This is a genomic window from Paenibacillus dauci, assembly GCF_000971985.1.
GTDB classification, from domain to species: Bacteria; Bacillota; Bacilli; order Paenibacillales; family Paenibacillaceae; genus Saccharibacillus; species Saccharibacillus dauci.
The window spans coordinates 1-115343 of sequence record NZ_LAQQ01000001.1 but is presented as its reverse complement, the minus strand read 5'-3'; the positions used below and the strand labels follow the sequence as shown (position 1 = coordinate 115343).

Genomic DNA, 115343 nt, shown 5'->3' with positions numbered 1-115343 from the left:
TTGGTTCTGTCGGTTCGGCAGCCGTAATATCAGCACTGCTTCTTGGTTTCAGCTGGAAGCTGTCTTTGAAGATAGCAGCAATACCGCTGATATTCACTTGATCGCCTGACTGGTAAGTGAAGTCTGCCAGCGTCAAGCCAGTACGTCCATCGACCCGTACATGTGTCTTCACTGCATTGGTTGTGTATACATCACTCGTTACATCAAATTCGAACGAACCAGCTGGTGTTGCACTGACAATATTGCTGACCGTTACATTTTTCAGCTGAACCAGCTGTCCTTGATTGTAAGCATCTACCGTTACTGCAGTAGTAGGTTGAGGCAATGAAGCAGTACCTGTCTTTTCAATGGCGATCGGGTCTGTCAGTTCCAGTTCAGCGTTATAGACGGTCGTTGGAGCAGTGATCTGAATAACATCACCCTGTGCAAATCCACTCTGATTCTGGTAGACGTAGATGCCACCTGTCTCATCCTGCATATAGAATGCCTGTCCGCCAAATGATCCCGGCGTTGACGTCACGATACCTTTTACCGTTACGACGGTTCCCGGTGCCTGATTACGCGCACTTTTGATATCAGTCAATGCAGGAATCTGAACTCCGCCATCATCTGTTGGCAGCGGCTCTGCCGGTACATTCGCAATATTGACCGAGCTGGTCAGCAGGTTGCTGCCATTCTGGCGCAGACGCAGGCTGGCTGTACCTTCAGTACCCGGCTTGATGCGTACGGTCAGATCCTTGATCGCATGTCCTTTGCTGTCTGCGGTCAGACTATACGTGGAGCTGTATCCATAGGAAGCAGGCCAAGTACCATCTGCATTCTGGATCTGGGCTACCTGGCTGCCACCTGTCACGAAAATACCTGTGCTGAAGCCTGTCGTCGTACTATTTGGCGTCAGATCATCCGCTACGATACGCAGCTGGAATTCTTCGGCGTTCGGTAGCTTGGCTTGATGCACAAAGCTGTACGTCGGATTGGTTACGCTAACTGTACTTCCATAGGAGCCGGGTTTGAATGTAGAAGGGTCCCACCAGTTGTAACCGGCTGCAGGTGCAGACCACGGTTCTGCCTGTGGTTCTGTAGATGTCTGCGGCGTCTCGATAGCCAGCTGCGGCGTAGGCTGATCCAGCACCAGACCTTCCACCTGATCCAGACGAGTATAGCTCTCGTCGGTGGACAACCAGTTTACTGTATTTACGAGTAGCGTAGCATCGTCTACTTCTTTGAATCCATCATAAGTTGTTTTCTTGGTGCCTGTTTCTTCACGAAGATATTTTGGCGAAGCATCTTCCACCGGAGAAGAATCACCGATAAATGCTGCTTTGCCCTGTCCCAGCTTGGACACGGCTACGTATGGTCCTTCTGCTACTCCACCGCCATTATAGACACCCTGGTCTACTGCATTACCCCAGGCTTCTTTGGTCTCGGGCAGATAGACAATACCTTTGGCTTTGGTAGGATCGGTAATTGCCAGTGTAGAGCCTGCATGCATTGCTACACTGTTAACCCCTTCCGTAATACCAAATGCCTGATCGGGAGCGACTACATTATTCGCATTGATATCCCCGAGCGCGTTATAACGGAACCGGATACCGAAGTTATCCGACAGCCAGTCCGAACTGACTACATCCTTCATCGCTGCTGAATTACGCTCACCCTCGGACATTCCTTTGGCAGGATCTTCCCATGCTCCGCGGCGATAACCATTGATCGATTCGGAACCATCCCAGCGGTTTTTGTTACGATCGGCATTGTAATGATCGCCGATGAAGAAAATACTGCCGCCGCTCTCCACGTACTGCTCCATGGCAGCCTGTTCACTTGTTTTAAAAGGAATATTGGGTTCAGCAATAACGAACACATCATAAGGGCTCAGATCGCTGTATGTAAATGATACGGTCTTGCGCAGCTCTTTGACATCGTAGCCGTCATTTGCCAGTCCATTAGCAAAATCCGAGAATCCACCATCAATGACCCAATCTGCTGCACCGGATGTCTGACCGTGTGTATTATCGAAAAGCACCTTTTTGCCAGCGTTTTCATTTACAATCTTGGCATTGATAAAAGGCGCCGGATCACTCGCTGTCTCCGCATGAACCGTCATATTCTCTCCGCCAAATGCCATTTGCAGCGGCCATGCCAGCGATACTGCCAGCAATGTTTTTAATCCCTTGGACCTCAGTCCGTTCCATGTAACCATAAATGCCCCCTGTAACCGAAATAGTATGTAACGGCAATATCTTACCATGGAAATATATGCAAAAGTCATGAATTTTGTAAAATAAAAACTTATTTATTCATATACCATTTTTTTGCTATTCCTACAGTACATTTACCATATAAAATACAGCACAAAAAAGAAGCTTTCCCGAATTATCATGGGCAAAGCTTCTTTGGTCGGATAACAACAAAAGGAACAACAACCGCCTTCTGTTATAAGACAACATTCTATTTGTTCAAGCAATTATTCTGGCAACCGGGATACCGATTTCTCTTCTCTCGGCGGACCAGCGTTACCACGATTTACACCGATCAGATCAAGGAAGAACACAAATAGAGGAATACCGATAATAAGTCCCCAAGGACCTATAAAATGCTCGGAGAAAATCAAAATAACAAAGGTATAAAATACAGGTAGGTTTGTTTTGCTGGACATTAGCTTGGGATTGAGCAGATACGCTTCGATCGCATGAATAATCAGGATCAAAATCACCAGATACAGCACATATTCGATCCCACCTACGCTAAGCGCTGTCAGGCTAAGCGGGATAAGGGAAATAAATACGCCTGCTACCGGCACCAGTCCCAATACGAATACAATGACTGCCAGCCCGATCAGGTTCGGGAATCCCATTAACCATAGCGCCGTGATCGTCAAAATCGTATTGATGAACGATATCAACAGCTGGGCTTCGATAACTTTACCGAATGTATTCAAAAACATCTTGCCAAAATATCCTACTTCCTTGAAAAACCAGCTTAGTTTGCTGTCCTGAAAAGAAGCTGTAAATCGTGCGATATGCGAACGATCCAGCAAAAAGAACAAACTTAGCAGCATAGCAATAAATAGCTGCGAACCGATTTGACTAATCTTGAGCAGCACCGTAAATCCGGGACCGATAAAATGTCCTACATTCTCCAGCACTTGTTCAATATTCAGTGTGCGCAAAAATTCCACAATATAATGATTCCACTTGCTCTCCTGCGGATGCATATATACATCCTGTATCATTCCATATACCTGCACCACTTGTGTGCTGACCGTTGGTACCATGCGATAGACCCCCCAGCCGATCACACCGATCAATACAATATAGACTAGCGGCAGTACAAAGAACGGGGATACATTAGGAATCACCCGACGAAACAGCTTCATAACACCGTTATACAGGCTGCCAATCAATATAGTTAGCAGCAGGGTCATCAGAATAATATTCATCATGCTAGACATTGAATAAATGATTAGCACAAGGATCAATAATACTATAATTCGTCTGATTCCATCATGGTTGAGCCACTCTCTTACCTTCATCCACAGACCTCATCTCTATTTATGTCCACTCCTTCCATAATAACGTGTTTGGGCTTCGATGTCACCAAGCGCATGTAAAAGCACTGTTAACTATAGCGATATAGCAGAAATGGGAGCGGTATCAACTGCATGTTTTTTTATTTAACGGACAAATGTATTGGTGAGTCGTCCCAGTCTGTCGATCTCAATCGTCACCTGGTCACCAGCTTCAAGCCATTGACGTTCTGACTCGGGCAGACCCATAATTACACCTTCCGGTGTACCGGTCAGAATAATATCACCAGGCTGAAGAGTCATATGCCGGGATAAATAATGAATCAATTCGTCACAATGAAAAATCATGTCCGATGTATTCGAGCTCTGAACTTGTCTGTCATTCAAGTAAGCACGTATGCCCAACTGATTTGGATTGCCTACTTCGTCAGCAGTAACCAGATACGGTCCCAATGGAGCAAACCCTGCACCAGTCTTGCCGAGCAGCCATTGACTTGTTCGCATCTGCAGATCACGAGCAGACAGGTCATTTGCTGTACAGTAGCCAAATACATAATCCAATGCATTTTCCTTGCTCACATTCTCGGCGATTTGTCCAATAACCATGCACAGTTCTGCTTCATAATCCAGCTGCTTTGCAGACTCGGGGATACGTATATCGGCCAGATGTGCAGTGACTGAATCCGAGAACTTGCTGAATACTACCGGTGTCTCCGGCTCAGGCATATTCGTCTCGGCTGCATGTTTGCGATAGTTCAGACCGATACAGATAATTTTGCCCGGATGTGGTATACATGGCAGCCATTGCACCTGATCTTCTGTCAGCAGACTGTTCTCATACTCGGATAGATGATGATGCAGTAGATGTTCCAGGCTGGTATGAAGCATTTTGGTCTCCAGCAGTTCCATAACGGTATGCGGAAGTCTTATTCCGTCTGGCAAAGCACTTTCCAGTACATGCAGCGGCAGAATCCCCTTTTCCAATTGAATCCCGAGCTGATGCTGTCCTTCTACCTGATAATGAACATATTTCATCACAAATACACCTCCAACATCCATGATGACATGCTGGAGGTGCTTATACAACTTTTTAAAATACGAAGTTGCTCCTATGTTGTGTACATTTTACGAATGATAATGGAACACTTCCGGAATTACTTGTGATGTGCTTCCTTCTGCATTTACAATCAGCAAATCGGACATATACGTCTGCCAGCGCTGATTGGCTTCATGATTTGCCAGTTGCGCCTGCGCTTGCTCATAATCTTCCACTTCCATATAGGCAAACAATGTCCCTCCATGCAGGAAAATGCTGTATGTCCGAATCCCTACTTCTCCAAAAGCCTGCAGCAGTTCGGGGTACACGGCTTCATGACGACGGATATACTCTTCATGATCTTCCGGCCGGATATTCAGTACAAACGATACTCTTTGCATGATCATACACTCCTCTGATTATGAATTATGTATAGTTGGCAGACTCGATCATAGGACTTGATGATCCACCCTATGTGGCTGTCCTTCTTAAATTGTAAGCGTTATCTACTGCAAAATCAAAACCGTTATAATAACATCGTATTGCCACAAAATAAAAGGCCGCCAAATGGCAGCCTTTTTTTGATTATTGGATTATGAAGTATCCCTTTATCCTATTGCTCACGTTGCTCTTTACTCTTTGCTCTTAATTGTTTTATATACGATGTGATAATACTGCAAAGCTATTATACATCCGACATATCACGATCATCACCCAATCCAGGTGCTTCATTGGTAGGATGATCTACATATTTACCGTGCGATGGCTTCGCCCACTCATCAAAATGAGCTGCCAGACGCGGCAAGCCTTCCGTCAGATCCGGTCCCATCATCGGCTGGCCATGACCAGTCAGCACATGCTGTGGACGCAGGGAGGCCAGTCGTTCGACCGACTCACGGGCAGCCGTCCAATCTGTCGTCGCGTATCTTGGTGGTCCGCACAGTTCACGCTTCTGGATCATGCTATCCCATAGCTTATCCTGGTCTACAGTAATAAACGCATCCCCTGCGATCAATGTACCATCCTCTTCTCGGAACAGTGACACGTGACCCGGTGCATGTCCAGGCGTATGAATCCAGCGCCACTGTGACAAGCCTGGTACACTGTGATCGGCTGGGAGATTATGAATATAAGGCTGCAAATCAACCGGCTGATTCGGGAACACGGCAGACAAGCGGGAATTCAGTCCACCCTCTACGCCCGGATCATAACTTGGATATTTGGACTGTCCGGTCAGGAAAGGCATTTCCATAGGGTGCGCATAGACAGGCACATCCCATTTCTGGGCCAGTTCCACTGCCGAACCTGCATGATCAAAATGACCATGTGTCAAAATAATCGCTGTCGGTCTTGCACCCGTACCGAATCGCTCATTAGCTACTTTGACAATTTTGTCTGCCGATTGCGGAAGTCCTGTATCTACTAATACCCATTCCCGCAGACTGCCCGGAATTCCGATAAACGCAACATTTACAAATTGCAAAGTCAGACCGTAGACATCGGGACGCAGTTCTACCTCATCTCCGCTTCCTACTGTAGTCATCGGAATCTTCAGATGTTTCATTGGATTCTCTGCCATCTTAATCTCCTCCTCGTATGGTAATCGTTCATACCTTACTCTTACCCAATATAGAAGAGAATTAAGTAACTCAGTCGACAAAAAACCGGATGCCGCTGTATTGCAGGGCATCCGGCTATATAGTTGTACATTATCGCATAGAATAAAAGGCTATTAACAGACCCATAACCAGATTATACAGGCTGCTGAGGCTGTTACTTAGACTTGTCCATATGATCAGGCATTCGGGAATTCGCGGATGGTCCAGAACCGCTCACGACTGAAGCGCTCGCGCAGTTCACGATCCAACTTTTTGCTTTTGCCGAGTTCACCCGGTGAAGGGAACTGGGAACGGTGAGCATGGATCGAATCCAGCTTGTTCTGCAGGAAATCACCTACATCATTCTCGGTATCCGGAAAGCCGATCTCGTCCGTACAGTTACGAGAGAACGCCATCGTATAAAGCGGCGGACGTTCCGATTCCGGCAGACGTCCCATAGCACGTACTACAGCTGCACCCGTCGCATCATGGTCCGGATGGACACTGTAACCCGGATAGAAGGTGAAAACTGCTGAAGGCTTAAGCTCGGTCAGCAGATCAAGGATGGCACCATCCAGTACTTTTCTGTCTTCAAATTCAATCGTTTTGTCATGGAAGCCCATCATGCGCAGATCTTGTATACCGATAGCATCGACAGACTTTTTCAGTTCACCTTCACGAATACGAGGCAGATCTACACGATTGGTAAAAGGAGGCGTCCCCATATTGCGTCCCATTTCGCCCAGTGTCAGGCAGGCATAAGTGACCTGACCGCCGCCAGCGATATGTTTGGCGAGCGTACCCGACAGGCTATAGCACTCATCATCCGGATGAGGCAGGACGACGAGAACGCGTGAATTGGCAGGAATAGTCATCATCATTGGTTTCATCTCCTCGTTCATTAAAAAGGTTCCTTGCTCAGTTGCAGAGCGACGACCAGCTTGCCCTGGGTATCATGTCCCGCCAGGATCAGCCGCTCCGAATCACTCTCTTCATAGTGGGTCAGTCCCTCGGAATAAACCCAGCCGTGCTCGGTTTTGAGACCCACACGGAAATGAGGGGCTTTCTCCGAAATGGAACCGGTCGTATAGCGGATCAGCGCATTGCTGATAAAAGTTGCGGCAGGATGCTTGGTGCTGTCCAGATGGGAAGCATAAGCGCCTGTTGTCATCTCCAAATGAATGTACAAATCCTGATCTTGGAGATCATGGATTCGCTGCTGGATAATAGCTGGATCAATAAGCTGCATGGCCATTGTACGATTCCTCCATCTTCTTACTCTGTTCGGTGAATCTATCGTAACAGACCTTTCCATGAAAAGGAATGCCTGCTGCACTCTACATAATAAACGCTTCGCTGTTAGCAAAGACGAATGTTATGTCGATCACCTAGTACTTATTATAGTATACTATATTATTTTTAGTATGTATAAGATTCTTCGATTGCAGCCTTTTATTGATCCAGATATCCTACGCCAAAAAGCCCGAGAATCCGCATATCGCGCAGATCCTCAGGCTGTGATTTGGACAATCCTTTACTTTTATCTGCTTCTCTATTTCCCTTATTTAATGATACAATCCCTGTTTCTTCATCTCTTCTGTGAGCAGCCGAGCCAGCTCAAGCGCTCCAGCATGATTGGGATGCAGCGTATCTCCATCCATATAGAGTGCCAGTGTGGCTGCCGGTCCGATTGAGGTAAAATAAGCCGAACTGATCACATTCAGATCAATCAACCTCACGCCTTCTTCAGCAGCCAGAGCTATAGTCGCTTGGCGATACCAGCGTCCCTCCGCATTATGAACACCTGCACTGTTGAAATCGGTAGCGCGCCCCTGTGGTGTAGACAGAATGACCGTAGCACCTTTGGATTTGACAAGCTGGACCATATTGCGCATAATTTCTTTGAATTCCGCTTCAGTTTCGTTATTTTTCGGGTTGGTATCGTTGATGCCCAGCTGGAGGATAAAGTAATCCCCTGGCTTAATGTAACGAAGAATAGCTTCCAGCTGCCCATCGTTACGGAATCCTCTGGCAATCTGTCCACCAGAGGCCATATTACGTACTATATAATCTGATGGATTGATATACTGCTGCAGCATTTGCCCCCATCCCGCCTGAATGCTTGTAGCGAGCGGATAATAATTGGATACTGTCGAATCTCCACCAACATAGATTGTTGGACGAGTGACCGGATTAGTAGATATCTGGGTGATCTCCAGTACACTGAGGGTAAATGTACCGCCTACTTTGCCTTCGGTAACGAGCAGATTCAGTTGTCCATCCGTAATCGGAATCTCGAATTCGTCGGTGACATTGTTACCAGTCATATTAATCACCTGATATACACCTTCGGCTGCTATGCTGGAACGTCCGGTATTACCGAGCATAGCTTTGACTTTGTACAATCCATTCGGCAAATCCACATTAAAAGTATTGCTGCTTTTGGTACCAAACTCTACAAATTGAACAGCATCACTTCCCGCTCCCTTACCGGCTGCAGATATATTTCGCATATTCGCAGGTGTATTAAATCCATAACCTTTGCTGGCGTTGTATCCATCTTCAGCCCGTACGCCTGTATAACCTGCCTCTACTGCACCTCCGCCAAAATCAAATTTGTAATTGGTGACGGCAGCATCTGCTGCAGACAGTGTAGGCAGCAGACTCGCGAACATACAACCTGCAAGAGCCAGTGTACTTATCTTGCGCAGTAGTCCGGATGCGTTCACGGATTTCTTTTTTGGAGGAAATACATTCACAGGGTTAACAGAAACTGACTGTATTCCTTGTGAGGATGATGCAGAGAGAACGGATACAGCTGGGGCGATGCTTGGATGAGTGGCTTTTTTCATAATTTCCTCCTTTTATTATAAGCGTATTCGAAGGTACCGTTATAAGATTCGTTCCTTTTTGGTAAACTTCCTCTAATATGTAAGTAAATAGGTTATAAAAATGGCGAACTACTATATATAATATTATGGATATGGATATGGATACTGGATACAATAGCTCTGGTAAGAAGCCTGAATCGGCAGCGTAGGTAAGAAGACAAGATAAAGATGGGAGATGCAGGTCGAGACAGAGGGTAAATAAAGATCCGATCCGGGAGCAGGGCAATATGGAAGCAATTACAGAATCATTATCATACAAAAAAACCGGAAATGCCTTCAAGGGCACATCCGGTTTTGATTAGAGATACTATTCCTTTTAGATAAACCGTACATTCTGTATATGATCTTATACAGCTTGCTTTGCTTATACTTTTACGTACTCTGTTGTTATAGATATTAAGCTGCTTACTTTACAATCAGTACCGGACACTGGGCATGCTGACTGACATAGTGACTGACGCTTCCCAGCATTAACTCTGAGAAAGTTCCCAAGCCGCGATGACCAATGATGATGAGTTCGACCTGATGTGCGGCCGCATATTTGACAATTTCCTGACCGGCATGACCCTGCAGAATCTGAATACTGGCATCCGGCATCGAAGCAGTCAGGGTACGCAGCTGCTGCCTCACCTGCTCTTCTTCTTCCTCAAAATAAGCTTCCAGCTCATGTGTCGGAATCATTAAAGGCTGTTCCAGCAGCTCGGACGCAGTAGGATCGACATAAATGATTTCAATATTGGACTCCTGCGCTGCAGCAAAAGCAGTCGCATGTTCCAATGCACGCTGAGCATGCATGGAGCCATCATAAGGGACAAGAATATTAGTGTACATGTTCTAGTGCTCCTCTCTGGATTAATGACTGGCTGCTGGCTGGTTCAGCGGGCTGGATGCCGGACGAATCAATGCTGTACGCAGTACGGTAATCCCCCATGTAATAATCGCAATCAACAGCAGGTGGATAACAAAAGTAGTAACTGGCGCACCACTGTAAATCAGGCGCAGATATCCCTGAATACCATTGGGTGCAGGCAGGAAGCTGCCAATATGACGGTAAAAGGGGGTCAACATCGCAGATGGAATAATATTGCCTGCAGTCATCAGCTGGAATGGAATTAGCGCCACATTAAATAGCGGAGCCGCATTGCCAAAGAGGGCGAATCCCATTTGCGTAACGGCAATACAAGCGATATAGACAAGAATATGGAATCCCCACATCTGCCAGAATGAAGCCGCAGTATCTGCAAACACCATGGCTACGCCGGTAACAATAAGCGATCCGATAATGGATACCCCAAGCAGCAGTAGCTGTCTTCCCCAGAATATATCCCATTTGCTGTGACTGCGCTTAAGCATCATGGAAGACAGATTTAACTGGATATTCATTGTCATTACCCCAATATAGGTAATAAATCCAAGGATCATCGGCAGCATAGAGATAGCAAAATTGCTAATATCATGCGTTTTGACTACTTCGGTAGTAACTGCCTGCTGCTCTACATCGGCAAAAACCTGTTTGCCGACAGAAGCAGAAATCTGTGCTGTCGAGCTCTCCATAATCGATTTGGCAATGTCCGAATTTCCTTGATTAATGTAATACACGAGCTTGGCGTCGCCTTTTACAGCAGCTTGTTCCGTGAAGTTCTTGGGAATGGCAATGACCATCATCAGCGCGCCGCTATCCATCTGCTGCTGCGCTTCAGACAACGATGTGTAAGGGACAATTGTGTAAGGCGCCTGCTTGCCGATAGCATCTGCAATAGGCTGACCAGCTGCCTGATCTTCATTAACAATCCCTACTTTGAGCTGATCAATTCGTTCAGTCGCACCGTTATATCCGGTCATCCAGATCAGTATAAATATCAATGGGACGAAGATAGCGAATACCAATCCAATCTTGGTTTGTACAATTTTCAGAAATTCCTTGCATGTGTTTAAAGCGTTCATTCTGTACTTCCTCTCCTGCTTCTTAATTTAAATATCAATAAATGCATAGCCGATAAATGGTTGTGCATGTATTTATCCAAAAAATCACCGGCTTATATATTCAGCCGGATAGATTTTTGTATATTTTATTAATGGATTCAATAAATTGGTCACTGCCTTCATCTGTCAGCATCTCATTAATCTCCATCTCGATTCCACGCATAGCCGGAGTAACCTGCTCCAGTAGTTCCATGCCTTTGGTCGTTAGATGTACATTAACTGCACGACGATCATTGGGATCGACCTGCCGCTGTACAAGCTGCTTGTTCTCGAGACGTTCCAGGGTCTTGCCGATACTCGTCTGATCGCGCTCATGAACCCGAGCCAGTTCTTTCTGAGATACGCCGCCATGTCTGCTCAATTGGTGCAATATACCAAATTGTTCAGGAGTAATATCATAAGTTTGCAGGCGCTGGGCTGCTTTTTTTCGATATAAGAGATAAGTTCGGGATAATAACAGTCCCAGAGGACTCTGTTCCTGATCAAAAGGCATATTTATCCTCCTAAAATAAATACTAGCATAGCCGATAATCGACTATGCTAGTATATTACTTCTTATTTTTCAAAGTCAAAGCTTATTTTGAAAAACGCATAAAAAATATTATATACGTCTTATTAATCCCTCGGATAGTTCACCTGCATAATATCCATAAAAGGAATCTTGTATAAATCTTCGACCTGCTGTACATGCACCTTGCCTGTACGTGAGTCCATATTTACAATCTGACCGCGCACTGTGTCTTCCCAACCCCATACGGTTAGAACGATCTCTGACTTTTCCCGGTACGCTTCAGTGAGTTGGTTACCCATTTCTTCCAGAACAAATTCATCGCGTGTTGGACGCTTGGCCACTTTCGCTTTAGCCAACGAAATACCTCCCTAATCAATATGCTATATCTATTTTAACCTTATATGTTCGTATACACAATACTTTTGACAAAAAAATAAGAACAAACGTTCCTTTTGTGAATATATCTACATTGCTGTATTGTTCTATATCCTGTATGGAAGCCTTCCTTTATCTTATGCTTCCCTATAAATACAGCAAAAGACCGTCCACGAGACAGACGGTCGGTACATATATAGGTATTCCATTAAATTACCAGTTATCTTACTTGGTACTGGTAGATTATTGGCTTAGCAGAGCTTTACCAATACATTATTAGTGTACAGACCGGACATTCATTTTAGCAGCAGAGATCTGTTTATTTGACGATCATTACCGGAGCCTGGGCTCGCTGTGTAACATAACGGCTTACACTGCCTAATACCATCTCACTCATGGTACTGAGACCTCGGCTGCCCATGACGATCAGATCAGGTTGTGACTGCTGTGCATATTCCACAATTCCCTTGGCTGCACTGCCATACAGAATTACAGTCCGGGCATCAGGAATTTTGGAGATCATCTCACGCAGATTACGCCGGATCTCGTCTTCTTTATGGTCAAAATAAATCTCCAGTTCACTGGAGGTCATAATGAGAGGTTGACGCAGCTCATCTACAGTCGCTGAATCCACATACAGAATTTCCAGTTCGGCTTGCAGGCTCTGGGCAAGCGCTGCTCCACGTTCCAATGCTTTCTGGGAATGCATGGAACCATCATAAGGGACAAGAACATGCGAGATCGCCATGGTGAACTCCTCCTTTGATATGGGCTTCCTTATCCGGCAGTTAGCTATTGAATCAGCAGTATGGAGACCATACCTGATTCCAATATAAACCCATTTTATTCCAATTGCAAGCGTTTTCATTTATAAAAGATCTCACCATTTTCGTCTTTCCAAACAAAAACCCCTGCTTGGGAGGCAGGGGTGAGATAGAACCTTAGGGAATAACGTTTATATTGCTTGGTAATCAAGCTTTATGATGATGGCAATACTATGCTTTACGCACCCAGACAGTCATATCACCTTCGCCACGATTGCCCCACATGAAGTAAGGAATAGCGGTGAAAGATTGACGGGTTTGCTCGGGAGCGTGATCCTGATAGAGGGATTCGCCCCAATTTTGTTCCTGTTCGCGAATAGCACTACCTTCGATGATGGTACAGCCGCCGAGCAGTGTTTCGTCAAATCGCGCAGTCATCGGTTGATCGGTCTCGATCTGCAGAGCTGCGATCAATTCACCGTTATCCGCTTGCTCCAGACAATAGACGAGCGGACCGCGTTGCAGCGCTATTTTGCCTGAGGTAGCGCGCAGTTTCGGATTGGCGCGGATGATTTGTACATCCATTTCCATACTCCACTCTACTACATCGTCAGCAGACCATTCACGCTGGATATAGACATAACCATCACGCAGCAGGGAAGCATACTGTACTGTCTCTCCATTGATCGTCAGTGCTGCCTGCTTGCACCAGCCAGGCAGACGCAGAGCGAGTGTGAACGACTGAGGTTGTTCCATAGTAAAGGTAAAGCGGGATGCCCCGTTCCATGGATAGCCTGTCTCCTGCTGAATCCGAACATGTCGACCGCCAACCGGCAGTTCCGCCGATGTCCCAACATACAGATGGGTATAGATCGTATCCTCATCGCTGCTGTAAATGTACTGACCAAGTGACGTGATCAGGCGAGCCACATTCGGAGGGCAGCATGAGCAGCCAAACCATTTCTGGCGTACCGGCTTCACATGGTGTTTGTCGGGATTATGATGACAGGCAGCTGGCCATACTTCCAGCGGATTCACGTAGAAGTAATGCTTGCCATCCTGGGACATACCGCCGGTGACAGTATTGTACAATGCACGTTCCAGCACATCCGCATACTCCCCTTTTGGCTGAATTTGCAGCATCCGGTGGGCGAAGAAGACCATACCTACCGCAGCACAAGTCTCCGAATAGACGGTATCATTCGGCAGATCATAATCAATGGTAAAAGCTTCACCATGATGAGTTGATCCAATACCTCCGGTAATATACATTTGCTTGTGTACGATATTATTCCACAGCGTTTTGCAGGCTTCATAGAGACTCTCGTCTCCTGTCTGTCCGGCCAGATCGGCCATCGCCGTATACATATAGACTGCACGCACGGCATGACCGACAGCGACTTTCTGTTCACGAACCGGTACATGAGCCTGACTGTAAGCCAGATCAATACGGTCTGTTTTGCCGACAAAGAAATTGATCCGGTCCCGATTCTCCCACTCCTGCTCCAGGAAGTTCGGTTGCTTGCCACGCTCATCAATGAAAAACTGGCTTAGACGCAGATACTTCTCTTCTCCGGTTAATCGGTACAGCTTCACCAGTGCCAATTCAATCTCCTGATGACCGTCATAACCGTGCAGTTTGCCTTCTTCAGGGCCGAATACCGTATCTATGTAATCAGCCAGGCGGCATACCACATCGAGCAGCTGGCGCTTGCCTGTTGCCTGATAATAGGCTACACCGGCTTCAATCATATGGCCTGCGGTGTATAGCTCGTGACAGTCTGCCAGATTGGTCCAGCGTTTGTCCGGCTCCTTGATGGTAAAGTACGTATTTAAATAACCATCTTCGCCCTGTGCTTCGGATACCAGCTGGATAACTTCATCGGTAATGCGTTCAAGTTCCGGATCCGGATGGGTCATCAGGGAATAGCCGACAGCCTCAATCCATTTGGCTACATCGGTATCCTGGAATACGAATCCATGGAACTCCCCTTCTGTCCGACCGGCAGCAATCTCAAAGTTCTTGATCGCGTGACTGGGCTCGGCATCGGCAATACGATCATGCAGTGCATCATACTGATAGGGAATAACAACTTCGCGTACGAGCTTGTTATAGCTCGACCAGAATTCATCCTGAATATGAACTTCCTTGGGACTAACAGTTTGCAGCAGTTCTTTTGATTTCTCCATGTGTAAACTCCTTTATCTATTGGTTAAATTGGGTGGAATCGGGGATAAGGCAGCTTGCAGCCGGACTTGCTATCTCCGTGTTTTGATCCTGACATCCCTCATGCCTGTATCCTATCCCTTAATTCCTGTGAGAGCGATCCCTTCAATCAGATAGCGCTGGAAGATCACGAACAGCAGAATGGCAGGCAGAACGATAATCAGGGAAGCAGCCATCAGTACGCCCCACTGAGCAGTGTACATGCCCTGGAACTGCTGGAGGCCAATGGCCAGTGTGAACTTGCTCTCATCATTCAGATATACGAGCGGTCCCATAAAGTCATTCCATGTATTGAGGAAAGTAAACAAACCGATCACCAGTACCGCCGAACGGGATAATGGCAGAATAATCCGGGTGAAAATGGTAAAGTGATTACCTCCATCAACAAATACCGCTTCATCCAGTTCTCGTGGCAATGTCATATAGAACTGACGCAGCAGGAAAATATTAAATACACCCCCGCCGAAAAAAGCCGGTACAATCAACGGTGCATACGAATTGATCAGACCAAGCGACTGCCAGCCGATAAACGTCGGAATCAGGGTGACGGCAAATGGCAGCATCATGCTGGTCAACAGGATGGCAAATACTTTGTCCCGACCGACCCATTTCATCCGGGAAAAGCTATAGGCAGCAATCGTGCTTGATAGCAGCGTACCGATCAGCGTACCCACTACGATAATCAGCGTATTCAAAAAGTAACGTCCAAAAGGAAGCTGCTCGAACGGTTCGATAAAGTTGCGCCAGACGAAGGGCTCGGGAATCCATTTGGGCGGCATTTCAAAAATCTGTGCCAAGTCCATCATGGAGCTTCGTACGAGCCAGTAAAAAGGAAACAAACACAACAGTGAGCCAATAATCAGCACAGCATACAGCAGCACACGCTGCCAGCGAAAAGCGGATGTGGTCATATCAGCGTCCCTCCCCTTCGTAATAGACCCATTTCTGGGATGTACGGAATAGCAGGAAGGTAAAGAGCATAATGACAATAAACAGCACCCAGGCAATCGCACAGGCATAGCCCATATTGGAGAACGTGAACGCTTCCCGGAACAGGTAAAAGATATAGAACAGACTGCCATTGTTCGGTCCGCCCTGTGTCATTACATAAGGCTGGACGAATACCTGGAACCCACCGATAAAGCCCATAATTGTATTAAAGAAAATAGTCGGCGATGTCAGCGGAATCGTGATATATAACAGCTTATGCAGGGCATTCCCGCCGTCGATCTCTATCGCTTCATAGTAATGATCCGGGATGTCCTTGAGTCCAGCCAGGAAAATGACCATCGTTCCGCCCACCGTCCACAGGCTCATCAGCACCAGCGTAGGTACAACAGTAGTCTCGCTATAGATCCATTGACTCTCCGGCAGATGAAGCGCTCGCATAATGATATTCAGCAGCCCCATATCCGGATCGAACAGCCAGAGCCAGACCATCGAGGACGCAATCAACGGCACGATCGTCGGCAGATAAAAGGCTGTCCGGAAAAAGGTCAGTCCTTTCACCTTCTGATTCAGCAGAATCGCCAGGAAAAAAGCTACAATAATCTGAAGCGGCACACTCAGGATCACATAATACAAAGTGACTCCCAATGATTTGTAGAAAAAGGCATCTGTACCGTTGAACAGATTACGATAATTTTCCAGCCCAACAAAATGCGGTGTAGAAGCGACCTTATAATCAGTCATACTCAGCCACAGACTGGCAATCATCGGACCGAACACGAAAATGATAAAGCCCAGGATCGCCGGAGCTGCGAACAGCCAGCCCAACCAGTTTTCCCGCCGCCGGATTGAAGACAGGGAGCTTTTGGATATCGTTTGACGGCGCTGGGCCGTTTCTGTCATGGATTGCATATGTCCCACCTCTGCTTTCACGGAATTTAATAATGAACATGTCTGGAATACAGGGAGAATATAGAGACTCCCTTATTCCTCCGGATAGGTTCCTTTAAATTCCGCGTTGGCTTTGGCAGAGATTTCACTGAATGCCTGCTGTACCGTTTTCTTGCCGAGCCATACCTGATCGAGAGCAGGATTGATAATGGCACTGATTTTCTCTGAATTTTTTAGATAATATTCGTAAGAGTTCACACCATTATTCAGGGTCTGCTTCATGATGGCATCGGTATAGCCTTCCGGATGTCCCGGTTTGACGGTCGCCCACTGCTGAATCAGCGCCGGGTCGGTGTACCATTCTTTGCTAACCGGCATCCATAGACCGCTGGCATGCATATCCAGACCACTTTTGGCATCCAGCAGGAATTTATAGAACATCCATGCTTCTTTGGGATGCTTGGTTGTCGCAGAGATTACTTCCGGTTCGCCGAACAAAGTTGTTTTGCTTTCCTTGAGTTTGGGCAGTACGCCAACTCCGTAATTCATACCCGATTGTCCAAGATCCAGCTGTACCCATTGTCCATCCAGATCCATTGCAACTTTGCGACTTTGCAGGGCAACAGCCGGTGCAGGGATGTTTTTGGACTGGGTTGGTGATGGTGCTACATGATGCACTGTGATCAGATCAGCCATTTTCTGTACTGCCTCAATCATCTGCGGATCTTCCAGATTCAGCTTGTCCTTTTTCTCGGAAATAACACTTGTGCCATTGGATGGCACCATCAGATGCCACATCCATGTATCAAAACGTACACCGTACTGCTTGACATTGGATGGATCAAAAGCGGGACTGGTAGCATTATTGCCATTATTGTCGATCGTCAGCTTTTTGGCGGTATCCAGGAATTGATCCCATGTCCATGCCTGCTCTGCCTGGGTCGGCGGCAGTGGCAGACCGGCTTCCTTGAACATATCCGCATTGTAATAAAGACCAAACGCTTCCTCGGTCACTTTGATACCGGCTACTTTATCTTTGTCCCAGTAGAGAATAGCATTGGGAATCAGCGTATCCGGTGTAAGTTCCTTGTCTTCTTTCAAAAATTCATTCAGGTTATACAGTTTGCCCTGTTCGGCCCACTGTAGCCCCTGCGCCTTGTAAATTGGAAATACATCCGGTGCCTGATTGGCTGCAAACATCGTCGTCAACTTGGTAACGTAGTCACCCGGAATATGCATGTATTTGACTTCGATCCATGGATATTTTTCGGTAAATTGACGAGCAATCTGTTCTTGTACCTTTTTCTCATTAGTACTGCCCCATGAAGCATAAGTAAGTGTTACCTTTTGCTTGCCATCAACGGTCTGTGCCGAACCGCTATTGTCAGAACTGCAGCCAGCCAGTAGACCGATCAGCAGTGCCGAACATAATGTCCATAATAGTAATTTGACTCTCATGCAAATACCTCCCAGACCGAAAAATCCTCATTTCCCGGTATAATATATCGATGCTGCAGCATTGGATAAACTCATATTAGCAAGCGCTTACATCAGCTACAACTCGATTATTATTGGATTGGGGTATTTTCATTGGGAGAGTGTTGGCAAGGTAATCGAATCAGTACAAGTGTACCTCCCGATTCTCTTCGCTGCATATGAATTCCGTATTCACTGCCATACAGCAGCTTCATGCGGCGATCCACATTAACGATACCAGTGGAACGAATATTACCGGTGTGAATATGATCCATCAGCGTATCCGGAATCCCTTTGCCATTGTCTTCCACGGCAAAAAGACGTTCCTCTCCCTCCAGCCAGCCGCGAATATGAATAGTGCCTCCCGATTCGATTTCGCCAAAACCATGAATAATGGCATTCTCGATAAAAGGCTGCAAAAACAGCTTGGGTACTTCCGTATCCAGCAGTTCCTGTTCTATATCCATATCCACTGTAAACTTTCCTTCAAACCGGTTCTGCATAATGTACATATACTTGTCCAGCCAGCTCAGATCGGTCTCCAGCTTCCATAACTCCTGCTTATTGCGGGTAGTAATCTGTAGCATCTCCGTCAGACTGATCATCATCCGTGCCAGCTCATGCTGTCCATGTTCGATCGCAATCCAGTACATCGTACTGAGTGTATTGTACAGAAAATGCGGATTCAGCTGCAGATTCAGTGCCATAATCTCTGACTCTCTGGCCCTTAGCCGGGAACCGTAATTTTCTTCAATCAACTGCTCAATCCGACGGTTCATTTCATTGAACATCTCGGTGAGTTGACCGAATTCATCCTGGCTGTCCGAATGAATACGAATATCAAATTGCCCTTTTTCTACCTGCCGGATTCCCTGCTTGATCCGTGTCAGTGGACGTGTGATATAGCTGGACAGCAGATAAGCGAGTACAACAGAGACCAGAGCCATAAATAGCAGGAACAGTCCGGTAGTCAAGCGCAGTGTCTGCAGGCTGTTCACCGCAGCCGGAATCGGAATCTCGATATACGAGATCCAGCCTGTTGTTTTCATTTTCTCATAAAAGACCATCGTGTCCTGTCCATTCGTATGCTGAATAAGCATTCCCTGTTCCTGCTCGCCTATGGCTGCGGGCAGCTCGGATACCCGGGTCTCGGCAAATTTGCCTTTCTCCAGACGAAGCACAGGCACGCCGGCTTTATTTACCATTCCATAGGCCAGCTGATTGTAGTCATTGTGCTGTACATATTCATTCAATACCCGGGCGAGCGATTCGGGACGGATATTAATAAGCAGCACAGGCGGTTCACGATCTTCCAGCAGCCGATGGATATTGCCGTACTCATCCGCCGCTGTCATATTCAGCTGTTTGACCACAGAGATTAACGATTCATATTCCAGCGGAACCTCACGCAGTTCTTCCTGCTTGTACATGCTGGTGTAGGAATAGGTCGGAATCCATACTTCACCGCCTTGTCCCTTTTCTGCTGACTGTGCCAGTATGGACTGATAGAAGTTTACCGGCGTAACGTACATCAGTGCATTGCTGCCATAACTGTATTCAGGCGTCATTACATAAGAGGAATAGACCTCCTCATGATTGCTGAAGTACTTGAATAAAATTGGCGTAATCATCCGGTCTGTCTTCACCAGTGAAGAAGCGCTTTCAGGATCTACAGCATTCACAGCTCGCAGCAAATCATAATCCAGCGGAAGCATACTCATACTGGATTCGATTGCCGATAAACGGTCATCCAGCAGCTGGTTATTGGTGTGCAGTATATTGCTGGTGCTATAGCGTATATTATCCATCCGATCCTTGTAGGCGATATGATTGTAAATGAAGCCAAGGCTCAAAATGATCAGGCTGGCCAGCAGCAGATGAGACAGCAGCAGTTTCTTTTTGAAGCTCATATCCTTGAACCAGCGGGCTGGATTAATCGACACCGGAGCGGCTCACTCCTCCCCCTGCTACAGACTCTACCGTTGTAACAGAGCGTCTGAACTGGCGTCTGTATTCTTCCGGAGTATACAGAAATGTTTTTTTGAATACTTTGGCAAAGTACTTGATATCCCGGTACCCGGCTCGCTGACCAATCTCGGCAATACGTTCATTGGTCTCCAGCAGCAGCGTACGGGCATGCTGCATCCGCAGGCGCTGGATATAATCGGTAAACGAAGTACCAAAATGCGATTTGAACAACAAACTGAAATAGGATGGATTATAATAAAATCGCCCAGCCACCTCATCCAGGCTAAGATCTTCATGGTAATGCTGCTCCAGATAATCCCGGCATTCGAGCATCGCCTGATCACTTTTGCTCATTCGGCAGGTATCGAGCTGCTCTATCCATTCGCTTAGCAGCCCAAGCAGATGGGTACGCAGATCGACAAGCCAGGCTGCCTCTCGGATTACTGTCTCCAGCCGCTGCAAATAAAGATCCCGTATACCCTGTTCCAGACCAGCTGAAGCCTGCTGGATACACGGCATGATGATTTGCAGCAAATGATACTTAAGCAGAGGTACCGAAGGACGATCTGCGGACAGCTGGTCCAGCAGATTATCCAATTCCTGCTGCACAACGACCTGATCCCTTTTGTGGATAGCGCTTTCAATAAGGGCAGTCGATGGATACCCGAACGATGTCAGCTGCGCAGGGTGAATATCCAGTTCACCGGATGCAGCAATGAGCCAACTGTCAGATGAATCGTAAAAATGTCTCTCCAGTACAACTTCTGCCGATCGATAGGCGGAATGAATAGCAGCAGCGTTGTCAGCTGCATGAAACAACACACTTTCTCCAGTATGAACATCCATACTACTCACTGATTTCCAATATTGAAGCATATCCATGACCCGGTTGCGACATTCCTGTCTGTTATGCTCCTGCCAGTCCTGGGGCCATTCTACAATGATGATGAGTGGATCATCGGAATCATCCATGCCTGTACAATACAGTTTCACATGTTCAGCGACAGCTGCATGAATATGCTGCCGCAGCTGCAATTTCCAGATCGACTCTTCTGACCGGGAAGCGTCTATTCGGCGCATTAACCAGATACTGATCTGTGTATCCTGTTGGAAATAATGCTGACATTCCTGCTGTTCTTCATGATTCAATGTACCAGTCAACCAGCGATGCAACAAATGCTCCTGATATACAGGTTCCAGTTTGGCGAGCTGACGGGATAGGGACTGCTGCTGCTCCAACTGTATCTGCCGTTGCTGTTGGTCCCGCTCGGTACTCTCCAACAAGGGCAGCAGCTGCTCTGAAGTTACCGGTTTGATCATATAGTCCATGACACTGAGCCGGATAGCCTGCTGTACATATTGAAACTCGTCATATACGGTAATCAGTACAATACGCAGATCAGGCCGGCTGCTGCGAACCTGACGGATATAGTCCATCCCATTCATTACCGGCATCTGAATATCGGTCAGCGCCAGATCAATAGGATAAGCAAGACTGATCTCCAGGGCTTCCTGTCCATTGCTGGCTTCATGCACTTTATAATCCGGACGAAGCTGGCGTATGAGGGCAGCTACTCCGCGCCGCTGACGAGGCTCATCGTCCACTACCAACACCTGCAATTGAGATTCTGTCATTATGATTCCCTCCTTCCCAGCAGCAGTAAATATAACTCATATTATTATTAATTAATATCATATATATTAACGATAAACAAGCGAGGATTGCTTTTCTTCTTCTCGTCTTGAAATGATTATATTTACTGCTGTCAAAGAATATCTATCTCTGCTTTGACTTATCAGAATATTAAATCAGACCTTCAATGTGTCCGTCCGAGTTCAGCTTCATACGTTCAGCAGCCGGGACTCTGGGCAAGCCAGGCATCGTCATAGTATTGCCGGTCTCCACTACAATAAATCCGGCTCCGGCAGACAAAGCAACCCTGTTAATATGAACTGTAAATCCTTTGGGGGCACCCAGCTGTTCGGGCTGATCACTAAACGAATAAGGCGTTTTGGCCATGCAGACAGGCAAATGACCAAATCCACTTTCTTCTAGTTCATTTAATGTACGTTCGGCTGAAGGTGAATAGGCTGCACCTTCTCCACCATAGATACTCGTGATAATATACTCGATTTTGGCAGTTAGGGGCATTGTGTCCGGATACAAGGGTTGATAATGGGAAGGCTCCGTTGCCAGTAGATCGACCAGTCTACTAGCCAGTGCCTTTCCACCTGCACTTCCTTCGGCCCAGACGCTTGATAACTCTGCCGCCACACCCAGTCTTCTGCATTCTTCCATAACCAGGGCGATCTCTTCTTTATGATCTCCCGCAAAATGATTAATGGCTACCAGTACGGGGACGCCATATTTCCGCAGATTATCCAGATGACGTCGCATATTCGCCATCCCCTGCTGGAGAGCTTCGCTGTTCTCATGATCCAGATCCTGAACACGTACTCCACCGTTATATTTCAATGCTTTTATAGTGACGACGAGTACAGCCGCATCCGGTTGCAATCCGGTCTGACGACATTTGATATCCATGAACTTCTCCGCACCCAGCTCTGCTCCGAATCCTGCTTCTGTTACTGCAATATCGCCCAGCCGAAGCGCCATACGGGTGCCGATTACACTGCTGCATCCATGTGCGATATTGGCAAATGGACCACCGTGGATAATGACTGGCGTGCCTTCGAGCGTTTGTACCAGATTTGGCTTGATCGCATCGCGCAGTAATACCGCCATTGCTTCCACTGCATTCAAATCTGCAGCTGTAACCGATTGTCCGGTACGGGTATAACCGATAACTATCCGGCTCAGTCGGTCCTTTAGATCCTCCAGATTCTCACTGAGACAAAGCACCGCCATAACCTCCGAAGCCGAAGTGATCAGATAGCCGCTTTCTCTTACTTCTCCATTGCCGGGACCCATCCCGGTTACAATGCTGCGCAGACTCCGGTCATTCATATCGGCTGCACGTTTCCAGACAATCTTTTTGGGATGAATATTCAGCTCATTTCCGTAATACAGATGATTATCGATCATCGCTGCCAGCAGATTATGTGCTGATGTAATAGCATGGATATCACCGGTAAAATGCAGATTAATCTCGTCCGCAGGTACAATCTGTGCCTGTCCGCTACCGGTTGCCCCTCCCTTCATACCAAAACACGGACCAAGCGACGGCTCTCTCAATGCTGCTATGGCGTGTACTCCTATGGCATTCAGCGACTGGGACAATCCAATGGTCGTCAGTGTCTTCCCTTCACCTGCCGGTGTTGGGTTCATTGCTGTAACAAGAACCAGCTTGCCATCCGGCCTGTTTACCAGCTGATTGATTGTTTCGGGATCGAGCTTGGCTTTGTATTTTCCATACATTTCTACAGCGGATTCAGGAATTCCCGCTTTGATAGCTACGTCTATAATGGGTTTCATTTTTATGTACCTCCTACAATGGAATATGTTTATTATCATACCATGTTCAGAGAAGGTGTTTGCAGCTGCAAGCTTATCAGCAAAGAACGCAATTTTCTGTTAAGATTATGTATACATAAAACCGGACTATATTATATAGTAGGGATAATTTTAAAAATAGGAATGAGAGTATGATTGAAGGAGTGGAAATGCGTGCGTAATGATAATCAAGAAATACCTCCGCTCCTTGCTATTGCCATGGATGCGACTGAAGATCTCATTTACGTCATGCGTGTGGAACCGGGTCGTTTCGTATATAGTTTTCTGAACGAGGCTGCTTCGCGATTCAGTGGAGTTACTTCACAGGATATTGGCAAAAGTTTCTTTGAAGTCTATGCAGAGCAGATGGAAATGGCTCAGTATCTGCATAATAAATACAACCGTGTATTGGCTCATGGAGAAAGCATGCGGTTTGAAGATGGCTACCTTTTGCCAAATGGCATGTTAAGTGGCGAGAGTATTATTTCTCCTGTTCGCAACGAGGACCAGATCATTACCCATCTGATCTGTATCACCCGTGATTATACAGAGCGCAATCAATACCAGGAGCAGTTGCGTTATTATGCTTACCATGACGAGCTGACCCAGCTGTTTAACCGGCGTTTTCTGAATGAATATATACTGGATGAAGGCATACTGTATCTTATGGATATTGATAATTTCAAAAATATCAATGATATGCTTGGACACGACAATGGAGATACCCTGCTCATCGAGGTTACCGAACGGATCAAAAATGTATTCGGTCCGGAAGAAATTATTTTCCGTATGGGTGGAGACGAGTTCCTCATTATCAGTAAGAATCCGACTGTAGATCCCGAACAGATTGCTGAACGTGTACTTCGGATCATGGACGAACTGTTCCTGCTCAAAGGCCGGCAGGTTAGAATCACAGCCAGTCTCGGGGTATCCCGTGTATCTTCCGAGATTGGCTTATCGACAGCACTCCGGCATGTTGATATTGCACTTCATCATGCCAAAAGCCTTGGTCGCAGCCGTTATCATATCTTTGATACCTCTCTTCGGTATGAACAGATTATCCGGTTTGATCTGGAACTTGAATTGAACAACTGTCTGGAAAAGGATGAGCTTCAGCTGGTATATCAACCTATTTACAGTGTCAAACAGCAGAAAGTTATTACCGTAGAAGCCCTGCTGCGCTGGAACAAAAATAATTCACAGATTGTGTCACCGGCAGAATTTATACCGGTAGCCGAAGAAACCCGGCTCATCATTCCGATCGGGGAATGGGTAATCCGTCAGGCTTGCCGCGATCTGCCGCAGCTACAGCAAAAATACGGACATTCGATTCGTGTAGCTGTTAATATTTCCAGAATCCAACTGGATGAGCCGGACTTTATCGAGCGGCTGAACCAGATTGTACAGGAAGAAGGTATCTCTGCACGTTATATTGATCTGGAAATTACCGAAAGCGTAGCAACCAGCAATACGGTGGAAGAACAATCCTCCCTCGTTAAGCTGCGTGAACAGGGTTATACTATTTCACTCGATGATTTTGGAACGGGCTATTCTTCACTCAGTATGCTGACACGACTGCCTATTGATACCATAAAGATTGACCGTTCGTTTGTCACCCAGATGAATCCACCTGTACTCAAAGCGCTAATCACTATGGCGGAAGCGCTCGATCTGAATGTAGTAGCTGAAGGTATTGAAGATCAGAAACAATGCCAACATCTGCTGAAACTGGGATATACGGAATTCCAAGGCTATTGGTTCAGTTATCCGGTAGCTGCCGGACAGTTGCCATCCTTATCCAGCTTCCCTTATGCGCCGACAGATCTGAGCTAGAAGATACTGCTATTATCTTGGTTGTATTGATCGTTACATTACTATTGTCTGCGGCTTCTGTTTTATAATTCGGAATAGCTGCTGTTATATCTATTTTTCTACCACAAAAGGCTTCCCCGCCGGTAATGGAGAAGCCTTTTTGTGCTGTAACAAGGTATATATTTAAGATGAAATGGTTCTTTATTGAGCGCTGATATTCCAGTTGGAGATAGTCAACTTGCCGCTGCCACTCATGACATCCGTACCAAACTTCACACCACTAACATAATAACCGGATGTTGGAAGCTCGTTGCGTCCGAGCAGATCTCTTACAAAGTCAGACAAATTGAGTGAAGCCATGTCCGTATTTTCTGTTCTCACAAAAGTATATACACTGCCCTCACGATTGGTACCAAATATATTACTGGAGACGACCATACCGTTAGTAGCCATATTATTCATATTGCTGCGATAAATATTCCATGTTGCTCCGTCCAGTTGTACCGTATCCATCCATTCTCCCCAGCTGCCAGTCCCGGCACTGTTGCTGGATGCAGCCGTACTGGAATTCATAGCGCTATCCCCTACATTCGGCTGATCCCGATTGGTTGTATCTGATGCATCGGTAGAAGCTCCATTGGAACTTGCCATCCCATTAGCTGAAGTATCAGTCACTACTTTGATCAGATATGATGGTGTGGTATCCGAGCCGGCCCATTGTGTATTATGAACAAACATCGTATATCCTGTCGCATAATCTCCAGTCGTTCCTTCTGTAGAATAGCTCACTGCAGTATCAATATTTTTCATTTGCGTGCGATGATTGGAAGTTTGATTACGGCGATCGTTATCTCGGAATATCTCTACCGGGAAGTTACCCGCACCCTGGTATCCATTTGTCCAGTTCCAGCCGAAACTAATTCCTGGTGAAGATTGTATACCCTTCATATCATCCGAATAAGCCCAGTTATACCCGTAAGAGGTCTCATTATCATAGAAAATGGATTGATTCGATGCCACTGCATCCTCTGCTGAAGTTGCAACCGAATCATTACCGCTGCCGGTCCAACCGGTATTTGCCAAATAACTACTGTTACTCAGGGGAAAGCTGCTATTCGGTGTATTATTTTCTTCTGCCATTGCAGTGGCAGGAATCAGAATCGAAGCAGTCAGCGTCAAAGTAGCCAGTACACAGATCGGTTTTTTAAGAGTTGATTTCTTTTTCATAAAGTAGTCCCTCCAATAGATGTGTTTTATTTGTGGGAATGAAGCGATATAACCGACGCAGAGAGGCGCTAATATTCATAACTGTGTTATTAATCAGCACAGTATATGAATACGTTGTTCATATTAGCGTTATACGATGGTATGCTCGAATATATTTTCAGCTGCCGAACTCTCGGCTGACTTATGTAAGATCTGAAAATATACCTTTTATCCGAATATGCAGGCTGATGTTTCCATCATTCTGATAATCCGCGTGATACCGCTCACTCCTCTACATATCTTACCCAACCCTTTCATTACTTTAACTCGTTTTATACCATTTAATTATTAAATGTCCAATTATTGTAAATTTCTGTTTTTTGTCAATTTTGCTTTGTTTCATTCGTTTCTAACAGGTTAATGATACAGATTATATTTTTATTTGTATTGTGTATAGATATGGTGACAAGGACGCATATGCTGTGTATCAAGTTATATGACCATAAAAAAAGCTTTTCTACCCTGCCATCGGGAAGAAAAGCTTTATGATGTAGACAATAGTTCATCCGCATATATGGTCGACCGATTACGCCCTTCCCGTTTGGAAACATAGAGCGCCTGATCAGCCTTGGATATCAGTTCTACTGGGGTAGTTCCCTGATCCGGACAGGCTACAATTCCAATCGAAACCGTAACGATCTCTCCTGAGGGGCTAATTGTACTGGAAGCGAGCTGTCGCAGGCGTTCAGCCACTACATAAGCACGAGTAATATTACATCCACGCAGTAGAATACCAAACTCTTCGCCGCCATAACGGAAACAAAGATCTCCTTCACGTGATACATTTCGCATCATCGAGGCCAGAAACTGCATAACCCGGTCACCGGTCAGATGACCGTACGTATCATTCACCTGTTTGAAATGATCAATATCCAGCATAATCATGGCAAAAGGTTCTTCACCCATACACCATGTATCCAGCGTCGAATCAAAGTTTCTACGGTTAGCCAGTCCGGTAAGAGCATCCAGCGCTGTCTCATTTTGCAATTTGGCAATATACTTTTGCAGCTGCCTGCTCGTAAAACGAAGACTGTTACGCAGTGTCTTGATCTCGTATGTCGCTGAACGAATAGGCGGAAATTCGCCAATATTCCAGTCTTTGACCATTTTATCCGAATAGGAAGCCAATTGTTGCAGCGGCTTGACTACCAGATAGGTAAGGAGCCAGCCGGTTGCCAATGTAATGAGCAACAGCGGCAGTGACTGCAGAATACTTTGCAGCAGCAGCGTACCAAGTGGAACATCTATTATGGATGCCGGAGTCTGGGAAATAATCCCCCACCCGGATTTCATATTATACGCATAACCTGCATAATAGGCGACGTGATCCAAATCGTTATACAGCATAGAGCCATTTAGCCCCGCAATGACTTTCCATACGGCATCATTGGAAGCTATATTTTTGCCAATCAGTGACCGGTCTGGATGGAAAATAATATTCCCTTTGGAATCTACAGCATATACATATGAGCCGTCCAGTTCATATTCACGTTCCAGAATCAACTGCAAAATATTCGATTGATGAAGATAAATAGTGCCTGCCACATAACCATAATACTGATTATTTTCATCGAATAACGGGCTGGTAACAAGTACCATCAGATTTCCGGTTGTACCTACAAATGGATCGGTAATTACCGAATCACGCATACTGATCACCGCACGACTGGTAGGGTTATTTACACTTTCCCCTTTGTGCAGATCTCCAGTCGCCGGAGCAGTCTGTTCCACAATACAATCTTTACGAATAATACTCAGCGAATTAAAGTATTCCCGATGCGTATCATACAGATCTCTCATCCGGTTCTCGTCCAGACCGTGATTACGCTGCCAGATTTCTGCAATCGCATTAACGCTGCCCTGAACCCGATCCAGCAGGTCACCTGTCGAAGATGCCAGATCCGAAGCGCGATCGTAGTTATTATTCAGGTAGTTCTCTACCAGGGATTGTTTACTGGTTGTATATGCGGAATGAATCGTAATAATCATTGTGAGTACAATGGATAGAACGACAATAAAACTGACAATGGTAACCAGCTTAAACCCTTTTCTAGGATAAAAACTCAATAGTTCATCCCACCTGAACGATAAATTAGTGTATCGCTTCCATAGTAACATAATCATTTCCATAAAAGAAAGCAAAAGAGCCCGATCAGCCCTTTTGCTTCAAGTGTTTAGGTTACAATTTATCATATTGGATCCAAAATGCCTCCACTATAGGAAATTCATGTCTTATTTGCAATCATTAATGGGAATGAACAGGATTCTCTTCAACTGCACGTTTCATTTTTATCAACGTTTTATTGATCCAGATCGCTGCCTGTGCTCCCTCACCCATTGCGATATTCGCCTGCTCGGAATGCGCGCCCAAGTCTCCGGCTACCCATACATTTTCTATATTGCTCATTTTGGATCGTGGATGAGTCTCGATGTGGTGATTATGCAGGGTCTCCACGCCCAGCTGTTCAGCCAGCTCGGAGTTCACATGGTTACCACCGAAGGCAATAAATCCCCGTTCCGTTTCGATGACTTTACCATCTTCCAGCTCAACACCACGTATAATCCCTGTATCTTCATAATGCACCTGACTAACCACTGATTCCATATATTCAATCTGGTGCTCGTGCAGAAGCTCCATAGTCTCCGGCTTAAAGGGTTTGCTCTCATGATTAATATACAGCAGCTGATCTGTACGATCCGACAGAATAAGTGCCATCTGGGCACCTGCTTCGCCTGCTCCAAGAACGACTGTTTTGCGATCCTGAATTTCGTAACCATCACAATCCGGACATACGTAGACGCTGTACCCTAATGTCTCGACCAGACCGGGCAATCTTGGAAACCGATCAATCAGACCCGTTGCCAGCAGTAGCGTACGTGAGCGATAACTTTCTCCCTCTGCTCCTTTTAAAAGGAAATTATCGCCTTCCTTTTTGGCTTCAAGAATGCGGTCCTCGTGAAACTCTACTCCGAGTGGCTCCGCCTGCTCACGACCAATCCGGCGCAATTCTTCACCGGATACACCATTCGGAAAACCAAGTATATTCCCGTAATTTTGGCAAAAGGTCGATCTTCCTTTGCCCGCATCAATTACCAGTACGCGGTGTGCCGAATAACGTCCCAGCTGCAGCGCAGCCTGCAAGCCTGCAATGCCACCGCCCACAATAATACAATCATATAACGTCGTGCTATCAATCATGTCGAATCCTCCTCGGATATACATCTATTATTTACGGATACTTATCTATATGATCTTGATACCTGTATTTCGGTAGTCATTTCTGTACAGCTACTTTATTTATGAAATTAAAGCATCCTGTAATTAAATATGTAAACCTGTCAGTTCAGATGAAACGTAATAATCAGTATGAAATGCAAAAACCCTCTCGTTATGCCCCAAAGTTCAGGACAATCCAGAGAGGGTTACACTTATAAAATTATCGACTGCTGCTGGAACTTGTATAATTCAGCGATACTATCAGTTATCCACGTCTTCCGGAGTTACTTCATACAGTGTTCCTCCGCCCATCATACCACCAAATCCTCCCATACCACTGGTACGATTCATACCGTTGGCTGTACGATCTGAAGTGGCTTTGGTATCTGTAGAGTAGGTTGGATTTATACTTGTGGATACAGAGGCAGTGCTCGTATTTTGCCAATCCTCGGATGGTACTTCGGTTCCATGCTGTTGAATCCATTCTGTGACTTCACTGGAACCGCCACGTCCCCCAAATCCATTAACCAGGAAATATTTTACCTGACCCTTGCTGATCATTTCTTTCAAACGATCAACCGTCATGATGGGGTCGCTGCCGCTATAACCACCCATTGCCATTACTGCTTTGCCGGTCTTAATAATATAGGCCGATGCAGAATTCGCATTGGAAGTAGCAAACAGATACTCTTCTCCTGTGTTATGTTCCGTCACGTACTGGAGCAGTTTTTCATTGACGCTTTCTCCCATTCCACCAGGACCGCCGCCACGCTGGCTGCTATCTGTTGTGGAAGCAGTCGTTTTATCTGTATTGGAAGAATCGGTTGTTTGCTGTGTCTGACCAGGCATATTATCATCTCCTGCAACATCAGGCATACGATTGTTTCCACCGCCTCCACCGAAGCCCATAGAAGTGATCGGACCGCCATAAGGAAGCGAGATATTGCTGGACGGATTCATAAATGGGAAGGAAGCCCAGTACAGCGGTGTCAGCAGCAGCAGTGCCATAGCTGCCGAAGCCATATACGTTTTGCCGACGCGCAGCATTGAGCCTTTGGCGCCTACCAATAATCCCAACGTTAATAGTCCTCCAACAATCGCTACGACATAGAACCATGCCGAACCGATCTGTTCATTATAAGGATAAATAACAAACAATTGAAACGCAGTAGTGACGCCTACATTAATCGGTAATAACCATGCCTGCCAGCCTGAACCTTCACGATATGATCTCCACTGGGCTACAAATCCCGATGCAGCGAGTATAGCTACGGGAGGTGCCAGCATAATCAGATAATACTGATGGAAGAATCCGGCGATGCTGAAGAATCCGGCTACGGGTAGCAGCCACATTAACCAGAATACAGTCTCCAGGTACTGCTGTTTGCGCCATGTATTTCTGCGCAGTCCTGCAAACAACGCAATCAGGGAAATGATTGCAAAGGGCAGCAGCAGACTCGCTTGGCCGGACAAAGAAGTCTGGAACAGACGCAGCGGTCCCGGATCTCCTGTATTGAACATACCCCCTGTCCGTTTGCCGTTATCCCCGCCTCCAGGCATACCTCCCGGATTCATCTGATTGCCTGTACCGGCACTCGATTCAGTACTTGCTGTATTCGAATCAGCTGTACTACCTTGCTTGGTAGTTGTTCCACCAGAACCTCCCTGACTCTGCATGTCACCGGTCAGACGGCTGACGCCGTTATAACCAAATGCCAGTTCCAATACGGAGTTGGTCTGGCTGCTACCCACATAAGGACGATCCTCTGCGGGCACACTGTCTACCACTACCGCCCATGACACTGATACAGCTGCCAGGATTACCGTACCCATGGCGAGTACAGATAATTTTTTCTTCCAGTTTACTTTATAAGCCAGTACATAAAAAATATAAACCGCTGGCAGAATCATATAGGCCTGCAGCATTTTCTCGTTAAACGCAACACCGATCATGGCGAATCCACCAAGAATCCAGCCGACCTTCTGGTTACGGATCCCTTTGAGCAGCATCCAGGCTGCCAGCAGAAGGGTAAATACCAGCAGCCCATCGACGTTATTGGAACGCTGAACAGCAACAGCTACAGGCGTTACTGCCATCATAAGAGCCGCCAGGCGGGCAGCAACCAGACCGAATGTCGGTTTGACAATCAGATAGATCAGTCCAACGGATCCCACACCTGCGAGTGCTGCCGGCAATGTTACACTCCAGCCATGCACGCCAAGTACGGAAGCGAACAGCGTCTGAATCCAGAACGCTACCGGAGGCTTATCGACCGTTACATAGCCAGCGGGATCAAATGAAGCATAAAAGAAATTGTGAAAACTTTGCAGCATACTCGTTACAGCTGCTGTGTAGTAGGCATTTGCCGATCCGTTGTCCCATATATTCCAGATATTCAGAAACGCGGAAAGGATGAGAATAAGAATAAGCGGGATATCAATCCTTGAGCGAGATAATATATTTGTTTTTGATTCCATGTGGTTTCCTCCCGAAAGTTAGTCAGACAGCATCAGCGGCAAGGTTTGACCTTCTCTCTCACCGATGCCTGTACTCCTTTGTATCGTATTTAACAATATGTATATGTATTTTGTATGAACAACATTAAGAATAGTTCATGGGAAACTTAAAGAATCATAAAAAAACAAAAAAAAGACACTGCCAAAGTGCAGTGCCCTGGATAGACATCCAAATTATATATACGCTATATAGCATGTTGGGGGAAAGCTATATAGTAAGGAAAAGGCATTAGTAGGAAGTGTTGCCGCTCTCGGTAATATGCTTCACACCGATAAACTTCTCGCCCACGCTATGGTAACGAGTATTTGTCATTTTCACCGTGCTGGTTGTACTGTCAGTACGGAAAATGGCTTCCTTCATGTTGGAAATGTCACATCTGTCGATAATGACATCTACCTTGAATTTGCTTCCACCCAGCTGGCGAATAAATTTACCGGCTTTGGAGCCTTTGAAGTTTTTGACTGTAAATGTGGATGCAGCATTAATCTGGAACATCTTGTCATCACCATTGGTTGCCGAGCCGCCATCAAGCGTTACTTTACCGCTTTCCTTGATCGTCATGGCATCTTCACCAATATCTTCCCAGACAATATTTTGCAGATTCGCATCCCCGTATGTATGCACGCCGTCAGCTGCAGGATAGCCGAGTACTACATTTTTGAGTGTTCCGCCATCCTCTATACGGAAAATTGGTTTTTGTCCTTCTTTTTGACTGCCATCGCCCAATGCGCTTCCCGCCGTATAGCGTTGACCCTTACCGTCAAAGACTTCGCCTTTTTTAACGATGATTGTCGTATTCTGTACACCAGGAGTTGCAGAGGTTGCAGCAGAGGCTGCCGGTACTACCGTAATTATTGACGTCAGTACAGCACCAGCCAGCAGAGAAGTAAACCATTTTTTCATAAGAGTATCAGCTCCTTCATATTGTAACCTGTTACTTAAAATTAATCAATACAGGTTTAAGTAAACAATATCATTGCATAGTTATATTATCCATATAATATTTAAGCATTATAAAGGTGAATATATTTACATTTATATTGATTATGTATCAGAATACATATTTTGAATTTTCTAATAAATATGCCTCGTCTTCTAACTACGTATTTACAAACCCCTTATAATGAATGATTATTAAATGAAAATGTGACATTCACAGACAAAGCCAAATAGCCATACCCGAATAGTATGGCTATTTTCTGATTTCATACCTTATATTGTTCTATATTTTGCTATTTCACTTTGTCATGCTCGAATCCCGGGTCTTTTCTTTATCAAAATAGTAATGTTCAAAAGTAATGTCATCCGGTTGAATAAATATTTTGCCGTAAGAGTACTGCGACTGTCTACGCTTGTCTGTAGGCGAACCCGGGTTGAACAGCAGGATTCCTTTTTTCCATTCTGCAAAAGGCACATGCGAATGACCGAATACTATAATGTCCACCTTGTCTTCTTCGGTAAACGACTTGAAAGCCTTCTCCGGCGTGCTACCTCCCAGACCTCCATCTCCATGTACAAGACCTATTCGCTTGCCGCCAGCTTCAATAATCTTTGTCCGGCCCAGCTTGTGGACAATACTCTGTGGATCGTTATTACCTGCTACCGCTTCAACAGGCGCCATCTGGCTCAGCAGATCGTGAACTCCCCAGTCACAAAAATCTCCAGCATGCAAAATAAGATCAACATCTTCAAATCCATCCCATACCTGCTGCGGCAGCACCAACTGACGACTAAACAGGTGGGTATCCGAGATTACACCTATAATCATACTTTTCCCTCCCTGCTCTGATAGGCCAAGCGTCGTTCTTCCCTGAGCGCCTCACTGATCTGAGGACAATTAAAACAATATTCCCCATCTTCCATCCGGTGAAACAGGCAGCAGGCACTGCGCAATATGGTTTCACCCGTACCATCGATATTTATTGTGTGTCTTGGCGGTACATGCAGCGGATTGCGGGACAGTCCAAATATTTCTGCCGGCATTTCGCTCATGACATAATGAAGATCCCGGTCGATCATCTGGACGACTTGTTCATCCTCTATCCCATTTTTCCATTGATTCGTATAATAATGGAATCTTGCCGGCATCTGTCTCCAGTACATCCGGGCATGATCCCCACAGATTTCGGTCATCTGCTCCATCATTGGACGCAAAATATCACTATATACGGCGTCTAGATGCCGATCTCGAGAATCCTGACGCTGATCTACAACAACCGGTGCAGGCAGCTGCTCTATGTCCAGATGGTTCACATGAAAAGCAAATTGACAGTATGGACCGCTCATGTATAGTTCGAGTGTCATCTGCTTTGGGTCAAGCATCAGTGCTTGCTGTTCTACGGACAAATGATACTGTACAGCCAGCGGGATGCCGGTAAGCCATGAACATAGAAAAGTGGCTGCCGGCTGCAGATCTTCCGCTTTTAACAGAGGAGCATAGTACTGCAGCAGTTTCTCCATTCCTTCGCGAGTAAATAACTCTGTAAAGGGTTGACGGTAAATTGCTTCGGGGTGAGGCTCATCCGTAATATAAAATTGTCTGCTCAGCCTCTCCCAGTTGGGTATGGTATTCATCAGGTCCCATCCTTTCCACACACATCGGGTATCCTTGTTATCCTATACCAATTTGATAATCACTTCAAACGATCCGTGAACTGTTTTTCGATAAAAGCGCAAAAAAGAAGCAGCCCATGTGTAATGGACTGCCCAATAACGGAGGTATTGCTAATGAAGCATGACTTGCTCCTTAACTGGATTGCGTTTGTTCCTGCTTGCCTGCTGCGATCGGCTGCTTTTTCACAGCTGCCGCACGGCGGTCTTCCGGATGTCCGGAGGACTGTACCTGTTTGACCTTGTGCAGTACTTCCTTATTCGGTAGATAATGCAGTGACTTGATATAGCGGATCGTTTTCGTTTTGGCGCGCATTACAATCGAATGCGTCTCTGCACGATCATCCGCCAGATATCTCACTCCACCCAGGATCTCACCGGGCGTTACACCCGTAGCGGCAAAAATTACATCGTCGGTGCCGATCATATCCTGCATGGTAAGTACCTGATACGGATTCTCGATGCCCATCGCTTTGCAACGTTCAAACTCATCCGCATTGGCCGGCATCAAACGACCCTGCAGTTCGCCGCCCAGGCAGGATAGTGCAGCTGCAGCCAATACACCTTCTGGTGCACCACCCGAACCCAGATACAGATCAATCCCTGCTTCTGGGAAAGCAGGCGCCATTGCTCCGGCTACATCGCCATCACTGAGGAACTTGATCCGTACACCTGTCTTGCGCAGTGTCTTGATGATACTCTCATGGCGATCACGATCCAGAATCATGACAGTCAGATCTGCCATTCGTTTGCCCAGTGCTTTGGCTGCCTTGCGGAGCGTGACATCGACCGGATCCTCAATACTGAGCTTGCCTACCAGTGCGGGACCTACCGCGAGCTTCTCCATGTACATATCGGGAGCATGCAGCAGGTTACCCTTGTCGGCTACGGCAATAACGGATAATGCATTATTCAACCCCTTTGCTACGATAACTGTGCCTTCCAATGGATCGACGGCTACGTCTACTTCCGGTGCTTCTGTGCTTCCCACTTTCTCGCCAATATACAGCATGGGCGCTTCATCCATTTCCCCTTCGCCGATAACGACCGTACCGTTCACCGATACCGAATCGAACATGGCTCTCATGGCCAGTGTTGCTGCCTCGTCTGCGCTGTTCTTATCACCGCGACCCATCCAGGGAGCCGAAGCCAATGCCGCTACTTCTGTTACTCTTACAATTTCCAAAGCCAATTCGCGTTCCATGTCTTCCACTCCTTATTTGTGGGTTTTCAAAGAGAAATGTTTTAACATGTTGACTATAATAACATCTTTCTTTGCATTTTTGTTGCTTTTTTTGTAAATTTTCTTTTAAAACAAATTTATTCTCTCTATAAAGAAAAATTATATGTATATATAAACAACATTTAGCGACATAAAACAACAAATTAAATTTGGTTTTCAACGTTCATTCCCTAGATCTCAACAAATAAAGCCTGCACCCTTGTAACAGGAGCAGACTTTATTATTAGAACAAGCTTTTGAATAGAACTGTGTTTCTTCTATATTACTGTATAAATCAAATACAATTTTATAAGATCCCCACAGCATCAAAAGATCTTTTGACTGCAGTAGTCTGTGCAGAGCTTGCACCATACAGATCGGTTGAAGCTTGAATCATCGCAGCACGATAATCCGAGAAGTCCGATGTGGATGTCAGATACAGCGTCAGCGCACGATAAACAATACCAATGGCCTGCGATCTGCCCAGTCCCTGTACACTTACTCCTTCAAAACTTCCACCCTGTGCCAGCAGGTAGAACTGCTTGTTCGGAATACCACTGTTAGTATGCACGCCGCCCCAGTCGCCAGCTTCTGTATTCGGCAGATTTTTGAATTCATCCATATGAGCAGGGTCGCCGTATTGATTCGGATTGGACATGGAACGCAGTGCATCCCCGGATACAGACGGTGTATAGACATCTTCGCCAATCAGCCAGTCGGTACCGCCTTCAATCACATTACCGAACATATCGGCAATCGCTTCATTTAATGCACCAGATTGGTTCATGTACTCCAGATTGGCTGTCTTCTCGATCACACCGTGTGTCATCTCATGACCAACAACATCCAGAGCACCCGAGATCGGGATAAATGTTCTGCCGTCTCCATCGCCATAGACCATGTAACTTCCATTCCAGAATGCATTATTATAACGGGAGCCATAATGGGTTACCGAACGGATCGGCATGCCTCGTCCATCCAGGCTGTTGCGTCCAAAATTGTTTTTGTAAAAGTCATACACTTTACCTGCATACGTATGAGCATCTACCGAAGCCGGATCATTAAAGGTAGTCGATGTGCTGGATACGGTGGTACCCGGCAGAGAAGAGCGGTTAGCAGCTGTATACGTCTGGATACCGTTTCCGCGTGTGGAGTCAATCATGACATAACGGGAACCTGAAGTGCCTACCGTAAAGGATTTGGTATCGCCCAGCACCCCTTTGCCTGTACCTGTCGCATGTTCAAGCAGATCATATTTCAGCAGGATCGATCCATCTTTGGCATCTACAAAATAACGGGTACGCAGCGGTTCAGGATCAAGTACATTGACTTCGGTCACATAGACCAGATGGGCTTCTTTCCCTTCCGGAGCATAAATGTACAGCTTGGCAGAAGGCTCATTCACCGATTCGCCAATTCGTCCTAGACGTAGTGCTGCATCTGCTTCTGCAATACGGATTGCACGTGTCTCGTTAATTTGGGGTTTGACCGTCTCCAGGGGCTCTGCATAGACATCTTCAGTCACTTTCGGACGCGGAGAGTCCAGCTTGCCATAGACATCTTCTACGACTTTACCCATATACAGAGAGACATTGCCTGATGAGTCAAAATGAAGAGTCTGCTCTGCCCCGTATACCGGAATGCCTTTGTAAGTCTGAGTTAAACGATAATGATCTGTACCGGTCTGAGCATCAGGCATACGATTTGTAATCTCGAACAGTTCTTTGACATTCTCAGATTGCGCACTGTCTGCAACCAGCGAGCGTTTTTGCTTTTCGAGAAACTTCCATACTTTATCGTCGCCTGAACCACCGCTGATTCCGGTCGTTTGTGCAATCATTTTTGGTGTGTAGTCACCCAGTGGTGCCAGCTCATTCGTTCCTGCTGCAAAGACGGAAGCATTCGCGCCTACCAGCAAACTTCCTGCGATTAAAAGACCAACTGTTTTTTTCAAAGTATTCTCCCCTGTTCACTTGGTTTTATGGTTATACAAATACCGAGCTTATCTTTCAAAACAGATATCGCTCATAAAAAAACTGATCCTATCTCCTTGCCTGTATTGTCGACACGTTGCTGTATACCCCTTATACAGACATTAAATATAGACATTAAGCTTCAGTAGATCCTTATGTACGGAAAAGTCCTGCTACTTCTCCTTTCTCTCCTCCTTGCATTCAATGTATATAATATGGTGTAAATCCTGTTGTTGGAAAAAATAATAACATGATTCTTAAAGGAAATAAATACATTTTTAGCTAAATGTTAATTTTTTATTTTGATTTCCCTCTTATAGTTAACGCTCCATGTTATATTAATCAACTTATGTTCAATTAGATACATATGGATAAAACGAACAGAATATTAATTACACTTTGATTTATTCTGTTTTTAAATAACATAATCTCCTCCCTGCCATCTGGCAAAGAGGAGATCATGGAGTCATCTCATGAAGAGATGATGATTTCAGTTAACAAGTCGGTAATTACAGAATTCCGACAGCGCTCAGAGAGTTTTTCACAGCTGTAGTCTGTGCAGAGTTTGCACCATACAGATCTGTGGAAGCCTGGATCATCGCAGAACGATAGTCAGAGAAATCGGAAGTGGAAGTCAGATAGTAGTTCAGTGCACGATAGACGATCTGAATCGCCTGGGAGCGGCCAATACCTGTAACTTTTACGCCGTCAAATGTTCCGCCCTGAGCCAGCAGGTAGAACGATTTGTTTGGAATACCACTGTTGGTGTGCACTCCGCCATTATCCGCAGATGTGTTCACAAAGTCATCCATACGGGAAGGTTGGTCACCTTTCTCCGGGTTATCCATATAACGCAATGCATCGCCAGATACGCGCGGTGTATAGATAGCATCACCGATCATCCAGTTTTTTCCTTCGATCGTGTTACCGAACATATCCGAGATGGATTCATTCAGTGCACCCGATTGACCATAGTACTCCAGGTTCGCTGTATTCTCGGTTACACCGTGAGTCAGCTCATGTCCGATTACGTCCAGGTCGCCGGACAATGGGATGAATGTAGTACCATCGCCATCTCCATATACCATTTGGGAACCGTTCCAGAATGCATTGTTATAGTTGGAGGAATAGTGCGTAGTCGAACGGATTGCCATTCCTCTGCCATCAATACTGTTACGGCCAAAGTTGGATTTGAAGAAATCATATACGCGCGCTGCATAAGCATGAGCATCTACGGATGCAGGATCGCTGAATGTTGTAGATGTACTGGATACTGTAGTTCCCGGCAGAGATGTACGATTGGCTGCAGTATACGTCTGAATACCATTACCACGAGTAGTATCTGTCAGCACATAGCGGGAACCGGAAGTTCCTACTGTAAATGTTTTGGTGTCGCCTAGTACACCTTTACCTGTACCTGTAGCATGCTCGATCAGATCATACTGGAACAGTACCGATCCATCTTTGGCATCTACAAAGTAGCGTGTACGTACCGGAGCCGGCTCCAGAACGTTCACTTCAGTGACATAAGCCAGACGCGCTTCTTTGCCTTCCGGAGCGTAGATGTACAGTTTGGCAGAAGGTGCGATTTGTGCTTCACCCAGTGACCCTACTTTGGAAGCAGCATCTTTTTGCGCAATACTGATCGCTTCAGAAGCGCTTATTTCCGGTGTTACCAGATTATAAGTATCGCTGACTACTGTTTCTTTTGCATCAGCATAGACATCTTCGGTTACTTTCTTCTCGGGAGTAGCTGCTTCGGAAGTCCCCAGTTTGTCGGACAGATCGTTAACCACTTTACCCATATACAGGGATACATTACCTGATTTGTCAAAGTGGAGTGTCTGTTCAGCACCATATACCGGAATACCTTGATATACCTGGTTCAGACGATAGTGGTCTGTACCTGTTTTGGAATCAGCCTGTCTTTTTGTAATCTCAAACAGATCTTTGACATCCTGGGACTCGGCACCACCACTAACAAGTGTGCGTTTTTGTTTGTCCAGGAATTTCCAAACTTTCTCATCGCCGGATGCTCCAGTAATTGTAGTTGGCTGGTTAATCAGCTTGGGCGTGTAATCACCCAGTGGCGCCAGGTCATTGGTATCTGCTGCAAATACGGAAGAGCTGGCACCTACAAGTAAGCTTCCTGCGAGTAAAAGAGTAGCGGTTTTTTTCAAAGTATTCTCTCCTGTTCATTTGGTTTTTTGGAATTGATGCTGTCTGCACAGCGTTGAAGCCTGAATGAAAATGATCATTCTGCCGATTGGTAAAACAGCTTGCCGGTGAACCGTTTTGCCAGCTATGTACAGCGGGCCACAAACAACAGAGCGACAATATGAGATCCGAGGCATCCCACCTTTCATGTTAACTATTTGTCCTTTTCTTGCAAATAATGGATAGGTCTTGGTGTTGGGAGAAAGCGTATCATGATTCCTAAAAAAAATAAATACTTTTTTAGATGAAAATTAGAAAAAAGTGTAAAAATACTTAGATAGTTAACATTAACAGTCTGATTTATTAACAAATGGTCAAAAAAACAGTAAAAATTTCACGTTAAGAAGTTTTAATTCACTTTTTAAAGTAATATTTTAATATTAAAAATTTATTCACCTATAATAAACACATATTTATATAAGAATCAGGAAAATATATACATATGCTTTTCTGTTTTATAAGTAGTTTCCATAATCACATACAAAAAAAAGGAAGCAGTCGCCTCTTGGCGAGCTGCTTCCTTCTGATTATGATTAACTCTCATGTTTGAATACAACCAGTTTGGTCTCCATCATTTCTTCCATGGCATACTTTATTCCTTCACGTCCGGTTCCACTTTGTTTAACCCCGCCATACGGCATATGATCGACCCGGAATGTTGGAATATCATTAATAATGACGCCGCCTACCTCCAACTCACGCACAGCCTGGAAAGCTGTATTCAGCTGCTTCGTATAAATCCCTGCCTGCAAGCCATAGTCTGACTGATTCACTGCTGCGATTGCTTCATTTACTCCCGATACCTTATTGATCATAACAATCGGTGCAAATACTTCACGACAAGCCACCTTCGATTCGGGCTGTACATTCAGCAGTACGGTAGGTAGCAGCAATTCATTCTCCACTTTGCCGCCATAAGCGATCTGTGCTCCCTGTTCTACAGCTTCTTTGATCCATTCTACTGCGCGCTGCTGTTCCTTGGGCGCAATCATCGCTGCCACATCGGTATGCTCGGCTAGCGGATCTCCTATCTTCAACTGTGCTGTCTTCTCTACCAACAGCTGTACAAAATCATCATAAATCTGTTCATGTACATAGATTCGCTGTACCGAAATACAGACCTGTCCCTGATTGGAGAATGCCCCGGATACTACCCGATCCATCATCGCAGCTATATCAGTATCTGCATCAATAATAAGTCCGGAGTTCGAACCCAGCTCCAGTGTTACTTTTTTCAGCCCTGCTCGTGCACGGATCGAGATGCCTACTGCAGGACTACCTGTAAAGGAAAGTGCTTTGACTCGCTCATCCGTTACGATCACATCGCCTACGATCTTGCCGTCACCGGTTACTACATTGAGCGCTCCAGCAGGTAGTCCTGCTTCTTTCAGCAATTCTGCTAGCAGTAATGAAGACAATGGGGTCTGTTCTGCAGGTTTCAATACTAGTGTATTACCGGCTGCAATGGCTGGACCCACCTTGTGGGCTACCAGGTTCATTGGGAAATTGAACGGTGTAATGGCTCCGACCACACCAACCGGTTCTTTGATAGTATACGCAGTACGTCCTTCTCCGGTGGCTGCTGCATCAAGAGGAATAGTCTCTCCATGAATACGCTTGGCTTCTTCCGCGGCAAATTTGTAAGTCTCAATAGTACGGGCAATCTCTCCACGGGCTGCACTCAGCGGTTTGGATCCCTCCAGCGCAATCAAGCGGGCAGCTTCTTCCCCTCGCTCCTGTAATAACTGTGCCAGTTTTTCCAAAATAGATGCGCGGCGATGAGCCGGCATATTGCGCATCGTCTCTTTTGCATCATAAGCAGCAGTAATCGCCAGCTTTGCTTCCTCGGCATTCGCTTCTGCGACTTCGGCAATTTGTTCTCTGCTATATGGAGAGTATAACGCTTTGTAGGATTCTGCAGGCGTCCATACTCCATTAATGTATAAATCTTTTTTCATTGGTAACCCTTCTTTCTTTTTATTCATTGAATTGTGACTTGGAACAATCGATAAGTTGCCTCCATTAATGTATACACAACTCTGCAACTCAGTAATCTAATTAGTTCTTTAGAATCACTAAATTACCATTTTTTCGACAAAATTCAACTAAATTATATATTTTGTCCAATTTAGTATAATCAAATAGAACTAGTTGTCCGACATATAACTTACCAACTAAAATGGCTAGTACCCCTGATTTATATGACTATTTAGATTAGCTGAATCAATGACAAGCTGATCTTCTCATTATAACGCTGCTGTCAATTTTCGACAAACAGCTATAGGGAATATTACCATTTCGACAATTTCGACAACAAGGAGATACGATCTATGCGCCATTTGAAAGTAAAAACAAAAATACTCGCTTTACTTGCTGCTACTCTCGTTTTCCTGGCTGCTGTAGGCTTTACGGGATATCAGACAACAGATGATATAGCTGCTAAGGCCCAACTGATGTACAACCAGAATATGCTGGCCAGTATGGACATCAATCAAGTCATTATCGATAACCGCACGATTGAATCCGCCATTATGGAACTGATGATAACCAAAGACCAGCAACGCAATAATGAATTAAAAAATACCATTCTGGAACGTACAGCCTCCAATGAACAACTGTACACTCATCTGAATACTATTACACTCACTTCCGCTTCCGCTGATCTATACAATCAATACAAAAGCAATTTGACTACCTATCAGAGCTTGCTTCAGCAAGTAGAATCCCTTTCCCTGCAGAACGATAATACAGAAGCCTACAATCTGTTCACTTCCAAAGTTGAACCGATCCGTCAGGCAATGAATGCAGCGACCAAAAGTCTAAATAGTCAACTCACTCAGGAAGCTGCGGCTACCAGTCAACAGATCGAATCTTCCGCTTTTTGGTCCAAAATTATACTGGTGTCTGTAATTGCTGCCGGTATCCTGCTTTCTCTGCTATTCGGTTTTATTATTAGCCGGATGATCACCCGTCCACTGGCTCAACTGCAACAATTAATGAGCAGAGCGGGCGATGGTGATCTCACCGTATCCGGAGATTATAAATCCAGAGATGAGATTGGTATGGTTACTTCTTCTTTTAACGCTATGCTTGGCAATGTAAAAGCAATCATCCGTCAGGTGGATGAGAGTGCACTTACCCTGTCTGCTTCAGCCGAAGAGCTAACTGCCAGCGCTGAACAGACTGCACAGGCTGCTGAACATATCGCTGTTGCTACTAATGAAATGTCGACTGGTATTGAATCCCAGGTAGAATCCGTGAATCAGGTTAATCAATCAGTCAGCTCTATGTACGAGAAAATGGGGCATGTATCTACCAACAGTCAGGAAATCAATCAGCTTACCGAACACATGACAACAGCCGCTCATAACGGTCTGCAGGAAGTGAATGAAATTACCCGTTTAATCAAGGGATTATCTATAGATATGGAGCAGAATCTGCGTGTAATGACACAACTGAATACGACATCTGATCAGATCGGTCTTGCTTCTTCTTCTATCCAGCAAATCGCCCAGCAAACCAATCTGCTCGCACTGAATGCTTCTATTGAAGCAGCACGTGCCGGTGAAGCCGGTCGGGGATTCGCTGTAGTCGCCGAAGAAATACGCAAATTGGCTACTGGTGCTGCCGATTCCTCCAAAGAAATCTCCGATATGGTGCAATCGATTCAAGATACTAGCCGGGCTGCTGTAGAGCAGGTTAATCAATCTTCTGCCAGTATTCAAGCCAGTGTACAGAGCAGTGTACGTGTAAATACCGCATTCGAAGCTATCCGTGAATCAGTGGATGCCACTTCAGGCAAAATCGGTATCTCCAGTGAAATGATCCAGCAAGTCGCCCGCCAATCCGAGAACATTGCAGAAGCCATGGAACATGTCAGTGCGATTACCGAACAGAGCTCTGCAGGTATTCAGCAGACAGGTGCTGCCAGTGAAGAACAGCTGTCTACAATGGAAGAAGTATCCGGTTCCGCTCGCTACCTGTCTGAACTTGCCGAGAATCTGCAGAATGCGCTCGCCCGCTTCAAAGTCTAAATTCCAATAAATATATATACGCATTGCCAACTCTAATGAAATGAGGCTGTTCTTATGAAAAACCTGAAAGTCCGCACCAAGATTATTATTTTGATTATTGTCAATCTGCTCGTTCTGGCTGCCATCTCCGTTAACGGTATCCGTTCAACTGAACAGATGTCCGGTATAGCTACCAATATGTACACCAACAATATCAAACCAATCACTGCTATGGATCAGATCATTATCAATTACAGTTCCAATGCGACAAAGCTGCTCAAACTGTTTACCTCAACCGATACATCCGATAGCGCACAATGGATCAATGAGATTCAAGCCACTGCAGCCGATACCAAAAAGCAATATGACGTTGTGGGGCAAACCCAGCTAAGTGCACAAAACCAACCTCTGGCTGCCAAACTGGTTGAAGTCGCCACTACATTCTCCGCCACTCGCGAAAGTGTACTCAAAGCTGTCTCGGAAAATAATGTGCCAGCAGCCGAATCCTCTTATGCGGAATTGGAGAAGATCCGCTTGAGTCTCAATGATCTGCTTAATCAAATCCGTGAAAATATGATGCAAGAAGCTGCTCAGAGCAAAGCAGATGCTGATTCCAGTTACCATCAAGCTGTACTTGTTACTATTGTTGTATCTGCAATCGGATTACTTGTCTCCTTGCTGCTCGGTATCTGGATTGTTCGTCTGATTGTGCGTCCACTGCGCGAAGTACAGGAATTGATGACTTCTGCAGCAGAAGGTGATCTGACTGTCGTCGCCCAGCATGATGCAGGTGACGAGATCGGTCAGGTTGCCAAAGCATTCAATACACTTATTGGCAGCATGCGCAAAATCATCAAAAGTGTTGATGAGAGTGCAATGACACTGTCTGCAGCTTCCGAGGAATTGACAGCCAGTGCCGAACAGACTTCCTAGGCTTCAGCCCATATCGCAGTGTCCTCCGGCGAATTGTCTACCGGCTTTACTTCCCAGACCGATACTATTATTCATGTGACCGATTCAGTAAATGATATGGCTCAACAGATGCAGGATGTACAAAATAACAGTGCAGAGATTCGTACCCTGACCAGTTCTATGCAGGATGCTGCTGATGAAGGACTGAATGAAGTACGTGAAATTACAGATATCATCCAGCGCCTGTCCACCGGTATTCACGATAATCTCAGTGTGATGAACAGTCTGAATAATAAATCCGATCAGATCAGTTATGCATCTTCCGCGATTCAGCAGATTGCCAAGCAAACCAACTTGCTGGCTCTGAATGCATCGATTGAAGCCGCACGTGCCGGTGAAGCAGGCAAAGGATTTGCCGTCGTTGCCGAAGAAATCCGCAAGCTGGCGGAGAGTGCTGCCGAGTCTTCCACCATGATCACCCAGCTGATCAGTGATGTGCAGACAGAAAGCCAGAATGCAGTAGCCCAAGCGACTGATTCCGTTAATAATGTTCAAGCAGGTGTAGACAGCAGCAAGCGCGTAAGTGTAGCTTTTGAAGCGATCCAGCAGTCTGTCGTAACCACTGTTCAGCAAATCGGCGGTACACGTGACAAGATCGTTAATGTCAGCAGCAAATCCCATTCTATTGCCGAAGCAATGGAGCATCTGAGTGCATTGTCCGAGCAGGGCTCAGCAGGTATTCAGGAAATGAATGCAGCAAGTGAAGAACAATTATCTACAATGGAAGATGTAGCTTCTTCTGCAAGACATCTGTCGGTAATGGCGGAAGAACTGCAGCAAATGATTGCTTTCTGCAAAGTATAAGGATGCTTTTCTCCCCTCGATCCTCAATCTGTTAACTTGTAAGAGTTGGAAGGCTTTGCCTGATGACCTTTATATATATTTGATTGTTATAGAGAGCAAGTTGGTTACAGTCAGGGTGTCCCAAGGCTGTCAACCACCAGAAAGCTCCAATACCAAAAAGCTGCATTCCTTCGGAAATGCAGCTTTTTGATGTGTGTCTTTTCTTTTAAACATGCAGCGCAAAGAACTTATCTTGATATTTTTTATTTCATGTATTTAGAGAATAAATCGCCTACACGTTTGGCGAAGTCTTCCAGGCTGAGATTGTTGTTCATTCGATCAATTCGGGAATACCAGTTTTTGATCGTATCCAGTACCCATGAAGGAATACTTTTGCCTGCAATTCGGTCATAAAACTGATAATAGGCCCAGACCAGATGGTCCCAGCGCTTGTCATCTCCTTCGTGTACATATTCGGATACGTCGATGACTTTGGCATGTCCGTCCTGGACGATTACATTTTTGAGATGAATATCCCTGGGATTGAGCCCAACGCTCCGCACGTATTCCCGCGCCGTCTCTACATCCAGAATCACCTGTTCCGGCACTTCGATTCCCTGCAATAGACAATCTTGAAGTGTAGGTCCCGCTTCATAACTCATCACCAGATAATTCGCTCCATGTCCATAACATATTGGAAAATACGGCGATCCTTGGAGCTTGTCATAGACGGAGACCTCGACAGGAATTTTACTAATAGCCTGTGGCGCAAAAATTTTGTAGGCAAATCCAGGAGCCTGATCATAAGTGAAGACAGCTGCATCCGTACCAATGCCAATACAGCGCACACCATCGGCATAGCCGGATATTACCACCAGTTCGTTATCTTCACTACCATTTACTCCTATTCTTCGCAGCGCTTCCTCCGCTGCTTTCCACTCTGTATTCATATAGGTGCTCCTCTCCTGCATCCCACTGAAATATATAATGAAGCCTGATCCAAACGCTATATAGTTATATACACGAATACTCTCATTTAACAACGGGAATTACCATGTATTCTAGCTTATTTTCAGTCACATTCCAACTTCTCTTACATTATATGTAACTATCTACATCGTACATATGACTGGAAATAAGCGTTTACAGTTTTCAACATGCTTCGGTTCCTGTAGAATGGATAAGACGGGTTTTTAATTGTAATTCCCTGTAGTGGGAATTACTACCCGCGGGCGAAGCCCATACTTTTGCAGTTAGTCGAAATGGAGGAATTATTCATGTCAGATTTCCAAACAAAGCTCGAACAATATGCTGAACTCGCTGTCCGCGTTGGTGTGAATATTCAGCCGGGACAACGCTTTATTATTAATGCTCCCATCCATGCAGCTGAATTTGTACGTCTTGTTACCCGCAAAGCTTATGAAGCCGGCGCTGCGCTGGTTAAAGTAAACTGGAATGATGATCAGATTACACGTCTGCGCTACGAACTGGCACCGGATGAATCATTCGAGATCGGTCCTAAATGGTATGCAGCCGAGATGGAAGAGCTGGCGGTCGATGGCGGAGCGGTTCTCCATGTAGTATCCGATGATCCGGATCTGCTCAAAGGCATTGATTCCAAGCGTATCGCCGCTTCACAAAAATCATCCAGTATCGTATTGTCCAAATATCGTGAATACGTACAATCCGACAAGCTCAGCTGGTCGATTGTTGCTGTTCCTTCCGATTCATGGGCAGCCAAAGTATTCCCGAATGAATCGCCTGAAGAGCAAGTAAACACTATGTGGGATTATATTTTCAAAGCGGTACGCGTAGGTGAAGGCGATGCAATTACAGCATGGGAAGCTCATGTGAAAACATTGAATGAAAAATCCGATTATCTGAATAACAAAGCCTACAAGCAGCTTCATTATGTAGCTCCAGGCACCGATCTGACTATTGGTCTGCCAAAAGGTCATATCTGGGCAGCAGCAGACAGTATCAGTCAGCGCGGTGATGCATTTATCGCCAATATGCCGACTGAAGAAGTATTTACCGCTCCACTAAAAACAGATGTAAATGGCTATGTGAGCAGCACGAAACCGCTCAGCTATGGAGGTACGATTATTGATAACTTCAAGCTGACCTTCAAAGATGGCCGCATTGTTGGCGTTGAAGCGGAAAAAGGACAGGATACTCTGCAGCATCTTGTAGAAATGGATGAAGGTGCTCATTATCTGGGTGAAGTCGCTCTGGTACCACATCGTTCTCCAATTTCCATGTCCAATATTCTCTACTATAATACTCTGTTCGACGAGAATGCTTCCAACCACCTGGCGATCGGCAGCGCTTATGCCTTTAACCTGCAGGGTGGCAAGGAAATGTCCCGTGAAGAGCTAACCGAACGTGGTCTGAATAACAGTCTGGTCCATGTAGACTTTATGATTGGTTCCGGTGAGATGGATATTTACGGTATTACAGAAGATGGCCAGGAAGAACCTGTATTCAAACAGGGCGGTTGGGCGTTTTAATACGTAGATTTGATTAATATTCCAGGATAATACATGTAATCAATACAAAATGCACCTCTGTATATAAACTTTAGCTTTTATAACATGCTAAAATTTATTCAGAGGTGCATTTCTATTTAAAGGAAGATTATTTTGTCAAAATAACGGCTGTTTGGTCTGAGATGGATGCTACAGCCATATTTTCATGAAACGAATTGACTCGTTTATACCGCAATGGTGTGACCAGCTTGCCGTCTGTATTAATATATCCATATTTCCTGCCTGTTTTTGTTTGAACACCTACTGCAGCTATGCCATTTCCAAATGATAAAGCTTTATCATACTGATATCCAATCATTAATTTCCCTTGTTTATTCACATAGCCTGCTTTTCCTTGTTTATTATAGACTGCCGCTAGTCCTTCACTAAAACTATCTGCCAAAGCATATTGAAAAGGAATAACTACTTCCCCTTTTCTATTAATATATCCCCACAGTCCCGATTCGTTTTGCACAGGTGCTAACCCTTGAGAAAAGTCTCCTGCACTTTGATATTGAAATGGAACAATCACTTTGCCCTTGGAATCAATAAAACCATATTTTTCTTGGGAATTTTGAACAGCAACTGCATTTTCGGAGAAACTGCGTCCATATTTATAGGTGTATGGAATAACAAGAGTACCCTTTTTGTTTAAATATCCAATTTTATCGTTGTTAGGCGAGTAGGCCAAAGCTAATCCTTCAGAAAATGAATAATCAGAAGAATACGATTTTTTTAAATTGGTTATTGATTTTCCATCGGGTGTAATGAACGCACCATTATCATTCTTGCTTTTTTTTACGAAAGCAATTCCATCCGAAAAGCCTGTAGTTTCTGCATAAATGCAAGGAATGACCAATTCTCCTTTTGTATTGATATAACCGACCAGTTTCGTCGAAGTATCCTCAACCAAGGCTCGTTGATTATGAAAATCAGTGATTGGAATCAAATGATTCGGTAAAGTGAACGCTTCTTTACCTTTGGAATTATAAAACACATCTTTGCCATTGGCTTTATTTGCTAATAACAGTCCATCATGAAACATACCATCACTTTGAGTAGGTACAGGACCGTATTCAATCGGAACCTTTTCCTCTTTAATGCTACTTGCAGCCGGTATGGCTAACCTATTCTCTGCATTATTATTTTGATTCAGTTGGGAAGGTGCGGAATACGTTATACCCTCAGAAGCTCCTATCGTTAACATCACAGTTAGTGCAAAAACAGATGCTGCTTTGCCAGTTATTTTATTCATGTGTACCTATCTCCTTTATACCGGTTGGCGGTTAATAAAATTTGGGTGTGTTATTGATCAATTCCTGCCGATCTTTTTCTGAGATAGTACCTGTTTTGGCAACTTTATGTCCATTATACCGATATATCATTACTGAATCTGCATCTTCGGCTATAAAGCTAAATGAATGCCCATCTGTTGCCCAGGCCAAACCAGTAATAAGACTATAATTTTGCTGGGACAATAATGATATTTTTTGGTTTTTTGTATCATACATAGCAATATAACTGGAGCCCAGATTACCAATACCAAAGGCAATTTGACTTCCATCCGGTGACCAGTTATATGCATCAATTTTCTCACTGTTTGATCCGGTTGCGCTTTTCTGGAGTTGATTTAGTACTTTATAGGAACCATCTGTCAGATCGACTATGATTAATCTTGTTCCTTCATGATCACTCACATCTACAGCTAAATAATGAGCCGAAGACAGTGACAAAGAGTTAATACGTAGAGGCGCAGATTCAAGTTGGGGAGTATACTCCTCTTCTCCACTTTGAATCTTCATGGAACTTACTACTTTATCGGATTCGTGTACCCCTTCGCCAGTGGATTCAGTAAGTTGGGCAGTAAATGAAACATTACCTTGCTGCCATCTGATATCGTCTCCATGAACTGTCACATCAGTATGAATGGACTTAAAATAATGGATCAAGCTGTTATTCTGATTATCATTATTATGATTTGCAGGCTGGTTTGTAGAAATACTAACTGTTCGCGACTTCTGATCCCAGTTTACCTTCGCTCCCAGCGATTCACCAACAAACCGAAAAGGAACATATGCTTTTCCTTGTATGATATGTAACGGTGCAGCCATTGTTATTACTCTTTTATTTTTATAAGCTTTTGTCTGTCCTGCCGTTATTTGTATGGTCTCTTTATTTTCAGTATTTATTATCGTAGCGGTCTTTGTCTGATTATCCCACTCTATACGGAAACCGGGGAAATTTTTGACGGTATCTACAGGAACAAAGACCGAACTGGCAATCATTAAAGGCTGCTGACTTGTTAGCATTTTTCCATCAATCTTTAATTTCAATTCGCTGGAAGAAGCTGCTATTGCAGAACATGTAAATAAAGTGAATGATAACGTTATCGTGCTAATTAAATAAATGCTTTTCTTTAACATCATAAGTTCCTTTATATCGTTAATACGTGAATGATTTTGATCTTGAATAGCTTTATAAAATCTCCTGTTCATATTTTATCCAAAACTAGAAAAAAGCGCAAAATTCAGTGGATACTCAACTGGACTTCATGCCTTACTATTTGCAAAAAAATAAACTGACATCAGTTGATACCGATGTCAGTTTATTTATACTGCTGCTTTCCAATTACTTTTCTTATTAAGACATCAACAAATATAATCGTTAATGTTTTTGATCAGCTACCTTTTAATCATAAGAATATTTATACGGAAATATTCAAAGATACTTTATGAAAAGACATATACAATTCTCTTGCATCTACTTATGGCTTCAGAATAACTTTGATACAATCTTCTTTTTTGTTATCAAAAAGATCATATCCACGCTCTGCATCACTCAGAGACAGCTTGTGCGTAATAATATCGGTAGGATCGATAGTACCATCTGTGATTTGTTTGAACAGCTGCGGCATGTAGTGAACAACCGGCGCTTGTCCCATAGCCAATTTTACATTACGCTCAAACAAATGACCCAATGGGAACATGTTATAATTCTCACCATATACTCCGGTCACCTGAATAGTACCGAATTTACGCACGACATTGGCTGCGATCCGGAATGCACCAAGTCCACCGCCTTGCAGTTTGAGCGACGTCTGGATCTTCTCGGCAGTACTCTTGTCTGCATCAAGACCCACACAGTCGATAACTACATCTGCTCCACCGCTGGTCAGCTCAAGCAGATACTGATCCACATCCGGCACTTCTTTGAAATTCACGACTTCTACATTATTGGTACGCTTGGCGTGGGCCAAACGATAAGGAATATGGTCGACAGCAATAACGCGTTTAGCGCCTTTTTGCCAAGCGAATTTTTGAGCTAACAGTCCAACTGGTCCGCAACCCAGGATAATAACAGTATCTCCTGCTTTGACGCCGCCACTTTCTACACTCCAAAAAGCAGTAGGCATAATATCCGACAGGAACAATACTTGCTCATCTGTCACTTCTGCAGACTCAGGAATAACAAATGGCAGGAAATTAGCGTAAGGTACACGCATCAACTCTGCCTGACCACCCGGATATCCACCGTAAATATCAAAGCCGAAGTAAGCTCCGGTATTTTTTTCTTCCATTTCGTTGGAATTATCGCATTGACTTTCCATCTGGTTTTTACAGAAGAAACATTCACCACAGGCAACGTTAAATGGTATAACGACACGATCGCCTTTTTTGACACGGGTTACGCCTGGACCTACTTCTTCAACAATCCCCATTGGTTCATGTCCAACCACATAGTCGTCATGAATAACTGGCGTCTCACCATTAAAGATATGAAGATCGGAACCGCAGATTGCTGTAGAAGTAATCCGGACAACAATATCATCCTGTTTTTCGATACGCGGATCTTTTACCTCTTTGACTTTTACGTTGCGTTTTCCCTGGTATGTTAATGCTTTCATTTGTATTCCCCTCTCCAGATGTAATCATAGAATGTAGTAGCCTGAATAATAACAGCAGACTCGGTGATGAAAATAACAAAAGTTAGAAAGTTTACGTCTTTTTGTATTAACCATAACCTTCGTTTTATTAACAACTTACAAATAAATAGTAGTGTTTACGTTTAAGCTTTAATAAGTACATGTATGAGGAAATTCAATTTGACTATGATAATGATGCCAATGTAATCGTCTATAATCCGTCCCTCCCTTCAAACCAGCAAGACAGCAAAAGATTAATTTACGGATAAGAAGGGTAAATGAGGTACAACAGGCTGTTGCCTACGAGCGCAGCCCGATATGCAGCCAAAGACGGAAGGGAGTTTTTAATAATGAAACATTTAACGAAATCTCAAATAGAGGAGCTTAAAAATAGCTTACTGGAAGAAAAAGAAGGACTGGAGCGTCATTTTGAAGTAGACAAGGACCGTACCGAAGATGGACGGATTGAATCGGAGCGTATGTCTACCGGCGAATTGAGTGCAGTCGATAACCACCCGGCCGATCTGGGTACAGAGACTTTTGAACGAGGACGTGATCTGGCAATTGATGATCAGATGAACGATACACTCGATCAGGTAAATGCTGCACTCGAACGAATCGAGAACGGTACGTATGGTATCAGCGAGATCAGTGGCAAAGAGATTCCATTCGAACGGCTGCAGGCGCTGCCATTTACAACTTACCTGGTGGACGAGAGTCCACATGATAATGTAAGTGATTATCGTCCGGTGGAAGAAGATATTATCACTCCAGCAGCCAAAGGTTCGGGTGAGAATCGTCAGCAGAATACAGGCCGATTTGATGATGCAGGTGCATGGCAGGCTGTTGAAGAATATGGGGTTGCAGACTCCCCCGCACTTAGTGCGCAGCGTGAAGTCCATAATTATAATGATCTGGCCGAAGGCCGCGACAGCAATAATAACTTTACTGAAAGTGTAGAGACATTCGCTGCCAATGATATTGACGGCAGTAACCAGCATATCGAGCAAGGTGAAGCTGTTGAAGTCTATGAGGAAAAAGGTGAAGGCGACACCGAGCTGCAGATTGACGAAGCGGACGAAGAAGTTAATGCAGATGTAGAAAAAGCGGATCGTCGCCGTTAATCTACTATCCTGTGATATAAATAAACATTCCTATATGTATAAATGAAAAATAACCCCTTCGGATTATTGTATCCAAAGGGGTTATCCTGTTGAAGCAGTAACGGGCATCTTATCTATAGCCCTTTCAAGATTTATAACTTGTTTAGACTACATACGATTCAGCTGATCGACTTTTCTTACTATATTCCCTTATACAAAGAAAAAGCCGAAATTACCCGTAAAGGCTAATTTCGGCTTTTTCATGTTGTTCAGGCCAACGCCTGATTGGTCGTCACAGCAAACTGCGTAATCACCAGTTTGATCCTGGAAATTCGTTTGTTCTCCGTCTCTTCCACTACAAATAAGTGCCCGTCATGTGCCACGCTCTGTCCTACTTGCGGAGGCAGCGACTCTACACGAGAGTACAGCCATCCGCCGATGGTATCATATTCACTGGAATCCAGATCCAGGGAGAACCGTGTGTTGATCTCTTCGATCAGCATCAGGCCATCAATGGAATACGTCATCTCATTGATCGGTTCTACGACTGGACGTTCATGGTCAAACTCATCCTGAATTTCTCCGACGATTTCTTCCATTATATCCTCGAGTGTTACCAGACCGGCTGTACCGCCATATTCATCAATCAAAATCGCGATCTGTGTCTTGCCACGTTGCATCAGCTTCATCAGTTCGCTAATTTTGATCGACTCCGGTACAGCAATAATCGGACGAATCAATTTTACGGTGTCTGTAATCTGATAGCGCATCAGATCCTTGATATGCAGAAAGCCGACAATATGGTCTTTGTCGCCATCACATACCGGATACCGGGTGCGCATACCATCAAGAGCAATCTGCAGATTCTCTTCGCGAGGAGCATGCAGGCTCAGACAGATCATTTCCGTACGTGGAATCATAATTTCGTGGGCGGTTGTATCTGCAAATTCAAATATATTATCAACCAGCGCCAGTTCGGTATTATCGATCAGTCCGCTCTTGTTGCTTTCTTTCATGAGTATGCGTATCTCTTCTTCCGTATGAGCGGATTCCAGTTCGGAGGCCGGAGCGATTCCAAACAGTTTGAGCAGGGCATTCGCCATGCCATTCAACATCCAGATAAAAGGATACATGATTTTATGGAATAAGAACATCGGGCCGGCTGTCCATAAGGTTACACTTTCCGCTTTGCGGATCGCGAGCGATTTGGGTGCAAGTTCCCCGAGTACAATATGCAGTATCGTAATCACCACAAAAGCAATGGCTACGGATACGCTGTGTACAGCTACTTCATTATTCCAGCCAATTGCTGCAAATATCGGTCGGATCAGTCCAGCGATTGCCGGTTCACCAATCCAGCCAAGTCCCAGGGAAGCTAGTGTAATTCCCAATTGACAGGCCGATAGATAAGCATCCAGGTTATTAACGATCGACTGGGCAAAACGCGCTCGTGCATTACCTGCATCGACCAGCGTCTCCAGACGACTGCTGCGAATTTTGACCATCGCAAATTCCGCTGCAACAAAAAATCCATTTAACAAAACAAGAATAAATACAAATACTAAGTTCCACAAACTGGGTAAGGGGTCAGTCAAGTGTGTCTCCCGCGCTGTCTGCTGCAAATATTGATCAGACAACTGCGGGTTCACCTCCTTCGAATATTAGATTTTTGAATAAGAAGCCATTGTACATGTACCATCAATTTCCCAATGCATTCACCTCTTTCTATATGTAAGGATAGACGTTACCTGATTATATTATAGCTCTAAAACAAGCACAGTCAAATAGGGATTGAGCGCACTTACAATTTTTTTACAATCCTGCTCATTTCCGTTAACATCTGCTCTTTATACTTTAGCAGGTGAGCACAAGACGGCGAATATCCTGTTTTCCGTTATTAAATGATTAATGAAAGTGAGGTTGGAATGTTGGATAAATCCTCTGCTGTTCCCGTCAAGTCCGGTATGCAGCGTACCCGTTCGGCAGTACGTCAGCCACGTCGAACCAGACATTGGCATGAATATGCACTGGCCGTTATGTTTTTGGCACCTTCGATTCTGCTGTTTGGAATCTTTCTGTTCTACCCGCTGATCAAGTCGGTATATCTTAGTGTACATTCGACTACGCCGCGCGGAGATGTTGCCAAATTTATCGGATTACGTAACTTTGAGAAGCTGTTTGATTCCGGACATTTCCTGAATAGCCTATGGGTAACCTTTGAATTTATGCTTTTTACTGTACCGACCTCTATTGTGCTGGCTCTGATCCTGGCTGCAATCTGCCGGACACACCTGAGAGGAACCAAAGTATTCCGCTTTATCTTCTCACTGCCACTGGCAATCTCGGTCAGTACCGGTTCGGTAATCTGGATGGTGCTGTTTCATCCAACACTTGGCACACTGAATTATCTGCTTCAGGCTGCCGGACTGCCAGCTGTACAATGGCTGACTGATCCCAACTGGTCACTCATTTCCATTTCCATCATGACAATATGGATGAATCTGGGCTTTCTATTCATTCTGCTGCTCGGCGGTATGGAGGGTGTACCAGAAGATATTTATGAAAGTGCCAAGATGGATGGTGCGGGTCCGATGCGTACCTTTGTACAGCTGACTCTGCCACTGATTTCGCCCACCATCTTCTTTGCCAGTGTGACTTCCATGATTGGTGCATTCCAGTCATTTGGACAGATTCATATATTAACCAAAGGGGGACCGATGAACAGCACGAATGTGCTTGTATACAATCTGTATCAGGATGCTTTTGTTAATTTCCGATTTGGTTCAGGCAGCGCACAGGCGCTGGTATTGTTTGTCCTTATCCTGATCCTGACAATCATCCAGTTCAAATTTGGAGAAAAGAAGGTGCATTACCAGTGAGACCCAACATAATGCGCACCGGACTGGCTTATCTGATGCTGGCTGCTGCTGCAATTCTGATTTTGTTCCCTTTCTGGACCGCTTTATCCAATTCACTGATGACCGAGTCAGAATCGGCTACATATCCGCCAAAGTTTTTCCCGACCAGCCTGAATCTGGATAACTTTGCTAGTGTCATGGCTTCTATTCCGATTATCCGCTTTATCGTGAATAGCTTCGTAACGAGCGGGATTATTACAATCGGTAACCTGATTACAGCCTCTATGGCTGCTTATGCTTTTGCTTTCCTTCGTTTCCCCGGACGCAAGCTGCTCTTCGCCCTGTTCATGGCAACGATGATGATTCCATGGGAAGTAACCGTTATTCCCAATTATCTGACTGTACGCAGCTGGGGCTGGCTGGACTCCTATGCCGGATTAACAGTACCGTTTCTGGCTACAGCATTTGGAACGTTTCTGATGCGTCAGTTTTTTATGCAGCTGCCCAAAGAACTCATGGAAGCGGCTCGTATCGACGGATGTGGACATATCCGGATCTTCGCATCGCTAGCTGTACCACTGGCAATGCCGGGTCTTGCTACTCTCGGGGTCTATTCGTTTCTTAATCACTGGAACATGTATCTATGGCCGCTGCTCATTACAAATACCGAGAATATGCGCACCGTGCAGATCGGGATCAGTATGCTGCAGTTTGCCGAAATGACTGCCTGGAATCTGGTGATGGCAGGAATTGTACTCGTACTTGTGCCTTCCCTGCTCATGCTCGCAATAGGACTGGGACGTCTGGTTGGCGGCCTTACGACTGGAGCACTGAAAGGTTGATTTACGGATTTACGGTACTGACAGCCAACGGTACAAGCTCCTGCCAACTTTATAATCTACTGGCTGCATAACAACGCAGTATATCTTATCCCCTGCTGTATTCCTGATACAGGTTACTTATTTTATCGGCTTCACTGCTAAAAAAACTACTACTTATATTTGAAGGAGAATGTTCAATCATGAAATTCAAACCTTTTTGGCTTCGCAAATGGAGTCTGCTCGGCATGAGTCTGTTTCTCTTCCTCGCAGCATGCAGCGGTGGACAACCTTCACAGGGTTCCGAGCCAGCCGCAGCTGCCGGAAGCGAAGCTTCCTCTGGTCCCGTCAAAGTTGTATGGTGGCACTCCATGAGCGGTGAACTGGGCAAAACGGTAGACAGCCTGGTCAAGCAGTTCAATGATTCCCAAAAAGACGTTCAGGTTGAAGCCGTTTATCAAGGTGAATATGATGAAGGTTTGAATAAATTCAAAGCAGCTATGGGTTCTGGCAGCGGCCCAACCATGATGCAGACGTATGAAGTGGGCAGCCGCTTCATGATTGACTCCCAGGCAGTTACGCCAATGCAGCAGTTTATCGATGCTGATAAATTTGATGTATCCCAGCTGGAAGAGAATATTCTGAGCTATTATACGTTTGATAACAAGCTCTACTCCATGCCTTTTAATACGTCCAATCCGATTCTCTACTATAACAAGGATGCGTTCAAAAAAGCGGGGCTGGATCCCGAGAATCCACCTACTACGTATGCCGATGTAGAGAAAGCAGCCAAAGCACTGACCAAAGACGGTCAATCCGGTGGTTCCTTCCCAATTTATGGCTGGCTGATGGAACAACTGCTTGCCAACCAGGATGTCGAACTGCTTAACAACAGCAATGGACGCAGTGCTCTTGCTACCGAATCCATGCTGAATTCCGATGCAGCAGTCAATACACTGACATGGTGGAAAAAGATGGTTGATGATGGTGTAATGCTGAATCTTGGACGTAAAACCGATGATACCAAAAAAGCTTTTGCGGCTGGTCAAATTGCCATGACTATGGATAGTACAGCCTCCCTGCGCGGTATCGTAAGTTCTGCCGAAGGCAAATTTGAAGTAGGTACGGCTCCTATTCCCAAGCCTTCTGCCGATTATGAGGGTAAAGGCGGCGTTATCGTAGGTGGCGCGAGTCTGTGGATCATGAATGACAAGCCCGAAGCTGAACAGCAGGCGGCATGGAAATTTATCAAGTTCCTGACCGAGCCTTCTACACAAGCATACTGGAATGTCAATACAGGCTATTTCCCGATTACCAAAAAAGCCTATGATGAAGATTTGATCAAAGAAAACATGAAAAAATATCCGCAGTTCGAAACAGCTGTCAAGCAGCTGCATGGCACCAAGATTGATCCGGCTACCCAGGGTGCTGTAATGGGTATTTTCCCGGAAGCACGTCAACTGACCGAGACCGCGATGGAAGAAGCAATCAATGGCTCCAAATCACCAAAACAGGCATTGGACGATGCAGCTGCACAGATTACTCAAAAGCTGCAGGATTACAACGATTCGATCGCTCAATAAACAGAGCAATGAACAGATGAATCCTGTCTACTCTGTATACTGGAAAGTATGACGAACAAATAGCCTATTCACTGGGCTGAACTCAGAAATGGTTAGCAAAAAAGGCCGATGTACCGGGTTTTACTCCGGCATCGGCCTTTTTGTTATGATTTACCGATTTTGCGACAGATCTGCTCCGGTTAATTCTACCGACAGATCCCACAGACGCTTGGCCTGCTCCGGATCGATAGCATATTCTTTTACCCCGGCACGAGGACCGTCAGGTACAAACATCTTGGCGACATCACAATCTTCGCAGTAGACGCCACCTTTGCCTTCTAATTGAGGGGATGTCGCTGCCCATACCTGTGTGGATGCTCCCTGCTCCGGTGTTTTAAATGCAGGATTTACAGTCTCGCCATCTTCACTGATCCAGCTCAGTGCGATCATTTCTTCTCTCGGCATATGTCGCTGCAGTGGTGTCAGAATGCCACCAGGATGCACAGCAAATGCACGTACGCCCTGTTCAATACCGCGACGATCCAATTCTACGGCAAATAGTGAATTTGCTGTTTTGGACTGTCCATAGGCTTCGAACTTCTCGTAATTACCTTCAAAATTCAGATTATCCCAACGAATCGGCGAGAGATGATGCCCTGTGGAGGAAGTAGCAACGACCCTTGCTCCATCCCCCGCTATCAATGCAGGCCAGATCAGATTAATGAGTGTAAAGTGACCCAGATGATTGGTGGCAAATTGTAATTCCCAGCCGGGTCCAACGCGCGTCTCGGGACAAGCCATAACGCCTGCATTGAGTAGAGCGAGATCAACACTACGTCCACTTGCGACCAGACGGCCTGCAAATGCATGTACGCTATCCAGATCAGAAAGATCAAGTTCATCCACTGCAACCTGATCAAGTCCTGCAAGTGCCTCTCGTGCTACCTCCGGACGACGTGCCGGAACAATGACATAAGCGCCTGCTTCAACGAGTGCTCGCGTAGTCTCTAACCCCAGACCTGAATAACCACCAGTGACAAGCGCAGTTTTGCCCGAAAGGTCGATGCCTTGCAATACCTCACTGGCAGTACTGCGATACCCAAAACCTGATTCTATAGGTTGTTGCGGTGTTCTTGTATACGATGTTTGCATGAATTATCTCTCCTCTGCATTTATAGTTATGGTGTACATATCTATACTGTACAATTTAGAGTTCACTCTAGGTCAAGCATAATTTTATTGGCCAGCTTTTTGAGCTAACCAATAATTGCGTATCTGCAAAGAACCTTTGAGAAAATTAGATATGATCTGCACCCGTAAGTTTAGCTGATAATGTCCAAAGACGTGAAGCTTCTTCTGGATCGATCGCATACGGTTTTACACCTGTGTGCTCTGCATCATCGTTTGTTAATATGGAGATATCACAATTTTCGCAATACACACCACCTTTACTTTCTAGCTGAGGCGAAGTTGCTGCCCATACTTGCGTAGCAGCACCTTGTTCTGGTGTTTTGAAAGCTTCGTTCACCGTCTCGCCATCTTCTTTGAACCACTTCAGTGCAATCATCTCTTCCATAGGCATATGACGCACAAGAGGTGTAAATATAACGCCCGGATCTAAGGCAAAAGCACGTACTCCATGTTCAGCACCACGTCTGTCTAACTCCACTGCAAATAATGCATTCGCTGTCTTCGATTGTCCGTAGGCTTCAAACTTTTGATAGTTGCCGTCAAAGTTGATATTATCCCAACGAATCGGTGAAAGATGGTGACCTGTTGAAGAAGTTACCACTACCCTTGCTCCTTCTCCAGCTATCAGCATAGGCCAGATCAGATGAATGAGTGTAAAGTGACCGAGATGATTCGTTGCAAACTGTAATTCCCAGCCGGGTCCAACGCGCGATTCTGGACAAGCCATAACACCCGCATTGAGTAGAGCGAGGTCAATACTGCGTCCACTTGCGACCAAGCGACCTGCAAATGCACGTACACTATCCAGATCAGACAGATCAAGTTCATCGACTTCAACCTGAGCCAGTCCTGCCAGGGCTTCGTGTGCTGCCTCCGGACGCCGTGCTGGAACAATCACATGCGCACCTGCCTGAATGAGTGCACGTGTTGTTTCTAGCCCCAAGCCTGAATAACCGCCGGTGACCAGCGCAGTTTTACCAGACAGGTCGATGCCTTCCAACACTTCGCTTGCGGTACTGTGATAACCAAAACCAGATTGAATAGGTTGTTGCGGTGTTCTCGTATACGATGTTTGCATTATTCGTCTCTCCTCTATTTTGTAGATGTTGTGTATATAGTCACACTCTACAATTTAGAGTTCACTCTAGGTCAAGCCTAATTTTAGAGACTGGCGTTTTTAGACACCGAATGAGCACATGGTTGAAAAGGATCTTCCTGTGGATCTTGCCGCTGCAGGTTTTTTTCATACACATCGGTTTTGTAATTGATTATATCCAGGCATTCACGCAACTGTTCCATCTGATCTCTAACATGCTGCTGATGTTCTTTTAAGATTGCTAATCGTTCATGTTCATTACCGGGTCCAATTCGCACCAATTCAGCATAACACCGCATATCCGCAATGGGCATTCCCGAGTTACGTAGTCTTGTGCACATAAGCAGCCACTCTACATCGGCTTCACTATACCTTCTTCTTCCACCACTATCACGTGCAATCCGGACCGATAATAGCAATCCTTCACGTTCATAAAATCGCAAGGAGTGAACACTCAGTCCTGACCGTTGTGCGACTTCACCAATACTAAGCTGATCTTTTACTTCCACATGAGTATTCATCGTTTTCTCCTCTGCACTCTATATTTGAACCTATCATCGTATTCTTTTTAAGCTTCAATTGTAATAGATCCATGATTATGGATCTTCTTATATCTATCTTAACGCAGTTATTGTTCAATCACCATGCAGCTTTTACGATAAGGATCTGGGCCAGCATTTCTATAAAAATATAAAAAATCACTTTATTGCAATTTGATATAAACCGTTTGACAGTACATAGCGAAAATGCTAGTATCATTTATACCAAGTATGCTTGTCGGATTAGTTAGAAACCGAAGCGAATAACCGGTTTCACTAGTGAAAGCACTCTATAAATTAAGTTAAAAAAGAATTTAATCTACTATCCAAAAGGAGAACTTCTTATGTCTGCTGATCCTATTTATCGCGATGATGTTGAATTTGGGTGGTTTATGCCTACGATGGGAGATGGAACAAGTCTTGGACGTGAATCCGAGCGCAAACCGACTCTCAATTACTTGACTCAGGTAGCTCAGACTGCGGAGCGGTCAGGCTTTGAGTTTGTATTGATTCCAACAGGCGGAGCTTGTGTAGATTCCTGGGTTGTAGGCTCTGCCATTATCGGGGCTACCACTACACTCAAGCCGCTTGTTGCAGTACGACCGGGTCTGATTGCTCCTGTATTGACTGCACGTATGGCAGCTGCATTGGATAATTTGTCAGAAGGTCGTGCTCGTATTAATATTGTGACTGGAAGTTCTCCAGCTGATTTGGAAGAACTGGGTGATCCACTTGCCAGAGCGCATGACGAGAAATATACACGTACCCGCGAGTATCTCGACATTATCAAAGGGGTATGGGAACAGTCAGCAGGACTTGCTTCGACTGAATTCAGTTCCGGAGCTGAAGCATCAGTAGATAATAATAAAGTGTATTTTAAAGGTGATTATTACGAAGTAAATGGCGGAACCAGCCGCCCGGCTACTGTGCAAAAACCAGGATTGCCTATTTACTTTGGTGGTAGTTCTCCGATGGCCAAAAGTGTAGGTGCGGAGTATGCCGATGTATTCCTGATGTGGTCTGAACCACTGGAGATGATCAAGCAGCAGATTGAAGAACTCAAAGAGTCTCAGCGGAAGCACGCTGAACAAAGTGGTACAATTCGTCCACTGCGCGTAGGCATGCGTGCTCAGGTACTTGTGCGTGATACCGAAGAAGAAGCTTGGGAAGCTGCTCGTAACCTGATCAAGGATGTGGATCCAGAGACAATCGAACGTGCACGTTCAACGTTTAGCAAAACTGGCGCAACCGGACAAAATCGCCAAAATGCGATTCGTGATGCAGCAGCGGCTAATGACTTTGTGGTTGGTCCTAATTTATGGGCAGGATTGTCTAATTTGCGCTCTGGTGGAGCATTGATGTTTGTCGGTACACCAGATCAGGTTTCTGATCGACTGCTCGAATATGCAGAAGCCGGTATTACTTCTTTTATCCTATCCAGCTATCCACATCTGGAAGAAGCGCAGATTTTTGGAGAAAGCACACTGCCGCTGTTCAAAGAAAAATGGGCGCAGCGTTTTGCTTCTCTAGGTCGTTAATACAAATGAATTATAATTAAAATTGCATTTTTCAATAATTAAAACAACCCGCAGCATGTGATCTCCCTATAAGGGACCAGATGCTGCGGGTTGTTTTGTTATAGAAGACTCTCTACTTTTATGACTATTCTTCTATAACTTCTCTACGTGTGCAGGAAGTAAACGTTATGACTGATTGTTGGCATAGATGCCCAATACTCTTGTACAGGGTATGCCACCTGGACAGGGACTATTCAATGTAAATCATTTTGCGTGTCATTCCGCCGTCGATAACAAGCTCGGCACCAGTAATAAATGAATTATCGCTGGATGTCAGGAACATGCAGGCTCTGGCGATATCATCAGGTTTGCCAACCCGCTGAGCTGGGTGCTGTGTATGATCCTCTGGCTTCAGTGCCGCATAATCACCATTCTCGATCCAGCCGGGACTGATCGCATTGACACGGATATGATCCGGTCCTAGTGACACCGCCAGTGCATGGGTCAGTGCAGTGATTCCACCTTTGGAAGCAGCATAGGCCTCCGAATTAGGCTCTGACATATGCGCTCGCGTAGAGGAAATATTCACAATTGCTCCTCCCTCATGATCGCGCATTACCTTTGCGGCTTCCCGCGATATAAGAAAGCATGCTCTTACATTGGTGTTCATTACTTCGTCCCATTCTTCAAGTGTCAGATCATATGGTGATTTCCAGCGACTAATGCCGGCATTGTTAATCAGTACATCGATCTTCCCGGTTGTCTTGACCACTTCCTGAATCAGAGCTTGTACGTCTGCTTCACTTTGTACATCACAAGGCAGGAAATGCGCCTGTCCTCCCTGTTCGCGTATCGAAGCAGCTGCAGCGGCTCCTTCGGCTTCTTTGACATCACTGAGGAATACCGTAGCTCCTTCAGCTGCATATCCTTCGGCCACTGCCCTGCCAATTCCCTGAGCGGCTCCGGTTACAATCACCGTATTGGATGTATATTTCATTATATATTCCTCCATTATTTAGATATTGATTGTTGGATATTGTTTCGTATTTCAGTATTCCAATAGGCATGTATACTTCGATAAATGGACAGAGACTACATTTTCCTCTACTGCACTATTCAACGATTGTACGCCTCACGAAACATTCCATGCCTGTATGGAATCCCTCCACTGCACATAAAATATAAGCAATATCCAATTCACAGATACGGCTATTGTACACTCCTGACTACCCCCTGTTCAAAGCAAAAAACCTCCACACTTCATCGATCCTGGAAGTGTGGAGGCTTATGAGCTGCCGGGTTGCAGATTTCCTTTTACCAAAAGATCATGTACCGATTGGCGCCTGATCTGGAGAATACCAGTCAGATGGTTAAGCATAGTAGGCTTGCAGCATTTCCTGTGTATCATCTTTCTCTCCGTCGAACAATCCTTGATCTGCCCAGCAAGCGAGACAGGTTTCTTCATCCTGGCATTTGGCAGCTTCTTCACAGTTGTAACAAAGGGTCATGTAATAGTGGGTAAAGTTTTCTTGGACGTTGGCTTTCATCTCAATCATCTCCTTGTTTTTTCTACACCCCAATCATAACTGATCCTCTGGACTTATTATGTGATTTTTTTCACAAATGATCTGAAATTTTAAATTATTTTTTATTTTTTTGAATTTATTAAAAAAGGAGCTACCTTATCAGACGCTTTCGCACTGTTCGGTAACTCCGTATATTCAAATGGAATAATGCTGATTAAAGTACATGCCAGCTTTTGCCGCCATCTGTCGTCTGCATAAGCAGCGAACGGCGTTCTTCGTTCTTGGCGACCAGCAGCCAGCCTACATCCTTGGAGAAAAATTGTAGCTTGGCCATCTCAGGATAATTGGCGATTGTCTTCTGCAGGGTATCATTGGCAGGAAGTGCTTTCCACGTGTGTCCCTGATCCTGAGTCGTGTATATAATACCATCAATCAGTGACCAGCCCTGCTTACGATTGAGGAAAGTCGGTCCCATTGTCTGATTGATCCCTGTCTGCGGCTTGAGCGTATACGCTACATGTGTCCATGTCTTGCCGCCGTCCTCGGTAAAGTAACCGGAATAGCTGGTCTGTGTTCCTTTGACGCAGCCGATATTCATCCAGCCGCTCGTTTTGCTTGTGCCATAAAATTGCGGCTTGCCGGTGGTGATTCTATCGCAGCTTTTCACTTCTTTGCTCAGGAAGCTGGCGCTGGCTGTCCAGGTTTTTCCACTATCAGCTGTAGTATAAAGGCTTGGTTGTCCATCCTTTTCGAGTGTGATGAATCCATGTTTGTTGTCCCGGAAAGACATTCCGATCAATGTCCCGCTTTGCGGCAGTTCATTGGTTGTCTGGTCTGCCGAATTTATGGAAGAGGAGCTCTTCATTAATCGGGTCCAGCTGTCTCCCCCATCTTCGGTACGGTAAAAGGCTTTCCCTTTCTGGTGATTGGACTCGTCTGTCGATGTCATCACCCAGCCGGTTTTCTCATTAATAAAGTACATACCCAGCACAGTACCATTATCGTTAAAGGTAGCTACATTCCAGTTCTGGCCTCCGTCTACCGTATGCAAAATCAATGTCTGTCCGACACCATTGGCATTGCGGGCTACCCAACCATTTTTTTGATTCAAAAAGAAAATGCTGCTGCCATAAACCGGTGGTTCGGAAAAGGAAACGGTTTTGGCAGGAGATACATTGTCCCAGGTTTTACCGTTGCTCTGGGTAACATAGATACGCAGCTCGTTACGGGTAATTCCCCAGGCTACGCCTGCACTGGCACTAAGTAGTTGAAAATCGGTCAGTCTGGTCTGAATCTTGTATTCTGATATATCCGGTCTTCCACCTGCACGTTGATTTATGTTTGAATCCGTTGTTTGTTTGAGGGTAATGGTCTGACCCTGATCTTCTTTGGAATTCTGAAGCTGCTCACGTACAGCCTCACTCATAAGAGCGTTGTCGTTGCCTGCTGATGAACAGGCCGACAGAAGGAAAACCAGGGATATCCATATAAGAAGCGATTTGCTCATGCTCCACTTCATCTATTATTCTCCTTCCACACACTTACCTGATGCTAAAGCGTTTCAATTTTTCACGACCTATATAAGAGTAAACTAATTTTAAAAAAGGTAGTTTACAGAAAAGTTACAAGCGATTACAGTTTTATGGAATTTCGATACTAAACGAACCCGATTACGGTTATAAGTAATAGAAGACCTTTTTACTTTATGGAAGCTTTCAGCTACAATAGTAGCGAATCTGTAATACAAATATAAGGAGATGATAATTAATGTCTGAATCCGTATCCAAACCTCACCGTGTAGTCGTTATCGGCACAGGAGCGGTTGGTTCCACAACCGCTTATACTCTACTTCTCCGCAACCGGATGTCCGAGCTGGTATTTATCGACGCCAACAAAGACAAGGCACTTGGCGAAGCACTTGATATGAACCATGGGCTTCCATTTGTAGGCGGTGTCAAACTGTGGGCTGGTGACTACTCTGATTGCAAAGATGCAGATATTATTATCATCGCGGCCGGATCGAACCAGCGTCCAGGTGAGACGCGAATTGATCTGCTGAATCGAAATGCCGCCATTTTCGACGACATTATCAAAAATATTACCAAGTACAATGACCATGGTATTCTATTGGTAGCTACCAATCCGGTAGATATTCTCACCTATGTATCCTGGAAAAAAAGCGGTTGGCCGGCTAATCGGGTTATCGGCTCCGGTACCCTGCTGGACAGCGCACGTTTCCGCTATCTGATCGGCAAGCACAAGGAAATCGATCCCCGCAGTATTCATGCCCATATCATTGGCGAGCATGGCGATTCCGAGCTGCCGGTATGGAGTCTGGCCAATGTGGCTGGTTCCGCACTTGCCTTTGACGAAGCCGAGCAGGATGATATTTTCAACAGCACCAAGAATGCCGCTTACGAGATCATCAATGCCAAAGGATCTACTTCGTATGCGATTGCTCTGGCACTAGACCGGATCGTAGCTGCTATTTTGCAAAATGAGCATGCTGTACTGAACGTCTCTTCCCTGCTGGATGACTATCATGGCATCTCCGATGTGTATCTCGGTGTACCTGCGATTGTCGGCAGAGAAGGGATCCGCGAGAAACTGCAGATTCCTCTTAATGAAAAAGAAGAAGCGCTGCTGCGTGCTTCGGCTGCCAAGCTCAAAGACCAGATTGCCCAGTTAAATATTTAGCCTATATTTCAAATTTTACGCAAGGGCTTACAGCACCTTTACACAGAACGATTATATCCCTTCGTCATTATACAGCGCTGTGCGCAAATTGACAAAAACGCCGCTTTTCCATCAGGAAAGGCGGCGTTTGCTATATATATGGTTATACATAATTCACATTGCTGGCGAAATCCGACTTAATAAGGAATATCGTCATCTCGTTCCTGAGGTTGGTTCGCACGCTCGATCAGCTGCTGGGACAAGTTTTCGAACGTATCCGGCTGCAGCAGTTCGACCGGAGAGAAACCTTTTTCAAAAGTAAAGGACTCTCCCTCGATCACCATCGCATAATGATCACCCAGCTTGGCGATATGCATCCGGAAGCCAAAGTCTGCCAGAAGCCCCTTGACGCTCGTATCACCCAGTTTGACGCGAATCTCGATCTCCGGCTTGATCTCGACGATGCGTTCAGCAGCTTCGATCACCTGCTGAGGTTCCCATTTCTCCTGCAGATCACGCTTGTCACTGGCAGCCCACAGCTCCAGATCATGCTCTTCCCGCTGCCGCTCTTCGTTACTCGCATCCGGCCACTTTTCTTCTACATAGGTCTGTACATAATCCATCACTCGTTCATTCACAATTTCCGGAATCGATTGCTCATATGTCACGAATTTGAGGAAATCCTCAAAATAGCGGGCATGGGAAGACTGATGTACTTTGAGCTCCCATTCTTCAATCATGCCTTCTTCCGGCATATGCGGATACTGGATCGATTTCATATTACGGGCGCTAATCGCCATCTCTACTTCGCTGATCAGGCTGCGCTCATCCGAAATGCGGGCAATCTGCTTTTCAAAATCGCATTTCATCACAAATACAAACGGATCATCAAAATGCGTATCCATCTTTACCTGCGATACGATCAGGGCACCGCCCCGTACAGAGCTGGTATCCAGATAGCTGCGTACCAGATCATCGCCGGCATTTTTGAAATCTTCTTTGTTTTCTACCGTGCGAAGACGCGCGAACAAATTAAAATTGGGGTTGCTCGTCAGCTCATGACCAGGCTCTACGAGAAAAGTACCAATCTTGGTCGGCGGCTGCTCACTCGACGGATTTTTCTCTACTTTGCGCTTGGCGGTACGGGTAAACTCGGCATGCAGGAAATTCTTGAGCTCACTCAGCTCATATTCATCTTCATCGAGTGTCTGATAATGTTTATAGTTTTTGGAAGTCTGGCCTTCTTTGCCCTCTACCTGCAAAACAAAAAAGGATAGGAATTGAACATTAAATCGCATGATATACTCCTTTGTCATTACGGATACAGCCTGCGGATAAAATCCGGCAAGCCCAAATTGTCTGCCTATCACTATACTCGAATTTGAACGGAAATGTAAGTTTAATTTGAACGTGCCGACAGCCAGGCATTGACGACCATACCGCCAATTACGAGGATTAGCCCAATCCACATTCCTATTGAAGTGAGTATGACTCCGAGCAGTATCCATTCTCCCAACAGTGTAAATACTACCTCCAGCGATTGTGTAGCTTCAACAGCTGCAAGACGTGCCGGATGATGGCGTACCCGGTCGGTCGCTCCAAAAAAGAGCACAGTAGCGACTACGCCCGAGAACAGGGCGACCAGAAAAGCCTGAATGGTCTGTTCCCCTGCAGGTGGCCCGTACTGGATCAATCCAATGACAGACAGCACGATCCAGAACGGAAGACTGGCAATACTCATTCCCAGCGTACGCTGAAATGCATCCAGTCTGCCATCACATACTTCCATCATTTTACGGTTGCCGAGTGGATAAGCGATAGCTCCAATCAGAATCAACACTATCCCCTGCCAACTCGCCCCCACTGAACTACTCTGGGCCTGGCCGATCTGCATCAGTCCAATGCCCAGCAGCATCATAAGTGCAATCAATAGTACACTGCGCGGGATACGTCCTCTTTCCCGAACCAGTCCATCCGGTGTCTGACGTATGAAAAAGAACAGCGGAGAGAGCAGCATACCCGCAAGAATCGTTGTCTGAAAACCAGCTGCTGTCAGCCAGGCAGGCGCGTATATCGCTGAAGCACAGAGCGGTGCATAGAACAGACCGAACCCCACTGTACTCCATAACAGCCATTGGCCAGGTTGACGACGTATTTCCTGCCAGACCGGCTTCAGGTTACCGCGTACGACAACCAGTATACCTAGCAGTGGAATCATGAAAAAGTAACGCAGTGCACTGCTCCAGATCCAGTGTCCTCCACCTACCTCCATTGAGCGATTCAGTACAAAGCTAGACGCAAAAAAGAACGCAGCGAGAATGCCAAGCCATACCGCTTTCATTATCGTTCCTCTGCCGCTTCGGAAGATCGGGATATGGTGGAGCAATCATTCTGCCCAGGAGCCAGCCATTGCCCCAGACTAAGCCAGTTGTGTTCCATCCAGTGAGCTGCATCGGCTTCGCTATGTTCACGGCAGGCAGTTATGATCTTCAGATGATCTGCCGGAGAATGCTCACGGCTGGCCTGACTGAATTTGGCATATTCCAACCTGCGGATCTTGGGCATAATCCCATGAAGTGCAACATTCAGTTCCGGGTTAGCTGCCCGGTTCAAGAATACCTGATGGAAACGGTCATCAGCAGCGATCGCTTTCTCTGCATCCTGCTGTTCCAGCGCCACTGTCAGCTCTTGATTGGCTGCTTCCAGCTCGGCATAATCCTCTACTGTCAGCTGACTTGCACACAGCCTTGCTGCCAGTGCATGCAGCGCTGCTGCGACTACAAAAGCATGCGTAGCTATTTCTTCATGCAATAGTGCGATCCGCGTAATGGCTCCAGGAAACGATTCGACCAGCCCTTCATCTTCCAACCGCTTGAGCGCTTCTCGTACTGGCGTACGACTGACACCAAACTGGCTGGCCAGCTCCATGTCATTTAATTTTTGACCTGGTGCCAGTTCGAGCGTGATAATTCCTTGTTTGAGCGTAATATAGACCTGATCACGTAACGACGGACGATTTAATTTCTGAAATTGAGGTATATTCATAAAACCAATATATTGCATATTAATATAGATGACAAGAATGAATGATAGTTATAGTTTTCTGTTACATACGATTAAGCAGTAGTTAAGATCGCCATTATTATTTATATAGATATCAATAGTTAGCTCTCCCGTATCCTTTCATCCCTATAATAAAGAATCTATACTTTTAAAATAGGATCGATGACTATATAAATTCCTTCTATTCATATTTTTAATTTCATTTATCAAAAAAGAGCATCTTCGCCCTAAAAAAGGGGCAAAGATGCTCTTTTATCTTTGTATATCACGATCAGGTCAACGCTTTAAGTTAATCTATCTCACAAGCATACTATCTATTTCATCGACATTTATACGTTAATTATTTGGAACGACGGTTAGGATTCAGCAGACTGCGGTTTTTGCCATACAGGAAGTAAATCATCAAGCCAACTACCAGCCATCCGAAGAATACAATCCATGTCAGACCCTGCAGCTGCAGCATCAGATACACACAGCCTATTGCACTCAAAATGGGGATCAATGGCACGAAGGGTACGCGGAATCCTCTTTTCAAATCCGGCTGTGTACGACGCAGTACGATAACTCCAATACTCACTACAGCAAAAGCAAACAGCGTACCGATATTAGTCAGCTCTGCCAATTTGCCCAGCGGGATAAAACCAGCGAAGAAAGCGATAATAATACTGGCAATCCACGTGCCAACCGCAGGGGTCTGGCTTTTGCCACTGACTTTGGAGAAGACCGGTGATAGCAGTCCATCTCGGGACATGGCATATAGCAGACGGCTCTGTCCATACATCATAACCAGCAATACGGTTGTAATCCCTGTAATAGCACCAAGAGAGATAATCCAGGCCATACCGTTCAGATGAACGAATTCCAGAGCAAAGGCAACTGGATCACTTACATCAAGCATTTGGTAAGGCACAATTCCTGTCAGAATCAACGATACAATAATGTACAATACCGTACATACGGCAAGCGAAGTAATAATACCGATCGGCAGATCACGCTGCGGCCGCTTTACTTCCTCGGCAGCTGTAGATACCGCGTCAAAACCGATATATGCAAAGAAAACAGTTGCTGCACCAGCAGCTACTCCTCCCCAGCCGAACGGCAGGAACGGTGTCCAGTTATCCGGTTGTACATAGAACACACCAATGCCGATAAAAATCAGCACAACAACCAGCTTGATAGCAACCATAACTCCATTCGCCCGTGTTGCTTCCTTCACCCCACGTGTAAGCAGGAAGGCGATAATCAGTGTAATAATGGAAGCGGTAACGTCAAAATACGTTCCATTCGCCGGGTTAAACGCACTGGTAAGTGCTTGTGGCAAATGAATACCTATTCCAGATAGCAGACTTTGAAAGTATCCCGACCAACCGCTTGCAACAGCGGCGCTGGCAAATCCATATTCCAAAATCAGATCCCAGCCAAGAATCCAGGCGATAATCTCGCCAAATGTTGTATAGCTATACGTATATGCACTACCGGATGCAGGTACAGAAGAAGCAAATTCCGAATAACAAAGTGCCGCAAATGCACATACAATACCCGCTAGCAGGAAAGATAGTACCAAACCAGGTCCCGCATAATTTGCCGCTGCTACCCCGGTAAGTACAAAAATCCCTGTACCAATAATGGCACCGATTCCGAGAGTAGTGAGATCAAGTGCTCCAAGGACAGGTTTCAATTGGCTGTCTCTTGCGGCAATAGGTTTGCGTCTGAATAATGAAGTATTGTCTTTAGAATTGCTCATAGACGAATTCCTTTCTTCTGTAAGGTATATTCACATTTATTCACTAATGTTAAATAACACCTACAGAAAACTACACAATACTACACTTCAACGCGTTGAATGATTGAAACTTTTTTTGAGAAAGTGACATAATAGCTTCCATCGAACCTGTTTCATGAACTAAATCGATGTAGGTTTATATGCAATATGCCAATATGCCTTTCCATATGCTTCCTTTTTGTTGACAATGAGGACAGTTTACCTCTCCTGCCAGATAGGAAATAACATCTCTCAGTTCAAATAATTCAAATCGCACAGCTTGATTCAATAATTCGTTTAGCATTGTACCCAACCTGGTTGTCTCCAGCATAGGTTGGATCGCATTCCCCTTGCTGTCGTCTATCAGCACAGGATCAGTCGGATATACAATCCAGGAGGTCTGCTGATTGGATACGGTAGGCGGCCAAATATACCATTCTTTGCCGCAATGCGGACAAGCTGCCGGATATTCTTCGCCATCGGGATGATGAAACAGTAGTCTGGAGACCGCCGGATAACCATGATAAGCCATAAAGGCTGCAAGCATATACTGTCTGTCTAACTGATCCATAAATCGTTCGCGCACAATAGACAGTATTTTATCATCTAATCGATGTATTTCCCGAATCGCCTGGTGATAGTCCCGTTCGATATCAGCATACAGAGAGCGATCGATGTGACCCTCTACCAATGGATTACGATCTGCTTCATATTCGGCGGCGATCATCCCGCCGTCTGTATAAATACTAGTAATGACGTGATCCTCCGCCGAATGATGCGCAATAGACAACAGGTAAGGAACAGCAGCCAGCGTAGCTGTATAAATCGTATTTTGATGCAGCAATAATTCATATAATTCATCGGCTTGCTCTTGATTGTATTCCTGGATCAGCGAAGCCAGCTGTTGTGGTACCTCTGCGGCTGATCCATAAGCTGTAGAAAGTTCGGCCCATAGAGGGCTGTCCAGTGCAAGCATTATTCGTCCTCCTCCTGATCCTGCTGAAGAGGCAGTGGCAGCTGGATATCCAACCGTGAAATGGCTTCCTGCTTCTCCCGATTACTTACGTGAGTATAAATAATGGTCGTCTGAATAGAAGAGTGACCGAGCAGCTCCTGAACTGTACGAAGATCGGTTCCCTGTCGCAGCAGCATAGTCGCAAAGGAATGACGGAGTTTATGACTCGAATATGGCAGACGCTGCCCCGGCTCCACATCTTCCTGAAACTTGTCAAATGTATCGGCAGCGATCTGCTGGATATTGCGGATCGACAGACGGGTACCTTTTTGCGAGATAAATAGCGCATTCTCTCCGTCCCGCCATGGAGTCAGTCTTTCTCGAATCGCCAGACCCAGAAATTCGGCTACCGCAGACGGAACTGGCAGTGTACGCCATTTTCTTCCTTTACCAAATACCTGTAGTGTACCGCGTTCCTCATTATAATCCTGTACATTCAGCAGATGCACCTCACCAACACGCAGTCCCATATAGGCCATAAGCAAAAAGACAGTCAGATTCCGTGTCCGGTATTTACCTTCTACCGACTGCAAAAAAGCGGTCAGTCTGGACTCATCCAGATAGACAGGTTCCTTGTTCTGTTCGGTTTTGGCCTTTTTGATACCTGCTGCCGGGTTGGCAGCTGCCATTTCCAGTTCCATCAATGCTTTGAAAAAGCAGCTGACCGCTGCATGTTTGCGATTACGTGTTGAATCGCTGACTCCGCGGGAACGTGCTCCACTCAAGTAGGACAATACATGCCGTTTTTTGATCTCGTCCAGGGGTTTGTCACGTACTGAATGGGATTCGAGAAATTCATGTACATCTCCAAGATAGGCTTTACGGGTATATCCGGTATATCCCGCATCCTTCATCCAATCGAGAAAAGCTTCCAGCTCTTCAGCATAGGGACTTCCTGCATCTTCATCCCATGATTCTTCATATTCATCCCGGTTATCCGATAGGGTAGTTCCACGTTTATTCATGATATTTATATTCCTTTCCTGTACCGTTCGCTCCATGGTTGTTCTTCATTGGTTTTTCTTCATTATACAGGAGTCTTTGGCAACTACCTATATTCAGAACAGGCGTTTATCCTTTTCTTCTCTATTTTGTATGGATAGAAATGAATTCCATCTGCTGTTTCACTTGTTTCTTATATGTTTACGTTGACTATAGAAGCAATTGCACAATTAAATTTTGTTGGAGTGATTGTATAGGCAATAACAAGGCACCGATTTGCTGTATTATGCTGTATAAGTCTTTGCAGCAATTTGCATCGGAAGCTTTGACCACAAAGCCTACCAAGCCATTTAATCGTATATCTATCAGCTACTTTATTCTTGAGGAGGCCTTTTACATGACTACCGACAAAAAAGTACATTTGGAACCTGCAGCACAGAAATTTGCCGATGATAACTCCAAACCCCCTTTCCTATTCGATCTGGGGCCTGAAAAAGGACGCGAGACTGTGAATGAAGTCCAGTCCGGTGATATTGCCAAACCAGAAGTAGATATTGAAGATCTGAAAATTCCTGGTGGTCCGAGTGGCGAAGTCGCTATTCGTATCGTACGTCCTCCTGGTGCTCCTGCCGAGCTGCCTGTATTACTGTATATTCATGGCGCGGGTTGGGTATTCGGTAACTCGCATACCCATGATCGTCTGATTCGCGAATTGGCAGTAGGTGCCGAAGTGGCTGTCGTCTTCCCAGAATACAGCCTGTCCCCGGAAGCCAAATATCCAACAGCTATCGAAGAAATCTACGCGGTACTGCAGTGGATTGCTGAACAAGGCAGTGCACAGGGATTTGATACTTCCAAGCTATACGTTGGTGGAGACAGCGTCGGAGGTAATATGACTGCTGCTATTACACTGATAGCCAAAGAGCGCAGCGGTCCTGCGATCCAAAAACAGCTGTTGTTCTATCCAGTAACTGATGCGAGCTTTGATACCGAATCCTATCATCAGTTTGATGAAGGATATTTCCTTGCTCGCGAAGGTATGCAGTGGTTCTGGGATCAATATACTACTGATCCAGCTGAACGTGCGCAGATTACTGCTTCTCCACTGCGCGCTACTACAGAGCAGCTGCAAGGTCTACCGGAAGCTCTGATCATTACCGGCGAAGCCGATGTACTGCGTGACGAAGGTGAGGCCTATGCCAACAAACTTCGCGAAGCGGGCGTTCCGGTAACGGCTGCACGCTTCCAGGGTATTATTCATGACTTTGTGATGCTGAATGTGCTGGCAGAGACACAAGCCAAAAAAGGCGCCATGAAACTGGCGAATGCGTTCCTGCGCGAAGGTCTGTAATTTACTATATACAAATAAAAAGACAGCTGCCTATATGGTCAGCTGTCTTTTTATTTGCATCGTTCATTTTATAACGTTGTTGACTCCTATTTTCTTTATACGAATGACGAATTATCAGTGACATTCTATAATCTATTATAATCATCACAAAATTGATCCCCACCATGACAACACTTCTGCTATAGCCTTGGGCTATAACAGTATAGCTGGAGACTGTGTCCAGACTTCATTGGCGGTGTCGATGACCAGCCTAATCTTGTTCCACTGCTCTTCCTCGGTCAGCATATTTCCTTCTTCTGTTGAAGCAAACCCGCATTGCGTACTCAGACAAAGCTGATCCAGCGGTACATATTGTGACGCTTCAGCAATGCGTTCCTTGAGCATTTCCTTGCTCTCCAGTCCCCCATGCTTGGTTGTAACCAATCCCAGTACAACAAACTGGTTTTTGATATAACGCAGTGGCTGAAAGTCACCAGCGCGTTCATTATCGTATTCCAGGAAAAAGGCATCGACCTGTGTTTTGCCAAACAACTCTTCGGCTACCGGCTCATAGCCTCCTGCTGCAAACCAGGTGGAACGAAAATTGCCGCGACATACATGCAGCGCAATCGTCATATCTTCCGGACAGTGCTCGATACTCTCATTAATCAAACGTACATAGTCGCTGGCCAGCTGGTCAGGATCTTGTCCCCGGTTACGAAGCAGCATCCGGTGCCTGCTGCTGCATAATGTTCCCCAAGTTGTATCATCCAGCTGCAAATAACGACACCCCGCATCATAGAATGCCTGAATGGCCGTTTGATAGACATGGATAATATCCTGATACAATTCTTCCTGATCACTGTATACGTCATTGCCATTATAATTCTCCACAAAATGAAACAGTGCCGGCGAAGGGATAGTCATCTTGGCCGTGCGATCACCAGCGAGCTGCTGCAAATAGCGGAAATGCTCTATCATCGGATGATCACCAAAAGAGATTTTATCAACAATACGGAAACTCTCAGCACGGTTACGATTATCAATCCCCGCTGTAGGCAGACCGATCTTCTGGGTACCCTGAATACCAAGGAAAAAGTCCAAATGCCACCATGTACGGCGGAATTCCCCATCGCTTATGGTCTGCAGTCCCATGTTCTTTTGCTGCTGTACCAGCTTGATAATCTCTTCATTTTCTATCATCTTCAGCTGTTCTGCATTGATCTCCCCGCTCTCATACTGGAACCGCGCATCCCGGATGGATTCCGGTCGCAGGTAGCTGCCTACAATATCACAGCGAAAAGGAGCGGTATTTCGTTTGGTTCCTGTTAATGGACTCTGCATAGGCTCCTCCTGTACTTATAATAGAAATTGATTCATATTCAGATAGCTGTTGGACACCAGATCGTTCAGTATCTCAATGTATTGAGACGCGACTTCACTCGGTTTGCGATCTTTGTGTGCGATCCAGCCCACTGTAAAGTCCTCGCTGGTCTGCAGAGGAACAGATATGAGCTGTTCGTAATTAAACTGGGACACCAGAATGCCAGTGCCGACTGTATAGCCATTCGTGCCGGATAACAGGTTGGCGAGTGTTGCCCGATCATGCACCTTGATACTTTTGGCAATAGAAGAGAAGGTAATCATCTCTTCCGAAAAATGCAGAGAATTATTCGCTCCCTGATCAAATGTAATATAAGGATACGTACTGAGATCCTGCGTCGTCACCATTTCTTTTTGAGCCAGTGGATGACCGGCACGGATAAAAATATGCGGGCTTGTGTTAAACAGCGGCGTAAACATCAGATTTCCATCGCTGAATAGTTTGTTCATAACCTTGAAGTTACGTTCATTAATATAGAGAATGCCAATATCGCTGCGCAGTGTCTTTACATCTTCGATAATGTTATAGGTCTGCGTCTCCCGTAGATGGAGATTGTATTCGTTGATATCGGTCTGTTCCATCAACTTTACAAAAGCATCGGATACAAAAGCATAATGCTGTGTGGAGACGGAGAAATGAATCAGATTGCGCTTGCTGCCATGATAACGATTCTCGATCAATTCGGCCTGTTCGATAATCTGACGGGCATACCCAAGAAACTCCATTCCTTCTACCGAAATACTGATCCCCCGGTTGGTACGGTCAAAAATGGAAATACCAAGTTCGCTCTCCAGTTCCTTGATGGCATTTGAAAGGCTCGGCTGCGAAATAAAAAGCCGCTTTGCCGCCTCGTTCATGGAACCGCAGTTCGCAATTTCAATGGCATACCGCAGCTGCTGTAGTGTCAAAACCTTCCCCCCTGTGGACAATCCGTCTAGTGGTATCACGTTCATTCTCTGCTATTACAGTGTACAGATTTTTGACTAATCGAAGTTATCGTAGCACAGATGATCGGCTCAATCCAAGTGATTCCCTCTGGCATAGTTATTTCCTATAACAGAGTACAGCCGGGAATCACCGTCACTATACAAACAGCATCACTAACCGTTAACGAATACCGGCCAGTGATGCCTGGGTGATGCATTATTTCATGGAAATTCTGGAGATGGTAAAGCTGCCATCACCTGAGAAATCCTGATACGGACTCGGGATGATTCGGTCAATCTGCTGAATTTCTTCTTGGGAAAATTGGATGTCCAGGGCTCCCAGATTATCGATTAACTGCCGTTCATTACGAATACCCACAATCGGAATCACTTCTGGACGCTGCAGCAGCCAGGCCAGAGAGAACTGACTGAGAGTGACTCCTTTGGCATCAGCGAGAGCGGACAATTGTTCCACTGCATTCAGTTTGTGCTGATTATGCGGTGTATCCAGGTCCATCTCTTCTCCCCGCGATCCTGCCGGAAGCGGCTGACCTTTGCGATATTTGCCGGAGAGCCAGCCGCCAGCCAGTGGAGAATAGGCAAGTACGGACAATCCATGACGCTTGGCAGCCGGGAGTATCTCCTGCTCACTGTAACGATTGAACAAGCTATAGGATAACTGATTGGTTACAAAACGCTCCAAATTCATCTTTTCACTCGTCCATAGTGATTCCATCATGCGCCATGCTTCAAAGTTGGAACAGCCGATATACCGCACTTTCCCCTGGCTCACCAGCGTATCCAGCGCTCGCAGGGTCTCATCGATCGGCGTATGCGGGTCAGGACGATGAATCTGGTAGAGATCGATATAATCCGTTCCCAGCCGCTTGAGACTGGCCTCGACTTGTCTCATGATCCGGTAACGGCTTGCGCCTTCACCATTGGGGCCTTCCGCGGTGCGGACTTTGAATTTGGTAGCTACAATAAATTTGTCTCGTCGACCTTTGAGCGACTTGCCGATAATTTCTTCACTTGTTCCTTTGCCATATGTATCTGCCGTATCAAGAAAATTAATACCTGAATCCAGAATCCGGTCCAGTAAGGAGAGTGAACTCTGCTCATCCATATCCCAATCTCCATAAGTCATTGTGCCAAGACAGAGACGCGATACCTGCAGACCACTGCGCCCCATGTACCCATAATCCATCATACTTCCCCCTTTATTAATATTGTGCATGCCGAAGATCCGCACCTGAATAACTGACACCAACGAAAACGCCTTCACTTCCTTTTTATTATAATCAAATCCAGAAGTAATCCCAACTTTACCAATTTGTCCAGAAGTCCAGTTCCTTTCAAGGCTATGGAATCAATATAAATAGATTTGAGGATTTTTGAGCTTACTTGATAGTATTACAGGTTTTCTGTATAGCTATAAAATAAATATTTACTACTAATCATGATTTTGTTATCGATAGTACAAAAAGCAGCTCTTCCTGTAGGAATAGAGCTGCTTTTTGCTGTAATTCTATATTATTTTCAGGAAGACTTGCTGACTGGGTCTGTACTCATCCATGCTTCCAGATCGTTTACTTTCATCGGTCGACCGTAATAGTATCCCTGGATATGATAGCAACCAAGCTGCTGCAGCAGGTCTACATGCTGGCGCGATTCCACCCCTTCGGCCAGTACATTCATCTTAAGCTGTTCGGCAAGTTCGATTACGGAACGGACCACGGCTACATTACGTGGATTCACATCAATATCAAAGATCAGTGAGCGGTCAATTTTGATAAACTGGAACGGAAAGCTGGTTACTGTCTTCATTGATGAATATCCCGTGCCAAAATCATCAACAGCCAGCGTCACTCCCATGCCGACGATCTCTTCACAGATTTGCATAATCTGTTCTTCTTCGCGAATAGCGGCACTCTCTGTAAATTCAAGACAGAGCAGATGGGCAGGCAATCCAGTCTGCATCAGTACTTTTTCTACTTTACGGGCAAAATAAGGATCACTCAGCTGGCTTGCCGATACATTCACAGACATCTGCATTTCCGGATACCCTGCTTCGAGCCAGCGTACGGCCTGTTCAGCCGCTTCCTGCATTACCCATTCCCCAATCGGTCGAATTGTTCCATTCTGCTCGGCAATAGGTACAAAATCCTGAGGGGATACAAAGCCTAACTCGGCTGATTGCCAGCGCAGCAGTGCCTCTACACCAAATACTCTGCCTGTACGACTATCAACCTGAGGCTGATAGACGAGCGAGAATTCATTGCGCAGCAGCGCTGTCTCCAGTCCCTGCTGCATAAGCAGATCACGTTCTGCCTCACTTTTCAATTGACCGGTAAATAGATGATATTGATTCCGTCCCAATCGTTTGGCTGCATACATAGCGATATCCGCATTACGAAGCAATGTCTCCGGATCTTCTCCGTCTCTTAGAGCAATACAGACACCAATACTGCAGGACACATGATAATACTTTTCACCAAGTACAACCTGTTTGGCAAAAGCATGCAGGATGGTATTCGCCATTTCGACTGCTGTCTCTTCTCCCTGCCAGCTCTCCAGTACTGCCAGCAGTGCGAATTCATCGCCGCCAGTGCGTGCCACAATGCTGCCTGGAGGCGTATGTTGACGAATCAGATCCGCTACATTACAGAGCAGAATATCGCCTGCAGAATGGCCCATGGTATCATTAATCCATTTAAAATGATCCAGGTCCATCTGCATTACTACAATTCGCGTACCGTTAGAGTGTGCATTGTGAACGGCTTCCTCCAACTTCATATTGAACTGATAGCGGTTCGCAAGACCTGTCAACGAATCGGTAAATGCCAGTTCCAGCAACTGTTGCTCGTTGCGCTGCTGTTCGGTAATGTCACGCACCAGCAGATAGGAATGCAGCTCGTCCTCAATCTCCATAAAGTCACTATTTATCTCTACCATATAACGCAGACCTGAACGACTCATAATCTCCATCTGCATCTGCTGAGGAAAAGCACGTTCCTGAAACGCCTGATTGATAACATTCAGATACCCACTTTTATCCGGATCCGGTAAAATCGACAGAATATCGATATCGCCTTCGCTCTCGGATATACCTGTTATTGCACGGAAAGCAGGGTTGGATTCGGTTACAATACCACGTGAATTCATCAGGGCAACTCCACTGCTGGAAAGGGTGAACAGCAATTTGTAACGCTGCTCCGCTGTGGCAAGAAAATTATGCTTGCGCATCGCCAGACGCAAAGTGTATGCCAAAATAATTGCTGCATACGTTGGCAGACTATCTACAGGAAGGATAGGAATCTCCGGAAAAATCTGACTGAGAGCAAAAAACATAACCAGCCAGATCGCTGCTGCCGCACTTCCACGTATAATTGTAAGCATCATCTGCTGTTCACGTTCATAAGCACGGCTACTTTTGAGTTTGCGGTAACCAATAAACATAATCATAAGCAAAAAGGAAAGTGAATAAAACGTAATGATGATAAACATCCAGCCAAAAGTTTTATTGTGCATCTCCATCCGCCAATGTTCACCCATAGCCATGTATAGCTTGAAAGTATCCGGCCAGCCATGAAGCAGTATAATTCCGACCAGCGGAACACCTGCAAAAGGATGAAGCAGCCAGAATGGCAATTGAATCCGGCTAAGAATAGCAAAAAAATAGGTGAGGATGGTAATCGCAATAAATGTCAGATCATAAGTCATGCGAGGATTGATCCAGCTTGCAAACCCGTAATCAAGCGACTGGGTGAGAAAATCGGATAAAAATATAAAAGAGAGCGCACCAATCAGGATCGTAGTCAGCCGATGCAGAGAGCTGTCTGGATGCCGCATCAGGATTTCAATAGAAAGTGCACCCAATAGCACAAATGGTATGAATGATATGACTAGGCTAACTAAAAAGCTATACATGACTTTTGACCCCCAGATACACTTAAATACACTTACTATTAATATCGCATGAATTAAAGATAATTTAAATAGCTAACTGCCTTAATTCCAAAAAATATATTTGTATTAAATACATTGACAAATGTCTTTGGAACTATTTTACTCCTTTTAACGGTGCGTCTTATGATTTATTTTATGCTTATTTGTGTAGAACGCTGATTATTTTTTATCTATAATGAATTTTTCATATATTGATTTTTACCTGTTTAACTGTTTATTTTATTGAAACTTAAATCTCATTTTTTTTGCTTTCATTCTTTTTCTATCTTTATAAATAATTAGGTAATTGTACCTATAAAAATACGTAGTGATTTAAATTACAGAAGTAGCAGACAAACAAAAAAAGCAGCCCGAATGGGCTGCCTGTATACGTTGATGCTCAATCATTGTCTGGTTACTATTGAATCCACTGTGCTCTGTTTTTAGTGCTGGCTATCACACGTAGTCAATCCATAGATGACATTTACAATCCATGTGTGACACTCAACTGTTGTCTTTTTTCTCTTGTTCACGCAGTTCGATACGACGGATTTTGCCGGAACTGGTTTTGGGCAGGTCGGTAATAAATTCAACCTTACGAGGGTATTTGTAAGGAGCCGTCCACTCTTTAACATGATTTTGCAGCTCTCTTGCAAGTTCCGGTGTTCCCTCTACTCCATCTTTGAGTACGATAAATGCTTTTACAATATGTCCACGAATCTCGTCGGGACTTGCTACAGCAGCACATTCTTTGACAGCAGGATGCTTCATAAGGGCTTCTTCTACTTCAAAAGGACCGATCGTATAGCCGGAACTGATAATGATATCATCTCCGCGTCCTTCAAACCAGAAATATCCGTCTTCATCTTTACGGGCACGGTCACCGGTAATAAAGTAATCTCCATTGATATTTTCGGCTTTGCGTTCCGGATTCAAGTAATACGTTTGGAACAAAGCAGGCATATCGGTACGGACAGCGATGTTGCCTACTTCTCCTGCGGGTACAGGCTTACCATCTTCATCGATAATCTCGACGAGTCCAGGAGACATGGATTGACCCATCGCACCCAGGCGAATCTCTGTATCGGTCAGGTTACCGATCAGCAGTGTGCTCTCGGTCTGGCCATATCCATCACGAATTGTTAATCCGAATTCACGGTTAAAGGTATGAATGACTTCCTGGTTGAGCGGCTCCCCGGCAGATACAGCGCTGCGCAGGTTGGATAAATCATAGGTACCGAGGTCTTCCAGTTTGGTCATCAGCCGGTACTCGGTTGGCGTGCAGCACAATACCTGTACGCCGTACTGTTGAATCAGCTCCAGATATTTATGCGGCTGAAAAGCTCCATTATAGACAAACCCGGTTGCTCCGCGTCCCAGTACCGACAGGAACGGGCTCCAAATCCATTTTTGCCAGCCCGGTGCAGCTGTTGCCCAGACCATATCATCTTCATGGATATCCAGCCATGGACCTGTAATGCGCAGATGAGCATACGCCCAGCCGTGACTGTGTACAACACCTTTGGGATTGCCGGTCGTTCCGGACGTGTAAGCCAGAATCGCCATATCATCACGCTTGGTAGCTACCGCTTCGAAATGATCGTCTTCATTCTGCATCAAGTTGGTTAGATCCAGCCAGCCTTCGGCAAGCTCGGATTGATCGGCAGCAACTGAGATGCGGAATGACCATGCAGGCAGTTCCTCATCGATTTTGTCTACTTCCCCGGTTACACTGGACCAGGCAATAACTGCACGTGCTTCCGAATGACGCAGTCGATAGGCCAGATCTTTGGCACGCAGCATTTCCGAAGACGGGATAATAACCAGTCCACTTTTGAGACAGGCCAGATATATAATATAGGCAGTAATCTGTCTTGGTACCATGACCAGTACACGATCGCCCTGTTCGAGTCCGAGCTTAAGCAGACCATTTGCCAGGCGGTTCGCCTGCTTCAACAATTCTCCATACGTGATTTCCTGTGTATCTCCCTTGTCATTCAGCCATTTTAGGGCTGTTTTGGCAGGATTATGTCTCTCCATCTCGGAGGTTAGATTGTATTGCTCGGGTGCAGTCCATTCCTGATATTTCATAATCAATTTCCCCTTTATACTACAAAATGAATACTAATGATTCATTTCAGTATAGCACGTCTTAAGACCAGGTTCTAATACTAATTGCAGGTTGCGCTTACATGAAAATAGCAAATGCAGAATATCTCATTCCTATTACTCCTCCTTTTTCCAAATAATTAGCCAAAAAAATCAGCCTGCTGCTTAACAGGCTGATCTTGGATGGCACTATCATATCTTATTCCTATTATAGGTATTACTAATCTATTCGCTTGCTATACGTTGCTACTACTCTATGTCAGTAATTATGATCTTTTATAGTACGCTGCTGTATGATCGTGTATCGATAATTTTGGCTTATATATATCTGTATTATTTTGTTACTTGTATACTCTTCTATATATCCAGAATACCCGGACGCGGAGTTACGCCAAATGCTTGTGCAAGATCAGCAAGTTCCTGACTGGTAATACGCTGCAGAATCGGCAAATGAGCAATTTTCATATAAATCTGGGCGGCTTTCTCGATCGTCTCAATCAGACCAAATGCTTCATCAATCGTCGCTCCGGTACCAAAAATCCCATGCTGTGGCCATAAGACGGCGCGATGTTCTTGCATTTTGATTGCTGTCGCACGTCCGATCTCGCTGGAGCCGGGTACCATCCATGGAATCACCCCGATACCGTCAGGAAATACAACGATACATTCGGTGCACATTTCCCATAGTGTTCTGGTAAATGCATTCTCATCCAGTGTATGCACAAAAGTCATTGCCAGCGTATGGGTCGCATGATTATGCATCACCACGCGATGCTGCGAATCGACTTTGAGACGCTCAATATGACTCATAAAATGAGCAGGAAGTTCACTGGTTGGTACAGCTCCATTTTTCAGTCCCCAGAGCAGCTCGAGCTGTTCTCCATCTCTTGATACACGCAGCATACCCAGATTGCCTTCAGGATCATCGATGATATTTTTGAAATACTTGCCCGAGCCGGTAACGATAAAATACCGCCCTGCCAGTTCGTGTACCGGAAAAGCAGGCTGAAAGCGCCGAATGACGTGATTAATATCCATATACTGGGCAACTTCTTCCTCATCCAAAATACAACTGACATTCCCGCCATTACGCTCATCCCAGCCAAAACGCCACATACTGCGAGTAATCTGTGCCATCTCGCGTACAAATGGAATCTGTTCCGGTTGAAACATAATTGGCTGGTGATCAGGCATCATCGTATGCATGATATTCTCTCCCTTGGTTATCTGAATAAGTGCTATACCCACATTTTAATCTTCTAATTTCTTTAAGTCAATAAAAAACAGAAATAAACAAAAATAAATAAACATTAAAATTTTTAATAATGTTTGTTTTCTTCTGATTTAGCTGTATTGGTACGATACTTATTCTTTTTATGATTAATATACTTGGCATATTAATCAAGCTAGATACGCTAGATACGCTAGATACGCTAGATACGCTAGATACGCTAGATACGCTAGATACGCTAGATACGCTAGATACGCTTAAGTATATTTGAAAGACCAGCAAGAAACTTTTATTTTTATTCTGCTGTTACTATTTATTTTCTATCTCTTTATCTGTAGCTGTATATGCATCAGCGTTCGCATTTTATAGAAGAGTAGGTGTATTTCTACGCAATTCTGCTAGATCTCTTTTTTTGTAATCCCTTACATATTAGAATATATTGGAAATTAATATATGGAAAAGGTGGTTGAATTGATGAAGAAAAAGTGGTTTTCTCTCCTCCTCTCTACCGTATGTGCTGCCGGATTGGTAACTCCGTGGAATACCCATCTGCCGACAGCAGAAGCTTCTTCCTCCAGCAATTGGGTGCCGATCTGGTCAGATGATTTTAATGGACCTAACGGAAGCGGTGTAGATACGTCCAAATGGAATCTGGAGACCGGCAACAATAATGGCTGGGGCAACAATGAACTGGAGTACTACACGAACCGTACCAATAATTCCTATATGGAAAATGGAAATCTGGTTATCCAGGCGCTAAAAGAGAATTACCAGGGATCTCAATATACTTCAGCGCGTCTGACAACCGCCAACAAATTTAATGTCAAATACGGTAAAATCGATATCCGTGCCAAAGTTCCTTATGGCAAAGGAATATGGCCTGCCGCCTGGATGCTGGGCAGCGATATTGGTAGCAATCCCTGGCCGGCAAGTGGCGAGATCGACGTTATGGAGTACATTGGTCCGCCTGCACCCAATACGGTCTACGGAACGATTCATGGTCCAGGCTACTCTGGCGACAAAGGATTATCTGCCGGTTATACCATTGGAGAACCGTTCAGCAATGCCTTTCATAACTATACAGTGGAGTGGGAACCTGGCGTTATTCGCTGGTATGTAGATGGCAAACTGTATCACACCCGTACCCCTGCCGATGTAGGTGATAACACGTGGGCTTATGACAAGCCATTCTTCCTGCTGCTCAATCTGGCGGTAGGCGGCAACTGGCCGGGTTATCCGGATGCAAGTACTGCTTTCCCGCAAAAATTGCTGGTTGATTATGTCCATGTGTTCCAGCGTGAAGGCGGCTATAACATTGTAGCGCTCAAAGCAGGTGCCAATGGTAAATACGTTACAGCGGAAGATTATGGCAGAGGCGCCCTTATCGCCCGTTCGGATAATGTGAGTACCTGGGAACGCTTCGAACTGGTGGATCTGGGTAGTAATCGCGTCGCCCTGCGCTCCATGATCAACGGCAAATATGTATCTGCAGACAATAACGGAACCAGTCCGTTAATTGCCAATAAAACGTCTATCGGTACCTGGGAGACATTTGAACTTGGTACGACAGCAGATGGCAAACGAACACTGAAATCCCTGGCCAATAACAATTATGTAACAGCCGACAATACCGGCAGCAGCCCGCTTATTGCCAATCGTGCCAGTGTTGGCGGAGCATGGGAAGCTTTTGAAGTAGTGAAGCAATAAAATGAAAAGGGAGATTAACCGCCTGCAGTGGTTAATCTCCCTTTTATGACTTTTCAATTGTTGTAAAGGTACTTTGAATATCATCGCTAAATTGCTTAGAACTTGGAACGACATCCCATTGCTTCTTTGGCGAGCAGGAGTACCTGTTCTGCCAGCTTGGCTGAATCACTCTCATGATCGTCCTCGAAAATAAAAGGACCCAGCACGTATTCGTTAATATACAATGGCGAACCGGTCTGGTCTCCTTCTACAAAGGCATCCTGATACAAAATACGATGATAGCAGGCATAATCCTCCATGCCATAAAATTCGGCATGATCTGCTTCGGGGTCCATTTGCAGAACAAAGTGATGTTCATCTTCTACTGTCAGATTGCGCACCGGACGTGAAGCAACATACACAGCAGCTGTCCAGAACATTCCCTGGCATTTCTGGCATTCGCCACAGGAATAGGATGTATCATACCAGTCGCTGCCTAGAATACTGCTGCGTATTCCGGTAATCGTATCGCTATCCATATATACATAACGATCTTCAAGCTCCGGCAATCCGGGATAAATATGCACCTGCTGTTTGTTGCCAGCTTTGGGGTCTGGTTCGACCCGAATCAGTACTTCCCGGCAATGCGGGCAATGGTGTTCAATAGCAGCCATTTTAGCTTCCTGTATGGGCTGCTGAAGTACTTTTAGAAATGTTCCCGATGTGTTCATTTTCATTCTCCAATCAATTGTAGATCATACTCCAACCTATTCTATCAAATTGGGTATTAGGACATGAATCATTGCGCAACTGTGCGCCGACCCTTTAACAAGTATACTACAAATTAGGTTTTATGACCCAATTTGAATGAACATTTCCAATTTGGAATGTATATTATGATAAAAATTATATATTCAGGTAGAAGGACCTTGCTTCAACACGCCTTATCCTGAGGCATATATCCCGGTATATAATCAAAAAAGAGCCAGATCACCTGGCTCTTTTTCCAAATTGTCCCGCATTATTCTATTTAATATAACAAATCAAAAGAGACACCTTGATCTGCTATTCTCAGATGACACCATTTTGTCTTGATCTCCATCAAATCGTTTACTTCTGTTCTCCGCGCTGCAAAAAGCGGAAACATCCCGCAAACATAATCAAAATCCAGATCGCGAACACAAAGAAAATCATACTGAATACGCTTGGCTGGCTGCTCAATAGTACGCTTGGAGACCAACCGGTATGCGACTGATCCAGGATTAGTCCGAGCACCGTCGTACCAATCGCTCCCGAAATAAAGCTAAGCATCATATACATTCCCATGCCTACGCCGACCTGCGGTCCTTTCAGTGTACGGGATACCGTATTGGCAAGTCCAACCTGAGCAAATGTAAGTCCGGTATTCCCGATCACGAGCAGCAGCATAATGATCAGATACGATCCGCCAGTGAATAGCGAGATCAGCACATACGTAAGCAGCTGCAGACTGAATGCTATAGCAAGCAGGAACGAATTTCCTTTGCTGTCAGCAATACGACCGCCGATAATGCCGAAGATCGCGGCAATTAACGCACCCGGGAACATCACCAATCCGGTAGTAAACGAAGTTAGTCCATTTACACTGCTCAGCAGCTGCGGAATCAGATATGGTACACACAGATTGAAGATCAATACCAGACAAGCAATAATCATCGTTATCGTATATGCACTATTCCGGAAAATAGCCGGATCCAGAAACGGTTGTTTGGCTTTGCGAATATAGAGTATAAAGATAATCAATACAATAAGTGTCAGTACACTCAGCAGTAGACTGGTATTGGTAATTGCCAGCAGCAGCAGAGTTACTCCAGCAGCAAGCAGGATACCGCCCAGCAGATCGATACGTGACGGATGCGTCTGATCTTTGTCCAGGTATTTACGGAAAAATGGAATAGTAACCAGCGATAGCAGGCTGATCGCGAACAGATAACGCCAGTCCGCAAAGCTGGTGATCAATCCGGCAACAATCGGACCCATTGCCGTACCAAGTGCCATACCGGACGAGGTGATACCCAGGGCTCTGCCCCGCTTTTCTGCCGATACATAGCGGATCGGAATGACCATAGAGGATGCCGGAATAACCGATGCACCTGCCGATTGTAGAATACGTCCGGCAATAACCATCCAGAAGCTGGATGAGATAAAACCAAGCACTGATCCGATTGCAAACAGACACAGTCCGAAGGTAAGCAGATTTTTCAATTTATAACGATCAGCCAGCTTCCCGTAAGTAACCGAACCAATCGCATAGATAATAATATAAGAAGTGACGACCCAGCTAACCTGTGAGCTGGATAAATGAAAGTCTGCACGAAGCGCAGGCAATGCTACATTGAACATTGTCGAGTTCATCACAGATAATACCATGGCAAATGCCAGTACAAAAATAATTTTCATGTTAAATGCACCAATGAATCGTATGACAGGATATAGAGCCAGCCCTATATCCTGTATATATCATCTTATCCTTTGTTCCATTATTTCTTCTGGTGAGAGTTAGGTGGTCCTACAACGTTCAGATCCAGCTTGTCGATATTTTCCATCAGACGATCAATACGTGCCGGTCCCGGATTATTAGGGAACATGTAATGTTCATACTCATCACCAAGTAGACGGAAGAACGGTTCGAACAATCCACTTACGAGCAGTCCCACTACTTTGGTAAAGTGATCATCCAGACGATAGGAGTGCACTGTACCAGCTGGCACATGCAGGAAGTCACCCGGGAACAACTGGATTTCTTCGTCATTGGCCCACATGGTCATACGGCCCTGTGTACAGAAGAATGTCTCTGTATGATGATCATGGTAGTGAGATACGATTTCATCCCCTTTTGGACCGTCACTCGCTACAATAATATAACCGCCATCTGTCGTTTTCTGGGTTGCAAGCAGACGGTGCACCTGATCGCCGGTCAACAAGCGGATTCCTTCGCCGCTTTCCAGTACATAATTACTTACTTCATCCGGTACGACTGTATTGCTTACCAGTTCATACGCAGGGAATTCTGTGCTGCCAGCGGAGAATACGATATCTGCATTCTGCTCTGCCTGACGGCGATGTTCTTCAGAATAGGCATGATCGGTAAATGGTGGATACTCGATATGCTCATAGGATTGACCCAGTGCCGGATAGACTTTGGTGATATCGCCGGAAATGGAATAAGAGATAAAGCTGTTACGATGTCCGAGCAGCTGATAGGCATGTTCTGTACCCGGTGTGATGTGGGCATAGTCCCCCGGCAGCAGCAGATGGCTCTGTCCATCGATTACAAATTGTAAACGTCCTTCCATCACATAAATGGATTCGTAGGTATTTGGATGCGTATGCATCGGGAAGCTCTCACCTTTGGGTCCGCCGATAACTGCTGCGGAGAAAATATCTCCTGTGCTTTCTGCATTGGCGATAATAGTAGCGACCTGATTACCGAACAGATAACGTTCGCCGTCACCTCTGCGAAGCAGATAAGGCATTTTTTCCTGTGGTAAATGAGTAATTAATTGGGTTGTTGTCATTATGTTCCTCCTGTAGATATACTATAAATTTGAATGTTATTATTCATAAAGGTACTCTGGTTCAGCTACATATATCGTCGATTGCAGCAGTGATGCCCAAAACCTTACTTATTTATTGTAGCCAACATTATAAATTTGAAATATAGTTAAAGGCGACACAACTATGGGCAATTACGACAGAAGTAGGAGAGTTAATCATGACTACAACCGAACTTAAAATAGTTGAACATCCTTTTGAAAATAATAATCCGCTTTCTTTTCTAACTATAGATGTGGTGCAATCCTATCAGCAGCATGCCCATCCTTTTTATGAAATTATCTATGTATCGGAAGGCAAAGGATTGCTTTTTATTGACAAAGAATCCTTCGAAGTGTCGGAGGGCGATCTGTTCTTTATTCCGATTGGCATTCACCATATGTTTCACCTTCAGGACCGTAAACAGCCGGCACAGCTGCAGATTATGAACTGTATGTTTTTGCCGGAAGTGCTGATGACGAGCGGTAATCAGGATAATCTCGCCTGGGATGAAGAGTTTCAGGAAATCGCCGGATTTTTTCGCAAGTCTGAGCGATGGCTTGGATATCGGGAGCAGAATAATGAATTTGCCCGGATTATGTATTCTATGCATCTTAACCAATTGAATGCGACTCCTGGCTATCGGTACAAATTATACCTTTCTCTGCTGGAGCTTCTGCACACCATGCACATGCATAATCAGTTTAGCTATCCGACTACACCCATGACGATCGAAGATCCGGTAGCTTTTGCCATCAATTATGTGCAAACGCATTATCGTGATCCGCTCAAACTTGATGAACTATGCCAGTGGATATCTATCAGTCCCCGCCATCTGCAGCGCAAACTCAAGCAGACTACCAGCCAGACCTTTATCCAGCTGTTACAAAATGTACGCGTTATGCACAGCTGCGAGCTGCTGATCGAGACGGACTGGAGTGTACAGATGATTGCTGCAGAAGTGGGTGTGCATGATATGAAGTATTTTTACCGGATTTTTAAAGCACGATGCGGGCTCACACCTTCCCAATTTCGCAAGCAGCATACCGGCGGTACGTCGCTGCCTACTGATCATTAAGCATAGCGTTATAGCATGCAATATCGATAAACACCATCCAATAAATAATGTCAGATAAACAATACGAAATAAACAGGCATAACCAGATAGCATTTGCTATATAACAAATGTTATACAACACTTGCTATACAAATCCGGAATACAACAAAAAGCCGAAGGGATAGTATCCCCTCCGGCTTTTTGTTAATTTAGTTATCATTACCCTGATCCTGCTCAGCACTCCAATACAAACCATGTTCATATGATGGATAACAGATCAGTAAATGAATTTCCCGAATCATCTCTGTGTCTATCCAACTCCATAGAAATAGAAATTCTGTACATGCGTATTTATTGGAATGATTCTATTTTGTTTCGCTACGCCTGCTTTTTCTATTATTTCTCTTTACGATTATTGCTCTGTGCGATCTTCACGTGCTGCTTCCAGAGCAAGTGGTGCTGCTGCTGTAGGTGCTGGCAGAGAATCTGTACTGGAGCTACGTTTGGAATAGGCACAGATCAGCGTCGTTAATCCGGCTAGCGCCAGTGTAGTAATAATCGGGTGCTTGGTCGCTTCTACATACAGACTTCCTTTACGAATATGACCTTCCTGCGTACCACGCTCATGCAATCCGTATCCTGCATGATACAGTGCACTTGTCTCTGGTGGATTCGAAGGGCGATCTTTGGACTGCTGTCCACGGAACATAACCGCTTCGAACATCAGATCGGTCAGACGCGGTACAAAGTTCCCGAATAGAGCGCCCAGTCTCGCTTGAGATCCGACAAACATATCCCGTTTCGGATGTTCGGCTGCATACAGAATCGCCTTTGCTACAGATTCCGGCGGATAGATCATCCCTCTGTGAGCGGGCTGCTTATCCAGATAGCTGTGGGCATGTTCATTATATGGCGTATCGATACGTCCCGGATGAACCAGTGTCACGGAGACCGGTGCTTTTTCCTTTTCCAGCTCCATCCGCAGATTCTCGGTCCACCCATGTACAGCAAATTTGGCAGAAGAATAAGTAGACTGTATGACTACACCACGATCACCAAAAATACTGCCAATATTAATCAGAGCGCCCGGTACACGGCGTTCCTTGAAATGTTTTACCGCTGCACGGGAGCCATATACAACGCCCCAGTACACTGTATCAAACATCCGCTTCATATCATCAATGCTAACTTCGGTCGCTTTACCAAAAATGGAGACGCCGGCGTTATTAACCCATGTATCAAATCGGCCGAAAGTCCGAATCGCAGTCTCGGCAATACGTTGTATGTCTTCTTCTTTACCTACATCTGCGGTCACCCAGGTCGCGGGATAACCCTTGCCGCGCAGTTCTGCCGCCAGCTGGATAATCGCTTCTTCATTACGTGCAGCCAGAACAACCTTGGCTCCTCGTGCTGCCGCCATTCTCGCTGTTACCAGACCTATTCCACTTGATGCACCCGTAATTACGATTACCTGATTTTTTAATTTTTTAAGTGATACTGCCATAATGGTGATCCCTCCTCGAAATAGTCTCAACAACAATTTACCCGCAGACCGCCGGGCCCAATCCATGATTCGCTTATCTACTGTTCTGCATAGTTATAATAAGGAGCCTGACCACTCTCCATGGCAGGCTCCCGATGTGTTATTTCTAGGTGAAAATGCTGCTTAGAACAGTACGTGTGGTGCAGTATTGATTTTCCACTGTCCGTCTACCAGTGCAAACTTCACCATCACACGTTCTACTGGCTGTGCATTGTCCACATAAGGAACAGTCAGACGATAGACGCGGGAAGTATCGGTCATGCTGATCATTTTGGCTGTAGCACGGTCGAATTCCAGCAGGCTGCCGCCATCTGCTTGCAGTTGAGCCATTTTGCCGTTATTTTGAACAAAGTTTTTCTGGATAAATGTCTCGCTCGCCTGCTTGGTATAGGTCTCCATCAGATAAGCGAGCAGCTTGCTGCGTGTACCAATATCCTGCGATAGATAGCGGTAAGTCTGACCGCTTAGCGTAAATGTACCTGCTGCGGTACTGGATGCTCCGCCGGATGTGGTATAGGTGTATCTTTTCTGTGCTTCCACGATTAGAGGAATAACCGTCTCATGGTTTAATTTGCTAACACCGGTCCAGGCTGCGTATGTAGAGCCTGTAGCCGTAGTTGCACCGGCAGCAGCTGCAGCTGATTGGGTATTATTGTTGGATTTGCTGGATGCAGCCGCTTTGGATGAACCTTTTGTACCCGCTTTGGCTGCAGAAGATGCTTTGGAGCTGCTGTTTTTATCTGCTTTAGCACTGTTGGTCTGATCGTTTTTTGTAGATTTTGTTGAAGTTGTTGTGCTTTTTGTGGAAGAATTGCTGGTTTTGGCACCAGATGGTGCCGATGCTGTGGATGAAGTTGTGCTTTTACTTGATGACGCAGACGTGCTTGCTGCGTTTGATTTGGCTGTCGGTGCTGTCGTCGATGCTGCTGATGCTGGTGCTCCCGAATATAGAGAAGCAGATACGACGGCTGTCATCAGTAATGTAGTTGCTGTTGGTTTGGTCCAGTTCATGGTTGAATTCGATCCTTTCACTTTTCAAATCTGTAATAGGTGTATACTCTCTTGTTTATTATGACAGCTGTGCAGCCGATATTCCACTTTGGCAGCCTACAGCAAATCTTGTATTTGTTCAGCCGGCTTGTATGAATTTGGAATCCGGTATTAATTCATATCAATAAAGATCCAAAAAGTAAGAATAGGAAACAGCGCCTACCGAGGAGCACAACAGAAGTATATAAAACACAGCGTTCCATTTGCCCAATTGTTTTGTACTCCATCCCTTGATCCCGAATCGAAGCATAATAAGTGATAATAAAGCTATAATAGCGCTGATGACCCATACAATAACCAGTACAACAGCTCTAAACGATTCGCTGGAGGTAAACATGACCAATATTATGCATACGCCGATTAAAATAATCAAAATATTCAGCCAGTTGGAGATGATTCTTGCTTTTAATGAATAGCCTTCTGGTCTGTTTATCTTTTTTCGGAACAAAAATCGGAGTATTCCCCATATCATACCCACTGCCGCTATACTAAATACAAAAGGACGTACGATATATTCCATTATCATTTCTTTCGTATTTAGTTTCTCCAGCGTTTGCAGGGGGACATCCATATTAATAACTGCATATTGTTTACCTGTGCTATCCTGTTTAAAATAAATTTGCCGTCCGTTCTCCTTGCTGACATATAGATGATCTCCGGCATGAATATACATTCCACTTACTCTTGAATCAAAAGCCTGTACTTTAATATTTCCGTCTCCGGCATCCTTGATTGCTATTTTCAAAAACAGCCCTCTACTTTTCAATGGCCCTTCCAGCAGACGTTGTGCAAAAACGTAGGAACCACTCAGCGCTTCGGTATCTTCAGCTTGTAGACCAGTCGGAATATTGATTGGTGTTCCACCGTTCAATGGAACATTATAATAACCATAAATAACATCTTCTAGTCCTTCACGCAGTGCTCCATCATCCAGGGTATTGTAGGACACAAAATATCCTAATTGCTGCTTCGGAGATATGGAAAGCTGACTGGTGAATGTATCTGCATCTCCATTGTGCATAACAATATCCGGATTGCGATAGTCTTCGTAAAATCCATATCCGTAACCAGGCAGGGAAGAATGTACCGAAAAATGTTTTTCCCTCATTAATTTGGCAGTGGCGGTGTTTAGTATTCGGGTATTTTCATATATTCCATTTTGCAGATTGGCAAGCAGGAACTTGGCCATATCTCCTCCGGTAGATACAATGGCGCCAGCAGGGTAAACAAGAACGCTACCCGGATCCTGTGATGTAAAAGTGTCATTTTCATACGCATATCCCCGGGAAGCATATTGAACATTTTCAGGAGATAACGCATAGAATGAGTGACTCATCTGTAAAGGAGCAAAAATATGTTCAGTTAAGTAGTTATCAAAAGAATCACCAGTAACTTGTTCCACAAGATGACCGATCAGCGTGTATCCATAATTACTGTATTGAATAACTTCTCCCGGTGGTCTTTCCAGTGGAGGCAAATGTTCTTGTAGTGTATCGATAAGCGGTTTAGGATATTCTCTTAATCCTTCGCTGTATATCCCTTCGACACTTTCAGCCAGTCCGCTTGTTTGTGTAAGCAGATGCTCCAGAGTCAATGGTTCGGCATAAGGGTTTTGTACCTGCATGTCTTTATAATATGTATTAACATCCTCGTTTAAACTTATTTTCTTTTGTTCCACCTGCTGCATTGCCGCTACAGCGGTAAACAGTTTGCTTACCGAGCCGATGCGGAACAACGTTGAATCGGGGTCTACCTTTTTTTGTTGTGAAATATCAGCATAACCATAACCCTTATTCAGAACAACTTTTCCATCTTTGACTATAGTTACAACAGCACCTGCAATATGCTGCTCCTTCATCTTTTTTTCCATATACTTATTTACTGTCCCGGCCAGATCGGCTTTGAGAGCCGTATCTGCTGCCCCAATAGATTTGGCAGGCAGCAGATTGAAGATCAAGAGCCCCATGATAAAAAAGAGTATCGATTTTACACCTATCATTTTGAGTGTTTGCATTATAATTCCTCCCGTTTTTTCTACTGTATCCAGTCTAAAAGAAAGTCATTACCATAAATGAAAGAAATACTTACGACTTTCTTAAGAAAATCGAAACGGAATCTGAATTATAAATACAGTCGCCTGGTGACTGCTTGTTACTTTAATATCCCCACCATGCATTTTTGCTATATTTTTAGAAATAGCTAGTCCCATACCTTTACCGCCTGTATCAGCACTGCGTGACTTTTCTCCTCTATAAAATCGCTCAAATATATGAGGCAGATCCTTCTCTGGAATGGCTTCACCATAATTAGTAATGCTTAGGTGTATAAAAGAGGAATCGGTCTGCAAACCAAAATCCAATTTACGGCCTTTTGCACCATATGCAATAGAATTACGAATCATATTTTGCAGCATCCGGACTACTAGCTTGATATCTACATCCACCAAAACAGGAGTAGATGGAGACTCTACCTGAAAACTCATATTAGCCTGTTCCAATTGAGGCACAAAATCAATAATGACCTGCTGCAACAATTCGCGGATTTCTACTTTTTCCTTGTTCACATGATATTCACGATAACTGAGTGTACAGTATTCCAATAGATCTTGGATTAGTTTTTTTAACTCATCACATTTACGGGTGGCAATATGAATATACTTTTCCTGTTCCTTACCCCCATCTTTTATCAACTCTATATATCCTGCCAGTGAAGTGATTGGAGTTCGCAGATCATGCGATATATTGGCAATCATTTCTGTTTTTAATAACTCGGCAGCTTGCTCTTTTTCTCGCATTTGTCTTAAATTATGGACCATCTGGTTAATTTGCCGGCTGAGATTGCCTATTTCGTCCTTAGCTGACGTTTGCAGCTGAACATTCCAATTTCCTTTGCCAATCTCATTCACGCAATTGTTAATATGCTGAATTCTTCTCATCATCCGATAGGAAAACCAATAAAAAAATAAAGTCATTAATATAAAAAATAACAGCAAATAATAGAAAGAGTACTTTTGCTCAAATGCATCACTGCCACCGGTCAGCATATTCAGCCTGCTGCCAAATAACGACTGCAACACAGTAATGCTTATAAGAGCAAACAAAAGACTGGATACAAAAATAACCAGAAATTTTAACCGAATGCCAATCTGCCATTTAAGCTTCAATTTTATAACCTACTCCCCAAATATTTTTAATAATTTTCGGTTCTCTCAAATGATCTTCGATTTTCTCCCGTAGTCTGGCAATATGCACCATGACAGTATTATTCCCCGTATAATACTGTTCTTTCCATACTTTTTCAAAAATTTCTTCCATGCTGAAAACCTTGTTTTTATGAAGAGCGAGTAACAGCAAAATGTCGTATTCGGTACGTGTCAGCTTGACCGGTTTGCCATATAAATCTACACTTCTTGCTGTCGGATCAATCGTTAATCCATGAATTTGAATAGTGTGATTTTCGGCTGCAGGCAAATTACTGTTCAAATATGTATATCTTCGCAGCTGTGCTTTAACTCTTGCGATAAGTTCGATAGAGCTGAATGGCTTCACCATATAATCATCTGCTCCTGTACTAAGTCCGATCACCTTATCCCAGTCTTCTGCACGGGCACTTAGCATAATAATCGGGATTTGATACTTCTCCCGAATCCGGCGGCATAATTCTATTCCATCCATATCGGGCATCATTACATCCAGGATAGCCAGTCTTATATCCTCTTGTTCTAAATGCTGAAGCGCTTCACGTGAATGATGTACCTTGATCACTTCATACTGTTCTTTGGTCAATAAAATATGAATAAACTCAACAATATCAGGGTCGTCATCAATAATCATAATTTTGTTTTTACTCATGCGGTTTCATCCTTCTTTTCATAAGATAGAGACAGAATCAACCTGAACGGGATTCTGTCTCCTGCATTTCTCATTATTATAATTTGGATACTTATTGGATAAACCCTTCTTTTTTCCAGTAATCCACCATTTTCTTTACAGCTTTCTGGTTCATCTTATGCCAGTCAAATCCCATGCGTTGGAGCAGCATTATCGTTTTATTGTTTTTCAGAACAAATTCAGTTGTGTCTTCTATGGAATGCGTATGAATATCCGTTAACAATCGATCGAGTTGATGGCTATTCTCATTGTTTTTGACATACGAAGATACATCCAGCAAAAACTCGTCCATATTTTTGATCTGTATGGTATGATCCAGCTGCTGAAACATATTTCCTATTTCCTTTATACTCAATTGATAAGGGTTATACATATGAAAAACCTCATTCCTCAAAGCTTCCCGGTTAAATAGCATTATGATCGAATCTGCCAGCTGATCCACATACGAAAAGTTAAGTACAGGTTCTGGCAATTCAGGAAAAGCTTTTAATAACATATACGATTTGAGCATATTGCAAACTGCATTATCATCTATATTTTTTTGGAAATGACCTGTATCGTATTCAAACGAAACATTGCCCAATCTGAAAATTTTCACACACAGGGATGGGTCATTTTGGGAAGCATTCCATACCATCTTTTCTGCTTCAAGCTTAGTCTGTGAATAGTAATTATTCGATTTTTGTCCTTGATCCATGTCATATTCTGTATACAATATGCGATCAGTACCCTGAATATTCCCATCTGCAACAGTAGTAGTAGACATATGGTTAATATCTTTTTTGATACCCAGCTGTGCAAAATCAATAATATGACGGGTTCCAAGAATATTTGTATTATAGAATTCCTGGTAATGTCCGTAATGCTTTACCAGTGCTGCAGAATGAATAATACAATCGCACTTGTGAGCGAGTTCATTATAAACAACTTCCGATAAATCAAAAAATGGCTGAGAGACATCTCCAGCAATTACAATTACTCGCTGCCTCCATATTTCTTCCTCAAACGCCTGCTTAAAATAAAATTGCCATACTTCTGAGAGCCTTCCCACAGATTGCTCTTTGGTTTTTCCTCTGACCAGTACATATATGGTACTCGATGTACTTTGCAAAAGTTGTCTTAATAAATAGATTCCTACGTAACCGGTAGCCCCTGTAATAAGTATATTCTTGTAATGTTTTTCGGTATCCAGAGATATGGATGCTGCATAAGAATGAGACTTGGCGATATAGTCATTTTCCGCTTGATGTATCTGGCTTCCGGCTGTTGCAGTATGAAGATGTCCGTATTCCTGAACATCCTTTACTGTTTGATCCAGAGTATTACTAGTCCATTCTTTATTCGTTATTTGAGTCAAATGAAGTGCCAGCTCGTTGATTGTTGGATGTTCGTATACATCATTAATGGCTATTGTAAAATACTCTGCCAAATGCCCTGCAGTCCGAATCGCTTTTAATGAATCTCCCCCTAATCCAAAGAAATCATCATAAATGCCTATTTGTTCTTTGTTTAATACCTTGCACCATACACGCTCGATCTGTATTTCAACGGGAGTGGTTGGAGGAACATATTTATTGTTCATACTATTTGCAGCTTGGGGCAAAGGAAGAATATTGCGATCAATTTTTCCGTTTACCGTCAAAGGAAATTCATTCAGTAATACAAAATATCTAGGGATCATATAGTCAGGTACATATACAGACAGGTAATGATGAACTTCAGATTCCTGTATCGGCTGATGTGCGGTGTAATAAGCGCATAATGATTTGGTATCGTCTGCCTGTTCCACTATTTTGACAACAGCTTGTTTGATTACTTTAAACGACTCTAATCGTCGTTCAATTTCTCCGGTCTCAATCCGAAAGCCATTTATTTTCACCTGGGAATCCGAACGTCCCAAAAAATTCAATTTCCCATCTTTTCTAAGTCTGACTACATCGCCTGTTTTGTACACTCTGCCTGTTCCGGTAAAAGGATCACGGATAAACTTTTCTGCTGTCAGTGCATCGTTTCGCCAGTATCCTCGTGCTAATCGTCCTCCTCCTATCCACAATTCCCCCTTCACTCCAGGCGGACACAAATTTCCATCCTGATCGGTAATATAAATAACAGTATCTGCAACAGGTCGACCAATGCAGCTGCGATCCTGAATTTCCATATTTCTTAATATACTGGTTACAATAGTATTTTCAGTAGGTCCATATTCATTGATTAGTTCAATATTCAGCTGCATGCATTGCTCAATCAGTTCAGCCGGAGTAATATCGCCTCCAACCGTTATAGCCTGTAGCGCTGCTGCTCCCAATTTGTCCATCGATTCAATAATTAACTGAGCTAGTGCAGGCACGCTATGCAAATGTGTAATCGAGTTTTCTCTTATGATTCGCTGCAGTTCATGAACATTTTTCAAATGGTCACTTTGCGGGAGAATTATGGTACTTCCACTCATCAGAGGAGCAAAAAATCCTCCGATAAATCCGTCAAATGCAAAAGACACAAGCTGTAGTACAGTATGCTCACTGTTAAAACCATATTCCTTTTGACGCCAGAGCATGGTTTTAACTATCGTTTGCTGCTCAATCATAACGCCTTTGGGCGTACCAGTAGAACCGGAAGTATAAATAAGATAGGCCAGATCATCTGAACAAACTGCGGTATTCGTAAGATTGCTGCCATCCTCTTCATCCAGCGGTTCATCATCCATATTTAACATATGCACCTTATTTTCAAAACGAAACATGTATAGATCCTGGGTTAACACCAATCGAATTTCACTGTCTTCCATAATATGTTCCAGCCTGTGCTGCGGATATCTGGGATCAATAGGTACATAAGCTTTACCGGCTTTGAGAATAGCCAGTAATCCGACTGCCAGTTGAATCGATGGTTCCATCATAATACCTATAACTTTGTCATTGGGTGAAGTCAATTTCCGGATACGGCGTGCGACACGATTGGCATATACATGCAGTTCTTTGTACGTTATCGAATGGCTGCCCGAGATGATTGCTGTTTGGTCAGGCGTTACCGCAGCCTGGCTTTCCAAATGGCAATGCAGTGGCATAACTTCTGTTTCCTTATTATTTTGATTATGAATAATACTGCCGGAATCATAAGGAACAAGCTGCAAAGATTTGATTGGCGTTTCCGGACAGGAAACAGCCATATTCAAAACATATTCCAGACTATTCGCGATATTTTGTATTGTGTAAGCATCATACAGTCGCGAATCATAATTGATCTTTACTGTTTCCTCGCTAAAAACAAATATGCAGGCAAAATCCAGCTGACTGTTGTCCTCAAGACTTTGAATCTGATCAACAGCGACCATCACATCGACCATCGGTATGCTTGCAAGATCCGATTGTGGATACAATCTATGCATAATCGACTCGACAGGCGCATTTTGATGAGTATTTGCTTCAAGTAAAGCTTCACGGGTTTGCAAAATCAATTCCTTGAACAATGTATCACCAGCTGCCGTTCCCCGGATCGGCAAAAACCGGTTCAACATTCTTTTGACTTCTGTTTGTTTGTAAATCGGCGTGCCAATTACCAGATCCTGGACACCGGTATACTTGTACAGCAGCACTTTAACAATACTTATTGCAATCATATGCAATTTGTACGGAGACTTGTTCGTTAATCGGTTTATTTTATTTTGTGAATCTTCCGACCAGTACATTCGATATTCACTTCTTTGTGATTCCTGGTCAAAGCTGTCGTAATCATACAAAAATCCTGTAGCGGATTCTATATGTGCCAGTCTTTTTTTCCAATAATCTTTGTGGGACGCTTCATTTTCCAACACCTCTACCGTTTTATCAGAACCGCTCAATGTAATGCCTCCTTTAGATGTTTACTTCCGCTTTGGACACAAGTGCTCCATTTCTTTTTTTGTTATATACATACAGCACTGCCAACGATACAGCATTTACAAATGCAGTACATATTCCCGTTGGTGTACCAATAAATGAATAAGCATATTCAGAATGGAAAACAAATAAGGAAGGCAATCCGTAATCATACTTTTGAAAAGCGACCACATTCAAAAGCAAAAAGTGAAGCGTCGAGTGAATACCTGCACTGACAAAGATCGATCCTGTAATAATGTACAGATAACCAAATAACATACCGGTCAAAAAAATGCCGAGAATATCAGCGATATAAAAATTATTCATCATTTCCGGCACAATAAAAATCAGGGCGGACAACCATAATGCATAGGCAGGTTTCCATTTTAACAGCCGGTTTAGTATGTATCCTCTAAACAGGATTTCTTCATAAAATCCGGTAATCAGGCTAAAAATGATCCCGCATCCCAGAAATGCAGCCATTTTAATATCCAGATGCTGCAAAGATTGAGCAGCAGAAAATTCGAATAATCCTGCTGCCAGGCCTGCTGCCACGAATATGACCATTGTCACCAGAGCAATCAAAACTCCGGTTCCAAATTGCATTAATGGCTTATGTATCGGTTGGTTAATAAATAAATTAATCGGACGAAGATTATCGACTTTACGGGCAACCCAAAACAGAATACCCAGAAAAGCAATATTGGCGAGCGCAGTACAAGCCAGAAACAGCGGGTTACCGACTACCATTCCCATAATCGCTTGATCTCCCGGCACGGAACCAGCACTAATATACGAATAATAACCGGCGAACAACATATATATAGCTATATTCAGAACGTTGACAATGATTAGCGATAGGATTACCAGTATTATAATTTTGATGAACAATACACTGCTTTTTGAAGATACCATTTTTTTGCCTCCATCTTTTTCATATACAATCATCTAAAAATGAAATATTGTATCTTCCTGCTCCAAAATTGCTGTATCAGCTTTGTGAAACAAACTTGTCAGCTTCAAATTGTCCAGAAGTTCTCCTGAATGATCCATAATAAACCGAAGGGTTTCCATAAACTGGTGAGCCAGTTCTTCCACCGTTTCTTTTTTGAATACAGCTTTCTGATATTCAAAATTAAGCTTCAGTTCATTCTCAGCTTCATATACGATAAGTGATAATGCATATGGAGCCTGAACAAGATCAAAATCAACCGTTTTTACAGTTAACTGATTAAGCTTCAATTCGGATGAGGCAAAATTTTGGAATGTAAATGTAACATCAAACAGGCTGGTTTGTTTGCTCCCCCGGTCAAGATTCAGATCGTTGATAATATATTCCATTGGATAGGCCTGGTAATCAAAAGTCTTCACAGAGTTTGAAGTGACTTCTCCCAGAAGCTGTTCAAATGTTTTATGCGGTGCTGGATAATTGCGCATAGGCAGCATATTGACAAACATGCCGATCATTTGCTCACAATCTTTGTGCTCACGCCCCGAACTTGCCGAACCGATGACAATATCATACTGTCCGCTAACTTTCATAAGCATAATATTGTAGGCAGTCAGCAGAACATTATACAACGTAGTATTAAAGCTTCGTGCCTGTAAAAGCATGCTCTCCAGCATATCCGATCCGATAACCGCATTAACAGCATCTCCTTCATAGTATGGTCCGGACGGTTTTGCATAATCAAAAGGCAGATTTAAAACAGGCAGCTGTTGTTTGAATATTTCTTTCCAGTAAGACCGGTATTCCTCGAGCCTGTCCGCTTTTAATTTGTCATTTTGCCAGACTGCAAAATCTTTGTAATGAAGATTAATAGCAGGCAATATGTCACCATTGTAGATGCGCATAAATTCTTCTATAAATACAGCTTGTGAATGACCATCGGAAATAATATGGTGTATATCAAACAACAAAATATGGTGTTGCTCATCAATTGCCAAAAGTTCGCAGCGCAGTAAAGGAGCACAATTCAGATCAAATGGCCGGATAAATGCTTCGGCAATCTCTTTGATATTCGGATGGTTGCTGTCCGCCTGTTTTATTTTGATTTCAATATTTGCAGATTCCTGAACAATCTGTACCGGCTCTCCGTCCACAATAGCAAATGATGTTCTGAACATCTCATGCCGTTTTATCAGTTCATTAAGTGTACGTTGTAATTTTGCATAATCCAGGCGCCCTCTCAACTCACACGCTCCATAAATATTATAGGCTGTGCCCGCTCCTTCCAGCATGCTTGTAATATACATTCTCCGCTGAGCCGGACTCAGCAAATAATAAGGCTGTTCATCAGCTTTTGGTATATTAAGCACTTCCACTGGTGCATCGTTTACTATTTTTTGCTCGAGAGCGTCTGCCATATCCTCCAACTTTGCATGATTTAGCAAATCACTGATCAAAACATGACATCCAATTTTCAGCCCTATATCATTTACAATTTGTAGACTGATGACCGAATCTCCTCCAAGTGAAAAGTAATTATCATCAATATCCAATTGAGCATATCCGAGTGCAGTTCCCCAGCTGTCTGCTATAATCTGTTCAAGCCGGCTGTACATTCCATTGCTTCTGCCAGTGAGTTTGACCTGTTTGTGAACCGGCTCAATTTTATTACCGGATGATAATTCTGCTGTCGAAAAAGGAGCTTCTGCAGGAATATCCAGCCAACACGATACACGGTCAAAGGGATATACCGGCAAGCGTACACGAACTCGCTGTTCATCCTTATAGAGCTGATCCCAATCAGGCATGCCTCCCTCCATATACAGGCGGGCAATTTCTTCAAGCAGAGAGGAATCTTTTATTTGCTGCTGTCTATACAATGCTACACTTATGTTCATTTTTGTCACTGTTTCGGCTGAAGGCGGGTATGTTATGTGTACATGTTCCCCTGTCTGTACATTTCGCAGGGCAAGCAGCAGCTGTTGTATCGTTTGACCCGTGATAGCTATTCTGTAATGGTAATGTCCTCTTGCTTTGTTCGATGTGTAACACAGATCTGCAATCGAGAGACTGTCTTCCTGTTCACATTTTTCAATATAGCTTTCGACCAGGCTGTGCAACGCTGTTATCGATTTGGCAGATATAGTGAGGAGATACGAATGATTGGCAGGCTTCGGTACTGCTTGTTTGACCGCTGGAGCCTGTTGAAGCACAATATGACAATTGGTGCCACTCAATCCAAAAGAGCTTACACCACAGTTCCGCATCTCACTTTGTGTGTTCCAGTCTCTTAACATATCATTGGGATAAACCGGAGAATTTTCAAAGTCAATTTTGCTGTTAGGCATACCCAGATGTACAATAGGAGGAATTTGTTTGTATTGAAGTGACACAATCCCCTTCAGCACACCGGCGATACCAGCTGCTGCTCCCAAATGTCCAATATTGGACTTGAGAGCACTCAGTGCACAAAATTGCTTTTTGGAAGTATACTGCCGAAAAGCATTTGTGATCCCTTCAATTTCGATAGGATCTCCCAGATTGGTCGCTGTTCCGTGAGCTTCAATATATGATATATGCTCCGGATTTATATTGCCGTCTTTCCAGGCTTCTATAATAACGTTTTGCTGGGCAGCCGGGTTGGGGGCAGTAAGCCCAATAGAATTGCCATCTTGATTAATGGCAGTTCCCTTGATAACACTATAAATTTGATCATTATCCTCGATCGCCTGCTGAAGAAGTTTGAGCACCAGTACAACAGCACCTTCCCCTGCTCCTGTACCGTCGGAATCATCATCAAATGATCTGGTGCGATTGGAAGTTGATTCTATACCCATTTTCTGTTCCATCTCGGTTGGGAAAATAACAAGCTCGGTAGAGCCGGCAATAGCCAAAGAGCAATCACCCGAGCGCAATCCCTGAACCGCCTGGTGAATAGCCACCAGCGAAGATGAACATGCTGTATCAAGAAAAAAGCTAGGGCCGTGAAAGTCCATGAAATATCCTATTCTACTTGGAATCATGGAGGGCATATTTCCAATCATGCCCTGGGCAATCAGGGAAGAGTCCACATTTTTGATCATATCCATATAAGTTCCTACAACAGGCTGGCAAAATCCGCAGTATACTCCGGTTTGGCTGCCTTTCAGAAGATCTCCGCCATAACCCGAATCTTCGATTGCCTGCCAGGCTAATTCCAAAAATATGCGCTGATTCGGGTCCATCAGGCTGGCTTCCTTTGGCGAAATGCCAAAAAACGAATGATCAAACTTGTCAATTTCCGGTAAGTAAGCCATTTCCGTATACGAACCGGGCAATGCGCCTTCCTTCCAATTGTAGTATCGATCCAGTAATTCTTTACGTGTTTCTGGTATGGTTGAAATACAATCCTGTCCCTGACTTAATAGATCCCAGAACTGTTCGATCGTTTCTGCTCCGGGGAGTCGAAATGACATTCCGATAACAGCGATATCCCTACTTGGTGCAGCTGTCTCTTTGATGTCTACCTCTAGATCGTCTGTACCGAAATCAATATCCTTGAACTCCAGCATTATTTTCCAACCTTCCTTCTCCATGAATAAGTATGCAGTATTTATTATTTGTCAGGTGAAAATAATATATTCCTTAATTTGCTCAGTCAGCTCGATATGATTTGAATACGGAAGCAGCTGAGAAAGGCGCTGATTACGCTCGGATGATTCAATTTGTTTCTCCTGAAAAACACGGAGCATTTCTTTTAGGGCCTGCTGATTGTCCTGCAGGTCAGGTACTCTGCCTTCCTGATGAATAACCGCAAGCCTTTTCTTCATGGTCCGGATAGACAATGCTGTCTGAGTCGTTACTTTTTCACTGGAATTATTATGGTTGGGAGTGCATAAGGAATGACTGATGCAAAACCGCAGGAATTGCATACTGTCTGCTTTGACAGCATACTGTTTTTGCAAAAAAGTCCAATCTGCTTTATTTTCCATGGCATACGAAGTAATTGGATAATGCTTCACTAATTTTTTTAGTACTTGCTTTGGACCTATTTCCACAGCCTGCTCGACTCCTGCCGATACAAGAAACCGGATTGTATCACTCCATCTTACAGGACTAATCATTTGTCGGGACAGCATTTCTGTTATTTCCGACGACTGCGTGTATGGGTGACCGGTAACATTGCTTATAACCGGAAATGTGAAAGGATTAAAAGATAGACCTGTCAACTTCTTTTGCAACCGTTCAGCCACTTCAATCATGGAAATATGATGGAATGATGAACTTACCTGTAATTGGTTCACAATGCCTTTTTCTTTTTCCACCTCGCTAGAAAGTAAATCCAACTTGTGTTTGGGCCCGGAAATAACCACCTGATCAGGAGCATTGTAGCAGGCAATTGCAATATCGGGCAGCTGTGCTTCATTATTGATATGACTTAGCATTTCTTCCACTCTATCAGCATGAATATGGTTGACTGCCATCATCCCGCCCATACCATTTCCGCCTACTTCCTGCATCCATTCGCCTCTTTTTTTGACAAGACGAATTCCTTCAGACAAATTCAATGCACCACTGCACACCAATGCGGATATTTCACCAAGGCTGTGCCCAGCTAAATAATCAGGACGCAGCGAGCTGTGTGCCATCAGCACTCTAAACATTGCCACACTGCAAATAAATATTGCTAATTGTGCGCTGTCCGTCCGGGTTAATGCAGCCAGATCGGATTGAAAGCACAAATCTGTTATATTCATTTGCAGCAGCTCTTCGGCTTCGTCAAAAACCAATCTCGCTTCGAAAAATTCGTCATACCATTGCTTGCCCATTCCCGTATACTGTGACCCCTGCCCGGGAAACAAAAAAGTTGTCTTTTTCAAAAAATATTCCTCCCTGTAATGATCATCAGCTTTTTACTTTGTTTATGAGCATTGCAGCCGCATGAATAATATGGCGGAACAGTTCTGCTGCCTGACTTTTTTGTAGTTTTCCGGGATGATATGATGCTTTGACAACCAATGTGTCATGTTCATAATCAAAAGACACAACAAAATCCATTTTTTGTGTAATATTTTTGAATTGAATAACTGTCTGATCATCCAGTACAGCTGTTACCAACTTTTTATCAGGTGACAGCCATGTCTCTTGTTCATTCATATCCAGTTGCAGACTGTCGTTCGTACTGGATAATTGCTGCTGACCGATACGAAACAGGTCTGTAAAATTGCCAATACTGCCAAAATCAAAAGACAATGGTGTAATAAAAGACCGCTGATCGTTCCCGTAATACATTGTACATTCATTTTGTTTGAATACTTTGTGCATCGTAAACGAACTGATGCATAAAATCAGTAGTTTGAAATTGATCTGTTCTTTTTGGCATATTTGATCAATCATTCTGTAATGTTCCTTTTCGAATGTGTATTCAAAAGAACCATTACTATGGTTTGACAAGCTCTGAGCTGCATATGATTCTGGTAGCGCTGTACCGGACAATTGGACCTTTTTCTGGGGCACGCTTACCCGGGAACGATTGTCTATAAAAGCAGCTAAACGACTGATCGCAGGATACATAAAGATATCCGCTACACGCAGTTGATCCGGGTACAGTTCTTCTATTTTGGACAGCAGCGTTAATACCAGTAATGAATTGCCGCCAACCTCAAAAAAATTATCATCCAATTGCAAATGATCCGTTTTAAGAACATCCTGCCATATATACAGTAACTGCTGTTCAGTTACGGTCATTGGCTGTTGAATCGCTTCGTTCGTCAGGGTATTTTTGAAATTTTGCATCAACACTCTGCGATCCACTTTTCCATTCAATGTAAACGGCATATGCTCTACTTGCATCATATGTGAAGGAACCATATAGGATGGCAGTTCGTTGCTTATATATTGCTTGATATGTTGAATATTCATTTCAGCCGAATCTGCCACAAAAAAAGCATATAAACGACTGTTGTCCTCCAGTACAATTTCTACTTCCTGTATACCGGGATATTTCATAAATTGCTGCTGAATATCTGTTATCTCCACCCGATACCCTCGGATTTTGACCTGTTGATCCGCTCTGCCCATATACTCTATAATCCCTGCTTCGTTCCAGCGCGCAAGATCACCGGTTTTGTATAATATCTCTCCCGGGTTAGATGGGTTGCAGACAAACTTGTCGTTGGTCAATTGCCGATTATTCAGATAACCTCTGGCTACTCCGTGTCCGGCAATGTGCAATTCGCCGGTAACGCCAACAGGTTGAAGCTGCATGGACGGGTTGTAAATATAACTTGCATGATTCATAATCGGAGTTCCGATAGGCGCGGCTCCCGTGGCTACATTTGTTTGATCCATAGTGTATATAGTCGTTACATGGGTCTCTGCCGGTCCATAATGATTGTGTAATTGTACAGAATGAGTGCAAATATGCTTCTTTAACAGATCAGATACAATCAATGCTTCGCCAGCGGTAATGATATGCTTTATTTCAGCAGGAAACATAGCGCTGTAGGCTGGCTGACTAAAAATATATTTCAGATAAGCCGTTGGCAAAAACAGTACCTGTGCCTGATGTACTCTAATAAAATCGTACAACACCGGAATGTCTTTTTTATCTTCATCACTAATCACGCAGAGATTTCCGCCTGCCAAAAGCGCAGAAAAGATTTCCTGGAAAAACACATCAAATCCAATATTGGCAAATTGAATAATGGAACCAGAGAAGTCAATATCACTGTGATCGTATTGTTCGTACATTAGATTCATCAGCGTGCGATGTGTCTGCATAACTCCTTTCGGATTACCTGTTGTTCCAGAAGTATAAATAATATAGGCCAGATTCTCAGCTGTATGATAGCTTACGACATTAGTAGCAGGATAGTCAGACCATTCGTTCTCCTGCATATTTAGCGATGTTATATTCATACGTTGCAGCAGTATATGGACGCGATCGGTCAATACAAGGGATGCATTGCTGTCTTTTAAAATATGTTCAATTCGCTTCTCTGGATAATCCATGCTGATCGGCAGACAAGCGCCACCTGCTTTGATTACAGCCAGTACAGCAATAATAGCGTTAACGGATCGTTCCATCAGGATGGCAACCGGCTTATCTGCTTCAATTCCTGATTGTTGAAGAAAATGAGCCAGCTGGTTGGCACGCCGATTCAGCTCCTCATAGGATAAACTTGAGATTTTGTCGTTAACTGCCGTCTTCAGTGGTGTCTTTTTCACTTGTCGTTCAAACTGCTCATTCAAAGTAATCGATGACGGATAATCTCCAGCTGTCTCATTGTAAATGCCAAACATGCTTTTTTCCTTATTTGTCAGTAGATCTATTTCACCTACTGTGCAAGCAGGCTCCGCTATCATCTGTTCAACGATTTTCAGCAGATGTTCTTTCCAGCGTTCTGCTGTATACGGTGTATACAGCGAAGATTTGTATTCAATGACTCCTGCGCTTACTTGATTGCTGCTATCCGCCATCATAAACAGCGAGATATCAAATTTGGCCGTACGACTCTCGTGCAAATAACCAGTCAATACAGCATCTCCCAGACTAAATGAATCTCCTTCTGTATTTTGTAAAGTAAACATAGTATCAAAAATGCGGTTGCGACCAGCTTCATAAGGCGCATCTACCCTGGAAAGCAGATTTTCCAGATCGTAATGCTGGTGCTCGCCTGCTGCCAGCACGTTTTCTTTGACTTCATTTAAAAATGCACGAATTGTTTTATGCGCTCCTACCTGATTCCGCATAGGAACAGTATTTAAAAACATGCCTACTGTCCGGTAAAGACGTTCATCCGGTCTGCCTACCATCGGGCTGGCTGTTATAATATCTTGTTGTCCGCTGTATCTAGAAAGCAGAATCTGAAAAGCAGCCAGATAAAACATATACGGTGTAATTCCATAATAAAGAAGGGATGTATTCACCTTTCCACTCAAATCAACCGGAATATCGAATCGGAGAAGGGCACCTTCCGTGTTTACTTCCGGTGTTCGCTTAAAGTCTGCAGGCATTTGAAGCTGCGGCAGCACTCCGTTCAACATTTGCGTCCAGTACTTCTCGTCATTTTCGAAGTTCCCCTGTGCAAGCTGACTGTTTTGCCATACTGCAAAATCTGTATAGTTTAAATCCAAAGAAGGTAGTTGTTGATCACAATTTGTATATAAAACCGATAATTCTTCCAGCAACCGGGCAGTAGATATACCATCACCGACAATATGATGCGTATCCATCATCAACAAACATATATTGTTCCATTCCACAATCTGTGCCGAAATCAACGGACTTTGGTCCAGTTGGAAAGGTCGGACAAACTCGTCCACTATCTGCTGAATGCTGCTGTACTGCAATGTTTCCAATTGTATAAACGGACATTGGAAACTTGTCTGCTGCTGAATATGCTGCACAATTTCTCCATTGATATGATGAAAGCTTGTTCGCAGCGATTGATGTCTTTGAATCAGTACATCGAATGCCGACTGCAAACGATTATGATCCAGCTTGCCTTTAACTACAAAAATATCGGGCATATTGTATGCCTTACTGTCTGGATTCTGGGCATAGATGGTATACAGACGTCTTTGTACAGCAGAGCAAGGATAAAACTCCGCTTTTTCTGCCTGCTGAATAGGTTCCAACCATTTGCCGGAAAGGCTGGATTCCGATTCCAACTTACGCTTTTCTTTGATCAATGCACATAATTTACGAATAGTAAAATGATGAAAAAGATCTGTTACACTAACCGGTGCGTTAAATACACCCGCAATTTTGAAAATAAGAGTAATCGCTTTTAGCGAATGTCCACCTAGTTCGAAAAAAGGATCATCTATGCCTATTTTGGATTTTTCCAACACATCAGACCATAATCCTGACATGAGTATTTCTACTTCATCACGCGGTGCCACGTATCCTGTAGCATTGATACTCACAGGCACTTCAGACAAGACACGCCGATCAAGTTTTCCATTCGATGTCAAAGGCAGTTCCGGCAGTATAACAACTGCAGAAGGAATCATGTAAGAAGGAAGCAGTTCTTCCAGATAACTTCTGATTTCGGTGGTCTCCAATAAAGAGGTGACTGTTACAAAGCAAACCAGATCCTGATTGGATGCATTTAATACTGCAGCAGCTTCGCTAATACGGGGGTGGGATAAAAGTAGACTTTCAATTTCCCCCAGTTCAATACGGTATCCTCTTACTTTCACTTGCTGATCGATTCTGCCCATCAGCTCTACATTGCCTTCGGGCAGCCATCTTGCCAGATCTCCGGTTTTGTACATCAGCGTGCCCGGCACAAAAGGATTCGCAACAAATTTTTCCCCGGTAAGTTCTTGCCGATTCATATATCCTCTGGATACGCCTGCACCTCCGATATAAAGCTCCCCCGAAATTCCTACAGGCAGTTCATTATATCCCTGATCCAAAATGTAGAAATAACTGTTCTGCATCGGTTTTCCGATAGGAACGTGGATCGACTCCACTTTTTCTCCGGCATGCAGCTCAAAAAAGCTGGAATCAATCGTTGTTTCTGTAATTCCGTAGCTATTTATAATGCGCATCTGCTCACCGTACCGATGATACAGAGTGTTAAAGTCAGCTGCCGTACAAATATCCGAACCCAATATGAGCAGCTTTAGATGTTCTAGCGGCAATTGATTTTCATAAATATAATTCATCAAAGGAATAATCAATCCTGGTGTAGATTCAAAGAGAGTCACCTGATTGGATTGTATTAATTGATACAGTGCTGCCGGGTCCGTTCTTGTCTCGGCCGGGCAAATGATGAGCCTGCCTCCACTTAATAAGGAACGGCACATATCACCAATCGACACATCAAAAGAAAAACTGGCCAACTGGAGTAGAGTCACTTCCATTTCCCTGAGCCTATAATCCTTGATCCATCCCTCCGCAATATTAATTACATTGCGGTGCTCCACCATTACTGCTTTTGGTTTGCCGGTAGTTCCTGATGTATAAATGATATACATCAAATCTTCTGTACTGCAGACCACTGCGGGATTGACATTCCACTGAGGGTGTTCAGTTATCGAATCACAGGCAATACACCGTGAAACAAATTGTGAATATCGCTCTGCCTCGCTTTGCTTCACAAGTATAATGTCTGATTGACTGTCTTCCAGCATGTACATTATCCGTTCTTCAGGATAATCCGGGTCTACCGGCATATAGGTTCCTCCGGCTTTAATAACAGCCAGCATTCCAACAACGGTATACACGGAACGATCTGCGATGACAGCCACAATTGTTCCAGGCTGTACATCTTCCATACACAGTACATGGGCAAGCTGATTGGCTTGCTGATTAAGCTGCTTGTATGACAGATGTTTATTCGCATCCGATACGGCTATATTGTCAGGTGTCAATGTCACCTGCTCTTCAAACCATGCCTGCCATGTTGCATAATGATTTTCGGCCGTTTTAACCGAATTGAACAAGCGCAGCTCTTCTTTTTCCGTTTGACTCATCAGTGACAGATCTTTCAACAATACGTCCGGGTTATCAACGATCTGCTGTAACAAATTCACATAATGATTTGTAAAACGCTCCATAGTCCGTGCATGAAACAGCCCCGAATTATAATTAAAATTAAATACCGTGTCTTCTTTGCCCTTTTCATCCTGAAACACATCCAGAGATACATCAAATTTGCACAGATCATAATGAATATCGTATCGACTCAATACTTGATCACCCAGTGCAATTTCTGAAGATTCCAAAGATTCAACTGAAAATAGAACATCCAGCATCCAATTCCGATTTTTTTCCTTCTTTATATCCAGTTTCTCTATCAGCTGGATCAAGTCATACTCCTGATGTTCAAAAGCTTTCAAAGCATTTCCCCGTACTTCCTGCAGAAAATCATGAAAAGGTTTGGAATGATCCGGGGAGTTTCTCATTGGTAAAGTATTAACAAACATTCCTACAATGTTGTCCAGGCCTGGCTGGATACGTGCTGCTGCCGGACTTCCAACAATGATATCCGTCTGTCCGCTATGCTTTGACAGCAAAATATTAAATACTGCCAGATAAAACATATACGGAGTTACAGAAATAGGACGAATGTAACCATCTATTTTTTGTTTGAGCTCTCTGTCAAGAGTAAGAGTGATGTTCTCACCCACAACCTGTTTCATATCAAATCGCTTTGTATCTTCCGGCAAGCTCAGTACAGGCAGCTCCCCAGCCAGTGCTTCGAGCCAGTATGCTTCATGCTCTTTCATCGCCTGTCCATCAAGCTGTGCATACTGCCATTCGGCAAAATCTTTATACTGGAGCGAAAGCGCAGGAAGTGCCTCACCTTTGTACAGGGAACGCAAATCATCAAGCAAAATCCCCATCGATACAGCATCCGAAATAATATGGTGTATATCCAAGAACAGAATATCTGCATCTTTCAGCTGAATAAGCCCTCCCCTAATCAATGGAGCCTGCGTTAAATCAAAAGGCTGAATCCAGTCTTTTATTATGCTAGCAATTTCATTGTGAGATTGAGCCAGTGAATTATTTACAGTAATCACCGGCATCAAAAACGGAACGGACGAATTAATTTTCTGAACGCTTCCCTGTTCTGCAACCAAAAAGCAGGTACGTAAAGATTCATGACGTTCGATCAAGTCTTTAAAAGCACTTTTTAGTTGTTCAGCATCAAGATGCCCATGTACACGGTATACTCCAGGCATATTGTAATGGATGCTGTACGGATCATTTTGGTAAAGGGCAAACATTCTTTTTTGTACGCCTGATGTTTCGTAAAATTCTTTCTCTTCAATACGTGGAATAGTCTGAAGCTGCTGGCCTTCTGTTTTTTCATGCTTGTGGGCATCCACATATAATGCCAATTTTTCAATCGTCGGCTCATTGAATATGACGGTTACAGGCACTTGTATATGAAATGCCTGATACAATCGTGATATAAGCGTGATCGCTTTAATCGAATGGCCCCCAAGGTCAAAAAACGATGCCTGTACACTTTGGATAGGTACGTTCAATATATCTGTCCATAACTGCATAATGATTTCTTCCGTTTGGCTTCTGGGAAGAACAATAGCAGGTGAATGGATATCCAAAGCAGGTTCCGGCAAAGCTTTTTTGTCAATTTTCCCATTGGGCGTCAGCGGCATACTCTCCAGCTCTATCAACCGAGCAGGAATCATGTAACCTGGCAGTTCCTGTCGCAGTGCCTGCTCGATCGTAGCCAGCTCGGTCGATGTTCCCGGCTCCCGGACCACATAGCCATACAGCACCGCTTCTCCTTCCGGCTCTTTTCGGACAGCTACCACCGCTTCCCGCACACCGGTTTGGGCTTCCAGCCGTTTCTCGATTTCACTTACTTCGATCCGGTGTCCCCGGATTTTTACCTGTTGGTCGATCCGCCCTAGAAAGTACAACTGTCCATCCGCCTGCCAGCGTACCAGATCTCCGGTCCGGTACAGACGCTC

The 115343-nt window shown here is 44.5% G+C and carries 81 protein-coding genes (1 of these 81 running past the window's edge); 14 read left to right on the top strand and 67 right to left on the bottom strand.

Going from position 1 to position 115343, the window contains the following annotated elements:
* The 20 genes from WH46_RS07985 to WH46_RS07890 form a co-directional block, all read right to left on the bottom strand.
* Nucleotides 1-2200: the 5' portion of a chitinase N-terminal domain-containing protein gene (locus WH46_RS07985; protein ID WP_017812189.1), read on the bottom strand. Its footprint begins 608 nt before the window's first position; only the first 2200 of its 2808 coding nucleotides appear in the window; its start codon is at nt 2198-2200; its stop codon lies off the left edge, out of view.
* 264 nt (nt 2201-2464) lie between these two features.
* A complete protein-coding gene (locus WH46_RS07980; protein WP_046226326.1) occupies nt 2465-3532 on the bottom strand; it encodes an AI-2E family transporter in 1068 nt (355 codons plus the stop codon).
* A 141-nt stretch (nt 3533-3673) separates the two neighbouring features.
* Nucleotides 3674-4561 (bottom strand): fumarylacetoacetate hydrolase family protein, encoded by an 888-nt coding sequence (locus tag WH46_RS07975; RefSeq protein ID WP_046226325.1) that lies wholly within the window; start codon nt 4559-4561, stop codon nt 3674-3676.
* Between the two features lie 90 nt (nt 4562-4651).
* Complete coding sequence (locus tag WH46_RS07970) at nt 4652-4963, bottom strand: L-rhamnose mutarotase (protein ID WP_046226324.1); 312 nt, start codon at nt 4961-4963, stop codon at nt 4652-4654.
* Nucleotides 4964-5247: 284 nt separating this feature from the next.
* Nucleotides 5248-6141: an MBL fold metallo-hydrolase gene (locus WH46_RS07965; RefSeq protein WP_017812185.1), complete on the bottom strand. Its 894-nt coding sequence runs from the start codon at nt 6139-6141 to the stop codon at nt 5248-5250.
* A gap of 216 nt (nt 6142-6357) precedes the next feature.
* Nucleotides 6358-7041, bottom strand: a complete 684-nt coding sequence (bshB2, locus tag WH46_RS07960; protein ID WP_046226323.1) for a bacillithiol biosynthesis deacetylase BshB2 — start codon at nt 7039-7041, stop codon at nt 6358-6360.
* A gap of 20 nt (nt 7042-7061) precedes the next feature.
* Entirely contained in the window at nt 7062-7409 is a 348-nt protein-coding gene (locus tag WH46_RS07955; RefSeq protein WP_026136063.1) for a YojF family protein, read from the bottom strand.
* A 316-nt stretch (nt 7410-7725) separates the two neighbouring features.
* On the bottom strand, nt 7726-8835 hold the full coding sequence (locus WH46_RS07950; protein ID WP_046227146.1) for a rhamnogalacturonan acetylesterase: 1110 nt from the start codon (nt 8833-8835) through the stop codon (nt 7726-7728).
* A 621-nt stretch (nt 8836-9456) separates the two neighbouring features.
* Entirely contained in the window at nt 9457-9882 is a 426-nt protein-coding gene (locus WH46_RS07945; RefSeq protein WP_046226322.1) for a universal stress protein, read from the bottom strand.
* 21 nt (nt 9883-9903) lie between these two features.
* Complete coding sequence (locus WH46_RS07940) at nt 9904-10995, bottom strand: YhgE/Pip domain-containing protein (RefSeq protein ID WP_052714156.1); 1092 nt, start codon at nt 10993-10995, stop codon at nt 9904-9906.
* Between the two features lie 100 nt (nt 10996-11095).
* Nucleotides 11096-11527: a MarR family winged helix-turn-helix transcriptional regulator gene (locus WH46_RS07935; RefSeq protein ID WP_046226321.1), complete on the bottom strand. Its 432-nt coding sequence runs from the start codon at nt 11525-11527 to the stop codon at nt 11096-11098.
* Between the two features lie 122 nt (nt 11528-11649).
* Nucleotides 11650-11901, bottom strand: coding sequence for a YolD-like family protein (locus WH46_RS07930; protein WP_017812178.1), 252 nt, complete (start codon nt 11899-11901; stop codon nt 11650-11652).
* A 338-nt stretch (nt 11902-12239) separates the two neighbouring features.
* Nucleotides 12240-12668, bottom strand: coding sequence for a universal stress protein (locus WH46_RS07925; RefSeq protein ID WP_017812177.1), 429 nt, complete (start codon nt 12666-12668; stop codon nt 12240-12242).
* A gap of 247 nt (nt 12669-12915) precedes the next feature.
* Nucleotides 12916-14874: a glycoside hydrolase family 127 protein gene (locus tag WH46_RS07920; protein ID WP_046226320.1), complete on the bottom strand. Its 1959-nt coding sequence runs from the start codon at nt 14872-14874 to the stop codon at nt 12916-12918.
* Between the two features lie 111 nt (nt 14875-14985).
* Nucleotides 14986-15822: a carbohydrate ABC transporter permease gene (locus tag WH46_RS07915; protein WP_046226319.1), complete on the bottom strand. Its 837-nt coding sequence runs from the start codon at nt 15820-15822 to the stop codon at nt 14986-14988.
* Between the two features lies 1 nt (nt 15823).
* Nucleotides 15824-16771: a carbohydrate ABC transporter permease gene (locus tag WH46_RS07910; RefSeq protein ID WP_046226318.1), complete on the bottom strand. Its 948-nt coding sequence runs from the start codon at nt 16769-16771 to the stop codon at nt 15824-15826.
* 72 nt (nt 16772-16843) lie between these two features.
* Nucleotides 16844-18208 carry an ABC transporter substrate-binding protein gene (locus tag WH46_RS07905; RefSeq protein WP_017812173.1) on the bottom strand — a complete coding sequence of 455 codons (1365 nt, stop codon included), beginning with the start codon at nt 18206-18208 and terminating at the stop codon, nt 16844-16846.
* 110 nt (nt 18209-18318) lie between these two features.
* Complete coding sequence (locus tag WH46_RS07900) at nt 18319-20169, bottom strand: sensor histidine kinase (protein WP_082208343.1); 1851 nt, start codon at nt 20167-20169, stop codon at nt 18319-18321.
* The gene (locus tag WH46_RS07895) at nt 20159-21829 is read right to left on the bottom strand and encodes a response regulator (RefSeq protein ID WP_046226317.1); all 1671 of its coding nucleotides are present in this window, start codon (nt 21827-21829) and stop codon (nt 20159-20161) included. The genes WH46_RS07900 and WH46_RS07895 overlap by 11 nt, the downstream gene beginning before the upstream one ends.
* Nucleotides 21830-21998: 169 nt before the next feature.
* Complete coding sequence (locus WH46_RS07890) at nt 21999-23630, bottom strand: formate--tetrahydrofolate ligase (protein ID WP_046226316.1); 1632 nt, start codon at nt 23628-23630, stop codon at nt 21999-22001.
* Nucleotides 23631-23822: 192 nt separating this feature from the next.
* Between WH46_RS07890 and WH46_RS07885 the strand changes: the two genes are divergently transcribed.
* On the top strand, nt 23823-25481 hold the full coding sequence (locus WH46_RS07885; protein ID WP_046226315.1) for a putative bifunctional diguanylate cyclase/phosphodiesterase: 1659 nt from the start codon (nt 23823-23825) through the stop codon (nt 25479-25481).
* Nucleotides 25482-25661: 180 nt separating this feature from the next.
* On the opposite strand, the gene WH46_RS07880 is transcribed toward WH46_RS07885, so the two are convergent.
* The 11 genes from WH46_RS07880 to WH46_RS07830 form a co-directional block, all read right to left on the bottom strand.
* Nucleotides 25662-26687 carry a GH12 family glycosyl hydrolase domain-containing protein gene (locus WH46_RS07880; RefSeq protein WP_046226314.1) on the bottom strand — a complete coding sequence of 342 codons (1026 nt, stop codon included), beginning with the start codon at nt 26685-26687 and terminating at the stop codon, nt 25662-25664.
* Nucleotides 26688-27209: 522 nt separating this feature from the next.
* Nucleotides 27210-28793: a sensor domain-containing diguanylate cyclase gene (locus WH46_RS07875; protein WP_046226313.1), complete on the bottom strand. Its 1584-nt coding sequence runs from the start codon at nt 28791-28793 to the stop codon at nt 27210-27212.
* A gap of 178 nt (nt 28794-28971) precedes the next feature.
* A complete protein-coding gene (locus WH46_RS07870; protein WP_046226312.1) occupies nt 28972-29925 on the bottom strand; it encodes an NAD(P)/FAD-dependent oxidoreductase in 954 nt (317 codons plus the stop codon).
* Nucleotides 29926-30204: 279 nt separating this feature from the next.
* A complete protein-coding gene (locus WH46_RS07865; protein WP_046226311.1) occupies nt 30205-32421 on the bottom strand; it encodes a glycosyltransferase family 39 protein in 2217 nt (738 codons plus the stop codon).
* Nucleotides 32422-32689: 268 nt separating this feature from the next.
* Nucleotides 32690-33364, bottom strand: a complete 675-nt coding sequence (locus tag WH46_RS07860) for a pectate lyase (protein ID WP_046226310.1) — start codon at nt 33362-33364, stop codon at nt 32690-32692.
* 334 nt (nt 33365-33698) lie between these two features.
* Complete coding sequence (locus WH46_RS07855; protein WP_046226309.1) at nt 33699-34229, bottom strand: metallophosphoesterase family protein; 531 nt, start codon at nt 34227-34229, stop codon at nt 33699-33701.
* Nucleotides 34226-35035: a (2Fe-2S)-binding protein gene (locus WH46_RS07850; protein ID WP_046226308.1), complete on the bottom strand. Its 810-nt coding sequence runs from the start codon at nt 35033-35035 to the stop codon at nt 34226-34228. The genes WH46_RS07855 and WH46_RS07850 overlap by 4 nt, the downstream gene beginning before the upstream one ends.
* Nucleotides 35036-35207: 172 nt before the next feature.
* Entirely contained in the window at nt 35208-36275 is a 1068-nt protein-coding gene (gene glpX / locus WH46_RS07845; protein ID WP_017812161.1) for a class II fructose-bisphosphatase, read from the bottom strand.
* 325 nt (nt 36276-36600) lie between these two features.
* On the bottom strand, nt 36601-38247 hold the full coding sequence (locus WH46_RS07840) for a M4 family metallopeptidase (RefSeq protein WP_046226307.1): 1647 nt from the start codon (nt 38245-38247) through the stop codon (nt 36601-36603).
* Between the two features lie 528 nt (nt 38248-38775).
* Nucleotides 38776-40446, bottom strand: a complete 1671-nt coding sequence (locus WH46_RS07835) for a M4 family metallopeptidase (RefSeq protein WP_046226306.1) — start codon at nt 40444-40446, stop codon at nt 38776-38778.
* A gap of 570 nt (nt 40447-41016) precedes the next feature.
* Nucleotides 41017-42441 carry an aldehyde dehydrogenase family protein gene (locus tag WH46_RS07830; protein WP_046226305.1) on the bottom strand — a complete coding sequence of 475 codons (1425 nt, stop codon included), beginning with the start codon at nt 42439-42441 and terminating at the stop codon, nt 41017-41019.
* A 372-nt stretch (nt 42442-42813) separates the two neighbouring features.
* Between WH46_RS07830 and WH46_RS07825 the strand changes: the two genes are divergently transcribed.
* Genes WH46_RS07825 through WH46_RS07815 form a run of 3 tightly spaced genes read left to right on the top strand, consistent with a single transcriptional unit; the run spans nt 42814 to nt 46272 of the window.
* A complete protein-coding gene (locus tag WH46_RS07825) occupies nt 42814-44517 on the top strand; it encodes a methyl-accepting chemotaxis protein (RefSeq protein ID WP_046226304.1) in 1704 nt (567 codons plus the stop codon).
* Nucleotides 44518-44571: 54 nt separating this feature from the next.
* Nucleotides 44572-45429: an MCP four helix bundle domain-containing protein gene (locus tag WH46_RS07820; RefSeq protein WP_046226303.1), complete on the top strand. Its 858-nt coding sequence runs from the start codon at nt 44572-44574 to the stop codon at nt 45427-45429.
* Nucleotides 45430-45462: 33 nt separating this feature from the next.
* Nucleotides 45463-46272: a methyl-accepting chemotaxis protein gene (locus tag WH46_RS07815; protein WP_197088261.1), complete on the top strand. Its 810-nt coding sequence runs from the start codon at nt 45463-45465 to the stop codon at nt 46270-46272.
* A 242-nt stretch (nt 46273-46514) separates the two neighbouring features.
* On the opposite strand, the gene WH46_RS07810 is transcribed toward WH46_RS07815, so the two are convergent.
* Complete coding sequence (locus WH46_RS07810) at nt 46515-47201, bottom strand: serine/threonine protein kinase (protein WP_046226301.1); 687 nt, start codon at nt 47199-47201, stop codon at nt 46515-46517.
* A gap of 327 nt (nt 47202-47528) precedes the next feature.
* Here WH46_RS07810 and WH46_RS07805 point away from each other — a divergent pair, with 327 nt between their 5' ends.
* A complete protein-coding gene (locus WH46_RS07805) occupies nt 47529-48761 on the top strand; it encodes an aminopeptidase (protein ID WP_046226300.1) in 1233 nt (410 codons plus the stop codon).
* Between the two features lie 127 nt (nt 48762-48888).
* On the opposite strand, the gene WH46_RS07800 is transcribed toward WH46_RS07805, so the two are convergent.
* The 3 genes from WH46_RS07800 to WH46_RS07790 all read right to left on the bottom strand — a co-directional run bounded on the left by WH46_RS07800 (nt 48889) and on the right by WH46_RS07790 (nt 52683).
* On the bottom strand, nt 48889-50034 hold the full coding sequence (locus WH46_RS07800; protein ID WP_052714155.1) for a WG repeat-containing protein: 1146 nt from the start codon (nt 50032-50034) through the stop codon (nt 48889-48891).
* 31 nt (nt 50035-50065) lie between these two features.
* Complete coding sequence (locus WH46_RS23330) at nt 50066-51274, bottom strand: copper amine oxidase N-terminal domain-containing protein (protein ID WP_052714154.1); 1209 nt, start codon at nt 51272-51274, stop codon at nt 50066-50068.
* A 269-nt stretch (nt 51275-51543) separates the two neighbouring features.
* Nucleotides 51544-52683 carry a zinc-dependent alcohol dehydrogenase gene (locus tag WH46_RS07790; RefSeq protein ID WP_046226299.1) on the bottom strand — a complete coding sequence of 380 codons (1140 nt, stop codon included), beginning with the start codon at nt 52681-52683 and terminating at the stop codon, nt 51544-51546.
* Between the two features lie 368 nt (nt 52684-53051).
* On the opposite strand from WH46_RS07790, the gene WH46_RS07785 reads away from it, so the two are divergent.
* Nucleotides 53052-53825 (top strand): TraR/DksA C4-type zinc finger protein, encoded by a 774-nt coding sequence (locus tag WH46_RS07785; protein WP_046226298.1) that lies wholly within the window; start codon nt 53052-53054, stop codon nt 53823-53825.
* A 248-nt stretch (nt 53826-54073) separates the two neighbouring features.
* Here the strand turns inward: WH46_RS07785 and WH46_RS07780 are convergent, their stop codons facing one another.
* A complete protein-coding gene (locus WH46_RS07780; protein ID WP_026136059.1) occupies nt 54074-55399 on the bottom strand; it encodes a hemolysin family protein in 1326 nt (441 codons plus the stop codon).
* A 330-nt stretch (nt 55400-55729) separates the two neighbouring features.
* On the opposite strand from WH46_RS07780, the gene WH46_RS07775 reads away from it, so the two are divergent.
* From WH46_RS07775 to WH46_RS07765, 3 genes are all read left to right on the top strand, one after another.
* Complete coding sequence (locus WH46_RS07775) at nt 55730-56683, top strand: carbohydrate ABC transporter permease (protein WP_197088260.1); 954 nt, start codon at nt 55730-55732, stop codon at nt 56681-56683.
* Nucleotides 56684-56694: 11 nt separating this feature from the next.
* A complete protein-coding gene (locus WH46_RS07770; protein ID WP_017812146.1) occupies nt 56695-57504 on the top strand; it encodes a carbohydrate ABC transporter permease in 810 nt (269 codons plus the stop codon).
* A gap of 179 nt (nt 57505-57683) precedes the next feature.
* On the top strand, nt 57684-59063 hold the full coding sequence (locus WH46_RS07765; protein WP_046226297.1) for an ABC transporter substrate-binding protein: 1380 nt from the start codon (nt 57684-57686) through the stop codon (nt 59061-59063).
* Nucleotides 59064-59213: 150 nt separating this feature from the next.
* Here WH46_RS07765 and WH46_RS07760 read toward each other — a convergent pair whose 3' ends face one another.
* The 3 genes from WH46_RS07760 to WH46_RS07750 form a co-directional block, all read right to left on the bottom strand.
* Nucleotides 59214-60194: an SDR family NAD(P)-dependent oxidoreductase gene (locus tag WH46_RS07760; protein ID WP_046226296.1), complete on the bottom strand. Its 981-nt coding sequence runs from the start codon at nt 60192-60194 to the stop codon at nt 59214-59216.
* Nucleotides 60195-60339: 145 nt separating this feature from the next.
* Nucleotides 60340-61311: an SDR family NAD(P)-dependent oxidoreductase gene (locus WH46_RS07755; protein WP_046226295.1), complete on the bottom strand. Its 972-nt coding sequence runs from the start codon at nt 61309-61311 to the stop codon at nt 60340-60342.
* Between the two features lie 83 nt (nt 61312-61394).
* Nucleotides 61395-61850, bottom strand: a complete 456-nt coding sequence (locus WH46_RS07750; RefSeq protein ID WP_046226294.1) for a MerR family transcriptional regulator — start codon at nt 61848-61850, stop codon at nt 61395-61397.
* 362 nt (nt 61851-62212) lie between these two features.
* On the opposite strand from WH46_RS07750, the gene WH46_RS07745 reads away from it, so the two are divergent.
* On the top strand, nt 62213-63406 hold the full coding sequence (locus tag WH46_RS07745; protein ID WP_017812141.1) for an LLM class flavin-dependent oxidoreductase: 1194 nt from the start codon (nt 62213-62215) through the stop codon (nt 63404-63406).
* Between the two features lie 229 nt (nt 63407-63635).
* Here WH46_RS07745 and WH46_RS07740 read toward each other — a convergent pair whose 3' ends face one another.
* The 3 genes from WH46_RS07740 to WH46_RS07735 form a co-directional block, all read right to left on the bottom strand.
* Nucleotides 63636-64382, bottom strand: coding sequence for an SDR family NAD(P)-dependent oxidoreductase (locus WH46_RS07740; protein WP_046226293.1), 747 nt, complete (start codon nt 64380-64382; stop codon nt 63636-63638).
* A 373-nt stretch (nt 64383-64755) separates the two neighbouring features.
* Nucleotides 64756-64932: a hypothetical protein gene (locus WH46_RS24235; protein WP_017812139.1), complete on the bottom strand. Its 177-nt coding sequence runs from the start codon at nt 64930-64932 to the stop codon at nt 64756-64758.
* Between the two features lie 193 nt (nt 64933-65125).
* On the bottom strand, nt 65126-66430 hold the full coding sequence (locus tag WH46_RS07735; protein ID WP_046226292.1) for a WD40/YVTN/BNR-like repeat-containing protein: 1305 nt from the start codon (nt 66428-66430) through the stop codon (nt 65126-65128).
* 248 nt (nt 66431-66678) lie between these two features.
* Here WH46_RS07735 and WH46_RS07730 point away from each other — a divergent pair, with 248 nt between their 5' ends.
* Entirely contained in the window at nt 66679-67608 is a 930-nt protein-coding gene (locus WH46_RS07730) for an L-lactate dehydrogenase (RefSeq protein ID WP_017812137.1), read from the top strand.
* Nucleotides 67609-67784: 176 nt separating this feature from the next.
* On the opposite strand, the gene WH46_RS07725 is transcribed toward WH46_RS07730, so the two are convergent.
* The 6 genes from WH46_RS07725 to WH46_RS07700 all read right to left on the bottom strand — a co-directional run bounded on the left by WH46_RS07725 (nt 67785) and on the right by WH46_RS07700 (nt 74392).
* Nucleotides 67785-68885 carry a DUF3900 domain-containing protein gene (locus tag WH46_RS07725; RefSeq protein WP_046226291.1) on the bottom strand — a complete coding sequence of 367 codons (1101 nt, stop codon included), beginning with the start codon at nt 68883-68885 and terminating at the stop codon, nt 67785-67787.
* 101 nt (nt 68886-68986) lie between these two features.
* The gene (locus WH46_RS07720) at nt 68987-69928 is read right to left on the bottom strand and encodes a DMT family transporter (RefSeq protein ID WP_046226290.1); all 942 of its coding nucleotides are present in this window, start codon (nt 69926-69928) and stop codon (nt 68987-68989) included.
* Nucleotides 69928-70632, bottom strand: coding sequence for a GntR family transcriptional regulator (locus WH46_RS07715; protein ID WP_046226289.1), 705 nt, complete (start codon nt 70630-70632; stop codon nt 69928-69930). Before WH46_RS07715 ends, WH46_RS07720 begins: the two co-directional genes overlap by 1 nt.
* A gap of 358 nt (nt 70633-70990) precedes the next feature.
* Nucleotides 70991-72394, bottom strand: a complete 1404-nt coding sequence (locus WH46_RS07710) for a branched-chain amino acid transporter BcaP (protein WP_046226288.1) — start codon at nt 72392-72394, stop codon at nt 70991-70993.
* 175 nt (nt 72395-72569) lie between these two features.
* A complete protein-coding gene (locus WH46_RS23325) occupies nt 72570-73388 on the bottom strand; it encodes a hypothetical protein (RefSeq protein WP_052714153.1) in 819 nt (272 codons plus the stop codon).
* Complete coding sequence (locus WH46_RS07700; RefSeq protein ID WP_046226287.1) at nt 73388-74392, bottom strand: tyrosine-type recombinase/integrase; 1005 nt, start codon at nt 74390-74392, stop codon at nt 73388-73390. Before WH46_RS07700 ends, WH46_RS23325 begins: the two co-directional genes overlap by 1 nt.
* A 374-nt stretch (nt 74393-74766) precedes the next feature.
* On the opposite strand from WH46_RS07700, the gene WH46_RS07695 reads away from it, so the two are divergent.
* A complete protein-coding gene (locus tag WH46_RS07695) occupies nt 74767-75720 on the top strand; it encodes an alpha/beta hydrolase (RefSeq protein ID WP_046226286.1) in 954 nt (317 codons plus the stop codon).
* A 192-nt stretch (nt 75721-75912) separates the two neighbouring features.
* Here the strand turns inward: WH46_RS07695 and WH46_RS07690 are convergent, their stop codons facing one another.
* From WH46_RS07690 to rhaD, 6 genes are all read right to left on the bottom strand, one after another.
* Nucleotides 75913-77043 (bottom strand): 5-methyltetrahydropteroyltriglutamate--homocysteine S-methyltransferase, encoded by a 1131-nt coding sequence (locus WH46_RS07690; RefSeq protein ID WP_046226285.1) that lies wholly within the window; start codon nt 77041-77043, stop codon nt 75913-75915.
* A gap of 15 nt (nt 77044-77058) precedes the next feature.
* On the bottom strand, nt 77059-77991 hold the full coding sequence (locus WH46_RS07685) for a LysR family transcriptional regulator (protein WP_017812129.1): 933 nt from the start codon (nt 77989-77991) through the stop codon (nt 77059-77061).
* Between the two features lie 235 nt (nt 77992-78226).
* Entirely contained in the window at nt 78227-79219 is a 993-nt protein-coding gene (locus WH46_RS07680; RefSeq protein WP_231584310.1) for an aldo/keto reductase, read from the bottom strand.
* Between the two features lie 329 nt (nt 79220-79548).
* Nucleotides 79549-81939 (bottom strand): putative bifunctional diguanylate cyclase/phosphodiesterase, encoded by a 2391-nt coding sequence (locus WH46_RS23320; protein ID WP_082208341.1) that lies wholly within the window; start codon nt 81937-81939, stop codon nt 79549-79551.
* Nucleotides 81940-82461: 522 nt separating this feature from the next.
* Nucleotides 82462-84048, bottom strand: a complete 1587-nt coding sequence (locus tag WH46_RS07670) for an acetate--CoA ligase (RefSeq protein WP_046226283.1) — start codon at nt 84046-84048, stop codon at nt 82462-82464.
* A 375-nt stretch (nt 84049-84423) separates the two neighbouring features.
* Complete coding sequence (rhaD, locus tag WH46_RS07665) at nt 84424-85272, bottom strand: rhamnulose-1-phosphate aldolase (RefSeq protein ID WP_197088259.1); 849 nt, start codon at nt 85270-85272, stop codon at nt 84424-84426.
* Nucleotides 85273-85771: 499 nt separating this feature from the next.
* On the opposite strand from rhaD, the gene WH46_RS07660 reads away from it, so the two are divergent.
* Entirely contained in the window at nt 85772-87004 is a 1233-nt protein-coding gene (locus tag WH46_RS07660; RefSeq protein WP_017812124.1) for a family 16 glycosylhydrolase, read from the top strand.
* 95 nt (nt 87005-87099) lie between these two features.
* On the opposite strand, the gene WH46_RS07655 is transcribed toward WH46_RS07660, so the two are convergent.
* The 3 genes from WH46_RS07655 to WH46_RS07645 all read right to left on the bottom strand — a co-directional run bounded on the left by WH46_RS07655 (nt 87100) and on the right by WH46_RS07645 (nt 90540).
* The gene (locus WH46_RS07655; RefSeq protein WP_017812123.1) at nt 87100-87714 is read right to left on the bottom strand and encodes a hypothetical protein; all 615 of its coding nucleotides are present in this window, start codon (nt 87712-87714) and stop codon (nt 87100-87102) included.
* Nucleotides 87715-88093: 379 nt separating this feature from the next.
* Complete coding sequence (locus tag WH46_RS07650; RefSeq protein WP_046226282.1) at nt 88094-89422, bottom strand: MFS transporter; 1329 nt, start codon at nt 89420-89422, stop codon at nt 88094-88096.
* Nucleotides 89423-89502: 80 nt separating this feature from the next.
* Nucleotides 89503-90540 (bottom strand): quercetin 2,3-dioxygenase, encoded by a 1038-nt coding sequence (locus tag WH46_RS07645; protein ID WP_046226281.1) that lies wholly within the window; start codon nt 90538-90540, stop codon nt 89503-89505.
* Nucleotides 90541-90737: 197 nt separating this feature from the next.
* On the opposite strand from WH46_RS07645, the gene WH46_RS07640 reads away from it, so the two are divergent.
* A complete protein-coding gene (locus WH46_RS07640; RefSeq protein ID WP_046226280.1) occupies nt 90738-91634 on the top strand; it encodes a helix-turn-helix domain-containing protein in 897 nt (298 codons plus the stop codon).
* A 391-nt stretch (nt 91635-92025) separates the two neighbouring features.
* On the opposite strand, the gene WH46_RS07635 is transcribed toward WH46_RS07640, so the two are convergent.
* The 10 genes from WH46_RS07635 to WH46_RS07590 all read right to left on the bottom strand — a co-directional run bounded on the left by WH46_RS07635 (nt 92026) and on the right by WH46_RS07590 (nt 115337).
* Nucleotides 92026-93117, bottom strand: a complete 1092-nt coding sequence (locus WH46_RS07635; protein WP_052714151.1) for an SDR family oxidoreductase — start codon at nt 93115-93117, stop codon at nt 92026-92028.
* Nucleotides 93118-93279: 162 nt separating this feature from the next.
* Nucleotides 93280-94167 (bottom strand): DL-endopeptidase inhibitor IseA family protein, encoded by an 888-nt coding sequence (locus WH46_RS07630; RefSeq protein WP_052714150.1) that lies wholly within the window; start codon nt 94165-94167, stop codon nt 93280-93282.
* Nucleotides 94168-94327: 160 nt separating this feature from the next.
* Nucleotides 94328-96220: a serine hydrolase gene (locus WH46_RS07625; RefSeq protein WP_017812117.1), complete on the bottom strand. Its 1893-nt coding sequence runs from the start codon at nt 96218-96220 to the stop codon at nt 94328-94330.
* A gap of 81 nt (nt 96221-96301) precedes the next feature.
* The gene (locus tag WH46_RS07620) at nt 96302-97369 is read right to left on the bottom strand and encodes a sensor histidine kinase (RefSeq protein ID WP_017812116.1); all 1068 of its coding nucleotides are present in this window, start codon (nt 97367-97369) and stop codon (nt 96302-96304) included.
* Nucleotides 97359-98057 carry a response regulator transcription factor gene (locus tag WH46_RS07615; protein WP_017812115.1) on the bottom strand — a complete coding sequence of 233 codons (699 nt, stop codon included), beginning with the start codon at nt 98055-98057 and terminating at the stop codon, nt 97359-97361. Before WH46_RS07615 ends, WH46_RS07620 begins: the two co-directional genes overlap by 11 nt.
* A gap of 91 nt (nt 98058-98148) precedes the next feature.
* On the bottom strand, nt 98149-101934 hold the full coding sequence (locus WH46_RS07610) for a non-ribosomal peptide synthetase family protein (RefSeq protein WP_046226279.1): 3786 nt from the start codon (nt 101932-101934) through the stop codon (nt 98149-98151).
* Between the two features lie 13 nt (nt 101935-101947).
* Nucleotides 101948-102865 (bottom strand): CPBP family intramembrane glutamic endopeptidase, encoded by a 918-nt coding sequence (locus tag WH46_RS07605; protein WP_197088258.1) that lies wholly within the window; start codon nt 102863-102865, stop codon nt 101948-101950.
* Between the two features lie 33 nt (nt 102866-102898).
* The gene (locus tag WH46_RS07600; RefSeq protein WP_046226277.1) at nt 102899-106450 is read right to left on the bottom strand and encodes a condensation domain-containing protein; all 3552 of its coding nucleotides are present in this window, start codon (nt 106448-106450) and stop codon (nt 102899-102901) included.
* 51 nt (nt 106451-106501) lie between these two features.
* Nucleotides 106502-107758 carry an ACP S-malonyltransferase gene (gene fabD, locus WH46_RS07595; protein ID WP_046226276.1) on the bottom strand — a complete coding sequence of 419 codons (1257 nt, stop codon included), beginning with the start codon at nt 107756-107758 and terminating at the stop codon, nt 106502-106504.
* A gap of 25 nt (nt 107759-107783) precedes the next feature.
* Nucleotides 107784-115337 (bottom strand): non-ribosomal peptide synthetase, encoded by a 7554-nt coding sequence (locus tag WH46_RS07590; protein ID WP_269430612.1) that lies wholly within the window; start codon nt 115335-115337, stop codon nt 107784-107786.
* Nucleotides 115338-115343: the final 6 nt, after the last annotated feature.

What these genes read in the sequence shown, in the direction of transcription:
- WH46_RS07825 (WP_046226304.1), top strand. Translation starts at nt 42,814, where the DNA reads ATGCGCCATTTGAAAGTAAAAACAAAAATACTCGCTTTACTTGCTGCT.
- WH46_RS07805 (WP_046226300.1), top strand. Translation starts at nt 47,529, where the DNA reads ATGTCAGATTTCCAAACAAAGCTCGAACAATATGCTGAACTCGCTGTC.
- WH46_RS07605 (WP_197088258.1), bottom strand. Translation starts at nt 102,865, where the DNA reads ATGGTATCTTCAAAAAGCAGTGTATTGTTCATCAAAATTATAATACTG.
- WH46_RS07785 (WP_046226298.1), top strand. Translation starts at nt 53,052, where the DNA reads ATGAAACATTTAACGAAATCTCAAATAGAGGAGCTTAAAAATAGCTTA.
- WH46_RS07655 (WP_017812123.1), bottom strand. Translation starts at nt 87,714, where the DNA reads ATGAACACATCGGGAACATTTCTAAAAGTACTTCAGCAGCCCATACAG.
- WH46_RS07950 (WP_046227146.1), bottom strand. Translation starts at nt 8,835, where the DNA reads ATGTTCGCGAGTCTGCTGCCTACACTGTCTGCAGCAGATGCTGCCGTC.
- rhaD (WP_197088259.1), bottom strand. Translation starts at nt 85,272, where the DNA reads ATGCATACGATGATGCCTGATCACCAGCCAATTATGTTTCAACCGGAA.
- WH46_RS07695 (WP_046226286.1), top strand. Translation starts at nt 74,767, where the DNA reads ATGACTACCGACAAAAAAGTACATTTGGAACCTGCAGCACAGAAATTT.
- WH46_RS07625 (WP_017812117.1), bottom strand. Translation starts at nt 96,220, where the DNA reads ATGCAAACACTCAAAATGATAGGTGTAAAATCGATACTCTTTTTTATC.
- WH46_RS07635 (WP_052714151.1), bottom strand. Translation starts at nt 93,117, where the DNA reads ATGGCAGTATCACTTAAAAAATTAAAAAATCAGGTAATCGTAATTACG.
- WH46_RS07615 (WP_017812115.1), bottom strand. Translation starts at nt 98,057, where the DNA reads ATGAGTAAAAACAAAATTATGATTATTGATGACGACCCTGATATTGTT.
- WH46_RS07870 (WP_046226312.1), bottom strand. Translation starts at nt 29,925, where the DNA reads ATGATTGATAGCACGACGTTATATGATTGTATTATTGTGGGCGGTGGC.
- WH46_RS07850 (WP_046226308.1), bottom strand. Translation starts at nt 35,035, where the DNA reads ATGAATACCATACCCAACTGGGAGAGGCTGAGCAGACAATTTTATATT.
- WH46_RS07700 (WP_046226287.1), bottom strand. Translation starts at nt 74,392, where the DNA reads ATGAATAAACGTGGAACTACCCTATCGGATAACCGGGATGAATATGAA.
- WH46_RS07975 (WP_046226325.1), bottom strand. Translation starts at nt 4,561, where the DNA reads ATGAAATATGTTCATTATCAGGTAGAAGGACAGCATCAGCTCGGGATT.
- WH46_RS07905 (WP_017812173.1), bottom strand. Translation starts at nt 18,208, where the DNA reads ATGAGAGTCAAATTACTATTATGGACATTATGTTCGGCACTGCTGATC.
- WH46_RS07600 (WP_046226277.1), bottom strand. Translation starts at nt 106,450, where the DNA reads ATGCTGGAGTTCAAGGATATTGATTTCGGTACAGACGATCTAGAGGTA.
- WH46_RS07940 (WP_052714156.1), bottom strand. Translation starts at nt 10,995, where the DNA reads ATGAACGCTTTAAACACATGCAAGGAATTTCTGAAAATTGTACAAACC.
- WH46_RS07735 (WP_046226292.1), bottom strand. Translation starts at nt 66,430, where the DNA reads ATGAAGTGGAGCATGAGCAAATCGCTTCTTATATGGATATCCCTGGTT.
- WH46_RS07690 (WP_046226285.1), bottom strand. Translation starts at nt 77,043, where the DNA reads ATGCAGAGTCCATTAACAGGAACCAAACGAAATACCGCTCCTTTTCGC.
- WH46_RS23330 (WP_052714154.1), bottom strand. Translation starts at nt 51,274, where the DNA reads ATGAACAGGAGATTTTATAAAGCTATTCAAGATCAAAATCATTCACGT.
- WH46_RS07750 (WP_046226294.1), bottom strand. Translation starts at nt 61,850, where the DNA reads ATGAATACTCATGTGGAAGTAAAAGATCAGCTTAGTATTGGTGAAGTC.
- WH46_RS07770 (WP_017812146.1), top strand. Translation starts at nt 56,695, where the DNA reads ATGCGCACCGGACTGGCTTATCTGATGCTGGCTGCTGCTGCAATTCTG.
- WH46_RS07710 (WP_046226288.1), bottom strand. Translation starts at nt 72,394, where the DNA reads ATGAGCAATTCTAAAGACAATACTTCATTATTCAGACGCAAACCTATT.
- WH46_RS23320 (WP_082208341.1), bottom strand. Translation starts at nt 81,939, where the DNA reads ATGTATAGCTTTTTAGTTAGCCTAGTCATATCATTCATACCATTTGTG.
- WH46_RS23325 (WP_052714153.1), bottom strand. Translation starts at nt 73,388, where the DNA reads ATGCTTGCACTGGACAGCCCTCTATGGGCCGAACTTTCTACAGCTTAT.
- WH46_RS07920 (WP_046226320.1), bottom strand. Translation starts at nt 14,874, where the DNA reads ATGGAGAAATCAAAAGAACTGCTGCAAACTGTTAGTCCCAAGGAAGTT.
- WH46_RS07775 (WP_197088260.1), top strand. Translation starts at nt 55,730, where the DNA reads ATGTTGGATAAATCCTCTGCTGTTCCCGTCAAGTCCGGTATGCAGCGT.
- glpX (WP_017812161.1), bottom strand. Translation starts at nt 36,275, where the DNA reads ATGGAACGCGAATTGGCTTTGGAAATTGTAAGAGTAACAGAAGTAGCG.
- WH46_RS07955 (WP_026136063.1), bottom strand. Translation starts at nt 7,409, where the DNA reads ATGCAGCTTATTGATCCAGCTATTATCCAGCAGCGAATCCATGATCTC.
- WH46_RS07745 (WP_017812141.1), top strand. Translation starts at nt 62,213, where the DNA reads ATGTCTGCTGATCCTATTTATCGCGATGATGTTGAATTTGGGTGGTTT.
- WH46_RS07755 (WP_046226295.1), bottom strand. Translation starts at nt 61,311, where the DNA reads ATGCAAACATCGTATACGAGAACACCGCAACAACCTATTCAATCTGGT.
- WH46_RS07830 (WP_046226305.1), bottom strand. Translation starts at nt 42,441, where the DNA reads ATGAAAAAAGATTTATACATTAATGGAGTATGGACGCCTGCAGAATCC.
- WH46_RS07860 (WP_046226310.1), bottom strand. Translation starts at nt 33,364, where the DNA reads ATGAAAAAATGGTTTACTTCTCTGCTGGCTGGTGCTGTACTGACGTCA.
- WH46_RS07810 (WP_046226301.1), bottom strand. Translation starts at nt 47,201, where the DNA reads ATGAATACAGAGTGGAAAGCAGCGGAGGAAGCGCTGCGAAGAATAGGA.
- WH46_RS07890 (WP_046226316.1), bottom strand. Translation starts at nt 23,630, where the DNA reads ATGAAACCCATTATAGACGTAGCTATCAAAGCGGGAATTCCTGAATCC.
- WH46_RS07915 (WP_046226319.1), bottom strand. Translation starts at nt 15,822, where the DNA reads ATGACCACATCCGCTTTTCGCTGGCAGCGTGTGCTGCTGTATGCTGTG.
- WH46_RS07660 (WP_017812124.1), top strand. Translation starts at nt 85,772, where the DNA reads ATGAAGAAAAAGTGGTTTTCTCTCCTCCTCTCTACCGTATGTGCTGCC.
- WH46_RS07855 (WP_046226309.1), bottom strand. Translation starts at nt 34,229, where the DNA reads ATGATTATAGGTGTAATCTCGGATACCCACCTGTTTAGTCGTCAGTTG.
- WH46_RS07800 (WP_052714155.1), bottom strand. Translation starts at nt 50,034, where the DNA reads ATGAATAAAATAACTGGCAAAGCAGCATCTGTTTTTGCACTAACTGTG.
- WH46_RS07730 (WP_017812137.1), top strand. Translation starts at nt 66,679, where the DNA reads ATGTCTGAATCCGTATCCAAACCTCACCGTGTAGTCGTTATCGGCACA.
- WH46_RS07670 (WP_046226283.1), bottom strand. Translation starts at nt 84,048, where the DNA reads ATGAAATATCAGGAATGGACTGCACCCGAGCAATACAATCTAACCTCC.
- WH46_RS07820 (WP_046226303.1), top strand. Translation starts at nt 44,572, where the DNA reads ATGAAAAACCTGAAAGTCCGCACCAAGATTATTATTTTGATTATTGTC.
- bshB2 (WP_046226323.1), bottom strand. Translation starts at nt 7,041, where the DNA reads ATGATGATGACTATTCCTGCCAATTCACGCGTTCTCGTCGTCCTGCCT.
- WH46_RS07910 (WP_046226318.1), bottom strand. Translation starts at nt 16,771, where the DNA reads ATGCAATCCATGACAGAAACGGCCCAGCGCCGTCAAACGATATCCAAA.
- WH46_RS07865 (WP_046226311.1), bottom strand. Translation starts at nt 32,421, where the DNA reads ATGGAATCAAAAACAAATATATTATCTCGCTCAAGGATTGATATCCCG.
- WH46_RS07725 (WP_046226291.1), bottom strand. Translation starts at nt 68,885, where the DNA reads ATGCGATTTAATGTTCAATTCCTATCCTTTTTTGTTTTGCAGGTAGAG.
- WH46_RS07790 (WP_046226299.1), bottom strand. Translation starts at nt 52,683, where the DNA reads ATGAAAGCATTAACATACCAGGGAAAACGCAACGTAAAAGTCAAAGAG.
- WH46_RS07880 (WP_046226314.1), bottom strand. Translation starts at nt 26,687, where the DNA reads ATGAAAAAGAAATCAACTCTTAAAAAACCGATCTGTGTACTGGCTACT.
- WH46_RS07925 (WP_017812177.1), bottom strand. Translation starts at nt 12,668, where the DNA reads ATGGCGATCTCGCATGTTCTTGTCCCTTATGATGGTTCCATGCATTCC.
- WH46_RS07980 (WP_046226326.1), bottom strand. Translation starts at nt 3,532, where the DNA reads ATGAAGGTAAGAGAGTGGCTCAACCATGATGGAATCAGACGAATTATA.
- WH46_RS07945 (WP_046226322.1), bottom strand. Translation starts at nt 9,882, where the DNA reads ATGTACACTAATATTCTTGTCCCTTATGATGGCTCCATGCATGCTCAG.
- WH46_RS07640 (WP_046226280.1), top strand. Translation starts at nt 90,738, where the DNA reads ATGACTACAACCGAACTTAAAATAGTTGAACATCCTTTTGAAAATAAT.
- WH46_RS07720 (WP_046226290.1), bottom strand. Translation starts at nt 69,928, where the DNA reads ATGAAAGCGGTATGGCTTGGCATTCTCGCTGCGTTCTTTTTTGCGTCT.
- WH46_RS07650 (WP_046226282.1), bottom strand. Translation starts at nt 89,422, where the DNA reads ATGAAAATTATTTTTGTACTGGCATTTGCCATGGTATTATCTGTGATG.
- WH46_RS07645 (WP_046226281.1), bottom strand. Translation starts at nt 90,540, where the DNA reads ATGACAACAACCCAATTAATTACTCATTTACCACAGGAAAAAATGCCT.
- WH46_RS07970 (WP_046226324.1), bottom strand. Translation starts at nt 4,963, where the DNA reads ATGCAAAGAGTATCGTTTGTACTGAATATCCGGCCGGAAGATCATGAA.
- WH46_RS07965 (WP_017812185.1), bottom strand. Translation starts at nt 6,141, where the DNA reads ATGGCAGAGAATCCAATGAAACATCTGAAGATTCCGATGACTACAGTA.
- WH46_RS07715 (WP_046226289.1), bottom strand. Translation starts at nt 70,632, where the DNA reads ATGAATATACCTCAATTTCAGAAATTAAATCGTCCGTCGTTACGTGAT.
- WH46_RS07740 (WP_046226293.1), bottom strand. Translation starts at nt 64,382, where the DNA reads ATGAAATATACATCCAATACGGTGATTGTAACCGGAGCCGCTCAGGGA.
- WH46_RS24235 (WP_017812139.1), bottom strand. Translation starts at nt 64,932, where the DNA reads ATGAAAGCCAACGTCCAAGAAAACTTTACCCACTATTACATGACCCTT.
- WH46_RS07630 (WP_052714150.1), bottom strand. Translation starts at nt 94,167, where the DNA reads ATGAACTGGACCAAACCAACAGCAACTACATTACTGATGACAGCCGTC.
- WH46_RS07680 (WP_231584310.1), bottom strand. Translation starts at nt 79,219, where the DNA reads ATGATGGATTATGGGTACATGGGGCGCAGTGGTCTGCAGGTATCGCGT.
- WH46_RS07765 (WP_046226297.1), top strand. Translation starts at nt 57,684, where the DNA reads ATGAAATTCAAACCTTTTTGGCTTCGCAAATGGAGTCTGCTCGGCATG.
- WH46_RS07935 (WP_046226321.1), bottom strand. Translation starts at nt 11,527, where the DNA reads ATGCCTTTTGATCAGGAACAGAGTCCTCTGGGACTGTTATTATCCCGA.
- WH46_RS07760 (WP_046226296.1), bottom strand. Translation starts at nt 60,194, where the DNA reads ATGCAAACATCGTATACAAGAACACCGCAACAACCTATAGAATCAGGT.
- WH46_RS07895 (WP_046226317.1), bottom strand. Translation starts at nt 21,829, where the DNA reads ATGACAGAATCTCAATTGCAGGTGTTGGTAGTGGACGATGAGCCTCGT.